Raw genomic sequence first — 114804 nt, forward strand, 5'->3', positions numbered from 1 at the left:
GCCTCGGCGCGGTGTGGGTCGAGGGGCAGATCACCCAGCTGTCGCGGCGCCCCGGTGCGGGCGTCGTCTTCCTGACGCTGCGCGACCCGTCGCACGACATCTCGGTGGGCGTCACCTGCTACCGACAGGTGTTCGACTCGGTGGCCGACGTGGTGAGCGAGGGCGCGCGCGTGGTCGTCCTCGCCAAGCCCGAGTGGTACGCGCCGCGGGGTCAGCTGTCGCTGCGGGCCGCCGAGATCAGGCCGGTGGGCGTCGGCGAGCTGCTCGCCCGGCTGGAGCAGCTGAAGAAGTCCCTGGCGGCCGAGGGGCTGTTCGCGGCCGGACGCAAGAAGGCCCTGCCGTTCCTGCCGCAGCTGATCGGGCTCGTCTGCGGGCGGGCCTCGGCGGCCGAGCGGGACGTGCTGGAGAACGCGCGGCACCGCTGGCCGGCCGTCCGTTTCGAGGTGCGCAACGTCCCCGTGCAGGGGGTGCACGCGGTGCCCCAGGTCGTCCAGGCCGTGAAGGAGCTGGACGCGCGCGACGACGTGGACGTGATCATCGTGGCGCGCGGCGGCGGCAGCGTGGAGGACCTGCTGCCCTTCTCGGACGAGCAGCTCGTACGGACCGTGGCGTCCTGCCGTACGCCGGTCGTGTCCGCGATCGGGCACGAGCCCGACACCCCGCTCCTCGACTACGTGGCCGACCTGCGCGCGTCCACCCCGACCGACGCCGCGAAGAAGGTCGTCCCGGACGTCGGCGAGGAGTACGAGCGGGTGCAGTTCCTGCGCGACCGGGCGCGGCGGGCCGTCCAGTCCTTCGTCGACCGCGAGGAGCGCGGCCTCGCGCACGCGCTGGCCCGCCCCTCGATAGAGGACCCGCACCGGATGGTCGACGAGCGGGCGGACCAGGTCGACTCGCTGCTCGACCGCGGCCGGCGCTGTCTCGGCCACCAGCTCGACCGCGCGGACTCCGAGCTGACGCACACGCACGCGCGCGTGGTGGCCCTCTCCCCCGCCGCCACCCTCAAGCGGGGATACGCGGTGCTGCAGAAGTCCGACGGTCACGTGGTCCGCGCGCCGGACGAGGTCGCGGCGGACGAGCCGCTGCGGGCGCGGGTCGCCGAGGGTGAATTCACGGTACGAGTCGATGCTTAGGGTGGACGCATGACCAGCAAGGTGGACGAGGCTCTCGGGTACGAGCAGGCGCGGGACGAACTGATCGAGGTCGTCCGGCGCCTGGAGGCGGGCGGCACGACCCTGGAGGAGTCCCTGGCGCTCTGGGAGCGGGGCGAGGAGCTGGCGAAGGTGTGCCGGCGCTGGCTGGACGGGGCGCGGGCGCGCCTGGACGCCGCCCTCGCGGAGGAGAGCGACGGCGAGGACGGGGCGGACGGGGAGTAGTCCCGGCACCGCCTCGGAAAAGCGCCCCCGCCATCGCAGGGGGTTGCCCGGACCTCTCGGGGAGCACCCCCCGACACTCCGGGACTGCCCTCACATCTGGGGAGCGGCCCCGGCACTTCCGCCGACGCCCCTGACATCTTGAGGAGCGGCCCCGGCACCTCGGGAGTGGCCCCTCGGGGAGTGGCCCCGGCACCTCGGGGAGCGGCCCCAGCGTCACCTGGCTGATGTGAAGCGGATCACGACGACCCCGTTTTTGTTGAACTTTGAACTTCTCGGTCGTACTGTCGTTCTCGCAAGCCGGTCCACCGGATCGGACGCACGTCTCGAGAAGGTTCTCCCCATGTCTCTCGTCCTTGACCCCGCCGCCCAGGACCTGCTGTTCCGCGAGGCCCGCACCGCGAACACGTTCACCGACGAGCCGGTGACCGACGAGCAGGTGCAGGCGATCTACGACCTGGTCAAGTACGGCCCGACCGCCTTCAACCAGTCGCCGCTGCGCATCACCCTGGTCCGCTCCGCCGAGGCCCGCGAGCGCCTGGTCCCGCTCATGGCCGAGGGCAACCGGCCGAAGACGGCCTCCGCCCCGCTGGTCGCGATCCTCGCCGCGGACAACGAGTTCCACGAGGAGTTGCCGCAGCTCTTCCCGCACTTCCCGCAGGCCAAGGACGCGTTCTTCTCCGAGCGCCCGGCCCGTGAGGGTGCCGCCGCGCTGAACGCCGCCCTCCAGGCCGCGTACTTCATCATCGGCGTCCGCGCCGCCGGGCTCGCCGCGGGTCCGATGACCGGCTTCGACTTCGCCGGTGTCCAGAAGGAGTTCCTGGACGGCGACCACACCCCGCTGATGATCGTCAACATCGGCAAGCCGGGCGAGGACGCCTGGTTCCCCCGCTCCCCGCGCCTGGCCCCGGACGAGGTCATCACGACCGTCTGATCCCCGCGCCAGCAGCGAGAAGGGCCCTCGGCAGCACGCCGCGGGCCCTTCTCGTGCTCTCGGAGGCGTTACGAAGTCCGCAGGGCCCTGGCCATTTCGGCGAGCCGGTCGAACGACGCCGTGCCGGTCACCACCGTCGTGGCGCCCTTCTCCTTCAGCACGAGCGCGTCGTACTTGACGCCCTCGTAGCGCTGCCACGTCCGGTCGCCGATACGCTGGGTCCTCGACGTGTCCCGGGCGTCCTGACTGGCGTCGGCGATGAAGACGGCCGGCCTCTGCGTGGACTGCTCCACCGCCACGTACTCGCCGTCCGGGGCGCGGTAGCCCAGGTGCCAGGCGTCGAATTTGTCGCCCCGGAACCGCACGGACGTCGCCTTCCAGTCCGCCGCCAGACCCTCCGGAGCCGCCACCGGGTAACTCGCGGCGCGGCGGGCCGTGCTCAGCTCGACGGCGTAGTCGACGCGCTTGATTGTGGGCTCGGAGTCGTCGTGCGGGATGAAGATGTAGATGAAGCCCGCGACCAGCCCGATGAAGCCCAGGGACAGAATCATGTCCCGGACCGTCTGCTTGCCTTTCATACCTGCCACGCCCCCTATCGTCGCAGGTGCGGTGGCTTGCTCATCCGTGGGGCCCCCTGCTCATTCTGTCCGCCTGACGATAGAGTCGGGGCACACCCTCATCCGGCCGTCGTCGTATCAGAAAGGTGCGCTCCGATGACCGAGCATCACTTGCCGTCCGAACTCGAGGTCCCGTCCGAGGCCCCCGACCGCAACCTGGCCCTGGAACTCGTCCGGGTCACCGAAGCAGCCGCGATGGCCGCGGGCCGCTGGGTCGGCCGCGGTGACAAGAACGGCGCCGACGGCGCCGCCGTACGGGCCATGCGGACCCTCGTCTCCACCGTCTCCATGAACGGCGTCGTCGTCATCGGCGAGGGGGAGAAGGACGAGGCCCCGATGCTCTTCAACGGGGAGCGCGTGGGCGACGGGACCGGCGCCGAGTGCGACATCGCCGTCGACCCGATCGACGGGACCACGCTGACCGCGAAGGGCATGACCAACGCGATCGCGGTGCTGGCCGCCGCCGACCGCGGCACCATGTTCGACCCGTCCGCCGTCTTCTACATGGACAAGCTGGTCACCGGCCCCGAGGCCGCCGACTTCGTCGACATCAACGCCCCCGTGTCCGTGAACATCCGCCGGGTCGCCAAGGCCAAGCGGGTCACGCCCGAGGACGTCACCGTCGTCATCCTGGACCGGCCGCGCCACGACGGGATCATCAAGGAGATCCGGGAGACCGGCGCCCGCATCAAGCTGATCTCCGACGGCGACGTCGCGGGCTCGATCCTGGCGCTGCGCGAGGGCACCGGCATCGACCTGCTGCTCGGCATCGGCGGCACGCCCGAGGGCATCATCTCGGCCTGCGCCGTGAAGTGCCTCGGCGGCACCATCCAGGGCAAGCTGTGGCCCAAGGACGACGAGGAGCGCGAGCGGGCCGTCGGCGCGGGCCACGACCTCGACCGCGTCCTCCTCACGGACGACCTGGTCTCCGGCGAGAACGTCTTCTTCGTCGCGACCGGCATCACGGACGGCGAGCTGCTGCGCGGGGTGCGGTACCGCGCGGAGACCGCCACGACCGAGTCGATCGTGATGCGCTCCAAGTCCGGGACGGTCCGCCAGATCACCTCGGAGCACCGGCTGAGCAAGCTGCGTGCGTACAGCGCGATCGACTTCGACCGCGCCAAGTAGCAGTCCGGGCCGGGCCGCCGGCCCATGAGAAAGACGGCCCGTGAGAACGACGGCCCGTGAGAACGACGGCCCGTGCGTATGCGCAAGGGGCGCCCTCCGTGCGGGGAGGGCGCCCCTTACGCGTCGCGCGATGCCGGTCAGCCGGCGGCGGCTATCGCCCCCGAGGCGCGGGCGGCCTTCTTCAGTTCGAGATCCCGGCGGCGGCGCCGGGCGAGCACCACGCGGCGCTCGGCGGCGGTGAGGCCACCCCACACGCCGTAGGGCTCCGGTTGCAACAGCGCGTGCTCCCGGCACTCGACCATGACGGGACAGCGGGCGCAGACCCGCTTCGCCGCTTCCTCCCGGGACAGCCGGGCCGCGGTGGGTTCCTTGGAGGGTGCGAAGAACAGGCCCGCCTCATCACGCCGGCAGACGGCCTCCGTATGCCACGGGGCTTCCTGATCCCTGTCCCCCACTGGCGACCGCTGGGCCGGAACGGCAGCTACCTGCAGGGACTGATGCGGCGGTTGCAGCACGGTCTACTCCTGACGACGGCTTCGCGAGCGTGCCGGGCGCCGCGGACCTTCCCACAGCGCCCTCGAGAGACGATGCAGCAAGGCCTACCCGCTGTACGCGCGCCTATGCACTGCGTTCCGAAGCGCGGAGTTTCTCCGCCGCGAACCGGCCGCAGCACGGGAGCGGTCCGCTCCGGGCGCCGCCGAGTTCACAGGCGTCGAGGCCCGTCAATGCCCCAGGTGCTTGCGCACACCGCGGTCGACCCGCCCCGCGACCTGGTCCGCCACCCGGCCGAGGATGTCGGCAACGACCTTGCCGCGCTTGGCTCTTGCCTCCACATTGCCGAGGACGGCCATCCCGTCGACGTAGATGACGGGGGCGTCCGGGTCCTCCGCGTCCAGCGTGGCCACTTCGAAGTTGCCGAGGACACCGCCGCCGCTGCCGCGCAGCGACACGTTCTCCGGGACGCGGACCTCCACGTTGCCGAAGACCGAGACGGCCTTGATCACGACCTGCTGGTACTCGAAGACCGCCTCGCTGAGGTCGATCTCGACGTTGCCGAAGATCGCGTACGCGTGCATGCGGCGGCCTGCTCGCCAGCGGCCCTTGCGGACGGCAGTGCTGAAGACCGCCACCACGTTCTCGTCGGCGTCGACAGGGATGGCGCCCTCGGTGGGGCGGTTCGGCGCGGGCGCGTAGGCCGGGGCCGCGCGGCGCCGGTGGGCGGCGGGCAGGTCCCGCACGAACACGTCGAGCTCGCCCACCGTCCTGGCGCTCAGCACTCCCTCGACCCGCTCGGCGTGCTCGTCGGGGGTGAGGCGGCCCTCGGCCAGGGCGTCGCGGAGGATGTCCGTGATCCCGTCGCGGTCGGCATCGGAGCAGCGCAGCTCGGCCGGCGTCACGGGCCGGGTGTCGGGCGTGCCGGCGGTCGGGGCGGCGCTCTTGTGAAGGTCCACGGCAGCAGCGTACCCAAACGCGATAGATCGCGACTACCCCTTGCCGCGGCCTGTGGAAAAACTCCGGCGGCCCGCCCGGCCCGTCCGGCCGCCGGAACTGAGCCCTACCTCACAAGCCCGCCGCTTCCGCCAGGTTCTACGCTGGTGGACGCTGCCAATGGAGGCCAGCCGCTGTCTGTCGAGTGAGGAATGGGCGACATGCCTGAGTTCGCGTACACCGATCTGCTCCCCATGGGAGAGGACACCACCCCCTACCGGCTGGTGACCTCCGAGGGTGTCTCCACCTTCGAGGCCGACGGGCGGACCTTCCTCAAGGTGGAGCCGGAGGCGCTGCGCAAGCTGGCCGCGGAGGCCATCCACGACATCCAGCACTACCTGCGGCCCGCCCACCTGGCCCAGCTGCGCCGCATCATCGACGACCCGGAGGCGTCGGGCAACGACAAGTTCGTCGCGCTCGACCTGCTCAAGAACGCGAACATCGCCGCCGCGGGCGTGCTCCCGATGTGCCAGGACACCGGCACGGCGATCGTGATGGGCAAGCGCGGACAGAACGTGCTGACCGAGGGCGGCGACGAGGCCGCCCTCTCCCGCGGCATCTACGACGCGTACCTGAACCTCAACCTGCGGTACTCGCAGATGGCCCCGCTGACCATGTGGGACGAGAAGAACACCGGCTCGAACCTGCCGGCCCAGATCGAGCTGTACGCGACCGACGGCGGCGCCTACAAGTTCCTCTTCATGGCGAAGGGCGGCGGCTCGGCCAACAAGTCGTTCCTCTACCAGGAGACGAAGGCCGTCCTGAACGAGTCCTCCATGATGAAGTTCCTGGAGGAGAAGATCCGTTCGCTCGGCACGGCCGCCTGCCCGCCGTACCACCTGGCGATCGTCGTCGGCGGCACGAGCGCCGAGTACGCCCTCAAGACCGCCAAGTACGCCTCCGCGCACTACCTGGACGAGATCCCGGCCGAGGGCTCGCCGCTCGGCCACGGCTTCCGGGACAAGGAGCTGGAGGAGAAGGTCTTCGAGCTGACGCAGCGGATCGGGATCGGCGCGCAGTTCGGCGGCAAGTACTTCTGCCACGACGTGCGCGTGGTCCGCCTGCCCCGGCACGGGGCGTCCTGCCCGGTCGCGATCGCGGTGTCCTGCTCCGCCGACCGCCAGGCCGTCGCGAAGATCACCGCCGAGGGCGTCTTCCTGGAGCAGCTGGAGACGGACCCGGCGCGGTTCCTTCCGGACACCACCGACGAGCACCTGGACGAGGCGTCCGACGTGGTGCGGATCGACCTCAACCAGCCGATGGACGACATCCTCGCCGAGCTGACCAAGCACCCGGTGAAGACCAGGCTCTCGCTCTCCGGGCCGCTCGTGGTGGCGCGCGACATCGCGCACGCCAAGATCAAGGAGCGGCTGGACGCGGGCGAGGAGATGCCGCAGTACCTGAAGGACCACCCCGTGTACTACGCGGGCCCGGCGAAGACGCCCGAGGGTTACGCGTCCGGCTCGTTCGGCCCGACCACGGCGGGCCGGATGGACTCCTACGTCGAGCAGTTCCAGGCGGCGGGGGGTTCCAGGGTGATGCTCGCCAAGGGGAACCGGTCCCAGCAGGTGACCGACGCGTGTGGTGCGCACGGCGGCTTCTATCTCGGGTCGATCGGGGGGCCGGCGGCGCGGCTCGCGCAGGACTGCATCAAGAAGGTCGAGGTCGTCGAGTACGAGGAGCTCGGCATGGAGGCGGTCTGGAAGATCGAGGTCGAGGACTTCCCGGCGTTCGTCGTCGTCGACGACAAGGGCAACGACTTCTTCAAGGACCCCGCGCCGGCACCGACGTTCACGTCGATCCCCGTACGGGGGCCCGGGCTGGGCTAGGCCCCTCCGGCGTTCGTTCGGGTGGTTGGGGGCGGCGGGGGAACATCCCCCGTCCCTCCCACGCTGTACCCGGTATGAGTGACTACCGCATCGAGCACGACTCCATGGGAGAGGTCCGCGTCCCGGCGCACGCCAAGTGGCGGGCCCAGACGCAGCGGGCCGTGGAGAACTTCCCTATCTCCGGGCAGCATCTGGAGCGCGCCCACATCGAGGCCCTCGCCCGGATCAAGGCGGCCGCCGCGAAGGTGAACGCCGAACTGGGGGTGCTCGACAAGGACGTCGCCGAGGCCATCGGGGACGCCGCGGCCGAGGTGGCCGAGGGACGCTGGGACGAGCACTTCCCCGTGGACGTCTTCCAGACGGGGTCCGGCACGTCGTCCAACATGAACACCAACGAGGTCATCGCCACGCTCGCCACCGAGCGGCTGGGCCGGGACGTGCACCCGAACGACCACGTGAACGCCTCGCAGTCGTCCAACGACGTCTTCCCCTCCAGCATCCACATCGCGGCGACCGCCGCCGTCACGCGCGACCTCGTCCCGGCCCTGGAGCATCTCGCCGCCTCCCTCGGGCGCAAGTCCGAGGAGTTCGCGGACGTGGTCAAGTCCGGGCGTACGCACCTGATGGACGCGACGCCGGTGACCCTGGGCCAGGAGTTCGGCGGTTACGCGGCGCAGGTGCGGTACGGGGTCGAGCGGCTGCGGTCCTCGCTGCCGAGGCTGGCCGAACTGCCCCTCGGCGGCACGGCCGTGGGCACGGGCATCAACACCCCGGCCGGGTTCGCGGCCGCGGTGATCGAGGAGGTCGCCCGGACGACCGGGCTGCCGCTCACCGAGGCACGCGACCACTTCGAGGCGCAGGGCGCGCGGGACGGCATCGTCGAGACCAGCGGGCAGCTGCGGACGATCGCCGTCGGACTGACGAAGATCGCCAACGACCTGCGGTGGATGGCTTCCGGGCCGCGGACCGGGCTCGCGGAGATCAACCTGCCCGACCTCCAGCCGGGGTCCTCGATCATGCCGGGGAAGGTGAATCCGGTCATCCCGGAGGCCGTGCTGATGGTCGCCGCCCAGGTGACGGGCAACGACGCGACCGTGGCCGCGGCGGGCGCCGCCGGGAACTTCGAGCTGAACGTGATGCTTCCGGTCATCGCCAAGAACGTGCTGGAGTCCGTCCGGCTGCTCGCCAACGTCGCGCGCCTGCTGGCCGACCGGACGGTCGACGGCATCACCGCGAACCGCGAACGCGCCCGTGAGTACGCCGAGTCGTCGCCCTCGGTCGTGACGCCGCTCAACAAGTACATCGGGTACGAGGAGGCGGCCAAGGTCGCCAAGAAGGCCCTGGCCGAGCAGAAGACGATCCGCCAGGTCGTCCTGGAGAACGGCTACGTGGAGCGCGGCGACCTCACGCGCGAGCAGCTCGACGAGGCGCTCGACGTGCTGCGGATGACGCATCCGTGACAGCCGGGCCCCCGCGTGGACCGTGACGCACACCGCAGCGTCGTATGCCTGCGGCACCTAATATCTGTTCATGGCAGACGGCGGAGCGGTGAGACGAGCGGAAACGGGCGGACCGACGGCGCACTGGGCCCCCGGGACCCCGATCCTGTGGCGGTACCGGGAGAACGCCGGCGAGCGCTTCCACATCTGCCGCCCCGTCACCGTCGTCCAGGACGACGGTGACCTGCTCGCCGTGTGGATGGCTCCCGGCACGGAGTGTGTGAAGCCGGTGCTCGCCGACGGCACGCCGGTGCACTCCGAGCCGCTGGAGTCGCGTTACACCAAGCCGCGGGCGGTACGGCGCGACCGCTGGTCCGGCACCGGCGTACTGAAGTTGGCGCGTCCGGGCGACGCCTGGTCGGTGTGGCTGTTCTGGGAGCCGGGCTGGCGGTTCAAGAACTGGTACGTGAACCTGGAGGAGCCGCTCGCGCGCTGGTCCGGCGGCGTCGACTCCCGCGACCACTTCCTGGACATCGCCGTCCACCCGGACCGCACCTGGCGCTGGCTCGACGAGGACGAGTTCGCACAGGCGCAGCGGGCCGGTCTGATGGATACTCAACTGGCGGAGCAGGTGAGGCGGACGGGACGCTCCGCGGTGGAGGTGATCCGCGCGTGGGGCCCGCCGTTCTCGGACGGCTGGCAGCACTGGCGCCCGGACCCGGCATGGGGCGTACCCTCACTGCCGGACGACTGGGACCGTACGCCCGCGCACGTGTCCACGTGAGACCCTTGATGCGCCCCCGTGGTACAAACGTAGGATCGTCCTCCGCATCAAATCGGTCAAGGCCGGTGCCCCGCACCGTCGTTGAGGGGTGGTGGCCGGTGACGGGAGGACGCGCAGCGGCAACTGCCACAGCAAGCACCGGGCTTGGTCATACGTCACCGAGGGGCGGCAGGACGTGAGCGAGGGGTACGAGAGCCACACGGGTACGGCCTGCGGGCGACCGGACGGGCTGTCCGCGCCGGTCGCCGGCCGGTCCGTTCCTCATGACGCGGAAAGTGCGTTCCCGGGACACGTATTCCGGGTATCGGCACTTCTGCGGGACGAACTGCGCGCACGGCGCGCAGCCCCGGACGGATGGATGCGACACGCGTGACGGAGCACCCGACCTCGCACGAGCGCCACCGGCCCAGCGCCGGCCGGCCGCCCTCCCCCGCGGACCCCCGCGGGGCGCTCCTGCGTACCCCGGAGCAGCCGGGCACTGTCCCGGCCGTGGCTCCGTACGACCGCGGCGACGCCCACGGCCCCTCGGCATTACCGGCCCAGGCCCGCACGGGCGACGCCCAGACCGGCCCGGGTGCGCCCGCGCCCGCGCCGTCCGGCCCCGAGCACACACAGCCCTCCGCCGCCGAGCAGGACCCGCACCGCCCCCGCCCCGCTCCGGAGAGCATTCCGGTCCAGCCGGGCGGCGAGCAGCAGCGGACGCCCGCGGCCCCCGGCGGCAAGGACCGGCGTACCGGCCAGGGCCTGCCGCCGAGCGGTCCCATGCCGATGCGCCGTGACGGTGACCGGCTGCGCTTCGTGGGCGCCGCGACCCGGCGGATCGCCCGCGGCATAGACCTCGACGAGATCGTGATGGGCCTGTGCCGGGCGACCGTGCCGACCTTCTCGGACGCGATCCTCGTCTATCTGCGCGACCCGCTGCCGGTGGGCGACGAGCGGCCCACCGGCCCCGTCGTGCTGCGGCTGCGGCGCACCGACCGGATTCCCGAGGAGCGGGACACCGAGGGCGGCTTCATCGCCGCGCTCCAGCCCGAGCCGAGCGACCTGTCCACGACGACCGCGGAACTGTGCGAGGTGCGTCCCGGCGGCGCCCTGGCCGAGGTGCTGCGCGGGGTGCGGCCCGTCTTCGCGGACGCGCCCGCCGCCCGGGCCGCGCTGCCCGAACTGCTCGGCGACGACGTCTACGTGCCGGGCGGCCAGCGCGCCATCCTGGCGCCGCTGCGGGGTCGCCGCCGGGTGATCGGTGCGGCGCTGTTCCTGCGCCGCCCTGAGCGCATGGCCTTCGAGACCGACGACCTGCTGGTCGCAGCCCAGCTCGCCACGCACAGCGCGCTCGGCATCGACAAGGCGGTGCTGTACGGCCGCGAGGCGTACATCGCCGACGAGCTGCAGCGCACGATGCTGCCCGAGACCCTGCCGCGGCCCACGGGTGTGCGGCTGGCGTCCCGCTATCTGCCGGCCGCCGAGACGGCCCGGGTGGGCGGCGACTGGTACGACGCGATTCCCCTGCCGGGCAGCCGCGTCGCGCTCGTCGTCGGCGACGTCATGGGGCACTCGATGACGTCCGCGGCGATCATGGGCCAGCTGCGCACCACCGCGCAGACCCTCGCCGGGCTCGACCTGCCGCCCCAGGAGGTGCTGCACCACCTGGACGAGCAGGCCCAGCGGCTGGGCACCGACCGCATGGCGACCTGCCTGTACGCCGTCTACGACCCGGTCGCGCACCGGATCACCATCGCCAACGCGGGCCATCCGCCGCCGGTGCTGCTGCACCTGGGCGGCCGGGCCGAGGTGCTGCGGGTGCCGCCGGGCGCCCCGATCGGCGTGGGCGGGGTGGACTTCGAGGCGGTCGAGCTGGACGCGCCCGCCGGGGCCACGCTGTTCCTGTACACGGACGGCCTGGTGGAGTCCCGGCTGCGGGACGTGTGGACCGGGATAGAACAGCTGCGCGAGCGGCTCGCCGCCACCGCCCAGCTGACCGGCCCCGACCATCCGCCGCCGCTGGAGGCGCTCTGCGACGAGGTGCTCGACATGCTCGGCCCGGGCGACCGGGACGACGACATCGCCCTGCTCGCCGCCCGGTTCGACGGCATCGCGCCGAGCGACGTGGCGTACTGGACGCTGGATCCGGAGGACTCGGCACCCGGGCGGGCCCGACGGCTCGCCCGCCGCGCACTGTCCCGCTGGGGTCTCGAGGACATGAGCGACTCCGTGGAGCTGCTCGTCAGCGAGGTCGTGACCAACGCCGTGCGCTACGCCTCGCGGCCGGTGACCCTGCGGTTGCTGCGCACCGACGTGCTGCGCTGCGAGGTCGGCGACGACGTGCCGCAGCTGCCGCGGCTGCGCCAGGCACGCGCCACGGACGAGGGCGGACGCGGCCTCTATCTGGTGAACCGGCTGGCCCGGCGGTGGGGCGCGACCAGGCTCAGCACCGGAAAGGTCGTCTGGTTCGAGCTGAACCGCAGCTGAGCCCGAGGCCCGGCGGCACCGCGGGCACGCGTACGAGGAGGGCGCCCGGCCGGCCGGCCGGGCGCCCTCCTCGCGTGGTCAGCGGTCGTCGTCGGGCCGCAACGGGTCCTCCGGCACTTCCTCACTGGTCGTCGGACTCGGTGTGACCGGCTGCTTGGTCGTGGGCTTGGTGGAGGGCTTCTCCGACGGGGTCGCGCTGTCGCTGGGCGTCGGAGTCGGCGTCGGCTTCTTCGTCGGCGGCGTCGCCGACGGCGTCTCGCTGGGCGTCGGAGTCGGCGTCGGCGTCTCGGTCGGCGGGACGGCCGCGCCCTGGGTGGTCTCCAGGTCGAACGCGGTCACCCTGCCCATGGCGGCGAAGGTGTACGAGGCCCAGATCTGCGCGGGGTAACCACCGCCGTTGACGCGGCCGCTGCCCGGGAGGAGACCCGTGGCGCCCTTGAGGGAGACCTGCGTCTGGTTCTTGGCGTCCTCGCCGAAGAGGCCCACCGAGGTGACCAGGGTCGGCGTGTAACCGGTGAACCAGGCGGACTTGTTGTTGTCGGACGTGCCCGTCTTGCCGGCGACCTGCTGGCCGTTGCGGTCCACCGCCTGGGCGACCGACACCTGGGCCGTACCGTCGTCGACCACGCCGGTCAGCACGGAGGTGACGGTGTCGGCCGCCTCGCGGCTGATGACCCGCTGTCCGATCGCGGCCGGGATCGTGACCTCGTAGTCCTTGTGCTCGGCCGACTTCACCACGGCGGGGGTGACCTTCTTGCCGTGGTTGTCGAGGGTGGCGTAGACGCCGGCCATCTCCAGCGGGCTGGCGCCCATGGTGCCCAGGGTCTGCGCGGGCACCGCCTGCAGGTCTTCGGTGTCCATGCCCAGGTCGCCGGCGGTCTCCAGGACCTCGTCCATGCCGACGTCGACGCCCATCTGCGCGAAGACGGAGTTGATGGACTTGTTCATCGCGGTCTGGACGGTGACGTCGCCGTAGCTGTGGTTGTCCTCGTTCGGGGGCGCGAACCCGACCTTGGCGCCGCTGTCCACGACGGGGCGCCTGCTGGTGCCGTCGTAGACCGTGCTCGCCGTGATCGGCTTGCCGTTCTGTGTCGTGGCGCCCTGGTCGAGGGCGGCGGCGAGGATCAGCGGCTTGAAGGTCGACGCCGGCTGGTAGTCGCGCCGGGTCGCGTTGTTCACGAAGTGCTTGACGTAGTTCTTGCCGCCGTACAGCGCGAGGACCTTGCCCGTCCTCGGGTCCACGGACGCGGCACCTGCCTGGACATCGCCGTCGACCGGGCGCTTCTTGGCGTTCAGCTTGCTGGTCAGCTGCGTCGTGACGGCCTTCTCCAGCTGCTCCTGCTTCTCCTTGTCGATGTTCAGGGTGAGCGTCCAGCCGCCCGCCTCGACCTTCGCCTCGGCGTCCTCCAGGTTGACGGCGGAGCCCTGGGCGACGAGCTGCTTCATCAGCGCCTTGTTGGCCGCGTCGACGAGGTAGCCGGTCTGGCCCTCCATGCCCGGTGCGCCCTTGGGGTCCCTCGGCTCGGGGAACGTGAGACTCCGGCGCTTGGCCGGGTCCAGCCAGCCCTGCTCGACCATGTTGTCGAGGGTGTAGTTCCAGCGGTTCTTGACCAGCTTCTTGCCGGTGTCGGTGGCGACCGCCCAGTCGTACTGGCTCGGGGCCTGGAGCAGCGAGGCGAGGTACGCGCCCTGCCGCACCGAGAGCTTCTCGGCGTCGACGCGGTAGTAGGCCTGCGCCGCCGCCTGGATGCCGTACGCGCCGCGGCCGTAGTAGCTGGTGTTGATGTAGCCCGCGAGGATGGCGTCCTTGGACTTCTGGCGGTCCACCTTCAGCGAGATGACCAGTTCCTTCAGCTTGCGCGTGACGGTCTGGTCCTGGGTCAGGTAGTAGTTCTTGACGTACTGCTGGGTGATCGTCGAGCCGCCCTGCTTGCCCTTGCCCGAGAGGGTGTTGACGATTCCGCGGGCGGTGCCCTTGAGGTCGACGCCCGAGTCCTTGTAGAAGGACTTGTTCTCGGCGGCGACGAAGGTGCGCTGGACCTTCTTGGGGACCTTGGCGAGGTCGACGATCTCGCGGTTCACGTCGCCCGTCCGCGCGAGGACGGTGCCGTCGCTGTACTCGTAGACGTTGCTCTGGAGCTTCGCGGACGCGTTGCCCTTGGGGACGTCGACGACCATGTACAGCACGACGAACGCGGCCATGACGAGCAGGCACAGGCCGAAGAACGTGCCGACGATCTTCTTCCAGGTGAAGAAGCGGCGTATGCCACCGCGGGTGCCCTTGGCCCCGGACGAGCTCCGGGGCGCCGCGCGGTGGCCACCACGCTGCCGCGCTCGTCTCTCTTCCGCTCGTCCCATGGGTCCGGTCCGCTCCGCTCGGTCTCGTGTCGCGTGGTCGTGCCGTGCTCCTGTGTCGCGCCGGTGCTCGTGCGTCACACAGGTTCGCCGCTCAGGTCAGCTCAGAAAGCTAACACCGCGCGGTATGACAAAGCGCAGCCGATCCGGTCTTTTACGGACGTGAGAATCAGCACCCGTCCCGACAGAAACGACGATCCATGGACACAGAAGGTTGCCGGACGCTATAAAGTGCTATCACTTAGATAGAGCTGAGCTAACAACCAGTGCCGTCCGGACGAGCGCCGCGCGGCACGGAACGGGGGGACATCCATGTCCGCACACGACACCGCGCCGGACGCGACGACCGACGCCGGCCTGCCGGAGATGCCCGCGCCGCGCGTGCGGGAGTTCGCCGCGCACAGCATCGGCGGCGCTCTCGCGCTGCTGCTTGGGCTGCTCGGACTCCTGGCGGCCGTCGGCTTGATCGCCGGCGCCACGACGGTCACCGCCGCCGGCGTCAAGGCCGCGCTGATCATCGGGGGCATCCTGATCGGCATAACCGCCTTCTTCGCCATGTGCGGTCTGAACATGGTGGCGCCCGGCGAGGCCCGGGTGGTCCAGCTCTTCGGGCGGTACCGGGGGACGATCCGGCAGGACGGTCTGCGCTGGGTGAACCCGCTGACGTCGAGGACCAAGATCTCGACCCGGGTCCGCAACCACGAGACCGCCGTCCTCAAGGTCAACGACGCCTACGGCAACCCGATCGAGCTCGCCGCGGTCGTGGTCTGGAGGGTCGAGGACACCGCGCAGGCCAGCTTCGAGGTGGACGACTTCCTGGAGTTCGTCGCCACCCAGACCGAGGCGGCCGTGCGGCACATCGCCATCGAGTACCCCTACGACGCGCACGACGAGGACGGCCTGTCGCTGCGCGGCAACGCGGAGGAGATCACAGAGAAGCTCGCCGTCGAGCTGCACGCGCGCGTGGAGGCCGCCGGCGTCCAGATCATCGAGTCGCGGTTCACGCATCTCGCGTACGCTCCCGAGATCGCGTCGGCGATGCTCCAGCGCCAGCAGGCGGGGGCGGTCGTGGCGGCGCGGCGGCAGATCGTCGACGGTGCCGTCGGGATGGTCGAGGCGGCGATCGCCCGCATCGCCGAACGGGAGATCGTCGAGCTGGACTCCGAGCGGAAGGCGGCGATGGTGTCGAACCTGATGGTGGTGCTCTGCGGGGACCGCGCGGCGCAGCCCGTGCTGAACACCGGGTCCCTCTACCAGTGACGGCTCCAGCGGAGGGGACTCCCGCCGAAGGGGCGCCCCGGCGTCGGCCGCAGCAGCGCAAGCAGGTGCTGCTGCGGCTGGACCCGCTCGTCCATGACGCGCTGGCCCGCTGGGCCGGGGACGAACTGCGGTCCACCAACGCGCAGATCGAGTTCCTGCTGCGGCGGGCGCTGGGTGAGGCGGGGCGGCTGCCGGGGGCGGCGGGACCGATTCCTCGCCGGGGGCGTCCACCGGTTGTCTCCGGGGAGCCGGAGGAGTGACGCCCGCCGTTTCGGCCTGACCGGGCTCGTTCTCGAACGCCGGACGGGCCGGGACCTCCAGGACGGGCCGAAGAACCCAGCCCCGCCACGGCCACCCCATCGGCCTGAACGGTCTCGTCCTCGAACGCCGGAGGGCTGAACGGCTCCAGCCCGTCCGGCGTTGCGAATCCCCGCCGGCCCGCCCCGGAATTCCGGTTCGTCCGGCGGGCGAGGACGAGCTCGGTGACGCGGCGGGGGCGGGGAAACCCCGTGACGGAACCGTGACATCCGTCGCTGACCTGGCCAAAAGCGCACCCCGCCGTGGTCTGTTCGCCACGTGTATACGCGGGGTGTATACGCACTGTGTAGAGTGCTCCGCATGTCCATCGGTCACACACTCCTGGGACTCCTCGAGTCCGGGCCCCGCCACGGCTACGACCTGAAGCGGGCCTTCGACGAAAAGTTCGGTCACGACCGGTCGCTGCACTACGGCCAGGTCTACTCGACGATGTCCCGCCTGCTGAAGAACGGCCTCGTGGAGGTCGACGGGATCGAGGCGGGCGGCGGACCGGAGCGCAAGCGGTACGCCATCACCGACGCGGGCATCACCGATGTCCAGCGCTGGCTCGCGACCCCCGAACCACCGGACCTGTACCTCCAGTCGACCCTGTACACGAAGGTCGTCCTGGCGCTGCTCACCCACCGCGACGCGGCGCAGATCCTCGACACGCAGCGCGCCGAGCACCTGCGGACGATGCGGATCCTGACCGACCGCAAGCGCAAGGGCGACCTCGCGGACCAGCTGATCTGCGACCACGCCCTGTTCCACCTGGAGGCCGACCTGCGGTGGCTCGAACTCACCGCGGCGAGGCTCGACAAGCTCGCCGAGGCGGTGACCCGGTGACGCCTCCCGCCGGTTCCCTGCTCACGGCGACGGAACTCCGCAAGACGTACGGCTCGACCACCGCCCTGGACGGCGCCGAGTTCTCCATCCACCCGGGCGAGGTCGTCGCCGTGATGGGCCCCTCCGGCTCCGGCAAGTCCACGCTGCTGCACTGCCTCGCCGGCATCGTGCCGCCCGACTCGGGCTCCATCATCTACGACGGCCGGGAGATGGCCGGCATGAGCGACGCCCAGCGCAGTGCCCTGCGGCGCAGCGACTTCGGGTTCGTGTTCCAGTTCGGGCAGCTCGTCCCGGAGCTGACCTGCGTCGAGAACGTCGCGCTGCCGCTGCGGCTCAACGGCACCGGGCGCAAGGAGGCCGAGCGCACCGCCCTGTCGTGGATGGAGCGCCTCGAGGTCGACGGTCTCGCGGGCAAGCGGCCCGGCGAGGTCTCCGGCGGCCAGGGGCAGCGGGTCGCCGTCGCCCGCTCGCTGGTCACCGGCCCGCGGGTGCTCTTCGCGGACGAGCCGACGGGCGCGCTCGACTCGCTCAACGGCGAGCGCGTGATGGAGCTGCTCACGGACGCGGCCCGCTCGACCAACGCGGCCGTCGTCCTCGTCACGCACGAGGCCCGGGTGGCCGCGTACTCCGACCGCGAGATCGTCGTGCGCGACGGCAGGTCCCGTGACATGGAGCGCGTCGTATGAGCGCCCGCCAGTGGACCCGGGACCTGGCCATGGGCGCCCGGTTCGCGGTCACCGGCGGCCGTGAGGGCTGGGGACGCGTCCTGCTGACGGCGGTCGGCGTGGGACTCGGGGTGGCACTGCTGCTGCTCACCACGGCGATCCCCAGCGCCCTCGACTCCCGGCACGAGCGGGAACGCGCCCGCAACGACATGACGTACAGCTCGGTGGTCGGCAAGAAGAGCGACAAGTCCCTGCTCATCGGTACCGCAGACACCACCTTCCGGTCCAAGGACGTGCGCGGGCGGCTGCTCCAGCCCGAGGGCGTCCGCGCACCGCTGCCGCCAGGGGTGGGGAAGTTCCCCGCGGCCGGCGAGATGGTCGTCTCGCCCGACCTGGCCCGCCTCCTGAAGTCCGGCGAGGGCAGGCTGCTGCGCGAGCGGCTGCCGTACCGGATCAGCGGCACGGTCGGCGACACGGGCCTGGTCGGCCCGCACGAACTCGTCTACTACGCGGGCTCCCAGGACCTCTCCGGGACGGAGCGCACGACGGCTGTCCGGATCGAGCGCATCGACTCGTTCGGATCGACGGGCCAGAGCGGTGAGAGGCTCGACCCCGTCCTGCTGCTGCTCATCCTGATCGTCTTCGTGGTGCTGCTGATGCCGGTCGGTGTCTTCATCGCCGCGGCCGTGCGCTTCGGCGGCGAACGGCGCGACCGCAGGCTCGCGGCGCTGCGCCTGGTCGGCGCCGACGGGCGGATGACCCGCAGGATCGCGGCCGGCGAGGCCCTGGCGGGGGCACTCGTCGGACTGGTCCTCGGCGCCGGGTTCTTCCTGGCGGGCCGCCGGCTCGCGGGGATGATCGAGCTGTTCGAGATCAGTGTGTTCCCGGGCGATCTCCGCCCGACGCCCACGCTGGTGGCGCTGATCGCCGTCACCGTCCCGGCCGCGGCGGTCGCGGTGACCCTCCTCGCGCTGCGCGGGGTCGTCATCGAGCCCCTGGGTGTCGTCCGCACGGCCAGGCCCGCGCGGCGCCGGCTGTGGTGGCGGCTGCTGGTGCCGCTGGGCGGACTGGCGCTGCTCTACCCGATGGTCGGGCAGGGCCGGGACAACGGGGACTTCAACCAGTACATGGTGGTCGGCGGTGTCATCCTGCTGCTGGTCGGCGTGACCGCACTGCTGCCCTGGGTCGTCGAGTCCGTCGTGGCCCGGCTGAACTCGGGCGGGGTCGCCTGGCAACTGGCCGTCCGGCGGCTCCAGTTGAGCAGCGGCAGCGCGGCGCGCATGGTCAACGGCATCGCGGTGGCGGTGGCGGGCGCGATCGCCCTGCAGATGCTGTTCGCCGGGGTCGAGGACGACTACACCAAGGACTCCCGCAACGACCTCTCGCGTGCGCAGATGCAGATCACCGTGCCGTACGGCGTCCCGGTGGCCCAGGCCGCCGGGCGGTTCGAACGGACGCGGGGGGTGCGGCACGTGACGCCGCTGTCGTTCGCCTCGCTGGGCGACAGCGCCAGGAACCCCGACGTGTCCGTGAACCTGACCGTCGGCGACTGCACGTCGCTGCGCGAGGTGGCGCGGCTGCCCTCGTGCCGCGACGGCGACGTCTTCGCCGTGGAGGGCGCCGAGTACGACAGGGGGACCCTGGACCTGGGCAAGTCCGGCCGGACGCTCTACATCGACCCGTCCTACGACGGCAGCCCCAAGCGCCACCAGGTCGCCTGGACCGTGCCCCCGCACCTCAAGAGGGCCGGGTCGCGCGAGGACCCGACGGGCTGGGAACGCGGGGGAATGCTGATCACCACGGGCGCCCTGCCCGCGGACGCGGCCCCGGCCGTCGAGGGCCAGCTCTTCCTGAAGATCGACGGCTCCGTGCCGGACGTCCACGACCTCGTACGGAACACCGCAGCGGGGCTCGGTCCGCTCACGAACGCCAACTCCTGGTCGGCGAGCGAGCGTTCAGGTCGCTTCAGCTCCATCCGTACGGGTCTGTTCGTCGGCGCGACCTGTGTCCTCGTCCTGATCGGCGCGAGCCTGCTGGTCTCGCAGCTGGAGCAACTGCGCGAGCGCAAGAAGCTGCTGTCGGCGCTGGTCGCCTTCGGCACCCGGCGCCGCACGCTGAGCCTGTCGGTGCTGTGGCAGACCGCGATCCCGATCGCGCTCGGCCTGCTGCTCGCGACCACGGTGGGCCTGACCCTCGGCACCGTCCTGCTGAAGATGACGGAGACCTCGGTGGCCGTGGACTGGCCGAGCGTGCTGTCGATGGCGGGCGTCGGCGCGGGCGTCGTCCTGCTGGTGACGGCGCTGAGCCTGCCCCCGCTGCTGCGGCTGATGCGACCGGACGGCCTGCGCACCGAATAGCACCGGCCGGGTTGCCACCGGACGGCCTGCGCACCGAGTAGCACCGGCCGGGCCCGGCGCGGGTCACAGCACCCGGACGGGCAGGGGCCGCAGCGCGTCCCTGAGCGCTGCGGCCAGTTCCTCGTACTCGGCGCCCCGCGCGGCGCCCGCCCGCATCGCCAGCGCGATCTGCCGGGTGGGCGCCGGATCCGCGAAGTACCCGGTGAGGAGCTGGTTGCTGCGGCTCGTCTCGACCTTGACGGCGGTGCGCGGCAGCAGGGTCACCCCGAGCCCGCCCGCCACCAGCTGGACCAGCGTGGAGAGTCCGGCGGCGGTGGTGGTGACCGGCGCGTCGGCGCGGCCGGCCTCCCGGCAGATGTCCAGCGCCTGGTCGCGCAGGCAGTGCCCCTCGTCCAGCAGTAGCAGGTTCAGCTCGCGCAGCGCCTGGCGCGGGATCCCCTCCCGGCCGCCGAGCCAGTGGTCGAGCGGGGTGACCAGGACGAAGTCCTCGTCGAACAGGGGGAGTTCGACCACGCCCGGCATGCCGAGCGGCACCGCGAGCAGCAGCAGGTCCAGCCGCCCGACGGCGAGCCCGTCCAGCAGGTTGGCCGTCTGTTCCTCGTGGACCTGGAGATCGAGGTCGGGGTAGCGGTCGTGGACCAGCTTCAGGACGGTCGGCAGCAGATACGGCGCCACGGTGGGGATCACTCCGAGCCGCAGCACCCCCGTGAACGGCGCCCGCACCGCCTCGGCCTCCTCCATCAGCGCCCCGACCGCGTCGAGCACCGCCTTGGCGCGTACGGCGAGACGCTCGCCCTCGGGCGAGAGGAGCACCTTGCGGGTCGTACGCTCCAGCAGGGTCACCCCGAGCGTCTCCTCCAGGGCCGAGACGGCACCCGACAGGGCGGGCTGGCTCATGCCGATCGCGGCGGCGGCGTCCCGGAAGTGCAGGTGCTCCGCGACGGCGGCGAACGCCCGCAGCTGCGCGAGGCTGGGCTGCCGCCGCCCGTTGCCCTTGGAGCCGAGGGAGCCCTTCGGACCGAGGGAGCCCTTGGGGCCGAGGGAGCCCTTGGGGTCGAGCGGCCCGTTCCCGAGGGGGCCCTTCACACCCGGGGAAACCACGGGACCCGTCGAGCCGCTCGCGCTCACCATGGCCATACCTCTCACTCACTGCTACTGATAGCTGACACCGATCAACACGACCGAGTGTAGCTATTTCACTAATCAATGCAGCCTGTGCCAACATCATCAGCGTCCAACCCATGGGATACATCCTCAAAAGGGGTGTTTCCTCGCTGCAAGGAGAGCGCGTGCTCACTGTTGGTGACAAGTTCCCCGAGTTCGACCTGACCGCCTGCGTCTCGCTGGAGAAGGGCGAGGAGTTCCAGCAGATCAACCACAAGACCTACGAGGGTCAGTGGAAGGTCATCTTCGCGTGGCCCAAGGACTTCACCTTCGTGTGCCCGACCGAGATCGCCGCCTTCGGCAAGCTGAACAGCGAGTTCGCCGACCGTGACGCCCAGGTGCTCGGCTTCTCCGGCGACTCCGAGTTCGTCCACCACGCCTGGCGCAAGGACCACGAGGACCTGCGTGACCTGCCCTTCCCGATGATGGCCGACTCGAAGCACGAGCTCATGCGTGACCTCGGCATCGAGGGCGAGGACGGCTTCGCCAAGCGCGCCGTCTTCATCGTCGACCAGAACAACGAGATCCAGTTCTCCATGGTGACCGCCGGCTCCGTCGGCCGTAACCCCAAGGAGGTTCTGCGGGTGCTCGACGCCCTGCAGACGGACGAGCTGTGCCCGTGCAACTGGACCAAGGGCGAGAACACCCTCGACCCGGTCGCGCTGCTGGCCGGTGAGTGACCCTCATGGCTCTCGATGACCTCAAGTCCGCCATACCGGACTACGCCAAGGACCTCCGGCTGAACCTCGGTTCGGTGATCGGCAACTCCGAGCTTCCGCAGCAGCAGCTGTGGGGCACGGTGCTCGCCTGCGCCATCGCGTCCCGCTCCCCGCGGGTCCTGCGTGAGCTGGAGCCCGAGGCGAAGGCGAACCTCTCGGCGCAGGCGTACGGCGCCGCCAAGTCGGCGGCCGCCATCATGGCGATGAACAACGTCTTCTACCGGACGCGGCACCTGCTATCCGACCCGGAGTACGGGACGCTGCGCGCCGGTCTGCGGATGAACGTCATCGGCAACCCCGGTGTCGAGAAGGTCGACTTCGAGCTGTGGTCGCTCGCCGTCTCGGCCGTCAACGGCTGCGGGCAGTGCCTCGACTCGCACGAGCAGGTGCTCCGCAAGGCCGGGGTCGACCGGGAGACGATCCAGGAGGCGTTCAAGATCGCCTCGGTGATCCAGGCGGTCGGTACGACGCTGGACGCGGAAGCCGTTCTCGCCGAGTAGTCCTCGGCCGCTTCCCGGAGCCCCGCCCACCGCCAGGTGGGCGGGGCTCCGCGCGTTCTCGCCCCTGTGCCCTACCCGTCCCGTCCCCGGACCCCCGGCATCACGCCTCGCGCTCGTCCGCGAACGCCGGACGGGCCGGGAGTCCAGCCCCCGGGGAGCTTTGCACCGGGGTCTGGCGCAGGGCGGTTTCCTCGGCGTAGGAACGGAGGTAGCCGACGACCGAGTTGGTGACGGCGACCAGCGGCACCGCCACGACCGCGCCGCCGATCCCCGCGATCATCCCGCCCGCGGCGACGGACAGTACGACGGCGAGCGGATGCACCCGCACGGCCCGCCCGAGGATGAACGGCTGGAGGATGTGCCCCTCGATCTGCTGGACGGCGAGGACCACGGCGAGCACCATGACGGCCGCGAACACGCCCTGGGTGACGAGCGCGACGACCACGGCGAGGGCGCCCGACACCACGGCTCCCACGAGCGGGATGAAGGCGAAGAGGAAGATGAAGACGGCGAGCGGGACGGCCATCGGGACGTCGAGGAAGTAGATGCCGAGGCCGATGAAGATGGCGTCGATCAGGGCGACGATCACCGTGCCCCGGACGTAGGCGGTCAGCGTTCGCCAGGCGCGCGGACCGGCGCCCGCGACACCCGGACGGGCGGCGGCGGGGACGAGCTTGAGCGTCCACTGCCAGATGCGCTTGCCGTCGTACAGCAGGAACAGCGTCGAGAACATCGTCAGCAGGATCCCGGTCAGGCCCTCGACGATGACCGTGACGCCTTCGAGCCCGGCGGACGTGATCTGGTCCGTGTTGGCGCCGACCGCCTCGCGCAGGTTCTTGGCGATCTCGTTGATCTGCTTGTCGGTGACGTGGAACGGGCTGTTGAGGAGCCACTTGCGCAGCTCGTCGATGCCGTCCTGCACCTGGCTGGAGAGGTTGTCGATGTTCTCCATGACCTGCCACACCACGAACCAGCCGACCAGGCCCATGACGACGAACCCGAGGATCGCGGTGAGCGCCGTCGCCAGTCCGCGCGGGACGCCGTGCCGGCGCAGCCGCGCCACCGTGGGCTGGAGCAGCGCGGTGATGAGCAGCGCCGCCACGAAGGCGAGGATCACCAGCTGTACGGCGCTGATGACCCGCATCAGCACCCAGACGGTGCCCGCGAGGACGAGCAGCCGCCAGCCGGCCTCGGCCGCGACCCGTACGCCCCACGGCACGGCCGCGGAGGGGTCGGGGCGGGCGACCACGGCGGGCGCGTACAGGGGAGGCGCCGGGACGTGCTCGGGCGCGGAGTCCTCCGCCGCGGGAGCGGTTGTCCCGTCCCCGTCGTCCGCCGGGTCCTTCCGGGTACCGCCGGGCGCGCGGCGGCCCGGAACGGGCGCCGCGGGTCCGCGGGGGACGGGCGCGCGGCGGCCCGGAACGGGCGCCGCGGGTCCGCGGGGGACGTCCGCGTCGCCGGGCTCCCCCCGCGTCTCTCGCTCGACCTCGGCGCGGCGCTCGTCCAACCGCTCTCCCCACTCGGTCAGTGATGCGCCGATACGACCGAGCCATCTGGGCACTCGCGACATGATCCGTCCTCTTCCCCCGTTGCTCCCCACCACTCCCCCGGAGTCGTAGTGTCCGACGGTACCTCGCCCGTCGCGGCACGGCCGAAGCCCCTCACCCGAGGACGGGGAGGGGCTTCGTGAGGTTCCGTCGGCGCGTCACCGCCGGACCGTTCCTAGTACCAGTGGTTGGCCTGCCAGAACGTCCAGGCCTCGCACGGGCTGCCGTAGCGGCCGTCCATGTAGTTGAGGCCCCACTTGATCTGGGTGGCCGGGTTCGTCTGCCAGTCGGAACCGACGGACGACATCTTCGAACCGGGCAGCGCCTGGAAGAGACCGTAGGCACCGGAAGAGGCGTTGACCGCCTTGTAGTTCCAGCTGGACTCGTGGTCCACGATGTTGCTGAAGCACTGGAACTGGCCGCTCGGCACCACCTGGCGCGCCATCGCCTGGATCTGCGCGATGGTGTACGAGCTCTGGACGGCGAAGGTGGAGACGTCGCGCGTGGCAGAGCGGCTGGCCTTGGTGGCAACCTCCGCCTTCTTGCGCTCCTTGGCCTCCTGCTCGGCCTTCTCCGCGGCCTTCTGCTTGGCGATCGCGTCCTCGGCGGCCTGCTTGCGGGCCGCTTCCTCCGCGTCCTTCTTGGCGCTGGCGTCCGCGGCGATGGCCTGGACGTCCGCCTGCTGCGTCAGGGAGGCGGTCTGCACCTGGGCCTGTTGCCCCGCGGGGATGTCCGCGAGGAGCGTCGCGTCGCTGGCCGTCGCCTCGGCGTCGTTGGGGGACTGCGCGGTGCTGCCCGCGGCAACACCGGTGACGGCGCCAACAGCGGTGACCGCGGTGGCAGAAGCCACTGCGAATCCCCGGACCGAAATCCGGCTCACTCGGTTTCCTTCCAGCATCGCCCGCTGTAGGTGACCCTCGCGGACGCAATCGTGCCCCTTGGCGCTGGCCTCCCAACTGCGGGGTCACGGGAGGCACGGACCCGGTGGGCAACTCCCGCTCGGGGAGTGCCGCGTGGTGCTCGGGCGGCATACGACGGCTCTATGGAGTTCTGGTGGTTCCTGCTGTGCCGTATCTCCCCCAGTGCCTTGAAGGGCCTGGGAGGTACCCCCATGGGTACACGTGTGTCGTATGCGGGGCCTGACAGGAGTGAGACTCTGCCGTAACCCGACGCCGCGAGGCAATTCTCCGTTGCGTGTGAAAGCTCACACCTCGTTTGCCCCAGTGGTTTATCGGAAAAGGGCGCGCAACAAGACGCCGCCCGGCTAGGCTCTTGGCCTTTGCCGGACGGCGCCAATCAGTCCGCAACCGCACCAAGTTGGCCGGTACGGGGCGGGTGACCCTAGATGTGTCCGTCCTCCAGCATTTCGGTCACCAGGGCGGCGATCTGCGACCTTTCGGACCGATTGAGGGTGACGTGCGCGAAGAGCGGATGGCCCTTCAGTTTCTCGACCACGGCGACCACTCCGTCGTACCGGCCGACCCGCAGATTGTCCCGCTGCGCCACGTCGTGGGTCAGTACGACCCGCGAATTGGCGCCGATCCGGGACAGCACGGTCAGCAGTACGTTCCGTTCCAGGGACTGCGCCTCGTCCACGATCACGAAGGCGTCGTGCAGGGAACGGCCGCGGATGTGCGTGAGCGGCAGGACCTCCAGCATCCCGCGTGAGGTGATCTCCTCGATGACCTCGCGGCTGGTGACCGCGGACAGCGTGTCGAAGACCGCCTGCGCCCAGGGGCTCATCTTCTCGGACTCGGAGCCGGGCAGATAGCCGAGCTCCTGCCCGCCCACCGCGTACAGCGGCCGGAAGACCATCACCTTCTGGTGCTGGCGCCGCTCCAGCACGGCTTCCAGACCCGCGCAGAGCGCGAGCGCGGACTTGCCGGTGCCGGCCCGGCCGCCCATCGACACGATCCCGATGTCCGGATCGAGCAGGAGGTCGAGAGCGATGCGCTGCTCGGCACTCCGTCCCTTGATCCCGAAGGCCTCCCGGTCACCGCGGACGAGCCGGACGTTGCCCTCGGGCGTGACGCGCCCGAGGGCCTTGCCGCGCTCCGACTGGATCGTCAGACCCGTGTGCACCGGCAGCTCGGCCGCCTCGGGGACGTAGGCGTGGCCCTCCTCGAAGAGGACGTCCACCTGCTCGCCCGGGAGCGTCAGTTCGGACATCCCGGTCCAGCCCGACGAGCCCGTGACGGCGAGTTCCGCCCGGTACTCCTCGGCGAGGAGGCCGACGGACGACGCCTTGATCCTGAGCGGCAGGTCCTTCGACACGACCGTGACGTCGTAGCCCTCGGCCTGCAGGTTGCGGGCGACCGCGAGGATGCGCGAGTCGTTGTCCCCCAGGCGGTAGCCGCTGGGCAGGATGCTGGGGTCCGAGTGATTGAGCTCGACGCGCACGGTCCCGCCGAGTTCCCCGACCGGGATCGGGGCGTCGAGCCGGCCGTGCCGTACCCGGAATTCGTCGAGCAGGCGCAGGGCCTGCCGGGCGAAGTAGCCGAGTTCGGGATGGTGCCGCTTGGCCTCCAGTTCCGTGACCACGACGATCGGCAGCACGACTTCGTGCTCGTCGAAGCGGTTCATCGCGTGCGGATCGGCCAGCAGGACGCTGGTGTCGAGAACATAGGTGCGCCGGTCTGGCTTGTGGCGCTTTGCGCTGGTCACCACGGAAGGACGTACCCCCTCGGATGAGGTCGGGGAGCGACGAAGGAGATCTGGACCGGTCTCGGCCACGCTGCGCGGGCCGGGGACCGGCCCTCCGCTTCGTCCGTGCTGACCACACGGTCGGGCTGGTGCAAAGGGCCTCCCGGGCGGACGGCCCCGTGCCGTCCGCTGAGATCCGACACCCGTGGTTCGGGTGTCGACCTGGAGGCTTTATGCCCGGTAACGAGCGCCGCCATGCCAAAGGGCATGACGGCGCGTTCGTTAACTCCCGGTGACGTGTGTCCCCGAGGTGCGGTGTTGTCAGCCGCCGTACCGCCGGTGTCGCGCCGCGTAGTCGCGCAGGGCGCGCAGGAAGTCGACCTTGCGGAAGGCCGGCCAGAAGACCTCACAGAAGTAGTACTCCGAGTGGGCCGTCTGCCACAGCATGAACCCGGACAGGCGCTGCTCGCCGCTGGTGCGGATCACCAGGTCCGGGTCGGGCTGGTCACCCGTGTAGAGGTGCTTGCCGATGAGGTCGACGTCGACGGAGTCGGCGAGGTCGGCGATCGTGGCGCCCTTGTCGGCGGCGTCGAGGAGCATGGAGCGCACGGCGTCGGCGATCTCCTGCCGGCCGCCGTAGCCGATGGCGACGTTGACGACTATGCCGTCGACGTGCGCCGTGGTCTCCTCGGCCTCCTTGAGGACGGTCTGCATCTGCGAGGGCAGGATGTCGGGCGTGCCCACGTGGTGGACGCGCCAGCGGCCGTCGGCGGCGAGGGTGCGCACGACGCCCTCGATGATCTCCAGGAGGGGGACCAGCTCCTCCTTCGGACGGTCGAAGTTGTCCGTGGAGAGCAGCCAGAGGGTGACGACCTCGACATCGGTCTCGGAGCACCAGCCGAGGAACTCCTCGATCTTGTCCGCCCCGGCGCGGTGGCCCTGGGCGGCGGTGCTGCCCGCGGCCTTCGCCCACCGGCGGTTGCCGTCCATGATGACGCCGATGTGCTTGGGCACCTGGTCGTGGTCGAGGTGGCCTTCCACCCTGCGTGTGTAGAACCTGACCAGCAGACGGCGCAGGTTGTCGCGCAAGGTCACGTGTTGTCAGCCCCTCCGTGCGGATCAGACAGGCGCGAGCGGGCGCAATCCCTGTCCATATGGCGGTCCCCGGAGGCGAAGCCTACCCCCGCGCAACTGGGGCTCCGCCCAGGGGTGTCAGCGGGGCGGGGCGCCTTCGCATCCATGGACCACTCCCCCGTGTCGTACGCGGCGCCGAGCGGAACCGGGCCGGGACGCCTCGTCGGGGCCAACGCGCGAAAGCACAAAAAACGGGCCGGTCCGTGGGGGGGAGACGGACCGGCCCGAGGGGGGGTTTCCACCATAACCCTTCGTAAGTGATGCTGCGTGCATCGGCGGCAGACAACTACTCTCCGGAGTCGCCCGGCAACGTCGCGATGAACACGGAACCCGTGATTCCAGGGAGCGTCCCGACCGGATCGCAGCGGATTCCAAGGAGGATCGGGGGAATCCATGGAGGTTTCGGTGGTCTGGGCGCACGTATGAGGCGCCCGGTACCCGTGGGCCGTCGTACTCCGGGTGGGTGACGCGCGGCGCGGACGCCGACTTGACGCGGTCGCTAACTTCACCGTCATGGCCACGTTCACCACGCCCGGAACGCCCGCGCCGGTGCCGCTGGAACTCGCCGAGTCGGCGCGCGCGAGGCGGCGGGGGCTGCTCGGGCGGGACGGGATCGAGGGGGCACTGCTGCTGAGCCCCGCGAACTCCGTGCACACCCTGGGGATGCGGTTCGCGATCGATGTCGCCTATCTGGACCGGACGTTGCGGGTCAGGGCGGTGCGCACGATGCGGCCGGGCCGGGTGGGGCTGCCGCGCCCGTGGGCCCGGTACGTGCTGGAGGCCGAGGCCGGGGCGATGGAACGCTGGGGCGTACGGCGGGGGGTGCGGATGACCATCCGGGACGACGGTCCGGGAACACCCGCGTGACGCCGCGAGGGAGAACGGGTACCGCGCAGCCCCCTCCACTGCGCGGTACCATACGCGCAGCTTTGGTCACGCGAATTCCGTTGATCCGAACCTACGCGAGGCGGCCGATCGGGCGCGAGGAGCCTCCGGTAACGATGTGGAAACCCCGTGCGGAAGTCCGAGATGCGGACGGACATCTCATGCAGTGATCCGGCGGGCGTTGTCCGTGTCCACGGTGCGGCGGTGTGTTCTGTCTCCCTGTCTGTGCCCGCTGCTACGTTCCGGGCATGACGAGCGATGCGGGTGCGGTTGCGGTGCCCTACACCGGCGGCGAGAAGGAAGTCCTGCGCGCGAGCCTCGACCGGCACCGCGACGCGGTGCTGTGGAAACTCGACGGGCTCGACGACGAGCAGGTGCGGCGGGTGATGACCCCTTCCGGCACCAATCTCCTCGGCCTGGTGAAGCACCTCGCGTCCGTGGAGTACGGCTGGTTCTGCCGGACCTTCGGGCGGGAGGTCGAGCCGCTGTGGTTCGACCCGTTCACCGACCAGGACATGAGCGCGGGACCTGATGACACGACGCGGCGGATCACCGACTTCTACGGCCGTGCCCGCGCCGCCGCCGACCGCACCGTCGCGGAGCTGTCGCCGGACGACGTGGGCACGTCGTGGAACGGCACGGCCGTGTCCCTGCGCTGGGTCCTGGTCCACATGATCGAGGAGACGGCGCGGCACGCCGGTCACATGGACATCCTCCGCGAGCTGATCGACGGCGGCACGGGAGACCACCGGTCCGGCTGAACTCCGGGCCCGGAGCGGTTCACGGGGGCTCGCTAGCCCACGAGGGGGCGTACCTCGGTAGCGGCGAAGCGGAGGAAGCCCTCGGGGTCGGGCTCGTCCGCGGTGGGCTGGAGGACGACGGTGTCGGCGCCGGCGTCCGCGAGGCGCCGGACGGCCTCGGCGACGGCCTCCGCGTCCCCCGCCACGCCGTGCTCCTCGGTGGGGTCCTCGCCGTTGGCCTCGATCTCGGCCCGCAGCCGGGCGGCGGCGTCCGCACCGGTCGCCGCGTGCAGGTAGACGACGACCCGGTGCGGGTCGGTGCGGCCCGCCGACACGCGCCCCTCGTCGATGAGGAGGCGCGCCCGCCGGACGCCCTCGGGGCCGGTGGCGGCGGTCAGGACGGTGCCGTCCGCGGCCTCGCCCGAGAGCCGCAGGGAACGGGGGCCGGTGACCCCGGCCAGCACCGGGGCCGCGGTCACGGGCGGCCAGTCGAGGGCCACGCCGTCCAGCCTGACGTACCGCCCGTCGGTCGTGACGCGCTCACCGGCGAGCAGCGCGCGCAGGGCCGCCAGGTACTCACGGAGCAGCGTCACCGGCGATTCGGCGCGCGCCCCGACCTGCCCCATCCAGTCCTGCACGCCGTGGCCGACGGCGAGGGAGGCCCGCCCGGGGAACAGGCGGTGCAGGGTGGCCGCCTCCATCGCGGTGAGGGCGACATTGCGCAGTGGCACCGGCAGCAGGCCCACGCCCACCCGCAGCCGCTCGGTCCAGGCCAGGGCGGCAGCGGCGGTGGAGATCCCGCCTTCGAGGAAGCAGTCCTCCCAGAGCCACAGCTCCTCGAGGCCGGCGTCGTCCGCCAGGCGCGCCAGGGCACGGAGTCGCTCGGGAGGCAGCTGGGGACGGAACACGGCGCCGAGTACGGTCATGGTCACTTCCTACCGACCGCCCGCCGACCGGGCAACTCCTTTACCGGTCGCCCGCCTTGGCCGACGCGCCCTGCTCGTCCCGCTCGTAGCGCAGCAGGACGACGCCGTTGCCGAAGGTGTGGGTCTCGCCGAGCCGGAGCGGGGTCGGGGCGTCCGCCGGCGCGAAGAGGGGTCTGCCGCGGCCAAGGATCACCGGATGGACGTACACCCGGAACTCGTCGATCAGGCCGTAGTGCAGGAAGGTGGCGGCGAGATCATGTCCGCTGAGGCACAGGTCGCCGCCGGGTGCCTCCTTGAGAGCCCTGATCTCCTCGGGGACGACGTCGCGCACGATCGTGGTGTTCCAGTCGGCGTGCTCCAGGGTCCGCGAGTACACCGTCTTCGGGATGTTCCGCCAGATCTCGGCGAACTCGGCGATCGCGGGTTCGACGTCCGGACCCGCGTCCGCCTCCGGCCAGAACTCCGCCATCAGCTCGTGCGTCACTCGTCCGGACAGCAGGCCGCCCATGCCCCGGACCACCTCGTTGAAGTGCCGGTGCAGCTCCTCGTCGACCAGGTTCCAGTCGAGCTCCCGGCCGGGTCCCTCGAAGAACCCGTCGAGCGACACCGACGACATCAGAACGATCTTCCTCATCGAGCCTGTCCCCTTCGTTGCGTCTTCAGCCACGGCCGGGGTTCAGCTCTGTTCGCCCTGGCCCGTGGAGTCACCCCTGGGGAACGAGACTTCCACCCGGCGGTTCTTCCGGCGCCCCTGTTCGGAGGTGTTGTCGGCGATCGGATAGTCCTCGCTGTAGCCGCGCACCTCGAACGTGACGTCTCCGTCGAGGTCGCCCGCGAGTTCCTCGTGGACCACTTCCGCGCGCTTCTTGGAGAGCGTCAGGCCGTGCGCGTACGAACCCAGGTTGTCGGTGAAGCCGAACACCCTGACGTTCGTGGCGTTCTGCGCCTTGATCTCGTCCGCGATCGCCTGGATGCGGGAGCGCGCCTCGGGGTTCAGCTTCGAACTGTCCTTGGGGAACAGCACCTCCGCCTGCAACGCGAACGTCACGTTCTCGTTCGTGTCCTCCCGGCGCTCCTCACCGCCGAGGTCCTCCACGACCGACTTGATGTCCAGCACCTTGGCGGGGGCCAGGGTGGCGCCGTCGGCGAGCTTCAGGCCCGGGCTGTTCCCGTCCACCTCGGGGGGCGGGGACGTCGTCACGCTGCCCGGCGGGGCGCTCGGGTCCTCGTCGTCGGCGTACGCCGGCCCGGGGAGCCCGAGGGTGACCAGCACGGCCAAGGCCGTGAACGTCGTCGCTGCCGTGCGGTTCGGGAGGGGCATGGGTCACTCGCCCTCGGAGAGTTCGACGGAGGCGGGGGGCATGGCGCCCACCTGGAAGCTGACCTGCGTGGTGCCGGCGGGCGGGGCGGGGAACTGGGCGAACCAGTCCGCGGACTCGCCCGACCGGAGGGCGCTGGCGAACCTCGTGCACAGACACCGGCCCCCGGTGTCACGAAGGATCAGGTACTTCTTCTTGCCCGTCGGGTCGACGAGACTGGCTCCCGCGATGGAGCCGCCGTTCTTAGAGAGTTCGCGCTCGTCGCCGCGCCAGTCGGCTGCCACCCAAGACCCACTGCCGCCGTTCGTCACCGACCCCTCGATGGTCACGAAGCCACCCGCGTCACGCGTGGCGGAGGTGATTTTGAGCGTCAGGCCGTCTCCCTCGACCTCAGCCAGGACCTGGTCCGCAGAAGAGGACTCGGAGGGCTCGTCCTCGCCACTCCCCCCACCGTCGTCCTTCGAGGATGTCGACGACTTGGTCGGCTCGGCCTTGTTGTCGTCTCCCCCACCGCAGCCGGCCACCGAGAGAAAGAGACCCGCCGTGATCGCCACCGTGGCCAGTGCCTTGCGGCCCTTCGTGGTGTGCCGGAGATACATCGGTACGGCTTCCTTTCACTCGGCCAGATGCACAGAGAACATCACGGACGCGTCAGGAAGGTCGTCCGGATCGAAATCTTCGGGGTCGATGTTCACCGGCTCGCCATCACAGTTCAGTTCCACGGGCTTCTCCGGATCCGCCTCGGGGTCGAAGTCGCACCGGGGTTCGATGACGGCGGTGGCATGGGCGTGCGCCTGCATGTTTTCCGTGCCGGGGAGGATCGAGTCGCCGACCGTGAAGTTGGTCTCGATCTCTACTTCGTACCCCGGAAAGCCGTTCACGGGGACGAACTCTGCGCTCAGCAGGGTCGAGTCGTTCTCGGCAGCCAGTTGCTGGGCGGCCGCCGTGGCTCCGGTGCCATAGGGGATGTCCTCGCCCAGCCAGTCCAACCAGTCCTCCCCCTGCTCGATGGCCACCGGTAGGTCCTCGATCAGTTCGTCCCTGGCATCCTGAGCTGCCGCCAACGCCGCAGCGTCCGCCGCGGACTGAGCTCCATTGCGGGCGGACGCTGCCTGAGCGAACGCGAAGAGGGCGAGTGCGGCGAATAGCAGCATTGCGGTCAGCCAGATGTAAATGGGAAGAGTCTGGCCCCGATCACCGAACTGTCTTTCGGTCAGCCCCCGATGACGTCGTTCACAGCGTCGAAGATCGCCTGGGAGATCAACCCGTCCAACCCCAGTCCATCGATCAACGTGAAGATCCCCGCAATGATGATCATCAACCCCGCATACTCCACGAACCCCGCCCCCGCGTCCCGGTCCTTGCCCCTCATCCGGGTGATCACGGTCCTGGTCCAGCTGTCGAACCTGTTCATCGTCACTGCCCTCCCGCCCGACGCCACTTCCGACCCGAGCACCGTACGTGAGAACTCGCCTACTCCGGGTGGGTCCAGGGGCCCAACTTCCGGGGGTGGGAATCACCGGGTCCACCCCCCGCGGACGGTACCCAGCCAGTGGGCGATCGCTTCGCTGCGGGAAGAACTGTGCAGCTTCGCGAAGATGCGGTTGATGTGGTTCTTCACGGTCTTCTCGCTGATGAAGCAGGTGGCGGCGATCTGCCGGTTGCTCATGCCGGACGCGATGAGATCCATGACCTCCACCTCCCGTGAACTCAGGCCGTAGTCACTCCGGTTGGGGCCGTGACGGGGCGGCCCGGTGACGGTCGCGGTCCGCGTCTTTGACGAATGTGCCACAGCTGGTTGCACGTGCGAAGGGATTTCGTCCGGTTCGTAGGAAACACCTAGCGAATCCGTGACGGTGGCTCGTCCGTACCTCATGTCCCGTACGGCGGCGATCAGTTCGGCGGCAGTGAACTCCCCGTGGACGAGATAGCCGACGGCACCCCGGCGCAGCGCCTCGGCCACGACCTCGGGTTCCCTGCTGTACGTCAGCATCATCACCGGTGCCAGACGTGCGAGTCGGGGCAGCGCGGTGAGGCCGTCGGTGCCGGGCATGCGGACGTCGAGCAGGACGACGTCCGGGGCGCTCCGGCTCGCGGCCGTCACGGCTTCGCGGCCGTCCGCCGCCTCGGCGACTACCTCGATGTCCGGGTGGGCGCCCAGCAGGGCGGTCAGTCCGGCGCGTACGACCGGGTTGTCGTCGGCCACGAGCACACGCAGGGGCCGGTCGGAGCGTGCCTGGTCAGGCATGGGCGGCCTCCTCTCGGGGGATGGGGCGGGCCGGTCCGGGGAGCGGGCAGGTCAGGAGGATCTCCGTGCCGCCCTGCGGGGGGCCCGACAGGTGCAGGCGCCCGCCGAGGGAGGACGCCCGTTCCACCATGCCGAGCAGGCCGAAGTGGCCGGATTCCGTCAGTTCGTCGAGCACGGCGGTGGGCGGGAGCCCCATGCCGTCGTCCCGGATGCTCAGCCGCAGGACCCCGGCCGCGGTGTCGGCTTCGAGGCCGAGGACCACGACGGTCGCGCGCGCGTGCCGGTGGGCGTTCTCCAGCGCCTCCGAGACGATCGCCAGCAGGTGCTGTGCCGTCACGTACGGGAGTTCGGGGACGGCGCCCGTGCGGCAGAGTTCCGCGGGGAGGGCGGTACGGGCCGTGAACTCGTCCACCCGGCGAACGAGTTCGCCGGCCAGGTCCCTTCGTGCCGCGGTCAGGTCGGTGTGGTGGCGCAGGTCGGAAAGCAGTTCGCGGGACTCCGTCGCGGCCCGGCGGGCGGCGCCCGCCACCAGCGCCGCCTGGCGTTTGAGGGTGCCCGGGTCGCAGGAGTCCACCGATCCGGCCAGTGCCTCCGCGGCGAGGGCCAGGCCGTGCAGGGTCTTGGCGACCGAGTCGTGCATCTCGCGGGCGAGGCGCGCCCGTTCGGACTCCACGGCCTCCGCCACCGCGAGCCGGGAGGTCGCCTCCGACAGGGCCTGACTCGCCGTACCGAAACGGAACATCAGGTTGCGCAGGGTGACGCCGATGATGCCGGCGCCGACGCAGAACCCGGCGATCAGGAGGGTGCTGGCGCCGGTGCCAGGGCGGTGCTCCCAGCTCCGGTACACCGTGAGCAGCACGACCAGTTGGAGGCCGGTGAAGACACCGGAACCGCGCCAGCCGTACAGCAGGCCCGCGAGCAGCGGGGTGCAGACCGTGGCGTAGGCGAGGGGGGAGGCCGGGGACGCGGTGAGCAGCAGGACCGCACCGAAGGTCAGGTCCACGGCCAGCAGGCTCGGGTGGGCGAGGAGGCGGGGGGCGAAGCGGTCCCAGTCCCGGAGCATGGCGTACGAGCCCATCACGCCCAGGACGGCCGCGGCGAGGACCGTGTGGCGGGCCGGGCCGTCCGCCGCGTTGGCCATCGCGAAGGGCGCACCGACCGCGACGGCCGCGAGGCGCACGGCGAACGCCTGGCGGCACAGGGCCTGGAGGGCGCTCAGCTGGAGGCGGACGCTGCCGGGGGCCGGGGCGTCGTCGGCGAGATAGCCGGCGTCGGCGCCCCGGGGCCAGCCCGGGTCCGTCCCGTCGGCCCGGTCATTGCCGGGGCCGGTGCGTGCGTATGTGCTCACGTCCGGGCCCGTCTCCGTGCCCGCCTCCGCGTCCGTGCGCGCGTCGTAGCGCCGTGCCCGCGCGTACCGCCCGCCGCGGTATGCCGTCCCTCGGCCGAGCCGGAGGCCTCTCATCAGCGGCCCAGGATCGAGCCGAAGTTCGTGCCGGATCCGAGGAACATCCCGGTCGCGATGAGGATCATCGTGGCGGGGAGCATGAACACGAGCGTCACCATCGTCGCCTTGGGGATGGTCTTCGCGGCGCGGCGGCGGGCGTTCTGGGCGTCGGTCCTGCGCATGTCGGTGGCGAGCTGGATGAGCGTCTCGGCGATCGGCGAGCCCAGTTCCTCGCCCTGCTGGAGCGCGGAGACGAACTGGGCGACGGACTCGGAGGAGTTGCGGCGGCGCAGTTCGTCGAAGGCCTGGCGGCGGCTGACGCCCATGTCCATCTGACGCAGGGTGATGCGCAGTTCGTCCGCCCACGGGCCCTCGTACTTCTCCGCGACCCGGTCCAGGGCCTGGCGGAAGCCGAGGCCGGCGGAGACCACGACCGCCAGCACGTCGAGGAAGTCGGGCAGCGTGCGGTCGATGACGTCCTTGCGCTCCCGGATCGCCTGCCAGATCAGGGCGTCGGCGGCGAGCAGCCCGAAGGCGAGCGTGGCGACGGCGAAGAGGGGCCGGCCGTTGGAGAGGAAGACCAGGCCGAGTACGAGGCCGAAGACGCCGTACACCGCGCGGCGGGCCGCGTAGCGGCTGAGGGTGAGGCCGCCGGGGTTGCCCGCCATGTCGATGCGGCGCCGCTTGGCGTCGACGCGGCGGGGGCCCATCATGCGCAGGACGACGGGTGCGAAGCGCATACCGAGGCGGTCGACGGCCGAGTCCGCCTTGGAGACGCGGGTCGCGCCGACCTCCAGGGCGAGCACCAGGTCGCCGGGGAGCTTGGCGTCGGCGCGGATCATGCGGATGCCGAGGAGGGCGCCCGCGACGGCCGCGCCCATCAGGACGGCGAGCAGCAAGGCCTGCAATGGAGTCTCCCCCTCACACTTCGATCTTGCCGAGACGGCGGATGACGAAGAAGCCGACGGTGTAGAGGCCGAGCGAGATCAGCACGAGCGCCTGGCCGAGCGGGGAGCCGGTGACCCGGGCGAGGGCGCCCTCGTTCGAGGAGTTGATCAGCAGCAGCGAGCCGAGGCCGAGGAGCGGGACGGTGAAGGCCGTCGCGTTCACCTCGGAGAGCATGGTGCGGACCTCGCGCCGGGTCTCCTTGCGGTCCTCCAGGGTCTGGGTGAGGTTGCGCAGCGAGCTGACGACCGAGCCGCCCGCCTTGTTGGCGAGGACGAGGGTGGTGACCAGGACGACGAGTTCACGGGACGGGAGGCGCTCGGCGAGCTCGCTGAGCGCGTCGTCGATGGACCTGCCGAGGGTCAGGTGGTCGGCCACCCGGGCCAGTTCCTCGCCGGCCGGCGCCTCCAGTTCCTCGGCGGCCATCGCCAGCGCCGTGCGCAGGGCGAGTCCGGCGGCGGTGGCGTTGGCCAGCAGCCGCGCCACGTCGGGGAGTTGGTTGATGAAGGCCTCGATGCGTTTCTGGCGCTGCCAGTTGAGGAAGATCGCCGCGCTCCAGACACCGACGAGACCGGCGATCGGCCCGAAGAAGGGGGCCAGGGTGGTGGCCGCGATCAGCCACAGTGCGACGACGACGGCGACGACGTAGGTGGAGAACTCGCCGGCCGTCAGGTCGAGTCCGGTTGCCGACAGCCGCAGGTGGATGGCACGGCCGAGGCGGGTGCGGCGCAGCCTGCGGTCGATTCCGGTGAACCGGCGCGCGCGGCCCGCGGTGTCCCGGACGGATCCGCCGGACAGGCGGTCCTCGAGGGCCCGGCGGTGGGCGCGGCCGGCGGCGTACGCGTGCACGCCGGCGACGGCGAGGGTGCCGCACAGGACGGTGGCGCCGAGGGTGAGCAGGGCGGGGTTGTTCATGCCTGCCTCCCGTGCGGGGTGGGGGCCGTCATCCGATGGCCTGCCTCGTGTCGAGGACGTCGATGGCCTCGGCGACGCCGAAGGCGGGCGGCAGCGGTTCGCCCGCGACGTACAGCTTCTCGGCGATCCGGCGGGGCAGCGGGAGGTGTTCGAAGCGGCCGTGGACGACACGGTCGGGGCCGGTGGGACTCGGGACGAAGCGGGAGACGGTCGCGATGCGGAACTGTTCACGGCCGTGCGAGACGAGCAGGGCGACCTCGGCGATCTTGCGGGAGCCGTCGGCGTGCCGGGAGAGCTGCACGACGACCTCGACGGCCGAGTTGATCTGGTCCTTGAGCGCCTCGAAGGGGATCTGCACCTCGGACATCGAGCCGAGGGTCTGGAGCCGCATCAGGGCGTCCTCGGCGGAGTTCGCGTGCACGGTGGCGAGGGAACCGTCGTGGCCCGTCGACATCGCCTGGAGCATGTCGAGGGTCTCCCCGCCGCGGACCTCGCCGACGATGATGCGGTCGGGGCGCATGCGCAGGGAGTTGCGGACGAGGTCGCGGATGGTGATCTGGCCCTTGCCCTCGACGTTCGGGGGCCGGGACTCCAGGCGGATGACGTGCTCCTGCTGGAGCTGGAGTTCGGCCGAGTCCTCGATGGTGATGATGCGCTCCTGGGAGGGGATGAGTCCGGAGAGCGCGTTGAGCAGGGTCGTCTTCCCGGTGCCCGTACCGCCGCTGACGATGACGTTGAAGCGGGCGCGGACGAAGGCCGCCAGCAGCATCAGCATCTGCTCGTCCAGGGAGCCGAGCCCGATGAGTTCCGGGAGCGTGTAGGCGCGCGGGAAGCGGCGGATCGTGAGGGTGGGGCCGGTGAGGGCGAGGGGCGGGATGATGACGTTGACGCGCTCGCCGGTGGGGAGCCGGGCGTCGACCATCGGGTTGGACTCGTCGACCCTGCGGTTGACGGTGGAGACGATGCGTTCGATGGTCTGCATGAGCTGTTCGGTGGAGGCGAAGCGCAGCGGGAGCTGTTCGACGCGGCCGGCCCGCTCGACGAAGATCGAGTCGGGGCCGTTGACCATGATCTCGGTGATGGACGCGTCGGCGAGGAGGGGTTCGAGGACGCCGAGGCCGAGGGCTTCGTCGACGACGCGCCTGATCAGCTGGGAGCGCTCGGCGGAGGACAGGACGGGGCCCTCGCGGCTGATGATGTGGCCGAGGACGCGCTCGAGGCGGGCGCGCCGTTCGGCCGCAGCGAGGCTTGACATCTCCGCGAGGTCGATCTCCTCGAGGAGCTTGGCGCGGTAGACGGCGACGAGGTGTCCGTCCTCGCGGGCGGGTCCCCCCTCTTCGGGGGCGGCGGCGATACGGGAACGCAGGCTCATGTCTTCAGCTCCTCCCGGTCAGTCGTCCTGGTCGTTGGGCATGGTGGCGTGGCGTTCGGCGGTGAAGCCGTCCATGAAGGGGATGACGGAGGGGATGTCGACCTGGACGGTGGCGACCACCGTGTCGCCTCCGCCGCCGACCGAGACGTTCGCGTCGAAGCGGCCGTCCATCGCGGCCTGGCCCGCCGCGGTTCCGGCCGCCGCGTCCTTCTGGGCGGCGACGCGTGCCGCCGCCCGGGCCCCGGACCCGGCCTGGTTGATGCCGTAGCCGACGAGGCCGAGCTGGATGGCGGCCATCGCGATGACGAGCAGGATGGGCAGGAACCCGGCGAACTCCAGCATGGAGACGCCGCGGTCGCCCCAGGGGCGGGGCCGCCGGGACGCGGCGGGCGCCGGGGGGCCCTGCAGGCGTGACGACCGGCGCACGTGGGGACCGGGGCGCCCCGACGGGTGACGCGGAAGCGACGATCTCCGCCGGTCGGTTCCGGGAGCCCGCGGCAGCCGGCGCACAGGCAACCACCCCCGCCAGTCCGGTCCGGGCGGCCCCGACGGCCGGCACCCGCGTACCAGCGAAAGCACGACGAGGCTCATCCCACGTCTCCCTCCGCCGCCGCGCCCGCCTCGCCCGCGACCTCCCAGCCGGCGTCGAAACCGGGGAAGAACAGGGGTACTTGGGCGGTGACGCGGGCCTTCCACACGTCGCCTTCGAGGGTGCAGGCGATGGCCGCGTCCTGCCAGGCCCCCGGCAGGTGCTCCGCGCCGGCTGCCTGGCAGGCACCGTCCGCGTCGCCGTTCACGGCGTAAGCCGCCGTGGCCGCCCGCGCCGCCTCGTCGGCCGCGTTCCCGGCCAGGGACCAGGTGTAGCCGTACAGCACGCACTGCCACAGGATCGTCATCACGACGAGCAGCAGCGGGAACATGCCCGCGAATTCGAGGGTCACCGCGCCCCGGTCGCCGCCCTTGCGGCGCAGGGCGAGCGCGCCGCGTTCCGGGGCGGCCTTGCGGCGCCGGCCGCCGCCGCCCTCGGGGGCGGGGACCGCGAGGCCCAGTTCGCCGGTGAGGGCCCACAGGGCCTGCTTCACCGTCGAGCGGGCGTCCAGGTCCTGGAGGCGGCCCGCGTCGACCACGGACTGGAGTTCCTTGAAGGCGGCGGGCACCGTGGAGCGGGCGACCCTGGTGCCGGTGACGCGTTCGACGAGGGACGGCTGGATCTCCGTACCGCGGGAGTGCCGGTTGACGACCGTCGTGGTCTCCTCCGCCTTGCGGATCTGGAGGCGGTCCCACATGCGGACCATGCGTTTGGCGGCGCGTACGGCGACGACGTCGGGGGTGACCAGGAGCAGGGCCTGGTCGGCCATCTCCACGGCGGCCGCGGTCGCGGAGGTCATCTGGGAGCCGCAGTCCACGACCACCACGTCGTGGCGGGAGCGCAGGGCGGCCAGGACCTGGCGGGCGACCCGGTCGGTGATCTCCTCGCCGCGCTCGCCCTCGGCGGGGGCGAGCAGCAGGCCGACCCCGCTCTCGTGCGTGAAGACGGCGTCCTGGAGCACGCGCGGGTTGATGTCGCTGATCCCGGCGAGGTCCGCGACCGACCTGCGGAACTGCACGTCCAGGTAGGAGGCGACGTCCCCGGACTGGAGGTCGAGGTCGAGCAGGGCGACCGTACGCCCGGAGGCCTGCGCGGCGAGGGCGAGGTGGACGGCGGTGACGGTGGCGCCGACGCCGCCCTTGGCGCCGGTGACGGTGACGACGGTACCGCCGGGGCCGGTGTACAGCTCGGGTGTGCTGCCGAGGTGGCGGCGCATACCGAGCGACCACGCGGCGGCGGCCTGGACGCGCTCGAAGAGGGCGTCGTAGCCCAGCGGCAGGCCGATGATGCCGCGGGCGCCGGAGTCCATGGCGGCGGTGAGGACGCCGTTGCCGGTGTCGGCGGTGATGAGGACGACGCCGACCGCCGGGAAGCGCATGACGACGTCGCGGATCAGGTCGAGGGCCGGGACCGGGCCGATCCGTTCGTGCACGAGGACGACCTCGGGCAGTTCGTCCAGGGACTGCGTCGCGAGGCGGGCGAGGGTGTCGAGGAGGGCCGTCGAGTCGGGTACGGGCGGGGCGGGTTCGGTGTCGGCGAGCTGGCTCAGCAGCGTGGTGAGCGCGCGGGCCGAGTCGACGTCACCTACGGCGGGAAGGATGCGGACGGTCATCGGCGGCACCCTCTGCGACGGGCCCCGGCGGGAGCGGTCGACATGTGCGGCCTCCTACTTGTCCTCGTCGAGGGTGTACGTACGGTCGCCGGGGGCGACGGTCGTGTCGGAGCCGCCCGCGACCAGGGCGAGGCGGACGTGGGTCGCGAACGACTCGGCGTACGCGACCCGTTGGGCGTCGGCGGTGTCGAGTGCGAACGTGATGGGGACGGCCTCGCTGGCCGTGCGGCGGCGGTCGTCGCTCGACTGCCCGGGGTCCAGCGCGGTGAGCTCGCCGACGTCGATGACGCGGGCGTTCGCGACGATGACCTTGGACTGGTTCCTGCCCTTGTCGTTCTCCGCCTTGAAGGTGGCGTAGATGTTGACCCGGGCTCCGGGGTCGATCTTTCCGGCCACACCGGTGGCGGCGTCGATCATGATGGCGATCTCCTGCTGGCCGGCCTCCAGCGAGGGCCGGTCGACGATCATGTCGGCCTGGAGCAGCGAACCCTTCTCCAGCCGGGTGACCGCGATCTTGCCGCGGATCTGGGAGAGGCTGGTGACGGCCGTGGACGACACCCAGCGCTCGGGCATCGACACCTTCTCGAACTGGTCGGCGGACAGCTCCCGGTAGGGCGCGATGTCGCTCCGGAGGCGGTACGCCGCCACCTCGGGGCCGACCTTCGAGTTCACGTCACGGATCACCGAGAGCACTCCGGCGAAGGCGCCGAGGGCGCACAGGACCGAGAGGACCAGCAGGATGACGCCGCGGCGCTGGCGTGAGTTCATGACGCGGACAACCTCGATCGGGGGGCGGGGACAGCGGGGTCGAGCGGTCGTGCCTGGCGTTGTTCGGCTGTGCGTACGGTGCGGTGGGCCTAGGTGACGGCTGGGGGCAGGGCGCGCACGGAGGAGCCTGCCCGTGCGGCGGCGTTCGGAAGCTCTCCCGGTGCCGGCAGTGGCGCGGAGCAGAACCCGCAGCGGTCGCCGATGAGTTCGAGGCCGCACCAGTGGCACGTCTCGCGCCGGACGGAGGAGACGAGCTGGTAGAGCACGGAGACGTCGTACAAACCGGCGGCGAACTCGGCGAGCCTCGCCGTCCCCCACCAGCGCGCGGACTGACCGGGGAGCGGGACGGTGGAGATGCTCTGCACCTGCCAGGCGGGCGCGAGGGTCGTGGTGATCCAGTCGGAGGGCGGCTGGTCGGCCGCGACGAGCAGCCGGGTGCCGAACTCCGGGCCGGTCAACTCCTCCTGGCCGACCCGCACGAGCTGCGGGCGCGGATTGGCCAGGACGGCGAACTGGGCGCCGGGCACCCAGGACTTGGCGTGCGACTTCAGGGACACCGGGACGCGGTCGAGTTTGGCGACGGAGCCGAGCAGGGCGCCCGCGTAGATGTAGTGGGCGAGCAGGCGCGCGGCGGAGGCAAGGACGCCGGGGCTGAAGTCGCAGACGGACAGCTGGCGCAACTGCTGTGCCAGCAGCGCGAGTCCGAGCGGCGGCAGGTCGATGCCGAGCAGCGCGATGCGGTCGCTCTCCAGGACCGAGCGGACGGTGTGCAGCCGCCGGGCGAGGTCGTCGGCGCGGGAAGGGGAGGCCGAGTAGAGCGAGATCACGTACCCGTGCTGCTCGATGAGGGTGTGCATGCCGGTGAGGGAGTCCTCGAGGGTGTCCAGCGGCTGCACCACCGCGGGCGGGGTCTGCCGGTCGTGCGGCGGGAGCACCAGATCGGGACTCGTGACGGCTATCGCGGTCGGCACGCTGGAACCACCCCGTTCACCGAGGCGGGATGGTCACCGCCGCCTTCGGATCGCCCCTGTTTCGCCATGGACCGTCACAGATGGCCACACCTGGTCACTGTGACGTCCTCCTGCATCTGCACCATATCCACGGCATGCCCCGCCCAACACCGACTTCGGCAGATCGGCTCACCGAAGGTGCGGGCATGATCAACGGAGAGTGAATCGCGTCCGCGGCAACGAGCCCGGCCCGTACGGAGGTTGGGGCGCACGAGGACCTCCAGAGGTCTTGACAACCGTATTGGTCTGGACCACCTTGGACCTCCGGCGGTGGCCACCGTTCCGCAACCTCCCCGCCCTCTCCCCCTCACCGGAGGCACCAGTGGACCGCGTACCAGGCATGCCCAGACGCAGAAGGATTTGGGCGGGGCTCCTCGCCGCCGCGCTCGGGGCGTCGGCCCTCACCCTCACCGGCCTCGCCACCGAGGCGCAGGCCGCCGACGTCAACAACGCGAGGAACGGCGGTTACGAGTCGGGCCTCGGCAACTGGACCTGCTCCGCGGGCAGCGGTACGACCGTGTCCTCGCCCGTGCACGGCGGCTCGGCCGCGCTGAAGGCGACGCCGGCCGGGCAGGACAACGCCAAGTGCACCCAGACCGTGGCGGTCAAGCCCAACTCGACGTACACGCTGAGCGCCTGGGTGCAGGGCGGGTACGCCTACCTCGGCGCGAGCGGCACGGGGACGACGGACGTCTCCACCTGGACCCCGGACTCCTCGACGTGGAAGCAGCTGACGACCAGCTTCACCACGGGCGCCTCGACGACCTCGGTCACGGTGTACACGCACGGCTGGTACGGGCAGGCCGCCTACCACGCGGACGACCTCTCGGTGTTCGGCCCCGACGGCGGGGGCGGCACCGACCCGGCGCCGACGGTCCCGGCGGCCCCGGCCGGTCTGAAGGTCGCCTCCACCACGTCCTCGTCCGCGTCCCTCGCCTGGAACACGGTCTCGGGCGCGACGGGCTACAACGTCTACCGGGACGGCACGAAGGTCACGGCGGTGACCGGCACCTCGGCGACCGTCACCGGCCTGGCCGCGTCCACCTCGTACTCCTTCCAGGTCACCGCGACGAACGCGGCCGGGGAGTCCGCGAAGTCCGCGGCGGTCACCGGCACGACGGCCGCCTCGGGCGGCGGCGGGGGCGGCGGAACGCTCCCCGCGCACGCCGTCACGGGCTACTGGCAGAACTTCAACAACGGGGCGAGGGTCCAGAAGCTGTCCGAAGTCCAGTCGCAGTACGACATCATCGCCGTCGCCTTCGCGGACACCACGGGCACGCCCGGCGCCGTGACCTTCAACCTCGACTCGGCCGGGCTCGGCGGCTACACCGTCGACCAGTTCAAGGCCGACATCAAGGCCAAGCAGGCCGCGGGCAAGAAGGTCATCATCTCCATCGGCGGCGAGAAGGGCACGATCTCCGTCAACGACTCGGCGTCCGCCACGAACTTCGCGAACTCCGTCCACTCCCTGATGCAGACGTACGGCTTCGACGGCGTCGACATCGACCTGGAGAACGGCCTCAACGCGACCTACATGACGCAGGCGCTGAGGTCCCTGTCCGCGAAGGCCGGCCCGTCCCTCGTCATCACGATGGCCCCGCAGACGATCGACATGCAGTCGACCTCCAACACCTACTTCCAGACGGCCCTGAACATCAAGGACATCCTGACGGTCGTCAACATGCAGTACTACAACAGCGGTTCGATGCTGGGCTGCGACGGCAAGGTCTACAGCCAGGGGACGGTCGACTTCCTCACGGCCCTAGCCTGCATCCAGTTGGAGGGCGGCCTCGCCCCGTCCCAGGTGGGCCTCGGCGTCCCCGCCTCCACCAGCGGCGCGGGCAGCGGCTACGTCTCCCCCGCCATCGTCAACAACGCCCTCGACTGCCTCGCCAAGGGCACCAACTGCGGCACGTTCAAGCCGGCCAGGACCTACCCGGCCCTGCGCGGCGCGATGACCTGGTCCACGAACTGGGACGCGTCGGCGGGCAACGCGTGGTCCAACGCGGTGGGGCCGCACGTGCACGGGCTCTGACGCACCCGGCAACACGTGGACGCCCCCGCCCGGAGCTTCACCGGGCGGGGGCGTTGTCGCGTGGGCGGTCCGCTCCCCTCACACGGCCCTTGCGCCGTACCGCGTCGCGCCCGCCCTCGGCAGGGTCGCCCACATGCGCGTCCCGCCGCCCGGTTCGCGGGACCTGCCGAAGCCCCCTTCTGCGAGGAAGGAGCTGATCCTGGACATCAAGGCCGGCAAGGCCGACCACCTGCTCTGAGCCGTCCGGCCGGGGTCAGAAGAACTCCGACCACGGCTGGTCCCAGATCTGCTTCACGCACAGGACCAGGAAGAGCAGTCCCGCGACGGCCAGCATCGCGTTGCTCAGCATGCCGTTGCGCCATTCCGCGGGCGTACGCGCGGAGTTGAGCAGCCACATCAGGGTGAGGGCGAGGAAGGGCAGGAACGCGGCGCCCAGGACCCCGTACAGGATGATCAGGCGGAAGGGCTGGCCCTCGAACAGCAGCACCATCGGCGGGAAGGTCAGCCAGAGGAGGTACGCGCGGAAGGGCCAGGACTTCTCCCGGGCACCGGACGCCACCTCTTCGCCGGAGGCCCCGGATGCCGGGGATGGCCCGTCGCCGGGGGCCACCCCTGCCGCCCGGTCCTTGCGGAAGCGCTCCACGAAGTCGGCGAACATCAGGCTCACCCCGTGCCAGACGCCGATCAGCGAGGTGAAGGACGTGGCGAAGAAGCCGATCAGGAAGAACTTCGCCGTCGCCGTGCCGTACTCGTCCTTCAGGATGTCGCTGAGCTGGACCAGTCCCTGGTCGCCGGAGGCGATGGCCACGTTCGCCGAGTGCAGGAGTTCCGCGCCGACGAAGAGCATCGCGACGACGAAGATGCCGGTGGTGATGTAGGCGACGCGGTTGTCGAGGCGCATCACCTTCATCCACCCGGTGTTCGTCCAGCCCTTGGCGTTGACCCAGTAGCCGTACGCGGCGAGCGTGATCGTGCCGCCGACGCCGCCGATCAGGCCGAGGGTGTTGAGGACCGAGTCCTTCTCGTCGGGCAGGACGGGGAGCAGGCCGGCGAACGCGTCGCCCAGGTTCGGGGTGACGCGGACCGCCAGGTAGACCGTGACGACGAACATGACGCCCACGAGGACGGTCATGACCTTCTCGAAGACGGCGTACTTGTTGAACCAGACGAAGACCAGGCCGACCAGCCCGGTCAGGATGGCCCACCACCTGAGGCCCATGACGTCCGGGAAGAGGGCCTGGAGCGGCAGCCCCGAGGAGGACATCGCCGCCGCGCCGTAGACGAAGCCCCAGATCACGACGTAGCCGACGAAGAACCAGGACGTCCAGCGGCCGAGGCTCGCCCAGCCGTCGAAGAGGGTGCGGCCCGTGGACAGGTGCCAGCGGCCGGCCGCCTCGGCCAGGGAGATCTTGACCAGGCAGCCGATGACGGCGGCCCACAGCAGCGTGTAGCCGAAGTTGCTGCCCGCGATGAGCGTGGCGACGAGGTCGCCGGCGCCCACGCCCGTCGCCGCGACGACGATGCCGGGCCCGATGTACTTCCAACTGGACTTGCGGGGGCGGGAGGTGACCTCCGCTGACGCTGACTTCCCAGTGGTCTCCGACATGTCGTTCAAGGAAGCGTAAAGCGGCGGGGGACACAAGAGGGCGTGCGGTGAAGAGACCCGGTCGAGCGGGGCGCGGCCGTGTCTGCGATGCGGGACCGGGCCGCCCGCGTACAGTCCCGGACCGGGCGGCCCCCGCGTACAGTGCCCGGCTGATTTTCGGCCGGTTCCCGCCACCGGCCACCCGCACCTTCTTGACCTGACCATGCCAGCCACTCACGATGAGCGCCACACCCGCACCAGGCACGTCGCCATGGACCACCCCCCGCTCCACTCCCCACATCCGGAGACCCCGGATCACCTGGAGAATCTAGGAGACTTCATGCGACTTCGCATACGAGGCAGCGGCGCCGGAAGAGGCCGGCGCACCGCGGCCCTCGCCACGCTCCTCGCCCTCGCCCTCGCCGCCCCGATCACCGCCACGGCCACCGACGCCACGGCGACCGGGGCGCGTGCCTCGGCACCCTCGGCGGACGACGTCCGCCAGTACGAGATCCACCAGAGCACCACGCCGGTGACCCGTACGGCCATTCAGCGCACCGGCGTCACCGTGGACGAGGCCGACGAGGAGACCGTCGTCGTCTCGGGCCGCGCGGACCAGATCAGGAAGCTGCGGCAGCTCGGCTACGACGTCTCGCTCCTGGGCTCGGCGCCGGACCGGACCGACGGCTCAGACGTGCGGCTCCTGGACTTCCCGTCGGCCGACTCGAAGTACCACAACTACGCCGAGATGAACACGGAGATCAACCAGCGGCTGGCCGCCTACCCGGGCATCATGAGCAAGCGGGTGATCGGCAAGTCGTACCAGGGCCGGGACATCGTCGCGATCAAGGTCAGCGACAACGTCACCGCCGACGAGGCCGAGCCGGAGGTGCTCTTCACCTTCCACCAGCACGCCCGTGAGCACCTCACCGTCGAGATGGCGCTCTACCTGCTGCGCGAGCTCGGCGCGGGCTACGGCTCCGACTCCCGCGTGACGAACATGGTGAACAACCGCGAGATCTGGATCGTCCCGGACCTCAACCCGGACGGCGGGGAGTACGACATCGCGTCCGGCTCGTACCGCTCCTGGCGCAAGAACCGCCAGCCCAACAGCGGCAGTTCGTACGTCGGCACCGACCTGAACCGCAACTGGGACTTCAAGTGGGGCTGCTGCGGCGGCTCTTCGGGCTCCACCTCGTCGGAGACCTACCGGGGCTCGGCTCCCGAGTCCGCGCCCGAGGTGAAGGTCGTCTCCGACTTCGTCCGCGGCCGGGTCGTCGGCGGGAAGCAGCAGATCACGGCCGGAATCGACTTCCACACGTACAGCGAACTGGTGCTGTGGCCCTTCGGGTACACGTACTCCGACACCGCGACGGGCATGACGGCGGACGACCGCAACGCCTTCGCGACCGTCGGCCAGAAGATGGGCGCCAGCAACGGCTACACGGCCGAGCAGTCCAGCGACCTGTACATCACCGACGGTTCGATCGACGACTATCTCTGGGGCACGCAGAAGATCTTCGCGTACACCTTCGAGATGTACCCGAGCTCCGGGGGCGGCGGCTTCTACCCGCCCGACGAGGTCATCGAGCGGGAGACGTCGCGCAACCGGGACGCGGTGCTGCAACTCCTGGAGAACGCGGACTGCATGTACCGCTCGATCGGCAAGCAGGCGCAGTACTGCGCGAGCTGACCGGCGTCACTCCCGGGGGTACGTCACTTCTGGGCGTACGCCACTCCCGGGGGTACGTCACTCCCGGGAGTACGTCACTCCTGGAAGTAGGCGTCGAGGACCGCGTCGAGCTGCTTCTCCCACTCCGGGAAACGCGCCCGGGCCGCCGCCTCGATCTCGATCGGGTACCAGCGGCGGTCGGGCGTGTGCACGGTGACCGTGAACCGCTTGCCCCAGCGCGGCAACTCGGTCTCGACGGCGCCGATCTCGTCCCAGCGGAACTCGGCCTCCTGGTCGTCCAGCCGCAGCACCACGCCGCGGTGGTCGGCCCGGACCGAGGCGCGCCGGTCGGCGGCCTCGAAGACGGGACCGTCGGGGTCGCCGTCCCCGTCGGCGGGGGCGTCGGCCGTCTCCGTCTCGGCGGCGGAGGCGGGGGCGTCCGCGGGAGCCGGCTCCTCGGCTGCCGGCCCGGGCCTCGCGTCGACGGGACCGGCCTCGGTCCCGGCCTCTTCGGCCGGGTCCTGCGGCTTCCCGGGCGCGGGTGAGGTGATCCCGGGGACGTACGCCGGATCGACCGCGGCGGCGGGGACGACGGGCACGACTGGCACGTCCGGGGACTGGCTGTTCGAACCTATGCGCTGCTCCACAGCGGGCAGTATGGTCGACGATCCTGTGCCCGGCACAGCCGGTCCCCGTATAGGTGCACGGCTGTTATACGAAGACGCTCAGTACGGCCGCCACCGCGAAGCCCGCCACCGACAGCACGGACTCCAGTACCGTCCACGACTTCAGGGTGTCGCGTTCGGTGATGCCGAAGTACTTGGCGACCATCCAGAAACCGCCGTCGTTCACGTGCGAGGCGAAGATGGAGCCCGCCGAGATGGCCATGATGACCAGCGCGGTGAACGCCTGCGAGTGGCCGCCCCCGGCGAGCAGCGGCGCCACGATGCCGGCCGTCGTGACGATGGCGACGGTCGCCGAGCCCTGCGCCACCCGCAGCACCAGGGAGATCAGGTAGGCGAGCAACAGCACGGGCAGGCCCACGTCGTTGAAGGTGTCCGACAGCGCCTGGGCGACGCCGCTCGCCTTCAGCACGGCGCCGAAGACGCCACCCGCGCCGACCACCAGCAGGATGTTGCCGACCGGCTTCAGGGACGAAGTCGACACGCGCTCCAGGGACTTGCGGGACCAGCCGCGCCGGATGCCGAGCAGGTAGTAGGCGAGCAGCAGGGCGATGGTGAGGGCGACGAAGGGGCTGCCGAAGAACTCGACGACGGAGCGGCCGGTGGACGGGTCGAACGCGATCGAGGAGAAGGTCGCGGCGAGGATCAGCACCAGCGGCGTGCCGATGATGCCGAGGACCGTGCCGAGCGGCACGGGCTTCTCCGGCGGCTCGACGCCCGCGGCGCGCTGCTCCTCGATGACGGCCCGCTTGGCCTCCTCCGCGGCCTCCACCATGTCCTGCGGTACGGCGACGAAGATCCGCCGGCCGATCCAGGCCGAGAAGACCCAGGCGGCGAGCACGGCCGGGATGCCGCAGACGATGCCCATCAGGATGACCCAGCCGAGCTGGACGTGCAGCAGTCCCGCGGCGGCCACCGGGCCCGGGTGCGGGGGCAGGAACGCGTGGGTCATCGACAGGCCGGCGAGCAGCGGCATGCAGTAGAGCAGGATCGACTTGCCGGAGCGTTTGGCGGCGGCGTAGACGATCGGGGCGAGGACGAAGATGCCGACGTCGAAGAAGACCGGGATGCCGAAGATCAGGCCGGTGAGGCCCATGGCGAGGGGCGCCCGCTTCTCGCCGAAGAGGTTGAGCAGGCGGGAGGCCAGCACCTCGGCGCCGCCCGAGACTTCGAGGATCGCGCCGAGCATGGTGCCGAGGCCGATGATGATCGCGACGTGCCCGAGGATGCCGCCCATGCCGGACTCGATGACGGAGACGGCCGTGGACTTCTGGACGGTGCCGAAGAGTTCGGTGACGGACAGTCCGGCGGCGAGGCCGACGGCTATGGAGACGGCGAGCAGGGCGACGAACGGCTGGAGGCGGATTTTGATGATCAGCAGCAGGAGCAGGGCGATGCCGAGGGCGGCCACCGTGAGCAGACCGGCGGTGCCGTCGAGGAGGAGGAGCAGGCCGCCGGTGTGGGGTGGGGTCTCGGGGGCGGGTGCCGGCGCTGCGAGCAGGGGGGACGACATGGTGGTCCTCTGTTTCGTAAGTGCATGAGGCTTTCGGGCAGGGGGGATCGCGGTGCGGCGCCCCGGGATGACGGGCGCCGCACCGTGACGACGTACGGTGTGCGGGAGTGGGGGTGACTGAGGGAGCGTCAGCCGAGGACGGCGAGCGCGTCGATCTCGATGAGGAGTCCGGCCGGCAGTCCGACGTAGACCGTCGTGCGGGCGGCGGGGGGCGCGGTGAGGCCCTGCTCCTCGAAGTAGCTGTTGTAGATGCCGTTCATCTCGGCGAAGTGGTCGACGTCCGTGAGGTAGACGCGGATCATCATCACGTCGTCCCAGGTCGCGCCGCCCTCTTCGAGGATCGCCTTGACGTTGGCGAGGGTCTGGAGGGTCTGCTCGCGCAGGCCGGGCCCGACGGGCGTCGGAAGCTGCCCCTCGACGGCGGGCAGGAAGCCGACCTGGCCGGCGACCTGGAGGATGTTCCCCTTGCGGACGCCGTGCGAGAACCTGGCGGGCGGGGTGGTGTGCGTCGGAGGGGTGAGCGCGGTCTTCTCGGTCATGCGGGGTCCTTTGCTGGGGTCTTGCCGGAGTACTCGCGGCTGATGGCGTCCGCGGTACGGCGCACCAGCGGGAGCAGCGTGAGGAGTTCGTCGGCGGTGACGACGACGTTCGGGGCGGAGACCGACATCGCGGCGACGACCCGTCCGTCGGCGCCCCTGATGGGGGCTCCGACGCAGTTGATGGACTCCTCGTGGCCACCGAGGTCGGTGGCCCAGCCCTGTTCGCGCACCGTCGCCAGCTCCTTGAGGAAGGCGGGGGCGCTGGGGGTCGAACGGGCCGTGTACAGGGGGTAGTCGAACTTCTCCGCGAGCCGGCGACGGTCGGTCTCGGGCAGGTCGGCGAGGAGCAGTTTGGCCACGGCGGCGACGGTGATGGCCACCGGCTTGCCGATCCGCGAGTACATGCGCACGGGGTAGCGGCTCTCCACCTTGTCGATGTAGAGCACCTCGCTCTCCTCGTACACCGCGAGGTGGACGGTGTGCCCGCAGTTCTCGTTGAGGCGGACGAGGTGGGGGTGGGCGATCTCCCGGATGTCCAGGTTCTCCACGGCTTCCTGGGCGAGCGCGAAGAGCCGGGCGCCGAGGCGGTAGCGCTGGTCGGACTGGCGGTAGACAAGACCGTGCTCGTGCAGCGTGCGCAGGAGCCGGAGCGCCGTGGACTTGTGGACGCCGAGGCGCTCGGCGACCTGTCCGAGATCGGCGGGTCCTTCGGCGAGCAGCGGCAGGATGCTCAGTGCTCGGTCGACGGTCTGGCTCATGGGGTGCGTACCTCCTCCTGGGCCCGTGGAGCGGCTTGGGTCCAGCCGGGGCCGAGTCGAAGTCTCCCCCACGCGTTGTCGTCCAGGGCGGCCAGGCGGTCGGCGTGGCCTCGGGCGCAGGGCGCGGCGAGGTCCCCGGGGACGGTGAGGGCGGCGGCGGCCGTCAGGTGGCCGTGGCGCAGCCGCTCGCGGGCGGGCAGTCCGCGCAGGGTGGCGGAGAGGAAGCCGGCGGCGAAGGCGTCGCCGGCGCCGACGGGGGCGACCACGTCGACGTGCGGCGAGGGGACGAAGGCGGCGGTGTCGCCGTCGAAGAGGGTGGCGCCCCGGTGCCCCTGCTTCACGACCAGCGTGGCGGGTTCGGGCAGCGCGGCGCGCACGGCGGCCGGGCCGCCCGTGACGCCCCAGGCGGCTTCGGCCTCGTCCTCGCCGACGAAGACGAGGTCGCTGCCGCGGGCGAGGTCCAGGAGGACGGCGCCCGGTTCCCGGCGGTGCCACAGGTGCACGCGGTGGTTGACGTCGAAGGAGACGAGGGGGCGGCCGGGCCGGGGGGAGGTCAGCTCGCGGAGCAGGTCGAGGCAGTCGTCGGAGAGGGCGGCGGTGATGCCGGAGAGGTGGAGCATCCGGCCCGCGCGGACGGCGTCCAGGTCGACGGTGTCCGCGGACATCGCGGAGGCGGCGGACCCGGTGCGGTAGTACGCCACCTCGTGGGCGTCGGTGGCCCGGTCGCCCGCCGTGCGGAAGTAGACGCCGGTGGGGCGGGCGGGGTCGCGGCGGACGGCGGAGGTGTCGACGCCGTAGGCGGTGACCGCCTCGACGAGGTGGTCGCCGAAGCCGTCGGCGCCCACCCGGCTGACCCAGCGCGCGCTGTGCCCGGCGGCAGCGAGTACGCACGCGACGTTGGACTCGGCGCCGCCGATGCCCCGTTCGAAGGAGGGTACGTCGGCGAGGCGGCCCGGCCGGGACGGCAGGAACGTGACCATGGACTCGCCGAGCGCGACCATCTCGACCGGGCCGGGGCGGCCGTCGGCGGCGCGGTGCCCGGCGGATGCGGGTCCGTTGGTGGCCACGTGGGATCAGACTCCTCGCTTGCTCCGGGTCCACGGCACCGTTGACCCTGTGTTGGCTGGGATGTTAGACAGCGGTACGCGACATACGCAATGACCGTTGCATATGATGCAACGGACCCCGATGAGGAGGCTCCATGGCCGCCGACCCCACCGCCGCCGAAGCCGTCGCCCGCCTGGCGGCTGACCGCGTCGACCACCGCTTCAAGGGCCTCCCCCCGGACGCCGAGGGCCTGACCGTCGGCGAGCTGTCCGCCCAGCGCCGCAATCTCTTCACCGACGGGTTCACCACCCCCGTCCTCGCCCTCTCCGCCGAAGGCCTGCGGCACAACCTCCGGCTCATGGAGACGTACGCGGTCCGCCACGGCCTCGCCTTCGCCCCGCACGGCAAGACCTCCATGGCCCCGCAGCTGTTCTGGCGGCAGATCGAGCACGGCGCCTGGGGCATCACCCTCGCGGTGCCCCATCAGGTGCGTGTGGCACGGGAGTTCGGCATCCGGCGGATCTTCCTCGCCAACGAACTGGTCGACGCGTCCGCCCTGCGCTGGATCGCCGCGGAACTCGCCGCCGATCCGTCCTTCCGCTTCGTCTGCTACGTCGACTCGGTGCGCGGCGTCGAGCTGATGGACGCCGCGCTGCGGGGTACGGCCCGGCCCGTGGACGTCGTGGTCGAGCTCGCCGCCGGTGAGGGGGCCCGCACCGGCGCCCGCACGGAGGCGGAGTGCGCGGCGGTCGCGGACGCGGTGGCCGGCACCTCCACCCTGCGCCTGGTCGGCGTGGCCGGCTACGAGGGCGAGGTCCCGGACGCGACCGGGGACCGCGTCCGCGCCTGGCTGCGCCGCCTCACCGCCCTGGCGGCGGACTTCGACCGGGCGGGCCGGTTCGAGGGCCTGCGCGCGGACCGGGGCGCCGCCTTCGAGGACGTCGACGGGATCGTCGTCAGCGCCGGCGGCAGCGCCTGGTTCGACGCGGTGGCGGACGTGTTCGCGCAGCTCCCCGAGCTGTCCCTGCCGGTGCTGAAGCTGCTGCGCTCCGGCGCGTACGTCTCGCACGACGACGGTCACTACCGCAGGCTCACCCCCTTCACCCGGGTCCCCGAGGAGGGCGCGCTCCAGCCCGCCTTCCGCCTCTGGGCGCAGGTGGTCTCCCGCCCGTCGGCCGAACAGGCCTTCGCCAACGCGGGCAAGCGCGACGCCGCCTACGACCTGGACCTGCCGACGGCGCAGGTGATCCATCGCGACGGCACCGCACACCCGGCCGCAGGCGTCACCGTCACCGGCCTCTCCGACCAGCACACCTGGCTGAGCACCACCCCCGGGACGGACCTGCGCGTCGGCGACTGGCTGGGCATGGGCCTCTCCCACCCGTGCACGTCCTTCGACAAGTGGCAGCTGATCCCCGTGGCCGAACCGGACGGCACGGTGACGGAGTACGTACGGACCTTCTTCTGAGACCTCACCCGGGCTGCTCTCGGCGGAGCCGGGGAGACGGACCGAGTCGGGTGGCCGTGGGTGCGCAAGCACCGCGCGGAGCGCGGGAAAGAGACAGCGCGGGCGCAGCCCGGAAACACGCGCCGCAGGCGCGGAAGGAGACGCCCCCATGGACCTGGTGATCAGAGACGCCACCGTCGTGGACGGCACCGGCCAGGCACCGTACCGGGCAGACGTAGGCATCCGGCACGGCAGGATCACGGAGATCCGCAGGGACGGCCCCCTCCCCCGGGGGACCCGAACCGTCGACGCGGACGGACTCGCCCTCTCCCCCGGCTTCATCGACATGCACGCGCACAGCGACCTCGCCCTCCTCACGGACCCGGACCACAGCGGCAAGGCCGCCCAGGGCGTGACCCTGGAGGTCATCGGCCAGGACGGCCTGTCGTACGCCCCCGTCGACGACCGCACCCTGACCGAGGTCCGCCGCGCGATCACCGGCTGGAACGGCCCCGGCGACGACATCGACTTCACCTGGCGCTCCGTCGGCGAGTACCTGGACCGGCTCGACCACGGCTTCGACGGCGAGGGCATCGCGGTCAACGCGGCGTACCTGATCCCGCAGGGCACGGTCCGGATGCTCGCCGTCGGCTGGGACGACCGCGAGGCCACGCCCCGCGAACTGGACCGCATGCGGCGCCTGGTCGCGGACGGCATGCGCGAGGGAGCCGTCGGGATGTCCTCCGGGCTGACGTACACCCCCGGCATGTACGCGAAGGACGCCGAACTCACCGAGCTGTGCCGGGTGGTGGCCGAGCACGGCGGCTACTACTGCCCCCACCACCGCTCGTACGGGGCGGGCGCCCTGGAGGCGTACGAGGAGATGGTGGCCCTCACCCGCGAGGCGGGCTGCCCGCTGCATCTCGCCCACGCCACGATGAACTTCGGCGTGAACCGGGGGAAGGCCCCGCACCTGCTCGCCCTGCTGGACGACGCGCTCGCCGCCGGCGCCGACATCAGCCTGGACACGTACCCGTACACCCCCGGCTGCACCACCCTCGTGGCGCTGCTGCCGAGCTGGGCGGGCGAGGGCGGCCCGGAGGCGGTCCTGGCCCGCCTCGCGGACGACGCGACGGCCGAGCGGATCCGGCACGACCTGGAGGTCGTGGGCGCCGACGGCTGCCACGGCGTGCCGGTGGAGTGGGACACGATCGAGATCTCGGGCGTCGGCGACCCCGCTCTCGCGCCGTACGTGGGCAGCACCGTCCAGGAGTCCGCGGCCCGCCGCGGCGAGGCCCCGTGGACCACGGCCCGCCGGCTCCTGATCGCCGACGGCCTCGGCCCGACGATCCTCCAGCACGTCGGCCACGAGGAGAACGTCCGCGCGATCATGCGGCACCGGGTGCACACCGGCGGGTCCGACGGCATCCTGCGGGGCGACAAGCCGCACCCCCGCGCGTACGGCACCTTCCCGCACTATCTGGGCCACTACGTAAGGGAGTTGGGCGTCCTCTCGCTGGAGGAGTGCGTCGCCCACCTGACCGCGCGGCCCGCCGCCCGGCTGCGGCTGCCCGACCGCGGACTCGTGCGCGAGGGCTACCGCGCCGACCTCGTCCTCTTCGACCCGGACACGGTCGCCGCGGGGTCGACCTTCGAGGCGCCGCGCACCCTGCCCGCCGGCATCCCGCACGTCCTCGTCGACGGCCGTTTCGTGATCGAGGACGGGCGGCGGACGGACGTCCTGGCCGGGCGGGCGGTCCGCCGTACGACGTGACCGCCCGCCGGCCGCCTACGGCTTGGGCAGGGTGCACCCGCTGCGGCTCAGGTCGATCTTGTTGTCGATCCCGACGCACGGCACGATCTGGTAGGTCTCCTGGGCGTAGTTGATGCCCTGGCGGACGGTGACGTTGCCGCTCGCGTCGACCTCGCACGGGTTGTTGTCCGTGCAGCGGGCGCCGTCCTCGTTGCCGGTGTTGTTGACGGCGACGACCTTGCCGGTGGTGTTGTCGACGACCGGCGAACCCGACGTACCGCCGATGGTGTTGCAGGCGGAGGTGTAGCGGACCGAGTCCTTCCAGGTCCACTCCCCCTCCTTCAGGCGGTACGCGAACCCGTCGATGTTGCAGCTGTAGATCCGCTTCCAGTAGCCGGACACGACCTTGATCGCGGTCCCGGTGACGGGGTGCGCGGCGTCGAGCGTCAGCGCGCTGATGCCGTACGAGGTCCTGATCTGCGCGTAGGTGCGGGTGAGCTGGTAGATCGAGATGTCCGTGTCGGTCATCGTCGCGTACGCGATCTTGCTGGCGCGCAGGGTCGCGACCCGCGTGCCCGCGGAGTTCAGGAGGCCGAAGGAGCGGCTGGAGGGCTGGTCGACGACGACCTCGCCCGCGGCCGGGAACCCGGTCTCCAGACAGTGGCCGTTGGAGAGCACGAGCGCGGGGTCGTCGTCCTCCGATCCGGGCATCCGCACGACGGAGCCGGAACAGTTGCTGAGCGCGACGGTGCCGGCGAAGTTCACCGCCTGCACGGCCGGCGCCTGCACGGCCGGCGCGGGTGCCGTCCGCTCGGCCGGGGCGGGCGCGGGCGTCGCGACCGCGGGTGCCGCGCCGGCCCCGGCGATCACCAGGGCGAAGAGCGCGGCGACGAGAGGCTTTCTCATGTGGGGTCCCCTCTGTTTTCTGTTGTGCGCACGGGTGAGTGGCCGGAGGTCTTCCGGCCGGCTCCTATTTGTCATGCGCATTGTGAGGGGGCCCCGACGGGGCGGCAAGGAGCTGTTTCCGGCCGCGACCGGCGTCTTCCGGCTACTTGTGGCGCTTCGTGGAGCCGGATCCGCGGCCCGGCCTGCCGTCCGCGCCGTCGCGCGTCGGTTCGGCCGGCGCGGCGCTCGTGGGACTCGCCGGGACACTCCGCGCGGGAACCTTCGGCTCCGCGGCCTCCGTGACGCTCGCGGACGCGCGGACGACCGGGAGCGCCGGGGCCGTGGACGCGGGGGCCGGGGAGGCCGACGTCGGTTTCGCGGCGACGGAAGGACGCGCCGGGGAGCCTTCGGGCGCGGACGCCTCCCCGGTACCGGTACCGGTTCTCGTGGCCGTGCCGGTGCCGGTGCCGGCGTCCACGTCGGCGCCCTCTCCGCGGGGCCGCGGCGCCGGCGACGCCCCGGAGCCGAAGACCCCTGCGAGCAGCGCCGCGAGCAGCACGGCACAGACCGCGCCGAGGCCGGCACCCATCAGGCGCAGCAGTCGGGTGCGGCGCCGCCGCAGCAGCAGCCGGGCGCGCCGGCCCGGCTCGCCGGCGGCGGGGCCGTCGCCCGGCGCCCGGGGATCGTGGATCTCCATGACCGCCGCCGGACCGGGGCCCTCGGGCGCCGCTCCCCGCCCGTCGGGCGAGCCCGGACCGCCGTACGCGCCCCCGCCCTCGGTCCGCGCCCCGTACGTGTCCCGCGCCCCTGCGCCCTGGACCTCCCCCGCCCCTTCGCCCCCGGGACCGTAGGTGTCCTGCCAGCCGTGTGCCGCGGCGGGATCCGCGTACGCCTCGTAGGCGGGCGTCACCGCGTCGCCCCGCGGGAGGTACACGTTCGGCGGACTCTCCGGTCCGCCGTGCTGCCATGACATGGGCGCGGATTGTAGAGACCGCAAGGGCTTACGGCCCAGCGGAGCGACAAATCGTCCGAAGCCCGACGTCTCACGTGGTGGAAAACACCCCCCGCGCCCCCCGGGACGGCCGTAAGCTCGCGGACATGCAGGTGATCCAGTCCACGAAGCTCGCCAATGTCTGTTACGAGATCCGGGGTCCGGTTCTCGAGGAGGCGATGCGGCTGGAAGCGGCAGGCCACCGCATCCTCAAGCTGAACACCGGCAATCCGGCGGCGTTCGGCTTCGAATGCCCGCCCGAGATCCTGGAGGACATCCTCCGCAACGTCTCGTCGGCCCACGGCTACGGTGACGCGAAGGGCCTGCTCGCGGCGCGCCGGGCCGTGGTGATGCACAACCAGACCCTCGGCATCGAGACGGACGTCGAGCACGTCTTCATCGGCAACGGCGTGTCCGAGCTGATCGTCATGGCGATGCAGGGCCTGCTGGACGACGGCGACGAGGTCCTCGTCCCCGCCCCGGACTACCCGCTGTGGACCGCCGCGGTGTCCCTGTCCGGCGGCACGGCGGTCCACTACCACTGCGACGAGCAGTCGGACTGGATGCCCGACCTCGCCGACGTGGAGCGCAAGGTCACCGACCGCACCAAGGCGATCGTCATCATCAACCCGAACAACCCGACGGGCGCGGTGTACGACGAGTCGGTGCTGCGCGGGCTGACCGACATCGCCCGCCGCCACAACCTGCTGGTCTGCTCCGACGAGATCTACGACAAGATCCTGTACGACGGCGCCACGCACACACCGACCGCGTCCGTCGCCCCCGACCTGCTGACGCTCACCTTCAACGGGATGTCCAAGTCCTACCGGGTGGCCGGCTACCGGGTCGGCTGGATGTCGATCTCCGGGCCGCGGGCCCACGCCGACTCGTACATCGAGGGGCTGACGATCCTGGCGAACATGCGCCTGTGCGCGAACATGCCCGGGCAGCACGGCGTGGTCGCCGCGCTGAGCGGACGCCAGACGATCAACGAGCTGGTGCTGCCCGGCGGGCGGCTGAAGGAGCAGCGGGACGTCGCGTACGAGCTGCTGACCCAGATCCCCGGCGTGAGCTGCGTGAAGCCGAAGGGCGCGCTCTATCTCTTCCCGCGCCTGGACCCGAAGGTCTTCAAGATCAAGGACGACCGGCGGATGGTCCTCGACCTGCTGCGCCAGGAGAAGATCATGGTGGTCCAGGGCACGGGCTTCAACTGGCCCGAACCGGATCACTTCCGGGTGGTCACCCTGCCGTCGGTCGCGGACCTGACCTCCGCCGTCACCCGCATCGGCACCTTCCTGGACGGCTACGGCCAGCCGTGACGCGCGGGCCGGCCGGGCGCCCGCCCGACCACCATGAACCGACTCAACTTTAGACGCAATCCAAGGTAGGATGGTTTCCTGACAGCACAGGAGGCCTCCCATGTACGAACCGATCCGCTCCAAGTCGGTCCACAGCACGGCGGACGGCCCCAACCCCGGCTTCCCGCACCGCTCCCGCGAGGAGGAGCTGGACATCCAGCTCGCGGGGCATGTGGCGGCCCTGCTCGCGGTGACGGACGAGCTGCGCGCGCTCGCGCCCTCCGCCGACCTCGACCAGGCGGCCGAGCGGCTCGCCGGCCAGGTGGCACGGCTGCGCGGCGGGTCGGCGCCCGTGCGGGCCCCCGTGGCCGCTGCCGAACCCCGTCCGGCGATGCTCCACCGGCGGGCGCACGCGCTCGCCGGCCGCGCCCTGGTCGTCGCGGCCTCCCGCGCCGACACGGCCGTCGCGATCCTGGCGGCCGAGCGCATGGACGCCCACGCGGCGGCCCTCGGCCCCCGGGCGCTCGCCGCCCGCTGAGCCCTCCGGGCTCCCCCGATCGGCCCCGGTCCGCGCGCACCCGCAGCGACGTGCGGACCGGGCGCCACCTCTTTCTCTCGGCGCAAGGCAGCACGACTCCCGTTGTCAACGCCTGCGCCCGCGTCCTCCGCTGTCGGGGCGCGCACCCCGGCCTCGGCTCTCAGCGCCTGCGCACCACGACCTCCGCCGAGGCCGTCGTCCCCTCGTGCAGGGCGTCGCCCGCGTAGCTCACGGTGTAGGTGACCGTCCGCGTGGTCCGCGGCAGGTCCTCGACGGTGAACGTGCCGTCCGCCCCGACCGCCACCGACGACAGCGCGCCGGAACCGAGCCGGTCGGTGCGCCGCACCTGCACGGAGGCACCGGCCTGAAGGGCCCGCCCCTGCCAGGTCAGCGTGCCCGTGATCCGGACCCCGCCGTCCAGGGTGGCCTCGCCCGGGGCTTTCAGCGTGAGCGCCGTCGGCGCCTTGGCCACCGGGACCGTCAGGCTGACGTCCTCGGCCGGCCGGTGGGTCAGGTCCCCCAGATACGAGACGGTGTAGGTGGCGTCCCCCACCGCGTCCGGCTCGTCGAGCACCGTGAAGGTGCCGTCGGCCTTGGCCTCCACGGCGGCGAGCCGGTGCGTGCCGTCCGCGTCGGTGCGTACGGCGGAGACCTTCACCGGTTCGACCGGAGCGGTGCCGTCCAGGGTGAGCCGGCCCCGGACGGCGAGCGGCTCCCCCACGACAGCTCTGCCGGGCGAGTACGTCAGACCGCCGGTGAAGCGGGAGTCGTGCTGGGCGGCGGGCGGCTGGATGACGTGCAGCCAGTACTCGCTGCCCGCCGCATCGGTGGTGACGGCGAACAGCCGCGTCCCGTCCTTGGACCAGCCCAGTCCGCGCGGGGCGACCCGGTTGCCGTCGAGGCTGCCCTCGAAGGCGAACTCCAGCGGCGCGGCCGTGCTCTGCGGGTCGGCCTTCTGCACGAGCAGGTCGGCCGTGCTGCCCGGGGCGGCGGCGCCGCGGGCGAGGTAGGTGCCGTCGCCGCTGAAGGCCACCGCCGACGCCGTGGCGCCGGCGGGCAGCGCCCCGTAGGAGCCGTCCGCGTCGGACAGGTCGGAGGTGTTGAGCAGCCTCGTCCCGTACCCGGCGTCGGCGACCGCGAGCAGCTTGCCGTCCGCCGAGACCGACATGTCCTTGAAGTTCAGCGCGCCCTTGCCTTCGCCGTCCGCGAACCGCCGGGCGGCGCCCCGCACCAGGGTGTCGCCGCCGGTGTCGAACGACGTGAGGAAGGGGTCGTTCTCGCCGCCGCCGGGCGGCTGCCCCATGAACAGCCGGTCCGGGGCGCCCTCCCCGGTCGCCAGCTGGAGCCGTCCGCCGGCGGACCACTTGGTGTCGTACGCGGTGCCCCCGGTGACGCCGAAGACGCTGTTCGTGTAGGAGTAACAGTCGCCGGTGTTGTAGTTCTGCGTGTACCAGACCTTGCCGCCGGAACGGGCGACCTGCCGCCCGCAATAGGCGTACCAGGGCGTGTAGGCGTACACGCTCCTGGTCAGCGTCTGCGTGTCGTAGGCGGCGATCATCTCGTAGTTGGACGCGTAGAGCGTGCCGCCGTCCTCGCTGAGCGCCATTCCGGAGACCGGGCCGCTGGAGGACAGCGTGGTCACCTTGCGGCCCGCGAAGTCGTAGACCTGGATGGCGCCGTCGGTGCTGCTGCGGCTGTCCTCGGTGAGGTAGACCCGTTCGTGCGCGGAGTCGATCACCATGGTCGAGTAGGAGGAGATCGGCAGCTTGGCCACGGAGTCCGTCGCGGCGAGGGCCTCGGGTGCCGCGGCCACCGTCAGGCCGGCCCCCGCCATCCCGAGTGCGGCCAGCACGGCCACCGCGCGCCCACGACTGTGTGCGGTTCTCAACTGTGCCCCCCACAGGCTGGATCGAGCGCCCCGCCCGCGTCGGGCGGGGCGCCTGCAGGGGCATCAAACAGCCGCGTGGAACGCCGGGGCAAGGGGTTGCCCGGTGCGGCGTGTCGTCGCCACCGCGGCCGGCCTCGACGACGTCGCAGGTCAGGGCAACAGGCCGGCCGCGGAGCAGTGGGGGGCGTCAGCCCAGGCGCTGCACCAGCGCGCGGTACTCGTCCCACAGCTCGGTGGGTGTGTGCTCACCGAAGGTGTTGAGGTGCTCGGGCACCAGAGCCGCCTCCTCGCGCCACACCTCCTTGTCGACCGTGAGCAGGAAGTCGAGGTCCGACTCGGACAGTTCCAGCCCCTTGGTGTCCAGCGCGCCCTTGGCCGGCAGCACACCGATCGGCGTCTCGACGCCCGCCGCCGTGCCCTCCAGGCGCTCGACGATCCACTTCAGCACGCGGCTGTTCTCGCCGAAGCCGGGCCAGACGAACTTGCCCTCGTCGTTCTTGCGGAACCAGTTGACGTAGTAGATCTTCGGGAGCTTCGAGGCGTCCTTGTCCTTGGCGACGTCGATCCAGTGGCCCATGTAGTCGCCCATGTTGTAGCCGCAGAACGGCAGCATGGCGAAGGGGTCGCGGCGCAGCTCGCCGACCTTGCCCTCGGCGGCGGCGGTCTTCTCGGAGGCGACGTTCGCGCCGAGGAAGACGCCGTGGTTCCAGTCGAAGGACTCGGTCACCAGCGGTACGGCGGTGGCGCGGCGGCCGCCGAAGAGGATGGCCGAGATCGGCACGCCCCTGGGGTCCTCCCACTCGGGCGCGATGATCGGGCACTGTGCGGCGGGCGTCGTGAAACGGGCGTTGGGGTGGGCCGCCGGGGTGCCGGACTCCGGCGTCCAGTCGTTGCCCTTCCAATCCGTCAGGTGGGCGGGGGTCTCCTGCGTCATGCCCTCCCACCAGACGTCGTTGTCGTCGGTGAGCGCGACGTTGGTGAAGACGGAGTTGCCCCACAGCGTCTTGATCGCATTGGCGTTGGTGTGCTCGCCGGTGCCCGGGGCGACACCGAAGAACCCGGCCTCGGGGTTGATCGCGTACAGGCGGCCGTCCTCGCCGAACCGCATCCAGGCGATGTCGTCACCGATCGTCTCGACCGTCCAGCCGGAGATCGTGGGCTCCAGCATGGCGAGGTTGGTCTTGCCGCAGGCGCTCGGGAAGGCGGCGGCGACGTACTTCGGCTCGCCCTGCGGCGGGGTCAGCTTCAGGACGAGCATGTGCTCCGCGAGCCAACCCTCGTCGCGGGCCATGACGGAGGCGATGCGCAGGGCGTAGCACTTCTTGCCGAGGAGGGCGTTGCCGCCGTAACCCGAGCCGTAGGACCAGATCTCGCGGGTCTCCGGGAAGTGCGAGATGTACTTGGTGGAGTTGCACGGCCACGGCACGTCCGTCTCGCCCTCCGCCAGCGGCGCCCCGAGCGTGTGCACGGCACGCACGAAGAAGCCGTCGGAGCCGAGCTCGTCCAGGACCGGCCGGCCCATGCGGGTCATGGTGCGCATGGACACCGCGACGTAGGCGGAGTCGGTGATCTCGACGCCGATGGCGGCGAGGTCGGAGCCGAGCGGGCCCATGCAGAACGGGACGACGTACATCGTGCGGCCGCGCATCGAACCGCGGAAGACACCGCCCTCGCCGTCCCGCCCCTGGAAGATCTCCCGCATCTCGGCGGGCGCCTTCCAGTGGTTGGTCGGGCCGGCGTCCTCCTCCTTCTCGGAGCAGATGAACGTCCGGTCCTCGACGCGTGCGACATCCGTCGGGTCGGAGGCGGCGTAGTAGGAGTTGGGGCGCTTGATCGGGTCGAGCTTGTGGAAGGTGCCCCTGCGGACGAGCTCCTCGCTCAGTCGCTCGTACTCCGCCTCGGATCCGTCACACCAGACCACACTGTCCGGCTGGGTCAGTTCGGCGATCTCGTCCACCCACGAGATCAGTTCCTGATGCTGGGTGGGGACGTCGGTGGGAGCCGCGATGTCGCGCGCCACGATTGCTCCTAAATGAGGGGTTTTGTTGTTGAATGCCCCTTGGGGGCCGCGACCCGGATGCTTCACGGTGATGGATCATGAGCGCTCATCCGGTGCCGACCGCACTCATTTGATCATCCGACGCCGCCGCCCATATGTCCAGAGGGCCGCCCACCTGAGCGGCGTGAGCATCGCCACTCCACTTGAGGTTTCCCCGCGCGCGTCCCTGGCTTCTCCCCGACCCCTCCCCGAAGACCCCCGGCATCCCGTGAGACGCTGGCCGCTGCCGACCGGCCAGCACGCCGTACTGATGCGTAACTTACGGTCCCGTAGGTACGATCGACCGCATGACTGCGCCCGTCCCCGACGTGCCCACGGACTCGCCGCCCGCCGGCCGCGGCCCCGTCGAGCTCCCCCTGCCGCACCCCGTCAAGCCCAGGCTCCGGGGCTGGCTGCACCTGGGAATGTTCCCGGCCGTGCTCGTCGCGGGCCTGCTGCTCACCGCCCTCGCCGACTCCGGCCGCGGCCGGCTCGCCTGCGGGATCTACACACTGACCGCCTGCCTGCTGTTCGGCGTGAGCGCCGTCTACCACCGCGGCGACTGGAGCCCGCGCATGGACGGCGTGCTGCGCCGGCTCGACCACGCGAACATCTTCCTGATCATCGCGGGCACCTACACACCGCTGACGATGCTGCTGCTGCCCGGCGCGAAGGGCCAGTGGCTCCTGTGGGGCATCTGGGGTGCCGCCGCGGCCGGCATCCTCTTCCGGGTGTTCTGGGTCGGCGCCCCGCGCTGGCTCTACACCCCCTGCTACATCGCCATGGGCTGGGCGGCGGTCTTCTTCCTCCCCGACTTCCTGCACGCGGGCGGGGTGACGGTCCTCGTCCTGGTCGTCGTCGGCGGCCTGCTGTACAGCGCCGGCGGCGTGATCTACGGACTCAAGCGCCCCAACCCCTCCCCTCAGTGGTTCGGCTTCCACGAGGTCTTCCACTCCCTGACCCTCGCGGCGTTCGTCGCGCACTACATCGGCATCTCGCTGGTCGCCTACTAGGACCTGTCCGACAATCTGTTCCATGGCCGCCACCGCACACCGCCCCACCGACGCACACCGCTCCACCGATGCACACCTCGCCGCCGCCCCGCCCCGCTCCGCCGCCGCACACGCCACCGCCGCCCAGGCCGGGCCCGGGCTCCGCGAGCGGAAGAAGGCCAGGACCCGGACCGCGATCCGCGACGCGACGTTCCGGCTGATCGAGCGGGAGGGGTACGCTGCGGCCACCGTCGAGCGGATCGCCGAGGCGGCCGAGGTCTCCCCGTCCACGGTCTTCCGCTACTTCCCGGTCAAGGAGGACATCGTCCTCGCGGACGGGTACGACCGGGTCCTGGAGACGGAGCTGCGGTCACGGCCCGCCGGCGAGCCCTGGCCGGACTCGCTGCGGCACGCGGTGGGGAGGATCCTCGCGCCCGGCGTCACGGAGGAGCCCGGAACGCTGCGACTGCGGACCCGCCTGCTGGCCGAGGTGCCCGCCGTGCGCTCCCGGCTGACCGAGAGCACGTCTCTCACCGCCGCCATGCTGTGCCGCGTCGTCGCCGAGCGCACCGGCCGGGACCCGGACGCCCTGGAGGTGCGGGTGTACGCGGCGGCGCTGGCCGGCGGACTCACGGAGGTCGTCCTGTACGGGGCGGAGCGCGGCCACCGGGAGGATCCCGCCGCGCTCGCCGACCGCGCCGTCCACGTCCTGGAACACGGTCTCCCCGCCTGGAAACCCGGAGGCCGCCGGCGTTCCCCCGTGGCATCCTGACCCGGTGAACGGACCGGAGATCCACGTCGAATTCGCCCCCGAACTGGGCCTGTTCGTGCCGCCCCCGCGCCGCGCCGGCGCCACCGGCGTCGTCACCGACGGCGCCTCCACGCTCGGCCACGTCGTCGAGTCGCTCGGCGTCCCGCTCACCGAGGTCGGTGCCCTGGTCGTCGACGGCCGGGAGGTGCCCGTGTCGCACATCCCCGCGGCGGGCGAGTCCGTCCACGTGCGGGCCGTCCGGCGCCCGCAGTCCGTACCCGGAGCACCGCTCCGTTTCCTCCTCGACGTCCACCTCGGGACCCTGGCCCGCCGGATGCGCCTGCTCGGCGTGGACACCGCCTACGAGTCCACCGACATCGGCGACCCGGCCCTCGCCACCCGCTCCGCGGCCGAGCGGCGCGTCCTGCTCAGCCGGGACCGCGGGCTGCTGCGCCGCCGCGAGCTGTGGGCCGGCGCCTTCGTCTACAGCACCCGGCCCGACGACCAGCTCCGGGACGTCCTGGGCCGGTTCGCCCCCGCCCTGAACCCCTGGACGCGGTGCACCGCGTGCAACGGCCCGCTCCGGGAGGCGACCAGGGAGGAGCTCGCCGGCCGGCTCGAAGACGGCACCAGCCGGTCGTACGACGTCTTCGCCCAGTGCGCGGAGTGCGGGCGCGCCTACTGGAGGGGCGCGCACCACGACCGCCTGGAGGCCATCGTGGGACGCGCCCTCGCCGAGTTCGGAAGCTGACCTACGGCTTCCGCAGGTCCCCCTTCCCGCAGGCCACGCCGTTCCCGTCCCGGTCCAGGCCCAGCGGGTCGTCCCCGCCGTTGACCCGCAGCCGGCCGTACTCGTTCGTCTTCAGCCAGCCGCAGCGGGCGTCCGCCGTCTTCCGCACCCCGTCCGGGAAGACCGTCGGCACGCAGACGTTGACCGACCCGTAGTGCCGGTCGCAGCCGGAGACCGTGGGGCCGACCTTCTGCGAGGCCCGCTTCTGCCCGGGCCCCCGGACGGTGCCCCCCAGCGAGCCGGCGAAGGCGTGGACGTGCGCCGAGGGCGCGTCCGCGGCCAGGGCGGACGGCCCCTGGAGGTGCACCCACTCGGCCACCGACGGCACCCCGTTGGCATCGACCGCGAAGAGCATGTACCAGCCGGGCGGCGCCAGGTTCGGGTTGCTCGTCACGTTCAGGTCGACGTTGTTCCCGTCCACGCTCAGCGGCAGGTCCACGAAACGCTGGTTCGGGTCGGAGGAGTGCGTCACCGCCGCCGGCCTGATCAGCTCCGCCCTGGCGATCGGCCGGTCGACCGTGATCCGCTGGGTGTCGCCGTACACCCACTCCTTGTCGATCACCGAAGTGATCGCCGGGCGGGGACCCCTGAGCAGATACGGCGGGGTGTAGACGGACACGTCGTGGTTCCAGGTGCCGTTGCCAGGGTTGTCGCCCGTCGTCATCACCCGGCCGTCGGGCAGCAGGAACGCCGACGAGTGGTAGCCGCGTTCCTCCGGGTCGGGCGTCACCGGATCGAAGGCCGAGGTCGCCGGATCGAAGATCGACGACTCGTAGACCGGGTCCGCCCGGTTGTGCAGGGCGCCGCCGGTCTCCAGGACCTTGCCGTCCGGCAGCAGGACGGCGGAGACGTACATCTTGCCCTGGGCACCCGTCTGCTCCGCCTTGCCGTTGCCGAGGTCGACCTTCCCCTGCGGGATCTGCGGGCCCGCGACGTACGACGGGTCGGCGGACTTGAGGTCGATGATGTCCGTCAGCCGGTTCGCGTCCGGGTTGGAGTCGATGTTGCCACCGCCGAGCGTCAGCACCTTCTGGTCCTGGGCCGGCGGCAGCAGCACGCTCGCGGACTGGTCGCGCTCGTCCTTGTTCCGCAGCCCCGGGACCGCGGTCGTCGTGTTGGCGTCGTAGTCGTAGACCGCCGAGCCCGTGCCCGGGGTGCCGTTGCCGAAGACATGGCTGCCCGAGTAGAACAGGCGGCCGTCCTGCATCAGGATCATCGACGGGTACAGGCCCCAGTACGACCAGGTCTGGTTGACCTTCCACAGCGGCTGCCACCGCCGCTCCGCGTCCGACCAGCGCTCGGCGGCCACCGACCCGGTGGAGTCCTCGCGCAGTCCGCCGAAGGAGAGCACGTCACCGTTGCCCAGCACGGTAGCCGACGGGTACCAGTGCCCGTCGTTCATGTCGTTCGTCCTGCTGTACGTCTCGGTGACCGGGTCGAAGAGGTACGAGTCCTTGTACCCCTCGTAGCCGTGCCCGCCCGCCACCGGGTACGCCCTGTTGCCGCTCATCACCAGGACCCGCCCGTCGGACAGCTGGACGTGCCCGGCGCAGAACATGTCCTTCGGCGTCGGAACGACCTTGTACGTGCCCCGCACCGGGTCGTACACCGCGGAGGTGAACGTGCCCGCCTCGAACATCTCCTCGCTGTTCCCGGAGCCCGCGATCAGCAGCACCTTGCCGTTGTTCAGCACGACGGAGTGCATGGACCGGACCGGGTTCCGGGTGGGCAGCACGTCCCACCTCCCGTTGGCGCACTGGTCGGCCGTGCCGGTGCACCGGACCGGCGGCGGCGCTTCGGCGACCTGCTCCATCGTGTAGTCGTCGGTGGTCACGGACCCGGTGCCGTAGACGGAGACACCCCACGTGATGCGGTCGGTGCCGGCCGGCACCGCGGGCGTGCGGACCGACGCCTCGGTCCAGCCGCCCGCCATCTGCAACGTCTTCAGGTCGGTCCAGTACTGCCAGCCCGCCGTCGCGTCGTGCCGGAAGAGCGTGAGGGACACGTCCGGGGTCGTGGACCTGTACCAGAGCCCGAGGTCGTACTGCCTGCCCGCGGTGACCACCGGCGCACAGGCCGCGCTCTCGGTGATCAGCGCCTTGCGGTCGCCGTCGGCACGCCGGGTCAGCTCGACCTTCATCGCCCTGCTGCCGGAACGGGCGTCCGCGACGGTGGAGAAGGTGAAGTCGTTGTCGCCCCAGCCGGACTTCTCCCAGCAGTACGGCATCCCGTCCGTGCCCGCCGTCTCGAAGCCCGGGTTCCGCACGAGGTTCGCCGCGGCGGCGGGCTGCGGCGAGACCAGGAGCAGTCCCGCGGCAAGACCCGTCACGGCCAGCAGGGACGTCCTGCGCCGTGCCCTGAAACGGATTCTCATGCGGCTCTCCCCACCGTGCGGTCGCGGCCCGCGCGCTTCGGCCCGGCGCCCCGGCGCGGCAGATAGACCAGCGCCTCGGTCCCCGCGAAGCGCAGGACGAACGTCATCACCAGCGCCAGCGCGGTGGCGGACAGCGCACCCATCCCGAACTCGCGCACGAACAGCGCGATCAGCGGGATGCGCAGCACCAGATCGGCGTTGGCGAGCAGCACGAACCGGCCCGTACGGTCCCATCCGTTGCGATGCCTGCGCCGCTCGCGGAACAGCAGATGCTCGATGAGCAGGAAGTTCCAGACGACCCCGAACTGGTTGGCGACGATCTCGGCCGGCAGGTAGTGCAGCCCGGCGGCCGTGAGCGCGTACAGACCGAGCAGGTTCGGCAGGAACCCGGTGGCGCCGATCAGGCCGAAGACCACCATCCGGGCGACGGGTGAGGCGGTGCGCAGCCCGGCCAGGTGGCGCAGGAAGCGAAGGCCCTCCCGCGCCGTCGACTTGGACTCGCCCGCGTACCGGTCCTGGAAGACGAACGGCACCTCGGCGACCTCGCGGGGGCGGCTGCGCACCGCGAGTTCGAGGAGGATCTTGTAGCCGAGCGGCTGGAGGATCTCCGCGGTGACCGCGCTGCGCCGGATGGCGAAGAAGCCGCTCATCGGGTCGCTGATGCCCCGCAGCCTGCCAGGGAACAGCGACTTGGTGAGCCAGGTCGCACCGCGCGAGACGGCGACGCGGTAGCCGCCGGCCAGCCCCGCACGGCTGCCGCCCTCGACGTAGCGGCTCGCGACGACGAGCCCGGCGGACGTCCGCTCGCCCGTGGCCACCAACTCCGGCACCAGGGAAGGCGGATGCTGGAGATCGCCGTCCATGACGACGATCCAGTCGGAGGTCGCCGCCTTCAGTCCCTCGACCACGGCGCCGCCGAGACCGCCCAGGGGCTCCTCCCGGTGCAGCACGGTGACCGGGAACGGGCAGTCCTGCGCGGCCCGGGAGATCACCTCGGGGGTGTCGTCGGTGGAGTCGTCCACGAAGACGACCTCGCAGGGCAGCCGGGCCGGCACCGACTCGGTGATGCGGCGCAGCAGTTCGCGGACGTTCGCGGACTCGTTGAAGGTCGGCACGACGATGGTGACGGCGCCGGGCTCGGGCACCTCGGCGGCGCGGACCGCCGGGTCGCCGAGTTCCTCGGGGACGGTGGACTCGTAGCTCATCGGGAACCTCCCACGGCCTGGATCCGACGGATCTCGATTCGGTCCTCGCCGGTGCCGAAGGTGGCGACCGGCGTCGAGTGCTGCATCGCGGCCGCGACGTTGGGCAGGTCGGCGGCGTCGCGCCGTACCGTCGGGGAGGCCACCACGTAGTCGAGGTCGCGCCAGCCGCGCGGCATCGTCCTCGTCACCGCCGGGTCCAGGTCGGCCTTGTAGAACCAGATGACGCCGAGCCCGGGCCGGTACCCGTCGTGCACCAGGTCGAGCCAGAGGACGTCGTCGACGAGGACCCGGGTCTTCCCGGGGTTCTCGACCCGGGTGGCGAGCCAGTGCGACGCGGCCCGGTAGGGGGCGTTCGCGTCGGCGGTCACCGCGGTGCGGTCGCCGTCGTACCAGCGGGGCACGACGTACAGGGCGGCCGCCGCCGCCAGCAGGACCGCTGTCGCCCGGCGTCCCCAGGTGACGTACGGCCTCTCCGCGGTGCTCCGCCGCCGGCGCAGCACCGCGTGCGCCACACTCGCGGCGCCCCCGGCGAGGACCAGCGCGAGGAAGGGCAGCGCCTGGATGACGTACATCGCGGGCAGATAGCCGTTCGGCCGCAGTGCCACCAGGGCGAGGACGCCGACGGTGAGCGCCGGCCCGGCCAGCGCGCGGGCGGTCACCGACCAGCGCCAGGTGAGCATGAGCAGCACGGCGCCCGCGAGACCGCCGAGGGGCAGGACGCGGTCGTAGTACAGCCAGGACCGCAGCACCCCGTTCGAGCCGGAGCCGGGGTCGAGGATGAAACCGGAACCGGGTCGGCTCATCTGGTACGTGATGCCGTCCCACAGCGAGACGTGCCCGGAGCCGGGGAGCAACTCGCCCTTGAGCAGGGCGAAGAGCGGATACGCCAGGCCGATCAGGACGCAGGCGGTGACGGCTCCGGTGAGGGCGAACTTGCGGGTGTCGCGGTGGCCGTGGCGCCACATGGTGACCACCAGCGCGGGCAGGACGACTAGCATCGTCTCCTTGGTGAGCACCGCCGCCGCGGCCGCGACGCCCGCCGCGAAGTGGTGCCACAGATGACGGTTCGGCGAGGCGGCCAGGCAGAACGCGAGCAGGGTCCACATCACCGCGATGTTGTCCAGGAAGATCTCGCGCTGGAGCACGACCGACAGCGGTGAGAGCCCGAAGATCGCCATGGCGAGACCGGCCGCCCAGCGCGGCAGCCGGAGCCGCCGCGCGAGGACGTACAGAAGAACCGCGCTCGCGGCGCTGACCAGCAGCATCGTCATCCGCATCGGCCCGACCGTCATCGACGACGGGCTGATCTTCGCGGGGATCCAGGTGAGTGCCGCCAACTGGATCCAGCCGAGGGGCGGATGGTCGTACCAGTACGTGTAGTGGGCGAGCCCGCCGCCCCGCTGCACGGCCCACGCCTGGGCGAGGTAGGTGCCCTCGTCGTCGCTGAGGGTCGGGTAGTCGGCGATGTTCCAGCCCTGCACGACCATGATCGCCACGAGCAGCAGCCCGCAGAGGACCAGATCGGAACGCGAACGGCGAAAACGCGGGACCTGAAGGACGACGGGAACGTATCTGGGCGCACGAGGCCGCTGCGCGGGGACCGTGCCGGTCACCGCGGGAAGGGTGGAGGTCACGCAGGGACGTCCTCTCGGATCGCTTCGGTGAGGTGCGCACCTACATGACTGGTCAACTCCCAGTCGTTGCGGCCCCGTTGTTCCCGCCACACCGCGCGGACGGCCGCGCCCGCGAGAAGCACCTGGTAGAACGGCCCGCCGGCGATGAGCTTGAGGTAGTGCACGAACCGGACCCGCAGCCCGTACTGCTTGCCGAAGTCGTGCAGGCCGACCAGCTCGAAGACGAAGGTGACCATGGCGGTGACCGCCGGCAGGAAGGTGATGAAGGCGATGCCGACCGGCACGTCGAGGAAGAGCGCGACGGCCACGTTGAGCGGGATGACGACCCCGGAGACGGCCTGCAGATACGGCGTCATCAGCGTGTAGCGGGCGAGCAGCCGCTGCCCGAATCCCGGCAGCTGCTTCCAGTCCCGTTTGCGGTAGACCTGGAGGAAGCCCTGGTTCCAGCGGGTGCGCTGCTTCAGCAGGGACACCAGGCTGCCCGGTGTCTCCTCCCGCGTGACCATGTCGGAGTCGTACGCGACGACGACCTTCTTGCCGACGCTGGACAGCCGTACCCCGAGGTCGCAGTCCTCGGCCAGGCAGTCGGGGTCCCAGCCGCCGGCCTCGCGCAGCACGTCGGTGCGCACGAAGACGGTGTTCCCGCCAAGCGGAATGAACCCTTTCTGCGCGTGCAGATGCAGCCGCGAACGGAACCAGAAGAAGTACTCCAGGCAGTTGCGCAGGCTGTACCAGCTGGAGTGGAAGTTGATCAGCTGCACCCCGCCCTGCACGACGTCCGCGCCCGTGGTGCGGAACGCGTGGTCGACGTGGGCGAGCAGCTCCGGATGGACCTGGTCCTCGGCGTCGAAGACCCCGACAACCTCGCCGCGGCAGTGCGGCAGCGCCGTGTTCATGGCCCTCGGCTTGTTCTTCTTCTCGTGGGTGTCGACGACGACCCGCACGCGCGGGTCCCGGGCCTCGGCCCGGCGGGCGACCGCGGCGGTCTCCGGGTCGTCGTGTCCCACGATGACGATGATCTCGTAGTCGTCGTGACCGGACTCGAGCAGGCGCTGGATCGTGTGGTCCAGCACGGCCTGCTCGTGCCGCGCGGGCAGCAGCAGCGAGAAGGACAGACCCTTCCCGCCGTCCGGTCTGCTGAAACGGGTGGAAGCGAGCACCTCGGGCGTACGCCACGCGTGCATCTGCCACCACAGAGTGAAGGCGGCCATCCAGAACAGAGCCAGTGAAACGGCAGCGATGAAGACAGACGTGAGCAACAGATCCCCCCAGATCCCCAAACCCCTGTCGCGACGGGGTGCCATCAACCGTCGCGTCACCGTGAGGAGACTAGGGGGGAACTGTGAAGCCCGTACGCTGTTCAGATAAATAGAGTGTTTCGGAACGCCAGGTCGAGTAAGCGCATGTATGCGACTACGTCGGAAGTTACCGGTCCAGACCGCCTGTTTCAGTCAGAGACCGCGCTGCCCAGCGCCTCCCGGAGCCGCGCGACGTCGGACGTCGGAGCGTCACAGGTGAAGTTGCGGCAGACGTACGCGGCCGGTTCACCGTCCAGGAGCCGCCGGTCCGCCAGCAGCGGCAGTTCGTCACTGCCCGGAGCCCCCACGGCGACCACCGCCCCCGGCGCCGTCCCCAGAAGAGCCGCACGGTGCAGGGCCCTCGTCGCCTCGGCGTCCGCCGGGCCGACGACCGCGACCTCGCGGGGCCCGTCGAGCAGCGCCTCCGCCACCGAGAGACCCCAGCCCACGAAGCGCGGGGCGCGCGGCCCGAGCGTCCTCACCACACCCAACGCCCGCTCCGCCGCGGTGCGGTGGGGCTCGGCACCGGTCTGCGCCGCGTACGACAGCAGGGCTCCGGCCGCCGCGCTCCAGCCGGAGGGCGTGGCGTTGTCGGTGGGGTCCTGCGGGCGGCGGATCAGACGCTCCGCGTCGGCCGCGGTGTCGAACAGGGCGCCCGACTCGGCGTCGGCGAACTGCGCGAGAACGTGGTCGAGCAGGAACCCGGCGAACTCCAGCCAGACCCCCTCGCCGGTGACCGACGCCAGCGCGAGGAAGCCCTCGGCGACGTCCGCGTAGTCCTCCAGCACCCCGGCGTGCGCACCGGGCCGGCCGTCCCTGCTGGTCCGCGCCAGCCGGGCACGGTCGTCGAGGTGCAGCCGTACGAGGAGGTCGGCGGCGCCGATCGCGGCCTCCACCAGGTCGGGACGCCCGAAGTAGGCGCCGGTCTCCGCGAGCGCGGCGACCGCCAGGCCGTTCCACGCGGCGACCACCTTGTCGTCGCGGCCGGGAGCCGGACGCCGCGACCGGGCGGCGAGCAGCCGCTCCCGGACCGACGCGATCCGCTCCGCGTCGAACACCTCGTCCTGCTGCGGGAGTCGCAGGACCGAGGCGCCCTCCTCGAAGGTGCCCTCCTCGGTCACGCCGAAGTACCGCGCGGCCAGTTCCGCGTCGTCCCCGAGGACGTCGCGGAGCTGCTCCGGCGTCCACACGTAGTACGCGCCCTCGACGTGCCTGCCGGTCCCGTCGTCGCTGTCCGCATCGAGCGCGGAGGCGAAGCCGCCCTCGGCGGTACGCAGTTCGCGCACCATGAAGTCGGCGGTCTCCAGCGCGACGCGCCGGGCGAAACCGGACCCGGTGGAACGCCACAGGTGCGCGTAGACACGGCACAGCAGGGCGTTGTCATAGAGCATCTTTTCGAAGTGCGGGACGATCCAGTCGCGGTCCACCGAGTAGCGGGCGAACCCGCCGCCGAGCTGGTCGTAGATGCCGCCCCTGGCCATCTGCTCGCAGGTGTCCCGCGCCATCTGCAGGGCGCCCTCGGAACCGGTGCGGGCGTGATGGCGCAGCAGGAACTCGATCACCATGGACTGCGGGAACTTGGGCGCTCCGCCGAAGCCGCCGCGCTGCTCGTCGTACTCCCGGGTCAGCCCGAGCAGGGCACCGGCCAGTTCCTCCTCGCCCGGCGCCCCGGTGCCGCCGTAGTCCAGCTCCCGGCCCGCGAGATCCCGCACGATCTTTCCCGCGACCTCGGCGACCTCGGCGTGACGGTCGGTCCAGGCACCGCGCACGCCCTCCAGAACCTGACCGAAGCCGGGCATCCCGTGGCGGGGCTCGGGCGGGAAGTAGGTGCCGAAGTAGAAGGGTTCCGCGTCGGGGGTGAGGAAGACCGTCATGGGCCAGCCACCCTGCCCGGTGGCCGCCTGCACCGCCTCCATGTACACGGCGTCGACGTCCGGTCGCTCCTCGCGGTCCACCTTCACACTCACGAAGTGCTCGTTCAGGTAGGCGGCCGTCGCCTCGTCCTCGAAGGACTCGTGCGCCATGACGTGGCACCAGTGGCAGCTGCTGTACCCCACGCTGAGCAGGACGGGCACGTTGCGCCTGCGCGCCTCGTCGAAAGCCTCGGCCGACCAGGGCCACCAGTCGACCGGGTTGTCGGCGTGCTGGAGCAGATACGGGGACGTGGCGTGCGTGAGTCGATTGGGCATGCCCCAATCCTCGCGCACCCGGGAAGCCCCCGCCCACACGCCACGGATGCAGGCGGCGAACGGGTCGGCGCGGGGCGACGGCCTGCTCGCATCAGCTGTCGGGGCCGCCACGACCCAGCCCCGGGCCGGGAAGCTCGTGCCTTTTCCGACCTGGTTCGTGGCGGGCCGGCGCCAGCCGTGCCACGCGCGGCCAGTCGGCCGTCGCCCCGGCCGCCCGTGGTGTGCCGGGGCGGCGGCGTGGCACACGCACCCGGAGCGCCCCGGGCTGCGGGGTTTCCCGACCATGACTCACGGAGCCGCCCGTCCCGTCGCCTGGTCGGCCGCCGCGAGGAGCACGGGCGGCTCGGACGCCGGCGGCGCGACGGTCTCCCCGTACCGGTGCCGGTTGACGTCTTCGCCGGAGTCCGGCGGGGGTGCGGCCGGGTTCATCGGATCTCCTCTCCGCATGCGCCGGTGGCCCGCGGCGGTCGCCGATCGGGACGACGGTCGTGGAGGCAGTCGCGGCGGAGCGGCGCGCGCGGTGTCAGGCCGTCGGGGCGGGGGCGTGCGGCCCGGTCGTGTACGCCTTGCGGAGCGCGGCCCGCCACGCGAGGGCGACCACCGCCTCGGCCAGGCCGAGCAGGACGAGCCACAGACCGAGCAGCCGGGTCAGGGCGTGGGCCGACTCGGCGGGCAGGGCGAGCACGACGATCCCCGCGGCGATGCCGAGTACGGCGACGGCCGAGACGACGCCACGGTGCGGCAGGTCCTCGACGGAGATGGCCGCGTAGAGGGTGAGGATGCCGGACACGAGCCAGACGACCCCGGTGATCAGCGAGAGCGCGGCGATCGTCTGCAGCGGGTTCCGCAGGCACAGCACCCCGGCCAGGACGTACAGCACTGCCAGGAGCAGCCCCGGGAGCCGTTCGTGCCCCTCCCGCGCGAAGACGGCCACGAACCGGAACGCCCCGGTCACCAGCAGGTACAGGCCGATGAGGACCGCCAGGACGTGCAGTGTCGCCTCCGGCCAGACCAGGATCAGGACGCCCGGCACCAGCGTCGCGACGGCCGACCCCAGGAGCCAGGTCCATGAACGGCCGAGCCGCGCGAGCATGTACGCGGAGTCGCCCGTGTGGCCGGGGACCGCCCCGTCGGGCTCGTGTTCGTGTCCTGTGCGCGATGCCGGGCCGGGCGACATGGTCATGGCTCCTCCTCGCGTGACCCCGCCGTCGCCTCCGAGGCCGACGGGGCGGGGTCAAGGGGGTGGTGTGCGAACGTCTGACGGCTCCAGGGTCACGCCTGCCGCTCGGTGACCGGCTCACCCACCACGGGTGATCGGTCCACGCCGCCGTGGCAGTGAGGTGCGCGTCCCCGGCGCTCGGCCCGTCCACCTTCCGGCCGGACGCAATGAGAAGACACGGGATGAGCGATCCGAGTTCGCCCGGAGGGACCACGCCCAGTCCCGTCCCGTCCCGTCACTCCGGCAGCTGGCGCATCTCCAGGACCCGCAGTCCCAGTGACTGACAGCGTGCCAGCAGTCCGTAGAGGTGCGCTTCGTCCACGACGGGGCCGAACAGGATGGTCTGGCCGGACATCACCACGTGGCCCAGCTCCGGAAACGCCTTGGCCAGCGTTTCCGACAGGTGTCCCTCGACTCGGATCTCGTAGCGCACGAGCTGTCCTTCCGTGGACTGCTTCGGCCAGGCGGACGGCGCCCTTCCCTGCGACCGTGCGCCTCCGTGCTCCGTCGGACCTCACCCGGTACAGGTGACCGGCGCCCGGCGACCGACGACACGGATCAGTGCGTCAGAAGGATCTTGAGAGCGATGATCAGTAGGCCGAGCAGCAGGTTGACCGTCGCGGTGGCGGCCATGAGTCGCGGCGAAGCACCGGCGCGGCGTGCCGCGGCCACGGACCAGCCCACCTGGCCGGCCACCGCGACGCACAGAGCCAGCCAGAGGGCACCCCGCACGTCCAGCCCCAGGAGCGGGCTGACCGCCACCGCGACGGCCGGCGGGACGGCGGCCTTGACGATCGGTCACTCGTCAAGGCACACGTGCAGCACGACCCGGCGGTTGAGAGCCTGTTGTGCCAGGCGCGCCCCGAACAGCTGGGCATGCACGTGCGCGATCCAGAACACCACTCCGGTGAGCAACAGCAGCAGCACCAGCTCGGTGCGGGGGAACGAGCCCAGGGAGCCCGCGCCGATCACCACGGAGGCCGCCAGCATGGATCCGTAGACGCCGCCCGTGTAGTCCGCGCGGGCCCGACGTTCGGCACGGTGCGCCCCGCGGGGCGTGGCCGGGCCGGTCGTGGCTCTGGTCATGGGCATGGGTGACTCCCTCACTTCTCAGCGCGTCGATCCGGCCGCTCCGGCAGGGGCTTCGGCGTCCGGCTGCCGCGGCCCGCCGGCCCGGGCGATCGGCAGGTGCGGCGTGACCAGGAAACTGGCGAGAGCGATGCCGCCCGTGGCCAGGATCGCCGCCTTCAGGCCGTTCAGCTGCGCGGCGGCGTAGGAGTCCGCGACGGCGTCGGCCTCGGACGGCGGCAGGCCGGCCCGCTCGGCCGCCGAGCGCACCTGATCGGTGGGGACGAACGTGATCCCGGCCTCGAGGGCGACACCGACCTGATCACGGGTTTGTGCGGACAGCCGGGGGTTGTCCGCCACCTGCGTGGTGAAGGCGTGGGCCAGCGCACCGATGAGGATCGACCCGATGAGGGCGGTACCCAGCGCCGAGCCCAGATTCTGTGCCGTGAACTGGAGCCCCCCGGCCTCACTGCGTTCCTGCTCGCCGACGCTGGACTGGACGACGTTTCCCAGCTGCGAGGCGAGCAGGCCGACGCCCACGCCCAGCAGGGCCATGGCCGGCGAACTGCGCGTCGTCGATGACCGGGTCGATGGTGGCCAGCAGCCACGCGATGGCCGCCGCCAGGGTCACCAGGGCAAGCCGGACCACCCTGCGCGGCCCCCACAGCCGGCCGAGCGCCGACGCGGACAGGGAGGTCACGAGCATGGTGACGGACACGGGGAGCAGGCGCAGGCCCGTTTCGAACGCGTTGAACCCCTGAACCACCTGGAGGTACAGCGGGATGGTGAAGAACAGCCCCAGCAGGATGAGGTTCTGGCTCAGCAGGGTCAGCAGGCCGGACCGCAGGACGGGCCTGCCCAGCAGGGACAGATGCACGAGGGGGTCGGCGCCCTGTTCGTCGCGCCGCCGCTCCCAGTACCGGAAGACGGCCAGGACGGTTGCCCCCGCGCCGACGACGAACAGCGTCGGGGCGAAGCCGAGGACGGTGAAGGGAGGGTTGCGCGGCTGAACCCATCCCCAGGTGCTGCTCTGCAGCACCCCGAGCACGCAGAGCCCCAGTCCGGTCGCGGAGAGTACCGCGCCGACCCAGTCCAGCCGGGGACGCCGACCGGTCGGGGCGGGCGTCGTGATCACGCGCCGGCACAGCAGGACGGCCACGACGACCACGACCTCGCCCGCGAAGACCAGCCGCCAGCTGAGGTACGTCGTCACCCAGCCGCCCAGCAGCGGGCCGACCGCGATCCCCGCGCCGGCGAGCCCGCCGATGACGGAGTAGGCGACGGCTCGGTCCCGCCCGCGGTACGACTCCGCGACGAGGGCGGCCATGGCAGGCAGCACCATGGCGGCTCCGAGTCCCTCGATGACCGACCAGCCCAGGGTGAGGACCCCCAGCGTGGGCGCCACGGCGGTCAGGGCCGACCCGGCGCCGTAGACGACGAGCCCCAGCAGGAACATGCGGCGCCGCCCCAGGATGTCCCCGAACCTGCCGCCGATGATCATGAAGGCCGCCATGACCAGTGCGTACAGAGTGATGACGGCCTGGATGGCAGTGACCTCCGTGTCGAAGTCCTCGACCAGCTGGCTGATGGACACGTTCATGACGGAGGTGTCCAGACCATCAGGAACTGGGCAGTACCCAGGACGATCAGAGCCCGCCAGTGCTTCACCCTGTCCACCTCGCTCAGTCTGCCCGGTAACCCACGGACGCCGGCCGGGGCGGCGGCCGGCACACGCCTGCCGCCCCTCCCATCGCATCCGAAGCACGCGCTTCCCGCCTCACCCGCCACGGGGGAGGGGCTGGGTCCCGTGATGTCCTGCCGGCGGGGCGCCGACCGCACTCATGACGTGCGTTCACAGGATCCCGAGGTCGCGCGCGCGGCGCACCGCGTCGTTTCTCCGGTTCACCGCCAGCTTCCGGTACACGCTCTTGAGGTGGGTTTTCACCGTGTTCACCGACACGTAGAGGTCGGCGGCGATCTCCTCCGTCGACATCATCCGGGCCAGCCGCTCCAGGACCTCGCGCTCGCGTCCGCTGAGCTCCACCGCGACGGGGGGCGGGGGTTGTGGGCCGGGCTGCTCCCCGCGTCGCGGCGGGCCGGGCGTGAGCCAGCCCGCTGCCAGTTCGTGCAGCGGAGCCGTGGCCAGGAGAGGCCGGATCCACGTTCCGGCATCGAGGAACGGACGCCGCAGCCGCTCCCGACGGGCGTCGAGGAGCGCCTGCGCCACGAGCCTGCGGGCGGTGGTGGTGTCTCCCGCCCGCTCCGCGGCCTGAGCCCTCACCAGCGCTGCCCTCACGGTCACCGCCGGACCCGTCCTGCCCCGGGTGTGGATGCTGTCGAGCAGGTCCATGGCCGCCTCGGGACGACCTGCGGCGAGCTGGATCGCCGCGGCCTCCACCGCACACGCCGGCTGGTCACCCGACACGTCCTTGAGCATCTCGGCGGCTTCGTCCGGCCGTCCTTCGGCCAGGTGGACGGCGGAGGCGACGAGCGCCTCATGGCCTGCCGCCCAAGGGGAGGCCACAGCGGCGGAGACGTCCGCATGCGCCGCCTCGACGGCGGCTCGTGTCTTGCCCCTGACCAGCAGCAGGCGAGCCGTGGCGAGGGCTCGCCCCGCCGCCGGCACCGGATCCCGCGCTTCCGACGGGAGCCGGGCCGTCTCGTCGAGGAGGGCCTGGGCCCGGTCCAGCTCATGGCGGTCGACGGCCACGGCGGCCAGGACCAGCCGTCCGAGGCAGCAGCCGGACGGCTGGGGCAGACCGACCCGCTCCGTCTCGGACACCGCCGCCAGGGCCCTGCGCTCCGCCCGCCCGAGCCAGCCGTTGAGGTAGTCCAGCAGCGCGAGGTGCCCCATCGACTCCTCCCGGGGCAGCAGGGTGGCGTCGTCGCCGGGAGCGCCGGCCACGGTGGTCAGAGCAGCGCGCGCCTCCTCGAAACGCCCCGCCCACAGAAGCGCCGATCCCACGTGGGTCAGCAGCAGGGCGGGGAGTTCGGGATGCTCCGCCAGGAGCTGCGCCGGGACTTCCCTCCGCAGCTCATCGGCCGCTCGGGCGGCCTTCTCGGCCCGTGGGGCACATCCGGTCAGCCGGGCGGCCAGGGCCTCCAGCAGTGCGCAGCACAGCCGGGCGGCCGCCCGGTCGGGCGTCACGTCGGGCGCCGGTTCGAACGCTTCGGGGGCCAGCCGCTCCTCGGCGCGGCGCAGGCGGGCCAGACCCCGGTCGACGTCGCACCGGGCCAGGTCGCGGGCCGCACGCACGAGGTCCGTGGCGGGGCTCCTGGCCTCGGGCCCCATGTGGGAGAACAACTCGGCCAGGTCGCCCGAGCGCAGGCCGGTGAAGAGCTGGCCGATCGCCAGGTCGTCCATGAGGGCACCGGCGGCGAAGTCCCAGTCGCCCGCGGCGGCGCCGTGGGCGAGTGTCTCCGGCAGGAATCCGGAACGACGCAGCCATCGCGCGGCCCGCCGGTGGAGTTCCGGCTCCAGCCCGGGCAGGCGCTCGCGCAGATGGGCCCGGAGTATCTCCCCGAACAGCGGGTGGAGGCGGTACCACGAGCGCCCGAGGTGCTCGGCGAACGCGTTCGCGCGGTGCAGCCCGGCGAGAAGCGGCTCGGCGTCGGTCCGGCCGGTCAGCGCGTTGGCCAGCTCGGGACAGAAACGCTCCAGGACGCTGACCCGCAGCAGCAGGTCCTGTGTCTCCTCCGTCTGCCTGTTGAGGACCTCGGCCAGCAGGAAGTCCGCGATGGTACTCCGGTCCGCCTCGAACTCCTTCAGGTAGGCCTCCGGGTCGGCGCTCTCCCGAGCGGCCAGGGCGGACAGGCGCAAGCCGGCGGCCCAGCCCCGCGTGCGGTCCACCAGGGCCCGCGCGGCGTGGACCGGAAGGCTCAGACCGTGCAGCTCCAGCAGCACGACGGCCTCCTCGGGGGTGAAGGCCAGCCCGGCGGCGCGAATCTCCGTCAGCTGGCCGGCCGCCCGGTAACGGTGCAGCGGAAGCAGCGCTTCGGTGCGGGTGACGATGACGAGGTGCAGTCCCCGTCCGGCGTGGTGCAGGACGAACTCCAGCTGCTCCGCGACCTCCGGAGCGGTCACGCGGTCGTACTCGTCGAGCACGAGGACCACGGGCCGACCGCAATCGTTCAGCTCGGCGGCGAGCGCGGCCAGAAGCCTGCCATCCACCCGGGACGCGTCCGCCGGGAACACGACCGGGCCGGGCGGCAGCGCACCGCAGGCGCGCAGGGCCTGAACGACGTACGCCCAGAACACTCCGGGACGCCGGTCCCCCTCTTCAACGGTGAGCCAGGCGACCGGTGGCCGCAGTCCGTCGGCCCAGTCGGCGGCCAGCAGGGTCTTGCCGGCTCCGGCCGGCCCGTTGAGCAGCGTCAGCGGTGTCCCAAGAGCCTGGTCGAGATGGTCGACGAGCCGCTGCCGCCGCAGGAACGTGGCGGGCCTCGCCGGGAGGGCGAACCTGGTACGCAGAAACGGGTCTCCGAGGGGATCGGCGCACGGTACGGCAGGAACGATCGGAACGGACGGCCCTCGGTCGTCCTCGTAGGTCTCGGCTATGGCGCTCACCACCCCTGTCCGTCAGGACCACGTCACGGGCAGCACTCTCTTCCCCCAGCATGTCAGTGCTCCTGCCCAGGCGCGCGGCGCACCGCGGCACCGGCCCGTTCACCAGCCCTCGTGTCCCTGCCGTGGACCGCCGCGGTCGCGGCGGAGGCGTCGCCGGGGAGGGGACCGAGCCCGGGTGGCCCCTTCCTGCGACGGCCGGCGCGACGAGCAGTACCACCAGCACCACGGCTGTGCCCGCGGCCGGAGTCGTGGGCACGACGCGGTGCGACCGCTCCGGTTCACCCGCGCCGGGTGAGGCGGCAGCCGTGGCACCGGCGAACACACTCCGTGCTCTTCCGCGGCCCGGGGACGGACCTGCACCTGCAGTCCACCACCGGTGTCGCGCTCCTCGCGGACCGGCAACGACATCACCGCCCGCTTCACCCTGTTCGCCGGCCAGGCGGCCGCGGTAGTGCTGACCAGCACGGCAAGCGGCGATCCCGCCCCACCCCGCCCCTCCCTGCAAGGGGTCGCCGACACGCTTGAGACGTGCCGCACCTTCGCTCATCGCCGCCGCCACCATGGGGCTGCCGGAGCAGATCGGTGGTGAGCGCAACTGGGACTACCGCTACACGTGGATCCGTGACCCGTGACGCGTCGCTGTCCGTCAGGGCGCTGATCGACCTGGGCTTCCACGAGTAGGCGCAGGCCTTCCGCCGCTGGCTGCGCGAGCGCATCGAGACCAAGGACACGGCCTCGGCGGACCTCTGCAGATCATGCACCGGGTGGACGGTGACCCCCACCTGACCGAAGAGACCCTGAACCACCTGGAGGGTTATCTGGGGTCTCGTCCGATCCGCGCGGGCAACGCGGCGTCCGGCCAGCTCAGCTCGACATCTACGGTGAGGCGTCGGACGCGCTCAGCCCTCCTGCCCCGGGAAACGGGGCCCCGGAACACACGTGGCTCCCGGACCCCGGCCCCGACGCCCCGTCCGTGACTCGACGCCGGGCGGGCGTCCGCTCTCAGCCCTGGGACCCGATCTCGGCATCGGCCACGGCGATCGCGATGCCGAGTGCGGTGGCGATGTTGCCCGCTGCCGTCATGACGCGGGCGGTGCCCACGATGGGCGCGATGGCGACCAGGACGTCCTGCAGTCGGTCGGCGGTCAGGCCGGCGTCGAGAGCGGGGTTGATATGGGCCGCGTAGGAGGCGGGTGGGGCATCGGAGGCGACGAGTGCCGCGATGCGCGTCAGGATGAGCATGTCCGGGGCCAGCCCGCATCGCTCCAACGAGTCGGCCGTCATGGCGGCGAGGGTGTCCAGGACAGGGGTTTCGGACGCAGTGGACATGTCGCATGCCCTTCTGGTGGGTTTCGGAACCGAGGGATGTACGAGGCGGAAGGGACGGAGTTCCGCGAGCTCGGGACTTCTCCTCAACCCTAGAACCCATCCGGCTTCCGCGCATGGACGCGCCGGAGCCGCACCGTTCGCAGGGCCCCGGCCGCCCGGCCGTGAGGATGTCCGGAGGCGGCCGGCCCCGGGGGGTGAGCGCGTCTCGCCCGTACGGCCCACCAGGGCGGGCCGTCCGGGCGGGAAGCGGCGGAAATGGAGGCAGGCCAACCCCCCAGGAGCCCCGGAGCACCCATGACCAGCTCGCACCAGCCGCCCGAGCCTGCTGCCGTCCCGGAGGCGGGCGGGGGTGACGCGAAGGAGAGCGGGCCGGCGCACGGCTCGGCCCCGCGGATCATGCGGAAGACCGCCTCGGCGGTGCTCATCGTGCTCACCTGCGTCCTCGTGCCGGTCGCGCTTCTCACGGTGTGGGTGCACGACATCGCGCTGGACACCGACCGATACGTGGAGACGGTCTCACCGCTGGCCTCGGATCCCGCGATCGAGGCCGCGGCGGTCAGACGCATCACCCATGCCGCGGATGTCCAGGTGGACGGCAGTCAAGCAGCCTCGGACATCGCCGCGTGGCTGCGGTCACAGGGGCTGCCGACCCGCGCCGCACAGGCCGTGGAGGGACTGGGCCCACAGCTCGACTCCGCGGTCAACAGCACGGTCGAGAAGGTCGCGACCCGCTTCGTGCGGAGCGACCGCTTCGAGCGGATCTGGACGAACGCCAACCGGGCCGCCCACACCTCCGTCGTGCACGCGCTCACCGGCGAGGGCCGCGGCGCCGTGGGCGTGGACGACGGGACGGTCACCCTCGACGTCGGCGAAGCCGTCGACCAGGTCAAACAGGCGCTCGTGGACGCCGGGCTGTCCCCGGCCGCCAAGATCCCCGAGGTCGACAAGCAGATGGTCCTCTTCCAGTCCGACCAGTTGGAGAAGATCCGCAAGGGCGCTCATTTGCTGGACGTGGTCGGGAACTGGCTTCCCGTACTCGTCGTGGTGATCGGCGCGGCCGGCGTGCTGCTGGCACACCGACGCCGCCGCGCCCTGGCCCGTACGGCTCTCGGCGCCGCCTTCGCCTGCCTGGTCGTGGCCGTCGTCCTCATCGTCGCCCGCCGTTACTACCTGGACCACCTCCCGCCCCAGGTCCAGTCGGAAGCCGCCGCGGCAGCCGTCTTCGACACCCTGGTGCACTTCCTGCGGGTCAGCCTGCGCACGGCGATCGTGCTCGGTGCGGTCGTCGCGCTCGGCGCCTACCTGATCGGCCCCGGACGACTCCCGCGCGCTGTCCGGGGTACCTCCGAACGCGCGGCCGGCTCCGCGGCGCAGTGGGCCTACGCCCGCCAGGTCCGCACCGGCCGGGTGGGGACCTGGACCCAGGCCCACCGCCGGTGGATCGCCGTGGCCGCCCTGCTGATCGTGGCCCTGCTCTTCGCGCTCTGGAACCACCCGACGGCCCTGACCATCCTGCTGCTGGTCATCATCCTGCTCGCCGTACTCGCGCTGCTCGCCCTCCTCGCCGCGACCGGCCGCGCCACCGCTGATGCCGAGCGGGCGACCCAGCGGCCGGAGGGCGGCGACTGAACGGTTCGACGACCGTGTCACCCCGCTGCCCCGTCGGACATTCCGGCATTTCGGCATGTCAGCAATTCGCTCGACAGTCACACAAATGATCGAGTGGCCTCCAGCTCACCGCGATCGAGCGGATCCGGTGATCGGTCCCCTGTCGCTCCCGCCCCGTACCAAGGACACTCATACGCACAGGAGTTGCCGCCGGAGGGGGACATCAGATGCGGGACAGCCATCGGGCGGAGGCCGAGCGGCTGTTGAGCCGTGCCGTGGAGGAGGAGGTGCGGCGGTCGGGCGGGCGCACCGACGGAGCCGTGCTGCTGTCGCGGGCGCGCGGTGAGCTGGACGCCATGGCCCGGACGGCCGCGGAGGAGTACGAGGCGTACACCCGCGCGCTCGACGAGGCGGCGGCGGACGGGTCGACCTTCGGGCAGCGGTACGCCCGGGCGGGCGCCGGCTCGGCGGTGCTCGTCGCGGGCGTCGCCGCGCTGGCGGCCTGCGTCGCCGACCTGGCGCTGGGTACCGGCGCGGGGACCGCCCTGGGCGCCGGGGCCGTGGCAGGCGCGGCCGGGGCGGCGGTCACCGTGGCGAAGGTGACCGCCTCGCATCTGCCCGCGGCGAGCCGCAGCGCGGGCGCCCGGAACCAGCCGGGCGGCGCCGAACAGCTGCGTCTGCAGTGGCTGACCGCCCTGGAGATACGCGGGATCCGGCCCTTTCTCGACCAGCAGCGGGTGCTCAGCGCGTCCGCCGGGGCCAAGCAGGGGGCGCCGCAGCTGCGGCGCACGGACAAGAGCGCCGCCGCCCGCAGGCGCACGGTCCTGGACCAGTCCTTCGCTCAACTGCCGGAGCGGGACCCGGTGTTCACCGGGCGCAGGCAGGAGCTTTCGCGGGTGGCGCAGTGGGTGCACGCGGCCCGGGCGAGTACGGAGACCAAGCCGACGGTCGTGGTGCTGCACGGCGCCCCCGGCTCCGGCCGCAGCACCCTGGCGGTGCGGGTGGCGCACGAGCTCAGGGACCAGTTCCGGGGCGCGTGCGTGGTGGACCTGCGGGGCGACAGCGGGGAGGAGTCACCGCTGTCCACGCGCGACGCGCTGCTGCATCTGCTGAACCGGCTGGGGGCGCCGCGCGAGCAGCTGCTGTTCCGGGAGCGGTCTTCGGCGGACCAGCAGGTGAGACGGCTGAGCGAGCTGTACCACCAGCATCTGACGGGGCTGCCGGTCACGATCGTGCTGGACGACGCGTCCGACGCCGAACAGGTCCGCACCCTGGTCCCGGAGCGGTCGGACAGCCTGGTGCTGGTCACCGCCCGCACCCCCCTCACGCTGCCCGCGGATCTGGCCGCCTGGGTGCACCATCTCCCGCTGGAGGCGCTGGAGGCCGGCAGCGCCGAGGAACTGCTGAACGCGGCGGCGCAGGACCCGTCGGGGCCGTACGACGCCGAGTCCTGCGACCGCGTCCGGGAGCTGTGCGGCGGCCTGCCGCTGGCGCTGCGCATCGCGGGCTCCTCCCTCGGTCCGCGCACCGCGCGCCAGCTGGCCACGGACCTCGGGGCGTACGGTCCGGTCGAGCCGGTCGAGCGGGTCCTGTGGCTGCGCTACACCGACCAGCCGGAGACGGCCAGGCGGCTGCTGCGGCGGCTGGCGCTGGCGGGGCGTGCCTCGCTGGGCGCGGCCGCGGCGGCGTCACTGCTCGCGACGGACGAGCAGGACGCGACCCGTCAGCTGGCCGCGCTCACGCGGGCGGGCCTGATCGGGCACGTGCGCGGCAGCCGCTACCGCCTGCACGACGTCGTGCGGAATTTCGCGCAGGCGCGTCTGCTGGACGAGGAGGATCCGGCCGAGCGGACGGCGGCGCAGGAGCGGCTGATCGTGAACTACGGGGAGCTGGCCGACTCGGTGATCCGCCTGGTCGACGGGAAGACGTCGACGCGTGCGGACTCCGCGTTCCATTCCAGTGCGGTCGGCCCGCACGGCTTCACCTCGCTCGACGCGGCGCTGCGCTGGCTGGACGACGAGTCGAGCTTCATCACGGCGACGCTGCGCCACGCGGAGGGCGTGAACCAGGCGGCCGTGCTCAATCTGCTGGGCGCGCTGTGCGACTACTGCCTGCTGCGCGGTGACCTGTACCGCCTGGGCGAGATCAGCGAGCTGACCCAGGCAGTGGACCAGGGGCTGCTGGTGCGCTCGGCGCAGTGGCGCACGGGTATCGCGGCCCGTCAGCTCGGTGAGCTGGACAAGGCGCGGACGACGCTGTCCTCGGTCGTGGACCTGTACTTCGAGGCGCATCACGACGCGGGTGCGGCCCGCGCGCTCTGCTCCCTGGGGATCACGCTGCACCACCAGGGCAATCTGACGGAGGCGGCGGCGCGGCTCCAGGAGGCCATGGATCTCCAGGCCGCGCCGGAGCTGGCGGGTGACCGGGCGTGGACGATGCACGCCCTGGCGGCGGTGGAACGCGACCGCGCCCGGCTGTCCGCAGCGCTGGACCTGCTCACCGAGGCGCTGGTGCTGCACCGGGAGAGCGAGTCGGTGCACGGCGAGGCGTGGGCGCACTTCCAGCTCGGTCAGCTGTGGCTGCGCATGGGCGACGTTCCGCGCGCCGAGCGGGAGCTGCGGGAGGCGCTGGACCTGTACGTCCGTACGCGCGACGGCCGCGGTGAGGCGTGGGCGCTGACGCAGCTGGCCCGCGCCCGGCTCGTCGGCGGTGCTTCCTCGTCCGCGGTCGACGGTCTGCGGCAGGCGGCCTCGCGCCACCGGGACAACGAGGACGCGCGCGGCGAGGCGTGGACGGTGTACTACCTGGGCCAGGCGCTGGAGGAGACGGGGGATCTGGATCAGGCCGTGCGTGAGCTGGAGCGGTCCCGCACGATGTTCTCCCGGATGCGGGACGTGTACGGCCTGGCCTGCGCCCGTCATCACTCGGCGCGGGTGACCCGCGACCAGCGGGCCGCCCAGACCGGCTCCCTGCGGAACTCGGGCTTCGCGCGGCAGCTTCTGGTGGACGCCCGCGCGGACTTCCATCGCATCGGGGTGGCCCACGGCGAGGCGTGGACGTGTCTGGAGCTGGCGGTGGTGGACGCGGGCAACGCCCGGACTCCGCAGGCGCTGTCCCTGTGCGACGAGGCGATCGGTCTGTTCACGTCGTACGGCGACCGCCGCGGCGAGGACTGGGCCCGGTTCCTGCGCTGCACGCTGCTGCCCTACGGGGCGCCGGGCGGATCCGAGATCGGCAGCGCGGTGGCGCAGGAGGAGCTGGCCCAGCTGTCCCGCTCACGGCATCCCGCCCGGGACGAAAAGCTGGACGAGTACGTCGAGGCGTACCAGCTGCTGCTGGAGCGGGGCGTCAGCCTGGAGGCGGGCTGGCAGGCCTGGCGGCTGGGCATGGTCCCCGACCGGCACGCCCGCGAGGTGATGGGCGTACCGGTGACGACGCGCCGGTAGCCCGGCGGCACCGTGCCGTCCCTCTCCCGCGCCGGAGGGGGACGGAGGGTGCGGACGGGCCGACGGGCGGCGGGTGGTCTCAGCCCTGCCGGGGCCCGGCGGCGGAGGCGCCGGGGGGCGCCTGGCCGGCGGGGGTCTCCGCCGTCTCCGGGTCCTCGAAGTCGACCTTCCGCAATTGGCGGTTCATCGACTTCATCAGGCCCCAGACGGCCAGGGCCATCACCGCGAACACGATGAAGCCGAGGACGCCGGGGGTGACCTTGTTCTCGTCGACCTCCTTGGCGAGGGAGACGAGGTTCGTCATTGCCAGGCTTGCGCTTGCGCTCATGTCAGGCATTGTCGCGGATGCCCGCAAAGAGGTCGTCCTCGGGGAGGGACGTATCGACGAGGGACTTGGCCAGCTCGTACTCCTCGGTCGGCCAGACCGCCTTCTGGAGCTCCATGGGGACCTTGAACCAGCCGCCGTCGGGGTCGATCTGCGTGGCGTGCGCGATCAGTGCCTTGTCCCGGATCTCGAAGAACTCCGCGCAGGGGATGTGCGTGGTCAGCGTGCGCTCGACGCGCTCGAACTCCGACCAGCGCTTCAGCCAGTCCCCGTACGGCGACTCCAGGCCGCGGTCCAGCATGGCCTGGTGCAGCGCCTCGGTGCGCGGGCGGTTGAAGCCCTGGTTGTAGTAGAGCTTCTGCGGCTGGTACGCCGGGCCGAACTCCGACTCCGGGTACTTCTCGGTGTCGGCCGCGCCCTCGAACGCCACCATCGAGATCGTGTGGGTCATGATGTGGTCGGGGTGCGGGTACCCGCCGTTCTCGTCGTACGTGGTGATCACCTGCGGACGGAACGAGCGGATCTGCTTCACCAGCTCGCCGGCGGCCTTGTCGACGTCCTCCAGCGCGAAGCAGCCCTCGGGGAGCGGGGGCAGCGGGTCGCCCTCGGGCAGGCCGGAGTCGACGAAGCCGAGCCACTCCTGCTCGATGCCGAGGATCTCGCGGGCCTCGTCCATCTCCTTCTTGCGTACCTCGTGGATGTGCTCCTCGATGTACTTGTCCCCCTGGAGCTTGGGGTTGAGGATGGAGCCCCGCTCCCCGCCCGTGCAGGTCACGACCAGTACGTCCACCCCTTCGGACACGTACTTCGCCATGGTGGCCGCGCCCTTGCTCGACTCGTCGTCGGGGTGGGCGTGCACGGCCATCAGTCGCAGCTGGTCAGTCAAGACTCAATCCTCAGTCAGTCGGCTGTCGCCTGGTCAAGTCGTCGGTCGGCGCCCGGCGTGGATCGGCGTGGTGGGCGGCTTCTATAGTGACGGAACAGGGGGGCGAAAAATTCCGGGGCCCGGCCCCGGGAGCCCCTGCCGGGACTTCCGCTCCGGCCCCCTGCGAGAGGACGACCATGAGTACGGCTAGCACGCGGCTGCCCGAGGGCCGGTACGGCCGCTCCGCGGACGAGCGCGCCGACCGCAGGCTCAAGGTCATCGGCTCCGTGCTGGGCGTGGCCCTGCTCGCCCTCGTCGGCTGGTTCGCGTACTACTACGTGGGCGGCAGCAGGATCAGCGCCGAGGTGATCACCTTCAGTGCCGTCTCGGACGAGGCGGTCGAGGTGCATCTGGAAGTGCGCAAGGACGCGGACGCGAGCGGTTACTGCACGCTGCGTTCGCAGAGTGCGGACGGTGCCGAGGTGGGCCGTGCGGACTTCCGCTTCGGCGGGCACTCCTCGCGCATCGACAAGGTCGTCACGCTGCGGACGACGGCCCGCGGCACCACGGCCCAGCTGCTGGGCTGTCACGCCGGCTGAGCCGGGTCCTGCCCGGCGCGCTCGGGCGACACGGCTCGCCCCGCACGGGGCGTTTCCGCAGTGACCTGCGCCGACGTTATTCTGATGCCATATGTCCTCCCCCTTCAGCCGTTGAATTGTTAGGCTCGTGGTTTCGCCCACCCGAGAAGGAACATTCTTCTGGGTAGGGCGATGCTTTGTATTCCCAGTACCTACGAGGAGCACCTGTGACCCAGACAAGCGAGAACGTCACCTGGCTGACCCAGGAGGCGTACAACCAGCTCAAGGCCGAGCTGGAGTACCTGTCTGGTCCCGCGCGCACGGAGATCGCCGCCAAGATCGCGGCAGCGCGCGAGGAGGGGGACCTGCGCGAGAACGGCGGGTACCACGCGGCGAAGGAGGAGCAGGGCAAGCAGGAGCTCCGAGTGCGCCAGCTGACCCAGCTCCTGGAGAACGCCAAGGTCGGCGAGGCTCCCGCGGCGGACGGTGCGGTCGCGCCCGGCATGGTCGTGACCATCGCCTTCGACGGTGACGAGGACGACACCCTGACGTTCCTGCTCGCTTCCCGCGAGTACGCGAGCACCGACATCGAGACGTACTCGCCGCAGTCCCCGCTGGGCTCCGGCGTGAACGGCAAGAAGGTCGGCGACCAGGCCGAGTACGAGCTGCCGAACGGCAAGCGGGCCTCGGTGAAGATCCTGAAGGCCCACCCGTACCAGGGCTGAGCCCGGCGACCACGGTCTCGACGAAGCCCCCGGCGTCCGTCGCCGGGGGCTTCGTCATGCGTGCGTCACGCCGGGGTCAGGCGGTGGCGGACCGGTACTTGCGGACCGCCAATGTGCGGAAGATCAGGATGATCAGGACGGAGTAGATCACCGAGGCGAGGACGGGGTGCTGCATCGGCCAGGCGTCGGACTGCGACTGGCCGGGGTTGGCGAAGAGCACCCGGCAGGCCTGGACGGTGGCGCTGAACGGGTTCCACTCCGCGATGTGCCGCAGCCAGGGCGTCATGTTCGAGGAGTCCACGAACGCGTTCGAGATGAACGTGACCGGGAAGAGCCAGATCAGGCCGCCGGAGGTGGCCGCCTCGGGCGTCCGCACGGAGAGGCCGATGAGGGCGCCGATCCAGGTGAACGCGTACCCGGAGAGCAGCAGCAGTGCGAAGGCGCCGAGCACCCTGGCCGCGTTCGTGTCGCCGTCGGAACCCACCCGCCAGCCGACCAGCAGGGCGACGGCGGCGAGGACGAGCAGGGTGAGCGCGGTCTGGACGAGGTCGGCGAGCGTACGCCCGGTGAGCACGGCTCCGCGGGCCATCGGCAGCGAGCGGAACCGGTCGATGAGTCCCTTGTGCATGTCGTCCGCGATGCCCGCTCCGGCGCCCGCGGTGGCGAAGGTGACCGTCTGGGCGAAGATGCCGGCCATCAGGAAGTTGCGGTAGTCGACGGCGCTGGTGCTGCCGCCGATCCGCATGGAACCGCCGAACACGTAGGAGAAGAGCACCACGAACATGACGGGCTGGATGAGCCCGAAGATCACCATTTCCGGGATGCGGGACATCCTGATCAGGTTGCGTCTGGCGATGACGAGGGAGTCCCGCACGGACCGGGTCAGGGCGTTGCTGGGAGCCGTGGGCTGCACGGCGTCGGTGGCGGCGCTCACTTGGCGGTCTCCTCGGGGTGCTTGCGGCTCTTGACGGCTCCGGCGGGCGCGGCGTCCTCCGCCCGCTCCTCGGCGAGATGGCCGGTGAGTGAGATGAACACGTCGTCCAGGGTGGGGCGGCGCAGACCGATGTCGTCGATCTCGATGCCCCGGGCGTCCAGCTCGCGGATGACCTCGGCGAGGAGCTTGGCACCGCCGGACACCGGGACGGTGAGCTTGCGGGTGTGCTCCTCGACCGCGGTCTCGCCCTTGCCGAAGCCGCGCAGCACCTCGGAGGCGGTCGCGATGTGCTCGCGGTCGTGCACCACGACCTCGACCCGCTCGCCGCCGGTCTGCGCCTTGAGCTCGTCGGAGGTGCCGCGGGCGATGACGCGGCCCTGGTCGACGACGCAGATGTCGTGCGCGAGGTGGTCGGCCTCCTCCAGGTACTGGGTGGTGAGCAGCAGCGTCGTACCCCCGGAGACCAGCTGCTTGATGACCTCCCACAGCTGCTGGCGGTTGCGCGGGTCGAGGCCGGTCGTCGGCTCGTCCATGAACATCACCGGCGGCGAGACGACCAGGGCCGCGGCCAGGTCGAGCCGGCGGCGCATACCGCCCGAGTACGTCTTGGCGGGGCGGTCGGCGGCGTCCGCGAGGCGGAACTGCTCCAGCAGCTCGGCCGCCCGCGCCTTCGCGGGCTTCGCCCGCATCTGGTACAGCTGGCCGACCATCTGGAGGTTCTCCCGGCCGGTCAGGTACTCGTCGACCGCGGCGAACTGTCCGGACAGGCCGACCGAGCGGCGCACCGCGTCGGGATGCTTGAGCACGTCGATGCCCGCGACGAGTGCCCTGCCGCTGTCGGGCCGCAGCAGGGTCGTCAGACAGCGGACGGTGGTGGTCTTGCCCGCGCCGTTCGGCCCGAGCAGGCCCAGCACGGTGCCCTCCGGGACATCGAGATCGACGCCGTCCAGAGCCTTGACGTTGCCGAAGGTCTTCACCAGGCCTTCGGCATAGATGGCGCCTGGCATGTGAGGTCTCCCAAAACGGTTGGAGAATTCCTACGGAAAGATCCTAGGTTTGCGTGGTGTGCGCCGCTCGACGGACGCGAGGTCACCCTCCTGGGCGAAAAACGTCGCGACGTACGGTCACAGGTGTGGCGAGGAACACACCATATCGCGATGTATCGCGTCTCACAACAGATTTTTCCGGCCCGGTTCCGACGGGTGCCGGCCTCAGTCGATGACCGTGTAACCCGCCGTGCGCAGCGCCCTGTTGACCTCGGCGCAGTGCTCGGGCCCCTTCGTCTCCAGGTGCAGCTCGACCTCCACCTCCGTGAGTCCGAGCCGCGGGTCGGTCCGTACGTGGCTCACGTCGAGGACGTTGGCGTCGGCCACCGACAACACCCCGAGGAGCGTCGCCAGGGCGCCCGGCCGGTCGGTCAGCCGCAGCGTGACAGCAAGATAGCGGCCCGCGGCGGCCATGCCGTGACGCAGGATGCGCTGGATCAGCAGCGGGTCCACATTGCCACCGGAGAGCACCGCGACGACCGGGCCCTCGAAGGTGCCCGGCTCACTCAGCAGCGCCGCCACCGGGCTGGCGCCGGCCGGCTCGACGACCAGCTTGGCCCGCTCCAGGCACAGCAGCAGCGCGCTGGACAGATGGTTCTCCGAGACCGTGCGCACGTCGTCCACCAGGTCGTGCACGATCCGGAACGGCACGTCGCCCGGCCGCCCGACCCTGATGCCGTCGGCCATCGTCACCGGGTTCGCGATCACCGTCGGCCGCCCGGCCGCAAGTGAGGGCGGGTACGCCGCGGCCCCCGCCGCCTGCACCCCCACGATCCGTACGTCGGGCCGCAGCGCCTTCACCGCGGTCGCGATCCCGGCGATCAGCCCGCCGCCGCCCATGCCCACGACGATCGTGCGGACCTCGGGGCACTGCTCCAGGATCTCCAGGCCGACCGTGCCCTGCCCGGCGATGATGTCGGGGTGGTCGAAGGGGTGGATGAACACGGCGCCCGTCTCGGCCGCGTACTCCTGGGCGGCGGCCAGCGTCTCGTCGACGACCTGCCCGTGCAGCCGCACCTCCGCGCCGTACTCGCGCGTGGCCGCGACCTTCGGCAGCGGGGCGCCGGAGGGCATGAACACCGTCGAGCGCACGCCGAGCAGCGAGGAGGCGAGGGCGACGCCCTGCGCGTGGTTGCCCGCGCTCGCGGCGACGACCCCGGCGGCGCGCTCCTCGGGGAGCAGGCCCGCGATCCGCACGTACGCGCCGCGCAGCTTGAAGGAGCCCGTCCGCTGGAGGTTCTCGCACTTGAGGTGCACCGGCGCGCCGACCAGCTGGGACAGGTGCCTGCTGCCCTCCATGGCGGTCACCCGCGACACGCCGGAGAGCATCTTCTGCGCCCCGCGTACGTCGTCCAGGGTCACCGTCGGCAAGGAGTCAGCCGTGCTGTAGCTCATGACCGCCAGTCTCGCAGTTCACAGCGTGCCGCTCCTCGTGTGACCACCGGGCGAGACTGGATTGCGCAGCGCCGGTACGACCCGCGTCCCGGCCGCGTACCCTGTCCCCCAGCCCAGGACCCCACGCATGAATTGAGCCCCCGGCCATGCCCACAACACCTGAAATGTCGATGGACATGACGACCGTCGGTGACACCGGTCTCCTCGACACGCTGCAGCACGAGGTCGCGGTGTTCGCCCGCCGTGCCGAACAGACCCGGCTCGGCGGCGTGGGGCAGGTGCGCAACTCGATGGACCGGGCCGCGTACCTGCTGCTCAACCGCCTCGACAAGGAAGGCCCGATGGGCGTCAAGGCGCTCGCCGCGAGCATGGGGATCGACTCCTCGACGGTCACCCGGCAGGTGGCGCCGCTCGTCGACACCGGGCTCGTCAAGCGCACCTCGCACCCCGAGGACGGGCGCGCCGTGGTGCTCCAGCTCTCCCCGCGCGGAGGGTCCCGCCTGGAGGAAGTCCGCTCGTCGAGACGTCAGTTGATGGCCGAGCTGACACACGACTGGGCGCCGGAGGAGCGCGACGCGTTCTGCACGCTCCTCACGCGCTTCAACGGCGCGCTGTCCGCCCGCCAGGCGGCGCAGGGCGGCCCGGTGGCGGAGCCGCAGCCGGGTTCCTGACCGGCGACCGGACGGCGGAGACCGCTGCCCGACCGGCGGCGTGATCACCCCGCCCGCCTCTTGCCCCGGCCCTCCCGCCGCGTACCGTCCGTTTCCGCACGCCGACCGGCCGCGGACCGTCCTCAGCGCCCGGGAGCCGATCCCGCCGCCTCGCCGCCCGCACGGGACGCCCGCCTCCTCGCCCGCACGCGCGTCCGTCTCTTCGCCTGCACGCTTGTCCGTCTCCTCTGCCGCACGCGCCCGCGTACCCGTACCCGTACGCGCGCGTGTGCGCATGTGTGCCGGACCCTTGACCCCGGGGCCGGACCTGGCCTCATATGAGAGCGGGCCCCGCCGTACACGGTCTGGCATCCCGTACGCGGCCGGGACCACCGGTCCCCTCACAGGTCCCACAGACCCCTCCGGTTCACCCCCATCAGGCGGGAGGCGCGGTGCGAGAACGGCGGGCGTTCCGTGACGCCCGCCGCGCCCGGGAGTTCGAGGCGTTCGTCGCGGGCGCGGCGGGGCGGCTGCTGCATGCCGCCACCCTGCTCACCGCGGAGCCCCCGGAGGCCAACCCCCGCGCGCGGCGCCTGCTGACCCAGGCCCTGGCCCTCACGTACGCCCGCTGGGACCGGCTGCGCGGCGAGGACCCGTACGACCGCGCCCGCCAGGAGCTGGCCGTCCGCTTCGCGCGCGGGGCCTGGCACCGGTACGGCGCTCTCGGCCGGGCCCGGCCCGATCCCGGGAGCGTGCTCGCGCGCCTGTCGCCGCAGGAGCGGCTGATCCTGGTCCTGCGGCTGTACGAGGGTGTCGCCGAGGAGCAGACGGCCGCCCTGCTCGGCCTGCCCGCCGAGCGTGTCCGGGCGATCTGCGCCCGCGCGACGGCGACCCTGCTGCATCCGCCGCGCGGACCGGCACCGGCCCTGGCAGAGGTGGCGCCGTCGTGAACCTGCCCGAGCGGGAGGCGGCCGTACGGCGGCTGCTGGAGCAGACACCGCCCCCGGTGCCGCCCGGCCTGTACCCGGACGTCGTCCGGCGCGGCGGACGGATGCTGCGGCGCCGCACCGCCGCCCGTCGGCTGCTGTGGCTGCTGCTGCTCGCGGCGGCCGTCGCCTTCGTGGTCTGGGCGTCGACCGCCCGGCCCTGGGTGGAGCCGCCGTCGGACACGACCCCACCCCTCACCGGCTGGTGAGCGCGGCCTAGCCGAGGGCCTGCTGGAGGTCCTGGAGCAGGTCGTCGGCGTTCTCGATGCCCACGGACAGGCGGACCAGGTCGGCGGGCACCTCCAGGAGCGAGCCGGCCGTGGAGGCGTGCGTCATCCGCCCCGGGTGCTCGATCAGGGACTCGACACCGCCCAGGGACTCCCCGAGCGTGAACACCCTGGCGCGGTTGCAGACCTCGACGGCCGCCTCCTCGCCGCCGTCGACCCGGAACGAGATCATGCCGCCGAACGCCCGCATCTGCTTGGCGGCGACCTCGTGACCGGGGTGCTCCGGCAGACCCGGGTACAGCACACTCGTCACGCGCGCGTGCCGCGTCAGCATCTCGGCGACCTTGCCGGCGTTCTCGCTGTGCCGGTCCATGCGCACGGACAGCGTCTTGGTGCCACGCAGCACCAGCCAGGAGTCGAAGGGCCCGGCCACCGCGCCCATCGCGTTCTGGTGGTACGCCAGCTCCTCGCCCAGTGCCTCGTCGGCGGTGACCAGGGCGCCGCCGACGACGTCCGAGTGGCCGCCCATGTACTTGGTCAGCGAGTGCACGACGACGTCCGCGCCGAGCGCGAGCGGCTGCTGGAGGTAGGGGGTCGCGAAGGTGTTGTCCACGACGAGCCGGGCGCCCGCCTCCCGGGCGACCTGGGCGAGAGCCGCGATGTCGGTGATGTTGAGGAGGGGGTTGGACGGCGTCTCCACCCAGACCGCCTTGGTCTTCGGGGTGAGCGCGGCCCGCACGGCCGTGGGGTCGCTGGTGTCGGCGACCGACCACTCCACACCCCACCGGGAGACGACCTTCGCGAAGAGCCGGAACGTGCCGCCGTAGGCGTCGTTCGGGATCACCACGTGATCGCCGGGGCTGAGCAGCGTACGCAGCAGGCAGTCCTCGGCAGCCAGTCCGGACGCGAACGCAAGGCCCCGGCGGCCGCCCTCCAGGGCCGCGAGGTTCTCTTCGAGGGCGGTCCTCGTCGGGTTGGCGCTGCGGCTGTACTCGTATCCGCCGCGCAGCCCGCCGACGCCGTCCTGCTTGTAGGTCGAGACCTGGTAGATCGGCGGGACGACCGCGCCGGTGAGGGGATCGGCGGTGTTGCCCGCGTGGATCGCCAGGGTCTCGAAGTGCTGACTGATGTGCCTGTCGCTCATGGGAACCGAGCGTAGTGCGCCCGCGGGCCGATGAGGGCACACGTCCGCCCGGAGCGTGATCGTTCCGCGCCGTACGGGACGTCGGGGAGCCGCGGTGGGGGTCCGGGGCGACCGGGTTGGCCAATTGTCGGACCCTTCTGGTTCGCTTGAGGCATGGAGATTCTCTGGGTCCTGATGGCGCTGCTCATGATGGGGATGGTCCTCGGGCCGTTCTTCATGCGCAGGCGGGCCGGCATTCAGCAGGTCGCCCCCGGCGACCCGGACGCCGCGGACCCGGCGGACTACGGCTTCGTACGCCAGGAGGAGCTGGACGTCCGCATGCCCGGCCCGGACGGCGACCTGGTCGACGTGCTGGACCTGGTGCAGCGCACCCGGGACCACCGGGCGGCCGCGCAGCTCCTCGCGGGCACGGAGACGGCCGGTGAGCTCCGCTGGCAGCGGGTGCAGGCCTTCGCGGGCGCGGCCTCGCTGGAGCTCCAGCAGCGCCCCGGCGGGGTCAGTGACACGCCGGGCGGGCAGTGGCTGCGGGTGTGGCGGGCCGAGGCGCCCAAGGACGCGGGCGGCGCGGCGGTGCACGCGGAGTTCCTCGTGCAGCAGGCGTGGCGGACCTCGACGCCGGGCACGGACGAGTTCCGGATCATCATGGAGGAGGCCCGCGAGGCGTGTGCCGACGCGGCGCTGCTGGCGCCGGGCGACCCGGTCCCGTACATCATCGAGCTGTCCGTGGCGCGCGGACTGGCCTACGAGCGGGCCGAGTTCGAGAAGCTGTGGCTGAAGATCCTGGACCGGGCGCCGGCCCACATGGGCGCGCATCTGGCGGCGCTGCACTACTGGTGCGAGAAGTGGCACGGCTCGCGCGAGACGGCGTACTCCTTCGCGGAGGCGGCCGCCGCCCGTGCCCCGCAGGGGTCCCTGCTGGCCGCCATGCCCCTCTTCGCGGTCTTCGAGCACCTGCCCGAGGTGAATCTGGTCAGGGGCTTCTACCAGAGCGAGGTCGTGACGAAGGCGGTGCACGGCGCGCTCTTCGCGGTGCACGCGGCCCGTCCGGACGACCCGATGCTGGCCCACGTCCGCCATCTCCTGGTCTTCTTCCTGGTCCGGGGCGAGCGCTGGTCCGAGGCGATGAACCAGCTGGTCCACATCGACGGACACATCGGCGCCCTCCCCTGGACCCTGACGTCCGACCCGGCCGCGGACTACGCGGTCTACCGCGCGCTGGCCGTCGCGGGCTACGAGGCGAACGGCGGCAGCCCGGCGACGCTGACGCAGTGACGCGGGGGCCGGGGGCCGCTTTCCCGCCGGGACTCCCGCCGCGGCTCCGTTGGGGAACCCACGCGAGGTCGGCGCGACAGCGAGGGGCGGGGGGGGTTCCGCTCCGGCCTCTTCTCGGACGCCAAGGCCGCCCTCGTCACCCTGGCCGCGATCGGCAGCTTCCTGTCAGGGATCGCCGCCTTCATTCCCGGCCTGGTCGTCTCCTGAGTCCTTGTCCTCACGGCAAGTCGTGCGGCGGCCCGAGACCGCCGAGGGGCGCCGCACGGACACGTGGTCCGGCGGCGCCCCCGGGAGTCTGGGAGTCGAGCCCCGGGTCGGGATCAGATCGTGGCCGTGTCGATCACGAAGCGGTAGCGGACGTCGCTGGCGAGGACCCGCTCGTACGCCTCGTTGATCTCGGCGGCGCTGATCAGTTCGATCTCGGCGCCGAAGCCGTGCTCGGCGCAGAAGTCGAGCATCTCCTGGGTCTCCTGGATGCCGCCGATGCCGGAGCCCGCGAGGGTCTTCCGGCCGCCGATGACGGAGAACAGGTTGAGCGCGACGGGCTCCTCGGGCGCGCCCACGTTCACGAAGGCGCCGTCCGTCCGCAGGAGCGACAGGTAGCGGTCCAGGTCGAGCGGGGCCGAGACCGTGGAGAGAATCAGGTCGAACGTGCCGCGCAGTTCCTCGAAGGTCTTCGGGTCGCTGGTCGCGTAGTAGTGGTCGGCGCCCAGCTTCAGCCCGTCGTCCTTCTTGCGGAGCGACTGCGAGAGCACCGTGACCTCCGCGCCGAGCGCGTGCGCGATCTTGACGCCCATGTGGCCGAGCCCGCCCATGCCGACGACGGCGACCTTCTTGCCGGGGCCCGCGTTCCAGTGCTTCAGCGGGGAGTACGTGGTGATGCCGGCGCACAGCAGCGGCGCGGCCTCGTCCAGGGCCAGGCCCTCGGGGATGCGGACGGTGTAGTTCTCGTCGACGACGATGTGGGTGGAGTAGCCGCCGTAGGTGGGCTCGCCGTCCTTGCCGACGGCGTTGTACGTGCCGGTCATGCCCTTCGAGCAGTACTGCTCCAGGCCCGCCTTGCAGTTGTCGCACTCGCGGCAGGAGTCGACCATGCAGCCGACGCCCACCCGGTCACCGACGGCGAACCTGGTGACACCGGAGCCGACCTCGGTGACGATGCCGGCGATCTCGTGGCCCGGCACCATCGGGAAGACGGCCTCGCCCCAGCCCTCACGGGCCTGGTGGATGTCCGAGTGGCAGATGCCCGCGAACTTGATCTCGATGAGGACGTCGGACTCACCGACCGGACGCCGCTCGATGGTGGTGCGCTCCAGGGGAGCCTTGGCGGCGGGGGCGGCGTACGCAGCAACAGTGGTCATGCCGGGGTTTCTCCTCAGGAGGTTCGTCGCACCCGGTCGCCTGCTGACCGGGCACGTCTCCCAGAGTGCCCCTCGGTGCGACATTCACCCAGGTCACGGCTTTGCCTACGTTCAGTGGTCCTACTACTGACGGGGTCAGGCTCCTGGGCGTACGACCGTGAATACTGGACGCATGGACGATCAGGCCTCCCCTCAGCCCGCCGGGGACACCGGGCGGTCGCTGGACCGGCGTGCCGAGCTCAGCGAGTTCCTGCGCACCCGCCGGGCCCGGCTGAAGCCGGAGGACGTGGGGCTGCCGGACTTCGGGCGGCACCGCCGGGTGCCGGGACTGCGCCGGGAGGAGCTGGCGCAGCTCGCCGGGGTGTCCGTGGCGTACTACACCCGCCTCGAGCAGGGCAACGGGCGGAACGTGTCCTCGGAGGTCCTGGACGCGATCGCCCGCGCCCTGCGCCTGACCGACGCCGAGCACGCGCACCTGACGCACCTCGCCAGGCCCAAACAGCACAAGAAGAAGCAGACCGCCCGGCCGCAGCAGGTGCGGGGCGCACTGCGGCAGCTCCTGGACACGCTGGACGGCGTTCCCGCGTACATCACGGGACGGCGCTCGGACATCCTCGTCTGGAACCGGATGGCCGCGGCTGTCTTCGGCGACTGGGCGGAGCTGCCGCCGCAGGAGCGGAACTGGGCGCGCATGGTGTTCCTGAAGCCCGAGTACCGCGACCTGTACGTGGACTGGGAGCAGAAGGCGAGCGACATCGTCAGCTTCCTGCGCATGGACGCGGGCTGCCATCCCGACGACCCCCGGCTGTCCGCCCTGGTGGGCGAGCTCTCCGTGAAGAGCGAGGAGTTCCGGCGGCTCTGGGCGACGCACGACGTCAGGGAGAAGAGCCACGGGGTGAAGCGGCTGCGGCATCCGCTGGTCGGTGCGCTGGACCTGTCCTTCGAGACGTTCCGGCTCCCGGACGACGCCGAGCAGGCGATGATCACGTATCACGCCGAGCCGGGGTCCGCGTCCGCGGAGGCGTTGCGGTTGCTGGCGGCGTGGGGTAGGGATGCGACGCGTGCGGGGTCGGTGACCCCGCCGTGATCTCCTCACCCCGGGTACCTTGACCCCGGTGTACGGGCGCCTCGACGCCGGTGCGCGGGCCGCCGCCCGGCAGCCTGACCTCCGTGCGCTGCCTGGCCCCGGTGCATGGGACGCCGGCCCCTGCAGCCCGGCGCCTGTGCAGGAACCGCCCAGGGGGCTGCCGCCCCCGGACCCCCGCTTCGGCCCGGACGGCCTCGTCCTCGAACGCCGGACGGGCTGGAATCTCCCTGCCCGGGCAAGACGGCAGCGCCGCCACCCCACACGCCCGACAAGGCAGAATCCCACACCCGGGCAAGTCGGCACCGCCCCCGACGCACACGTCGGCGCGCCCGGCGTCCCCCGCCCCCACGCCCGGCGGGCTGAACGTGTTCCGCCGGGCGGGGGCGCCGTACAAACCTCCTAGCCCTGATACGGCGGCGCAGCCCCCCACGTCCACCTGGGGACCGGCTGGTCCGCCGGAGGGGCCACGTCCGGGGCCGAGAAGTGGACGGCGAGGCGGGTGCCCCACTCGGCATAGGCGACGAACGCGGAGCGGAACTCGGCGTCGGTGGGCAGGCCGGCGTCGTCGGCCGCGTCCTGGAGGAGGTTCACCCAGCGGCGGCGCTGGGGCTCCGTGATCCCCTTGCCGAGGTGCTTGGCGACCATGTGGCCGTGGCCGCCCTGGCTCTCGGAGTACGCGGGCGGCCCGCCGAAGACCTCCCCGAGCCAGAGCGCGACGTGCGCGGCGTGCTCGGGCGCCAGGCCCTCGAAGACGGGGGCGAGGACCTCGTCCTTGAGGACCTTCTCGTAGAAGGCCTCGGTGAGCCGGGCGAACGCCTCGGCGCCGCCCGCCCAGGAGTAGAGGGTCGGCACCGCCGCACCGGTGCCGCGCACGGTCGTCGGCTTGTAGTGGCGCATCTCCTCGATGTCGCCGACGAAGGGGCGGATCTCGGCGAGGAAGTCGGTGAACAGCTCCGACTTCCTGAACCCCTCCAGGTGATCCTCGGTCGAGGTCCAGGTGATGCGCAGGACGAAGTGCTCGAAGTCCTCCTCGCAGCGGGCTAGCTCGTAGTCCACGCACTGCGGGGCCGCGGCGAGCTGGGCGGCGGCACGGGTGTAGGCGGCCAGGAACTCCGGCGACTGGTGCTCGGGGATCCGGTACCGGATGTACTCCACGGTCGATATGGTCATGCCCCCACACAAACACGGACGGCCCGCGGAAGCTCTGCTTCCGACGGGCCGTCGCGCATATCAGCGCTGAGCGGAACCGGTCAGCACTCGGCGGACCACGGGTCCTGGGCCGTCCGGCGGATCAGGCCGGACGGCACCGGGTCACTTCCCGTAGTACGCGTTGTAGATCGAGATCGTCGACTTGTTGTTCTGCTTGTCGGTGATCTTGGCGTGGAAGGAGATGCCCTTGCCCTTCGCCGGGTTCTTGACGCTGATCTTGCCGTGCGTCACGGTCAGCCTGGTCCACGTCTGGCCGTAGTCGTAGGACACGTAGACGTACAGCGACTTGAGGTTGCTGCCCGCGGCCGATCCCTGGACGGTGACGGGGACCGAGACCTTCTTGTCGGCCTCGACGCGGCTGTCCAGGCCGGTGGCGGCGTTGAAGCGGACCGTCGAGGCGGGCAGCTTCGCGGCGTCGACCTTCTTGGAGCGGAAGGTCCAGCTGGCGTCGATCCGGGTGGAGGCCGCGGCGACCCTCACACTGCGCTTGACCGAGGTGGTCAGCTTGTACTCGGCCTCGCCCGCAGGGACCTTGAACTGCCCGTCACCGAAGAGCGGGTCCTCGTTCGAACCGACCTTGGTGCCGTTGCGGTACAGGGTCGTGGCGACCGAGCTGAACGTCGACGAGCCCGCGTGGGTCTTGCCGTCGGCGAACAGCGGCAGGGAGCCGTAGATGTCGTTGCCCTCGCGGAACAGGCCGTAGAACCCGCCGATCCGCGGACCGAAGACGGCCGTGTTGAACGTCTTCTCGTAGCTCTTTCCGCCGGTGAAGCTCTGCCCGTTGCCGAGCGTGTAGTACGCCTCACCGATCGGCCAGCCGTCCTCGTCGACCCCGGCGGACTGCTCGAAGTCGATACTCCACTTCACCCCGCCGATGGTGGACACGTGCAGCGTCCGGGTGCCCGGGAGGCTCTGCGGGATGGAGACGGCCGAGCCGCCTGAGCTGCCGGGCAGCCAGCCGAACGCGCTGACGGCGCCCGTCTTGCCGCTCGACGAGGCGCCGAGGCCGATCTTCACCGAGGCCAGTTCGCTCGCCTTGTAGTGCTTGGTGTAGCCGGTGGCGACCTGCTTCACCTTGGCGGCGGTGGTGGTGTCGTACTCCTCGTCGTCACCCTTGGTCCAGTGCGCGTCCCACTGCTGGGACAGCGAACCGTCGGTGATCTGGGGGCCGAGGTGAGCGGTGCGGAAGTTCTCGTACGAGTCGAGCCACCAGCCGTACGAGTAGCCGGCGTCGCCCGTGTCCACGGTGAAGTCCGGGGACATGAAGGCCGGCTTGGCAGCGGCGTCCGGGACGGTGATGTCCACCGGCTTCGTCGTCCGCGCGTCCAGCGTGATCGTCGTGTCCTTGACGACGTTCAGCTTGGGCTGGGCGATCCAGTCGGCGCCCTTGGTGAAGTCCTCCCGGTCCACGTAGAGACCGGTGTTGAGGATGTAGCCGCCCTTGGGGACGCGCACCTTGACCGTGCCGGAGGCGTCGTACGGCGAGTACCACTTCTCCTTGGCGAGGCCCGAGATGCCGGACAGGTCCGTGCCGTAGTTCACGGCCGGCCTGCCGTCACGGTCGACGTGCTTGAGCGTGACGGTGTACGACTCCACCTCGCGCTGCACCGCGGCGGCCGTGCGGACACTCTGGCCGCCGCCCGTCGCGGTGACGTACGCGGAGTACGCGCCGTCCGTGGTGCCGCCGAGCTTGGTGTTGGCGGTGAGGCCGACGGAGGCCTTGCCGCCCGCCGGGACGGTGACCGTCTTGGCGCCGAGGGTGAAGAAGCCCGCCGGAGCCGCCTGGCCCTTGGGGTTGGTGCCGGCGACCGAGAGGTTCAGCGTGACGTCGGTCGTGCCGAGGTTGCGGTAGGTGACCTGCCTGGTCACCGGGGTGTCGTCGGTGTGCGGCCACTGCTGGAGGCCGAAGCTCGCCGACACCGGTTCGGCGATCACGGACTGCTTGATGGCCTTGTCGACCTGGATGCGGCCGGAACCCTGCTGGAACGGCGTGTACTTGCCGCCCTTGGCGGAGCCGGTCAGCGCGCCCTTGAGCTCGGTGTACGTCCAGCCCGGGTGCTGCTGCTTCAGGATGGCGGCGGCGCCCGCGACGTGCGGGGTGGCCATGGACGTACCGGAGATGCTCAGGTAGCCGGCCGGGTTCTGGCCGACCTCCTTGTCGATGACGCTGCCCGGGGCCGCGGCGGCCGTGATGTTCACGCCGGGCGCGGTGACGTCGGGCTTGATCGCGCCGTCGAGGCCGGGACCGCGGCTGGAGAAGGAGGCCAGCTTGTCGCTGCCGTCGACGGCGCCGACGGTGAGCGCGGCGGCCGCGCTGCCCGGGGAGCCGACGGTCTGCTCGCCGAAGTCGCCGTCGTTGCCCGCGGCGATGGCGAAGAGGATGCCCTTCTCATCCGAGAGCTTGTTGACCTCGGCCTCGAGCGGGTCGATCTCGGGGGTGTCCCCGCCGCCCAGGCTGAGGTTGACGACGTCGGCGCCCTGCGCGGCGGCCCACTCCATGCCGGCGAGGATCTCCGAGTCCTCCCCGTAGCCCTCGTCGCTGAGCACCTTGCCGTTGAGGATCTTGGCGCCGGGCGCGACGCCCTTGAACTTGCCGTTCGACTTCGCGCCCGTGCCCGCGGCGATCGACGCGACGTGCGTGCCGTGGCCGTAGTGGTCGGTGGCGTCGGGCGAGGCGGAGAAGTTCTTGGACTCCAGCACCTGGTCCTTGAGGTCCGGGTGGGTCGCGTCGACACCGGTGTCCAGGACGGCGATCTTGACGCCCTTGCCGTCGTACCCGGCCGCCCACGCCTTGGGGGCGCCGATCTGCGGCACGGACTTGTCGAGGCTGGCCTTGCGGACGCCGTCCAGCCAGACGTGGGCGATGCCGGCGGCGGCGGAGCCGTCGTCGGTGACCGCGGTCCACAGCCGGCCCGCGTCCTGCTTCGGCGTGAGGACGGCGTCCGCGTTCAGGGACTTCAGGGTCCGGCGGATCTTGGTGTCACCCGCGTCGCGGACGTCGGCCTTCGCGGTGGCGGCGGCGCCCCGGTAGCCGACGATCAGCTTCAGGCCCTGCTTCTGGGCCTTGCGGCCCGCGGCCTTGTTGAGCTCCGTGACGTCGAAGAGCCGCTGGTCGAGTTTGCCGGTGGCTATCAGACGCTGTGCGTCGGCCGGCACGACGAGCGTGTGCCCGTCGGCCTTGCGCACCTGGACGGGTATGTGCTCGCGTCCCTTGGCGTGTTCGAAGCCGACGACGCGGCCCTTGGGGCCGACTACGACGCGGTCGCCGGTGATCAGTGTGACGCGGTGCTTGGCCGTCAGGGCCGTGCCCGCGCTGCTCGCAGTCTCGGCTCCGGTCGCCGACGCCGGGCTGGTCATACCCGCCGCCAGTGCCACCGCGGCCGCCGTGGCGACCGTGGCCGCGCATGCTTTTTTCACTTGTCTGCGCAAGTCTCCCCCTGGAGATGAGGTCGGGTGAATTCCCCATTCACCCGGCCGGGGGTAGTCCCGCACGTGTGCACGTACACCCCCCGGAACATGCAGTATGCCCGGGGGGTGATCAGCTGCTCAATAGTGTGACGCGGGTGAAGAGTTGATGACTTGCTTCCGTTTTTGGCTCAAAACTTCTTCTTTATCTAGGTGTTGTGCCGTCGGCTGTGCGTTCAGGCGCCCGCGTTCTCCTTGACGGAGATCCGGCCCTTGCGGATCGTCGCGAGCCGCGGCGCCTTCCTCGCGATCGCCGAATCGTGCGTGACCATGATGAAAGTGAGCCCGCGCTCCTTCCACATGGTCTCCAGTACGTCCATGATCTCGTCGCGCATGGATTCGTCGAGGTTGCCGGTGGGTTCGTCGGCGAGCAGGACCTTCGGCTGCTTCACCAGCGCCCGGGCGATGGCGACGCGCTGCTGCTGGCCGCCGGACAGTTCGGCGGGCAGGTGCCCGAGACGCTCGGCCAGGCCCACCGACTCCAGCGCCTCGGCCGCCCGCCGCCGCCGCTCCGCGGCCTTCGGCTTCATCGGTACGAGGGCGGTCTCGACGTTCTCCTGGGCGGTGAGCGTCGGGATCAGGTTGAAGCTCTGGAAGACGAAGCCGATGTTCTCGCTGCGCACCCTGGTGAGCCTGGCCTCGGACAGCTTCGCCAGGTCCGTGCCGTCGAGGTCGACGCTGCCCGAGGTCGGCCGGTCGAGTCCGCCGAGCATCTGCAGCAGCGTGGACTTGCCGCCGCCGGTGGGGCCCTGGATGACGAGCCGGTCGCCGTCCGCGATGGTGAGGTCGACACCGGCGAGCGCGTCGACGGTCTCCTTGCCCCGCTGATAGCGCTTGGTGACGCCTCTGAGTTCGTACATGGTCCAACTCCTGGAATGGATGCGGGCGATGGTGCGGGCGATGCGCGCCGGAGTGCGGCGCCGGCCTACTCGACGCGGCGCAGGGCGTCCGCGGGCCGCAGCCGGGAGGCGCGCCAGCCGCCGAACGCGCCGGCGATCAGACCGCCGGCGACCGCGAGCCCGACCGCGACCGTGATCGTGCCGAGGCCGACCGGCGCGGTGAGCGTGACGTCGAGGGCCTTGGACGCGGTCTGCCGGGCCGGACCACCCATGCCGCCACCGGGGCCCCCGCCGCCCGGGCCACCGCCGGGGCCGCCCGAACTCCCCAGCTGCGCCTGCAGAGTAGGGCTGACCGCGGTGACGGCGTACGCGCCGGCGAGGCCGAGGGCGATGCCGAGGACGCCGCCGACCAGTCCGTTGACGACGGCCTCGCCGACGACCTGGCGGGTCACCCGGCCGGACGTCCAGCCGAGCGCCTTGAGGGTGCCGAACTCCCGGACGCGTCGGGACACCGCCGCGGAGGTGAGCAGTCCGGCGACCAGGAAGGCCGCCACGAGCACCGCGACGGACAGCCACTTGCCGACGTTCGAGGCGAGGTCGGACGCGGTCGACAGGGAACCGGAGACGGTGTCCGCGAGGTCGGCGGAGGTGGTGACCGTCGTACCCGGGACGTTCTTCTGGACGGTGCTCTTGACGGCGTCGATCCGCTGCGAGTCGGACGCCTTGACGTAGATCGTGGTGACCTTGTCCTTGGAGTCGCTGAGCGTCTGCGCCCGCTTGAGCGGGATGTACAGGTCGGCCGCCGCGTCACCGCTGTCCGGCGTCGCGATGCCGATGACCTTGAACTTCACGCCCTTCACGGTGACCGTGTCGCCGAGCGCGAGCTTCTTCTCCTTGGCGTACGACGTGTCCGCCACGACGACGTCGGCATCGGTCTCCGAGGTTGTGAAGGTACGTCCGCTGGTGATCTTCGAGGAGGTCAGCGGACCGAGGGCGGGCTTGGTGACGTCGGTGCCGTAGACGGAGTAGTTGTTGACGTCGAACTCGGCGCCGCCGCCTTCGACCCGGCCCTGCGGCGAGGGCGGCGCTCCCGGCCGGCCGCCCTGCTGGCCGCCGCCGTTCTGGTCCTGCCGGAACCGGCCCTGCCGGAACTGGCCGCTGACCTTGATGACTTGGAGGCTCAGCCCGCCGACGGCGTCCGATACGCCCTGCTGTCCTTCGACCTCGGTGACCGTCTTGGCGGGAAGGGTCTGGAAGCCCTGGACCATGACACGGTCGCTGCTCTGCTCCTCGTCGGAGTCGTCGGAGCGGGCGTCGAAGTCGAAGCGGGGGCGAGCGCTGCCGCTGTCGCCCTGGGCGGCCGCCGCCTTGGTGACCGTCATGTCCGTGCCCAGCCCGTAGAGCGACTGGAGGACCTTGCCCTGTGCCTTCTCCATCCCCGAGGAGACCGAGCTGACCACGATGACGAGGGCGATGCCGAGGGCGAGTCCGGAGGCGACGACGAGGGCCGCTTTTCTGCGGCGGCGCAGTTCGCGCCTCAGGTAGGTGAAGAACATGGCCGCAAGCTAGGTACGCAGCGTGATGCGGGGATAAGGCCGGGATAAGAGAACGATGAGAAGGCTGTGAAGTACGGCCACCACGGCCTGTGCTCCGCCCCGGAACCCTGTGCGCCGTGGGGCGGGTCCCGGCCTGGGCCGGGGCCGCCCCCTCCCGCCCGCGAAGGCGCCTCGGCAGGGCGGCGGAACGCGAGAGCGGCGGCTCCCGGTGGTCGGGGAGCCGCCGCTGTCAGCGGTACGAGGGGGCGGTCAGGCCGCCGAACCCGCCTGCCAGGCGGCCCAGTCCATGTTCCAGTCGCTCAGACCGTTGTCCGGGGAGATCGTCTTGTCGCCGGTGTTCTTGACGACGACGACGTCACCGATCAGCGAGTTGTCGTAGAACCAGGACGCGGGCGTGTTCGGGTCGTTCGCGCCCTTGGTGTCCGACAGGCCGACGCAGCCGTGACTGGTGTTCACCGAGCCGAAGATGGACTTGGCACCCCAGTAGTTGCCGTGGATGAAGGTGCCGGAGGCGGACAGACGCATGGCGTGCGGCACGTCCTTGATGTCGTACTCGCCCTTGCCGTCCTCCTTGGTGAAGCCGACCGTCGAGCCGTCCATCCGGGTCTCCTTGAACTTCTCGGAGATCACCAGCTGGCCTTCGTACGTCTTGTTCTCCGGGGCGCCCGCGGAGATCGGGATGGTCTTGACGGTCTTGCCGTCCCGGGTGACCTTCATGGTCTTGGTCTCGGCGTCGACGACCGAGACCTGGTTGCGGCCGATCTTGAAGGTGACCGTCTTCTGCTGCACGCCGTACACGCCGTCCGCGCCCTCGACACCGTCGAGGTTCAGCTTGAGGGTGACGGTGGAGCCGGCCTTCCAGTACTCCTCGGGGCGGAAGTCCAGGCGGTTCGGGCTGAACCAGTGGCCGACGACCTCCTGGCCGCTGCTGGAGGCGACGGTGATCCCCTTCTGCACGGCGGCCTTGTCGGTGATCGCCTTGTCGAAGTTGATCGAGACCGGCATGCCGACGCCGACGGTGGCGCCGTCCTCGGGCGAGAAGTTGCCGATGAAGCTGTTGGCCGGGGAGACCGTGGTGAAGGAGGCGTTCTCGTGGGCGGCGCGGCCCGCGGAGTCCTTCGCCTCGGCCGTGATCCGGTACTTCGTGGCGCGCTCGAGCTGGCCGGTGGGGGCCCAGCTCTTCTTGTCCGCGGATATCCGGCCGGCGACGGCGGTGCCGTCGGCGGTCTTCAGCGTGACGTCGGTGAGCTTGCCCTTGCTCACGGTGACCTTGATGCCGGTGTTGATGGAGGCGTTGTCGGAGCCGTCCTTGGGCGTGATCTTGATCTGGGCCTCGGACGTCTTCTTGGCGGCTGCCTCGTCGACCTTGGCCTGCGAGGTGCCGTCACCGCCGTCCGACGCGCCGGACGTGTCGTCGCCCCCGCTGCACGCAGAGAGCACCAGCACCCCGCCGAGCAGTGCGGACGCGGCCATCAGACCCTTGCGCCGCTTACTGTCCGTCATCACACGCTTCTCCATCGTTGCCGAAAACCCGAAAACCCCGAGGGCCCCGTCGAACTGTCAACGCTACGACCGGTACGTCCCGTTCCACATCCCTCGGATGTGTGGGGCACACCACGTCGGATCGACCGGGCCGACTGCGGGACCGGGACCGGGCGTGGTGCGGAAGTGGTCAGTGCGCCTGGTGAGACGAGGAAACCCCGGACGGCGGTTGCCACTCGGGGTCACGATTTTCCCAAGCCGCGTCAGCCGAGTCCGTTCTCCTCGTCCTGCGCTGCATCATCCTCGTCCAGGTCCCAATCCGGCGAATCGGGGTCGTAGTCGATGTGCTCGCTGCTCCAGGACGCCTGGGCGAGTTCGATCCCGGGCACCTCGCTGACCAGGTCGAACGGATCCACGATGTACGCGAGGGCCTCGGCAGTGTCTTCCGTCACCGCGCTCTCGGCGTGCGCCCGCTCGTCGGCGGGCAGGCCGGGATCACCGGCGATCCGCTGCAGCGCGGCCTTGGTGACGGCGTCGGTGTCGTCCACCTCCAGCACCAGTTCGACCCGAAGCCGTACAAACCGTGATGTCTCAGGAGTACTCATGGGAGGGAGCGTACGACCCGCACGATGCGCGACTTTCCCACGACCCGCGCCTTTCATTAGCATCGCCCCACACGGCCAATTCGCCAGCGCCACAAGGGGATCGATATTCCGTGTCCGCACGTCGCTCGTTGCTGACCGCCACCGCCGCCGGGACCCTCCTGGGGGCCCTGTGGTTCGTTCCGTCCGCCAACGCCAGCCAGGACGAACCGGCGCAGCGCTCGGTGTCCATGGCACGGACCTCATCGAGTGCGGAGAACCCGTCGGCCTGGTCGGACTCGCCGGAGTCCTCGGGTGCGGCCCTTTCCTCGACGTCCGCGGAGGTGACGCGGACCTCCGCGGTGCCGGCGGACGCCGGCACCCGGCTCGCCGACACGGGCGGCATCGACACCACCCCCTACGTCATCGGCGGCACGCTCTTCCTCGGCCTCGGCGCCGGGTTCGTGGCGTACTCGGTGCGGCGGGAACGTGCGACGGCCTACTGAGGAACGCACGACGGCCCGTTGAGCACGGCGGCCGCGGCCCGCGAGACCCCCGGGTGGACCCATGCGAGACCTGATCGAGCTGACCGACGTCGAGGAGCCCGCCTGGCCCCTCGTCTGCGCGGACCTGGACGCGAGCGCGGTGCACGTCGACGTGCTCCCCGTGGACCCGGAGGGGGCGCGCGCGTCCCTGCTCCAGTTGCAGATCACCGCCGGGTCCCGGCTCGGGGCGCTCGTCCTCAACTGCGGTGGGCTGGTGCTGGACAGCGGGTGGCTGCGCGTCTACGGCAGCCCTGGACCCGGCCCGCTCACCGGGCCGCCCGGACTGCGCGGGGTGCCGTCACTGGCCGACGTCAACGGCTTCCCCGAGCGCTTCGATCCCCTGTGGCGGCCCCGCGGCGGCGGGCTCGTCGTCGGCCATGACGTCCTGGGCGGTGTCTTCGTCCTCAACGGGGCCGAACCCCGGTCGTCGGGCCGGCCCGGCGACCCCGGGGAGATGGTGTACTTCGCGCCGGACTCGCTGCGCTGGGAGGCCCTCGAAGCCGGGTACGGCCCGTGGCTGGCGTGGCTGCTGACCGGCGGCACGGAGCAGTTCTACGAGACCCTGCGCTGGTCCGGCTGGCGTGCCGAGTCGGGCGCGCTGAACGGGACGCAGGCGCTCTCGTTCACGCCGTTCCTGTGGTCGGCCGAGGCCCGGCGGGACCTGGCCGCGACCAGGCGCCGCGCGGTCCCACTCGCCGAACTCCTCGGCGTCCAACGGCACTTCTGCCAGGAACTCGACTCGGTCGACCCCGGCTTCCTGGGTGACGTCTAGTCAGTGGCGACGCGGGGTCGAACCCGGTACCGGGTTCGGGCGCCTACGGCCGCGTACGGCCGCAACCCGGTCCGGCCGGTCTCCGCGGAAACGCGAGGACCGGCCGGACGGGGACGGTGACCTAGGACCTGTCGTTTGGATCAGGCCGGCGTCGCGGGGTCTGGCGTCGGTCAGGACGAACCGTCGGTCACAGCCGGCCTGATCCAAACGACAAACCCTAGGCGGCGCTGCGTCCTCCGCCGCCCTGGCCGCCGCGCTGCGGGGCACGGCCGCGGCCACGCCCTCCCGAGGCCGAACCCGAGCCCGAACGCGTGCCGCCCGCGCCCGCTCCGGACCCGGCGGCGCCACGGCCACCGGCCCCCGAGCCGCCGCGGCCCCCGGTGCCCGTGCCGGTACGGCCCCCGGCGGCGGATCCGGTGCGGCCCGCGGTGCCGTTCGTACGGCCGCCGGCGCCCGTGCCGGAGCTACGGCCGCCGGTACCCGCGCCGTTGCCGCTCGTGCGCTTCGCGGTGCCGGTGCGGCGGCCCGTGCCGGTGCCGGCCGCGGACCGCGGCCTCGACCCGGGCCGCTGCTTCGGCTGCTCGACGGGCTGGGGCACCTCGATGACGACCGGGACGCCGGAGGGCTCGCGCGCTCCGGTGAGCCGGGCGAGTTCCTCGTCGCTGGAGGAGACGCGTGCCGTGCGCGGGCTGATACCGGCGTCGGCCATCAGCCGCGTCATCTCCCGCTTCTGCTCGGGCAGTACGAGGGTCACGACGCTGCCGGACTCCCCCGCGCGGGCGGTGCGCCCGCCACGGTGCAGGTAGTCCTTGTGGTCGGACGGCGGGTCGACGTTGACCACGAGGTCCAGGTCGTCGACGTGGATGCCGCGGGCCGCCACGTTGGTCGCGACGAGGGCGGTGACGTCACCGTTCTTGAACTGGTCCAGCGTGCGGTTGCGCTGCGGCTGGCTGCGTCCGCCGTGCAGGGCGGAGGCGCGGACGCCGTTGGCCAGCAGACGCTTGGTGAAGCGGTCGGCGCCGCGCTTGGTGTCCACGAAGAGGATCACCCGGCCCTCGCGGGCCGCGATCCGCATCGCCACGGCCTTCTTGTCGGTCTCGTCGGCGACGTGCAGCACGTGGTGCTCCATCGTCGTCACCGCGCCCGCCGACGGGTCGACGGAGTGCACCACCGGGTCGGTGAGGAACATCCGGACCAGGCGGTCGATGTTCTTGTCCAGCGTCGCCGAGAACAGCATCCGCTGCCCGTCCGGCTCGACCTGCTTGAGCAGCGCCGTGACCTGCGGCATGAAGCCCATGTCGGCCATCTGGTCGGCCTCGTCGAGGACGGTGATCGAGACGCGGTCGAGCGCGCAGTCGCCCCGCTCGATGAGGTCCTTGAGGCGGCCGGGGGTGGCGACCAGCACCTCGGCGCCGCGGCGCAGCGATCCGGCCTGCCGGCCGATGGACATGCCGCCCACGGCGACGGTCAGCCGCAGGTTGACGGCGGTGGCGTACGGGGTGAGCGCGTCGGAGACCTGCTGGGCGAGTTCCCGGGTGGGTACCAGGACCAGCGCGAGCGGGGCCTTCGGCTCGGCACGGCGGCCGGCGGTGCGGGCCAGCAGGGCGAGTCCGAACGCGAGCGTCTTGCCCGAGCCGGTGCGGCCGCGGCCGAGCACGTCACGTCCCGCGAGGGTGTTCGGCAGGGTGGCGCCCTGGATCGGGAACGGCTCGGTCACCCCCTGGGCCGCGAGGGTCTTCGTCAGCGCGGCCGGCATGTCCAGCGCGTCGAAGGACTCGACGGCGGGCAGTGCGGGCGTGACGCTCTCGGGCAGCGAGAATTCCTGCGGCGCCACGGCCTTGCGGACCGGGCCGCCCTTGCCGGCGCCCCTGGTGCCGTTCTTCTGGGGACGCCGGGCGGCGGCGCCGGTGGGCCGGCCGGAAGTGGTACGGGCGGCGCGTTCGGGTCGAGTCATGCTGGCTCTGGATTTCCTTCCTGGGCCCCATAAAGAGCAGGAGTCGGGGCCCGCACCCGAGAGGCGCGGGCCCCGGCTCAAAAGAAGAGCGTCCCCGGCTCGGGAGACGGGGGCGTCCTTCCGCAAAACAAAACGCGCCTGCGGAAGATTCCGATCAGGCGCAGAAAGTAAGGGGATAACTGAATAGCGTATCAACGCGACCCTAGCACAGGCGGGACCGCCGTCCGCTGGACAACGGCCCCACCAGCACCTTCGGTCACCGGGCCGGGCGCCCGGCGCGCATCGGGCGCGCCGGGCAGCCGGCGGGCGGCCAGGGGCGAGCAGGCCTAGGCGAGCGGTCCCGTGACCGGCTCCACGGCGGCGACGAGGTGCCCGCCCCGGACGAACGCGTCCGCCGCGGCGAGGTCGGGCGCGAGGAAGCGGTCCGGGCCGGGGCCCTGGACGCCGGCCGCGCGCACGGCCTCGATGACGGCCTGCGAGGCGGGGGCCGGGGTCAGGCCCTCGCGCAGCTCGATCGCGCGGGTGGCGGCGTACAGCTCGATGGCGACGATGCGGGTGAGGTTGTCCACGGCCGTGCGGAGCTTGCGCGCCGCGGACCAGCCCATGGACACGTGGTCCTCCTGCATCGCGGAGGACGGGATGGAGTCCGCGGACGCCGGTACGGCGAGCCGCTTCATCTCGCTGACGAGGGCGGCCTGCGTGTACTGGGCGATCATCAGGCCGGAGTCGACGCCGGCGTCGTCCGCGAGGAACGGCGGAAGGCCGTGCGAGCGGTTCTTGTCGAGCAGGCGGTCCGTGCGGCGCTCGGCGATGGAGCCGAGGTCGGCCGCGGCGATCGCCAGGAAGTCGAGGACGTACGCGACCGGCGCGCCGTGGAAGTTGCCGTTGGACTCGACGCGCCCTTCCCCGGAACCGAACAGCACGACGGGATTGTCGACGGCCGAGGCCAGCTCGCGCTCGGCGACCGTGCGGGCGTGGGCCAGGGTGTCCCGTCCGGCGCCCGCGACCTGGGGGGCGCAGCGCACGGAGTAGGCGTCCTGCACGCGCGGCGCGTCGTCCTGGTGGTGCCCGGTCAGCTGCGAGCCCTTCAGCACGGCCAGCATGTTGGCGGCGGCGGCGCCCTGTCCGGGGTGCGGGCGGATGGCGTGCAGCTCGGGGGCGAGGACCCTGTCGGTGCCGAGGAGGGCCTCGAGGGAGAGGGCCGCGGTGACGTCGGCGGACTTGTAGAGCGTCTCCAGGTCGGCGAGGGCCATCACCAGCATGCCGAGCATGCCGTCCGTGCCGTTGAGGAGGGCGAGGCCCTCCTTCTCGCGCAGCTCGACGGGGGCGATGCCGTGCTCGGCGAGCAGTTCGCCGGCGGGCCGGACGACGCCGTCGGGGCCCTCGGCGTCCCCCTCGCCCATGAGGGTCAGCGCGCAGTGGGAGAGTGGTGCCAGGTCGCCGGAGCAGCCGAGCGAACCGTACTCGTGGACGACGGGGGTGATGCCCGCGTTCAGGATGTCGGCCATGGTCTGCGCGACCTCGGGCCGCACGCCCGTGTGTCCCGAGCAGACGGTCTTGAGCCGCAGGAACATCAGCGCGCGGACCACCTCGCGCTCGACACGCGGGCCCATTCCGGCGGCGTGCGAGCGGACGATGTTGCGCTGGAGCTGAGCGCGGAGTTCCGGACTGATGTGCCGGGTCGCGAGGGCGCCGAAGCCGGTCGAGACGCCGTACACGGGGTCCGGTTTGGCGGCCAGCGCCTCCACGATCTCGCGGGCCGCGGCGAGGGCGGCCACCGCCTCGCCGGAGAGCTCGATCCGGGCGCCGCCGCGCGCCACGGCGAGTACGTCGGACGCGGTCACGCCCGCCGTCCCCACCACCACAGTGTGCATATCCATATTCAGGAGCGTACGCAGTGAATTCGACGATGTCACTAGTGGGTGGGTGGTTGACCCCTTACTTCGAGGCACGTCACAGGAGTGGCCCCGCGCCGCGCACGGTTCACGGCCGGGGTTCGTGCCGGCCGCGGAAGCGGCGGCGCTCCCCGGCGGCGGGCGACGGCGTGTCCGCGAGGCGTACGACCGGATCGTCGGGTCCCTCGCGCCCGGCGACCACCGGATTCGTGGCCCGGACGGCCTTCGCGCGGTACTGGGCGGCGTCGGCCAGCCGGAAGAGCCTGCGGGCGGACCGTACGGGGCCGATGGGGTCCTCGGTGGAGGCGACGCCGCACGCCACGCCGTCCCCGAGCTCCAGTTCGGCCGCCCGCCGGCACAGCTCGTCGGCGATCCGTACGACGTCGTCCGCCGCCGGGCCGACCGCGAGCAGACAGAACTCGTCCCCGCCCAGCCGGGCGGCCAGGGCGC

Annotated in this window: 97 protein-coding genes and 2 pseudogenes (2 of these 99 running past the window's edge); 37 read left to right on the forward strand and 62 right to left on the reverse strand. The window is 71.6% G+C overall.

The window, feature by feature from the left end:
- The 3 genes from xseA to AC0ZLC_RS15295 form a co-directional block, all read left to right on the forward strand.
- Positions 1-1133, forward strand: the 3' portion of a protein-coding gene (gene xseA / locus AC0ZLC_RS15285) for an exodeoxyribonuclease VII large subunit (RefSeq protein WP_476752483.1). The gene continues 76 nt to the left of window position 1, outside the view; only the last 1133 of its 1209 coding nucleotides appear in the window; its start codon lies beyond the left edge, outside the window; it ends in the stop codon at positions 1131-1133.
- A gap of 9 nt (positions 1134-1142) precedes the next feature.
- Positions 1143-1376 carry an exodeoxyribonuclease VII small subunit gene (locus tag AC0ZLC_RS15290; RefSeq protein WP_476752484.1) on the forward strand — a complete coding sequence of 78 codons (234 nt, stop codon included), beginning with the start codon at positions 1143-1145 and terminating at the stop codon, positions 1374-1376.
- 340 nt (positions 1377-1716) lie between these two features.
- Positions 1717-2307 carry a malonic semialdehyde reductase gene (locus AC0ZLC_RS15295; RefSeq protein ID WP_358850288.1) on the forward strand — a complete coding sequence of 197 codons (591 nt, stop codon included), beginning with the start codon at positions 1717-1719 and terminating at the stop codon, positions 2305-2307.
- A gap of 68 nt (positions 2308-2375) precedes the next feature.
- Here the strand turns inward: AC0ZLC_RS15295 and AC0ZLC_RS15300 are convergent, their stop codons facing one another.
- Positions 2376-2894 (reverse strand): DUF4245 domain-containing protein, encoded by a 519-nt coding sequence (locus tag AC0ZLC_RS15300; RefSeq protein WP_476752485.1) that lies wholly within the window; start codon positions 2892-2894, stop codon positions 2376-2378.
- A gap of 126 nt (positions 2895-3020) precedes the next feature.
- Here AC0ZLC_RS15300 and glpX point away from each other — a divergent pair, with 126 nt between their 5' ends.
- A complete protein-coding gene (gene glpX / locus AC0ZLC_RS15305; protein WP_476752486.1) occupies positions 3021-4052 on the forward strand; it encodes a class II fructose-bisphosphatase in 1032 nt (343 codons plus the stop codon).
- Between the two features lie 137 nt (positions 4053-4189).
- Here glpX and AC0ZLC_RS15310 read toward each other — a convergent pair whose 3' ends face one another.
- Together AC0ZLC_RS15310 and AC0ZLC_RS15315 are read right to left on the reverse strand one after the other, a co-directional pair.
- Complete coding sequence (locus AC0ZLC_RS15310; RefSeq protein WP_476752487.1) at positions 4190-4567, reverse strand: WhiB family transcriptional regulator; 378 nt, start codon at positions 4565-4567, stop codon at positions 4190-4192.
- A 207-nt stretch (positions 4568-4774) separates the two neighbouring features.
- The gene (locus tag AC0ZLC_RS15315; RefSeq protein WP_476752593.1) at positions 4775-5449 is read right to left on the reverse strand and encodes a DUF1707 SHOCT-like domain-containing protein; all 675 of its coding nucleotides are present in this window, start codon (positions 5447-5449) and stop codon (positions 4775-4777) included.
- A gap of 252 nt (positions 5450-5701) precedes the next feature.
- On the opposite strand from AC0ZLC_RS15315, the gene AC0ZLC_RS15320 reads away from it, so the two are divergent.
- From AC0ZLC_RS15320 to AC0ZLC_RS15335, 4 genes are all read left to right on the forward strand, one after another.
- Positions 5702-7369 (forward strand): fumarate hydratase, encoded by a 1668-nt coding sequence (locus AC0ZLC_RS15320; protein ID WP_476752488.1) that lies wholly within the window; start codon positions 5702-5704, stop codon positions 7367-7369.
- Between the two features lie 74 nt (positions 7370-7443).
- Positions 7444-8829 carry a class II fumarate hydratase gene (locus tag AC0ZLC_RS15325; RefSeq protein ID WP_476752489.1) on the forward strand — a complete coding sequence of 462 codons (1386 nt, stop codon included), beginning with the start codon at positions 7444-7446 and terminating at the stop codon, positions 8827-8829.
- A 70-nt stretch (positions 8830-8899) separates the two neighbouring features.
- A complete protein-coding gene (gene fomD, locus AC0ZLC_RS15330) occupies positions 8900-9592 on the forward strand; it encodes a cytidylyl-2-hydroxypropylphosphonate hydrolase (protein ID WP_476752490.1) in 693 nt (230 codons plus the stop codon).
- 369 nt (positions 9593-9961) lie between these two features.
- Positions 9962-12061: a SpoIIE family protein phosphatase gene (locus AC0ZLC_RS15335; protein ID WP_476752491.1), complete on the forward strand. Its 2100-nt coding sequence runs from the start codon at positions 9962-9964 to the stop codon at positions 12059-12061.
- Between the two features lie 78 nt (positions 12062-12139).
- Here the strand turns inward: AC0ZLC_RS15335 and AC0ZLC_RS15340 are convergent, their stop codons facing one another.
- Complete coding sequence (locus AC0ZLC_RS15340; protein WP_476752492.1) at positions 12140-14419, reverse strand: transglycosylase domain-containing protein; 2280 nt, start codon at positions 14417-14419, stop codon at positions 12140-12142.
- A gap of 309 nt (positions 14420-14728) precedes the next feature.
- On the opposite strand from AC0ZLC_RS15340, the gene AC0ZLC_RS15345 reads away from it, so the two are divergent.
- The 5 genes from AC0ZLC_RS15345 (at position 14729) to AC0ZLC_RS15365 (ending at position 19841) form a co-directional block, all read left to right on the forward strand.
- The gene (locus tag AC0ZLC_RS15345; protein WP_476752493.1) at positions 14729-15676 is read left to right on the forward strand and encodes an SPFH domain-containing protein; all 948 of its coding nucleotides are present in this window, start codon (positions 14729-14731) and stop codon (positions 15674-15676) included.
- Complete coding sequence (locus AC0ZLC_RS15350) at positions 15673-15936, forward strand: type II toxin-antitoxin system antitoxin (RefSeq protein WP_476752494.1); 264 nt, start codon at positions 15673-15675, stop codon at positions 15934-15936. Before AC0ZLC_RS15345 ends, AC0ZLC_RS15350 begins: the two co-directional genes overlap by 4 nt.
- 358 nt (positions 15937-16294) lie before the next feature.
- Positions 16295-16819, forward strand: a complete 525-nt coding sequence (locus AC0ZLC_RS15355; RefSeq protein ID WP_476752495.1) for a PadR family transcriptional regulator — start codon at positions 16295-16297, stop codon at positions 16817-16819.
- Positions 16816-17505 carry an ABC transporter ATP-binding protein gene (locus tag AC0ZLC_RS15360; protein ID WP_476752496.1) on the forward strand — a complete coding sequence of 230 codons (690 nt, stop codon included), beginning with the start codon at positions 16816-16818 and terminating at the stop codon, positions 17503-17505. Before AC0ZLC_RS15355 ends, AC0ZLC_RS15360 begins: the two co-directional genes overlap by 4 nt.
- Positions 17502-19841, forward strand: coding sequence for an ABC transporter permease (locus tag AC0ZLC_RS15365; RefSeq protein ID WP_476752497.1), 2340 nt, complete (start codon positions 17502-17504; stop codon positions 19839-19841). The genes AC0ZLC_RS15360 and AC0ZLC_RS15365 overlap by 4 nt, the downstream gene beginning before the upstream one ends.
- Before the next feature lie 63 nt (positions 19842-19904).
- Here AC0ZLC_RS15365 and AC0ZLC_RS15370 read toward each other — a convergent pair whose 3' ends face one another.
- Positions 19905-20978 carry a LysR substrate-binding domain-containing protein gene (locus AC0ZLC_RS15370; protein WP_476752498.1) on the reverse strand — a complete coding sequence of 358 codons (1074 nt, stop codon included), beginning with the start codon at positions 20976-20978 and terminating at the stop codon, positions 19905-19907.
- A gap of 152 nt (positions 20979-21130) precedes the next feature.
- Between AC0ZLC_RS15370 and AC0ZLC_RS15375 the strand changes: the two genes are divergently transcribed.
- Both AC0ZLC_RS15375 and AC0ZLC_RS15380 read left to right on the forward strand, forming a co-directional pair.
- On the forward strand, positions 21131-21685 hold the full coding sequence (locus tag AC0ZLC_RS15375) for a peroxiredoxin (protein WP_476752499.1): 555 nt from the start codon (positions 21131-21133) through the stop codon (positions 21683-21685).
- 5 nt (positions 21686-21690) lie between these two features.
- Positions 21691-22224 carry an alkyl hydroperoxide reductase gene (locus tag AC0ZLC_RS15380; RefSeq protein ID WP_476752500.1) on the forward strand — a complete coding sequence of 178 codons (534 nt, stop codon included), beginning with the start codon at positions 21691-21693 and terminating at the stop codon, positions 22222-22224.
- Between the two features lie 100 nt (positions 22225-22324).
- On the opposite strand, the gene AC0ZLC_RS15385 is transcribed toward AC0ZLC_RS15380, so the two are convergent.
- The 4 genes from AC0ZLC_RS15385 to AC0ZLC_RS15400 form a co-directional block, all read right to left on the reverse strand.
- Positions 22325-23794, reverse strand: coding sequence for an AI-2E family transporter (locus AC0ZLC_RS15385; RefSeq protein ID WP_476752501.1), 1470 nt, complete (start codon positions 23792-23794; stop codon positions 22325-22327).
- A 152-nt stretch (positions 23795-23946) separates the two neighbouring features.
- Positions 23947-24669, reverse strand: coding sequence for an aggregation-promoting factor C-terminal-like domain-containing protein (locus AC0ZLC_RS15390; RefSeq protein WP_476752502.1), 723 nt, complete (start codon positions 24667-24669; stop codon positions 23947-23949).
- A gap of 443 nt (positions 24670-25112) precedes the next feature.
- Complete coding sequence (locus AC0ZLC_RS15395) at positions 25113-26438, reverse strand: PhoH family protein (RefSeq protein ID WP_476752503.1); 1326 nt, start codon at positions 26436-26438, stop codon at positions 25113-25115.
- 297 nt (positions 26439-26735) lie between these two features.
- Positions 26736-27509 carry an isoprenyl transferase gene (locus tag AC0ZLC_RS15400; RefSeq protein WP_476752504.1) on the reverse strand — a complete coding sequence of 258 codons (774 nt, stop codon included), beginning with the start codon at positions 27507-27509 and terminating at the stop codon, positions 26736-26738.
- A 552-nt stretch (positions 27510-28061) separates the two neighbouring features.
- On the opposite strand from AC0ZLC_RS15400, the gene AC0ZLC_RS15405 reads away from it, so the two are divergent.
- Together AC0ZLC_RS15405 and AC0ZLC_RS15410 are read left to right on the forward strand one after the other, a co-directional pair.
- Positions 28062-28415: a DUF192 domain-containing protein gene (locus tag AC0ZLC_RS15405; RefSeq protein ID WP_476752505.1), complete on the forward strand. Its 354-nt coding sequence runs from the start codon at positions 28062-28064 to the stop codon at positions 28413-28415.
- Positions 28416-28681: 266 nt separating this feature from the next.
- Complete coding sequence (locus AC0ZLC_RS15410; RefSeq protein WP_476752506.1) at positions 28682-29194, forward strand: DinB family protein; 513 nt, start codon at positions 28682-28684, stop codon at positions 29192-29194.
- A 32-nt stretch (positions 29195-29226) separates the two neighbouring features.
- Here AC0ZLC_RS15410 and AC0ZLC_RS15415 read toward each other — a convergent pair whose 3' ends face one another.
- From AC0ZLC_RS15415 to AC0ZLC_RS15485, 15 genes are all read right to left on the reverse strand, one after another.
- Positions 29227-30099 (reverse strand): LLM class flavin-dependent oxidoreductase, encoded by an 873-nt coding sequence (locus AC0ZLC_RS15415; protein ID WP_476752507.1) that lies wholly within the window; start codon positions 30097-30099, stop codon positions 29227-29229.
- Between the two features lie 40 nt (positions 30100-30139).
- On the reverse strand, positions 30140-30733 hold the full coding sequence (locus AC0ZLC_RS15420) for a dihydrofolate reductase family protein (protein WP_476752508.1): 594 nt from the start codon (positions 30731-30733) through the stop codon (positions 30140-30142).
- A gap of 42 nt (positions 30734-30775) precedes the next feature.
- Positions 30776-31420, reverse strand: coding sequence for an OmpA family protein (locus AC0ZLC_RS15425; protein ID WP_476752509.1), 645 nt, complete (start codon positions 31418-31420; stop codon positions 30776-30778).
- A 3-nt stretch (positions 31421-31423) separates the two neighbouring features.
- On the reverse strand, positions 31424-32017 hold the full coding sequence (locus AC0ZLC_RS15430; protein WP_476752510.1) for a hypothetical protein: 594 nt from the start codon (positions 32015-32017) through the stop codon (positions 31424-31426).
- Between the two features lie 15 nt (positions 32018-32032).
- Positions 32033-32635, reverse strand: coding sequence for a pilus assembly protein TadG-related protein (locus tag AC0ZLC_RS15435; RefSeq protein ID WP_476752594.1), 603 nt, complete (start codon positions 32633-32635; stop codon positions 32033-32035).
- Positions 32632-32832: a hypothetical protein gene (locus AC0ZLC_RS15440; protein ID WP_476752600.1), complete on the reverse strand. Its 201-nt coding sequence runs from the start codon at positions 32830-32832 to the stop codon at positions 32632-32634. The genes AC0ZLC_RS15435 and AC0ZLC_RS15440 overlap by 4 nt, the downstream gene beginning before the upstream one ends.
- 102 nt (positions 32833-32934) lie before the next feature.
- Positions 32935-33666, reverse strand: a complete 732-nt coding sequence (locus tag AC0ZLC_RS15445) for a response regulator (RefSeq protein WP_476752511.1) — start codon at positions 33664-33666, stop codon at positions 32935-32937.
- Positions 33659-35128 carry a sensor histidine kinase gene (locus tag AC0ZLC_RS15450; protein ID WP_476752512.1) on the reverse strand — a complete coding sequence of 490 codons (1470 nt, stop codon included), beginning with the start codon at positions 35126-35128 and terminating at the stop codon, positions 33659-33661. The genes AC0ZLC_RS15445 and AC0ZLC_RS15450 overlap by 8 nt, the downstream gene beginning before the upstream one ends.
- Positions 35128-36018 (reverse strand): DUF5936 domain-containing protein, encoded by an 891-nt coding sequence (locus AC0ZLC_RS15455; protein WP_388786320.1) that lies wholly within the window; start codon positions 36016-36018, stop codon positions 35128-35130. Before AC0ZLC_RS15455 ends, AC0ZLC_RS15450 begins: the two co-directional genes overlap by 1 nt.
- Positions 36019-36031: 13 nt before the next feature.
- Positions 36032-36970: a type II secretion system F family protein gene (locus tag AC0ZLC_RS15460; protein ID WP_476752513.1), complete on the reverse strand. Its 939-nt coding sequence runs from the start codon at positions 36968-36970 to the stop codon at positions 36032-36034.
- A 28-nt stretch (positions 36971-36998) separates the two neighbouring features.
- Positions 36999-38342: a CpaF family protein gene (locus tag AC0ZLC_RS15465; RefSeq protein WP_476752514.1), complete on the reverse strand. Its 1344-nt coding sequence runs from the start codon at positions 38340-38342 to the stop codon at positions 36999-37001.
- A gap of 18 nt (positions 38343-38360) precedes the next feature.
- Complete coding sequence (locus AC0ZLC_RS15470; RefSeq protein WP_476752515.1) at positions 38361-38684, reverse strand: TadE/TadG family type IV pilus assembly protein; 324 nt, start codon at positions 38682-38684, stop codon at positions 38361-38363.
- A 245-nt stretch (positions 38685-38929) separates the two neighbouring features.
- On the reverse strand, positions 38930-40543 hold the full coding sequence (locus AC0ZLC_RS15475; protein WP_476752516.1) for a CpaE/TadZ family protein: 1614 nt from the start codon (positions 40541-40543) through the stop codon (positions 38930-38932).
- A 54-nt stretch (positions 40544-40597) separates the two neighbouring features.
- Entirely contained in the window at positions 40598-41311 is a 714-nt protein-coding gene (gene cpaB / locus AC0ZLC_RS15480) for a Flp pilus assembly protein CpaB (RefSeq protein ID WP_476752517.1), read from the reverse strand.
- A gap of 89 nt (positions 41312-41400) precedes the next feature.
- A complete protein-coding gene (locus tag AC0ZLC_RS15485; protein ID WP_476752518.1) occupies positions 41401-42282 on the reverse strand; it encodes a hypothetical protein in 882 nt (293 codons plus the stop codon).
- 379 nt (positions 42283-42661) lie between these two features.
- Between AC0ZLC_RS15485 and AC0ZLC_RS15490 the strand changes: the two genes are divergently transcribed.
- Entirely contained in the window at positions 42662-44356 is a 1695-nt protein-coding gene (locus AC0ZLC_RS15490) for a chitinase (protein ID WP_476752519.1), read from the forward strand.
- 253 nt (positions 44357-44609) lie between these two features.
- On the opposite strand, the gene AC0ZLC_RS15495 is transcribed toward AC0ZLC_RS15490, so the two are convergent.
- On the reverse strand, positions 44610-45962 hold the full coding sequence (locus tag AC0ZLC_RS15495) for an Nramp family divalent metal transporter (protein ID WP_476752520.1): 1353 nt from the start codon (positions 45960-45962) through the stop codon (positions 44610-44612).
- A gap of 319 nt (positions 45963-46281) precedes the next feature.
- Between AC0ZLC_RS15495 and AC0ZLC_RS15500 the strand changes: the two genes are divergently transcribed.
- Positions 46282-47634, forward strand: a complete 1353-nt coding sequence (locus AC0ZLC_RS15500) for a M14 family metallopeptidase (protein WP_476752521.1) — start codon at positions 46282-46284, stop codon at positions 47632-47634.
- Positions 47635-47708: 74 nt separating this feature from the next.
- Here the strand turns inward: AC0ZLC_RS15500 and AC0ZLC_RS15505 are convergent, their stop codons facing one another.
- The 5 genes from AC0ZLC_RS15505 to AC0ZLC_RS15525 all read right to left on the reverse strand — a co-directional run bounded on the left by AC0ZLC_RS15505 (position 47709) and on the right by AC0ZLC_RS15525 (position 52107).
- On the reverse strand, positions 47709-48260 hold the full coding sequence (locus tag AC0ZLC_RS15505; protein ID WP_476752522.1) for a hypothetical protein: 552 nt from the start codon (positions 48258-48260) through the stop codon (positions 47709-47711).
- A 64-nt stretch (positions 48261-48324) separates the two neighbouring features.
- Positions 48325-49809: a GntP family permease gene (locus AC0ZLC_RS15510; RefSeq protein WP_476752523.1), complete on the reverse strand. Its 1485-nt coding sequence runs from the start codon at positions 49807-49809 to the stop codon at positions 48325-48327.
- Positions 49810-49937: 128 nt separating this feature from the next.
- On the reverse strand, positions 49938-50348 hold the full coding sequence (locus AC0ZLC_RS15515) for a RidA family protein (RefSeq protein ID WP_476752524.1): 411 nt from the start codon (positions 50346-50348) through the stop codon (positions 49938-49940).
- Entirely contained in the window at positions 50345-51106 is a 762-nt protein-coding gene (locus AC0ZLC_RS15520) for an IclR family transcriptional regulator (RefSeq protein ID WP_476752525.1), read from the reverse strand. The genes AC0ZLC_RS15515 and AC0ZLC_RS15520 overlap by 4 nt, the downstream gene beginning before the upstream one ends.
- Positions 51103-52107 carry a sugar kinase gene (locus AC0ZLC_RS15525; RefSeq protein ID WP_476752595.1) on the reverse strand — a complete coding sequence of 335 codons (1005 nt, stop codon included), beginning with the start codon at positions 52105-52107 and terminating at the stop codon, positions 51103-51105. The genes AC0ZLC_RS15520 and AC0ZLC_RS15525 overlap by 4 nt, the downstream gene beginning before the upstream one ends.
- Before the next feature lie 200 nt (positions 52108-52307).
- On the opposite strand from AC0ZLC_RS15525, the gene AC0ZLC_RS15530 reads away from it, so the two are divergent.
- Positions 52308-53621 (forward strand): amino acid deaminase, encoded by a 1314-nt coding sequence (locus AC0ZLC_RS15530; protein ID WP_476752526.1) that lies wholly within the window; start codon positions 52308-52310, stop codon positions 53619-53621.
- A 148-nt stretch (positions 53622-53769) separates the two neighbouring features.
- Complete coding sequence (locus tag AC0ZLC_RS15535) at positions 53770-55374, forward strand: N-acyl-D-amino-acid deacylase family protein (protein WP_476752527.1); 1605 nt, start codon at positions 53770-53772, stop codon at positions 55372-55374.
- Between the two features lie 15 nt (positions 55375-55389).
- Here the strand turns inward: AC0ZLC_RS15535 and AC0ZLC_RS15540 are convergent, their stop codons facing one another.
- Together AC0ZLC_RS15540 and AC0ZLC_RS15545 are read right to left on the reverse strand one after the other, a co-directional pair.
- The gene (locus AC0ZLC_RS15540) at positions 55390-56259 is read right to left on the reverse strand and encodes a S1 family peptidase (protein WP_476752528.1); all 870 of its coding nucleotides are present in this window, start codon (positions 56257-56259) and stop codon (positions 55390-55392) included.
- 142 nt (positions 56260-56401) lie between these two features.
- Positions 56402-57211, reverse strand: coding sequence for a hypothetical protein (locus AC0ZLC_RS15545; protein ID WP_476752529.1), 810 nt, complete (start codon positions 57209-57211; stop codon positions 56402-56404).
- A 125-nt stretch (positions 57212-57336) separates the two neighbouring features.
- Between AC0ZLC_RS15545 and AC0ZLC_RS15550 the strand changes: the two genes are divergently transcribed.
- Together AC0ZLC_RS15550 and AC0ZLC_RS15555 are read left to right on the forward strand one after the other, a co-directional pair.
- Positions 57337-58548 (forward strand): pyridoxal phosphate-dependent aminotransferase, encoded by a 1212-nt coding sequence (locus AC0ZLC_RS15550; RefSeq protein WP_476752530.1) that lies wholly within the window; start codon positions 57337-57339, stop codon positions 58546-58548.
- A gap of 100 nt (positions 58549-58648) precedes the next feature.
- Positions 58649-59065 carry an SCO4983 family protein gene (locus AC0ZLC_RS15555; protein WP_476752531.1) on the forward strand — a complete coding sequence of 139 codons (417 nt, stop codon included), beginning with the start codon at positions 58649-58651 and terminating at the stop codon, positions 59063-59065.
- A 160-nt stretch (positions 59066-59225) separates the two neighbouring features.
- On the opposite strand, the gene AC0ZLC_RS15560 is transcribed toward AC0ZLC_RS15555, so the two are convergent.
- Positions 59226-60923, reverse strand: coding sequence for an Ig-like domain repeat protein (locus AC0ZLC_RS15560; protein WP_476752532.1), 1698 nt, complete (start codon positions 60921-60923; stop codon positions 59226-59228).
- A 217-nt stretch (positions 60924-61140) separates the two neighbouring features.
- Positions 61141-62973, reverse strand: a complete 1833-nt coding sequence (locus AC0ZLC_RS15565; protein ID WP_476752533.1) for a phosphoenolpyruvate carboxykinase (GTP) — start codon at positions 62971-62973, stop codon at positions 61141-61143.
- Between the two features lie 326 nt (positions 62974-63299).
- On the opposite strand from AC0ZLC_RS15565, the gene trhA reads away from it, so the two are divergent.
- The 3 genes from trhA to AC0ZLC_RS15580 are packed head-to-tail and all read left to right on the forward strand — an operon-like array spanning position 63300 to position 65485.
- Complete coding sequence (gene trhA, locus AC0ZLC_RS15570) at positions 63300-64004, forward strand: PAQR family membrane homeostasis protein TrhA (protein WP_476752534.1); 705 nt, start codon at positions 63300-63302, stop codon at positions 64002-64004.
- Between the two features lie 22 nt (positions 64005-64026).
- Entirely contained in the window at positions 64027-64755 is a 729-nt protein-coding gene (locus AC0ZLC_RS15575) for a TetR/AcrR family transcriptional regulator (RefSeq protein WP_476752535.1), read from the forward strand.
- A 4-nt stretch (positions 64756-64759) separates the two neighbouring features.
- Positions 64760-65485 carry a Mut7-C RNAse domain-containing protein gene (locus AC0ZLC_RS15580; protein WP_476752536.1) on the forward strand — a complete coding sequence of 242 codons (726 nt, stop codon included), beginning with the start codon at positions 64760-64762 and terminating at the stop codon, positions 65483-65485.
- 1 nt (position 65486) lies between these two features.
- Here AC0ZLC_RS15580 and AC0ZLC_RS15585 read toward each other — a convergent pair whose 3' ends face one another.
- The 12 genes and pseudogenes from AC0ZLC_RS15585 to AC0ZLC_RS15640 all read right to left on the reverse strand — a co-directional run bounded on the left by AC0ZLC_RS15585 (position 65487) and on the right by AC0ZLC_RS15640 (position 82407).
- Positions 65487-67898 (reverse strand): galactose oxidase-like domain-containing protein, encoded by a 2412-nt coding sequence (locus AC0ZLC_RS15585; RefSeq protein ID WP_476752537.1) that lies wholly within the window; start codon positions 67896-67898, stop codon positions 65487-65489.
- Positions 67895-69103, reverse strand: coding sequence for a glycosyltransferase (locus AC0ZLC_RS15590; protein ID WP_476752538.1), 1209 nt, complete (start codon positions 69101-69103; stop codon positions 67895-67897). Before AC0ZLC_RS15590 ends, AC0ZLC_RS15585 begins: the two co-directional genes overlap by 4 nt.
- On the reverse strand, positions 69100-70737 hold the full coding sequence (locus tag AC0ZLC_RS15595; protein ID WP_476752539.1) for an ArnT family glycosyltransferase: 1638 nt from the start codon (positions 70735-70737) through the stop codon (positions 69100-69102). The genes AC0ZLC_RS15590 and AC0ZLC_RS15595 overlap by 4 nt, the downstream gene beginning before the upstream one ends.
- On the reverse strand, positions 70734-71996 hold the full coding sequence (locus tag AC0ZLC_RS15600; protein WP_476752540.1) for a glycosyltransferase: 1263 nt from the start codon (positions 71994-71996) through the stop codon (positions 70734-70736). The genes AC0ZLC_RS15595 and AC0ZLC_RS15600 overlap by 4 nt, the downstream gene beginning before the upstream one ends.
- Positions 71997-72184: 188 nt before the next feature.
- Positions 72185-74224, reverse strand: coding sequence for a thioredoxin domain-containing protein (locus AC0ZLC_RS15605; RefSeq protein ID WP_476752541.1), 2040 nt, complete (start codon positions 74222-74224; stop codon positions 72185-72187).
- Between the two features lie 288 nt (positions 74225-74512).
- A complete protein-coding gene (locus tag AC0ZLC_RS15610; protein ID WP_476752542.1) occupies positions 74513-74653 on the reverse strand; it encodes a hypothetical protein in 141 nt (46 codons plus the stop codon).
- 94 nt (positions 74654-74747) lie between these two features.
- A complete protein-coding gene (locus AC0ZLC_RS15615; protein ID WP_476752543.1) occupies positions 74748-75407 on the reverse strand; it encodes an HdeD family acid-resistance protein in 660 nt (219 codons plus the stop codon).
- Between the two features lie 271 nt (positions 75408-75678).
- Positions 75679-75876, reverse strand: coding sequence for a hypothetical protein (locus AC0ZLC_RS15620; protein ID WP_476752544.1), 198 nt, complete (start codon positions 75874-75876; stop codon positions 75679-75681).
- Positions 75877-76001: 125 nt separating this feature from the next.
- Positions 76002-76535, reverse strand: a pseudogene (locus tag AC0ZLC_RS15625) (hypothetical protein).
- 18 nt (positions 76536-76553) lie between these two features.
- Positions 76554-78179: pseudogene (locus AC0ZLC_RS15630) on the reverse strand (MFS transporter).
- A gap of 184 nt (positions 78180-78363) precedes the next feature.
- Positions 78364-81069 carry a winged helix-turn-helix domain-containing protein gene (locus tag AC0ZLC_RS15635; protein WP_476752596.1) on the reverse strand — a complete coding sequence of 902 codons (2706 nt, stop codon included), beginning with the start codon at positions 81067-81069 and terminating at the stop codon, positions 78364-78366.
- A 1011-nt stretch (positions 81070-82080) separates the two neighbouring features.
- Positions 82081-82407: a carboxymuconolactone decarboxylase family protein gene (locus AC0ZLC_RS15640; RefSeq protein WP_476752545.1), complete on the reverse strand. Its 327-nt coding sequence runs from the start codon at positions 82405-82407 to the stop codon at positions 82081-82083.
- Positions 82408-82701: 294 nt separating this feature from the next.
- On the opposite strand from AC0ZLC_RS15640, the gene AC0ZLC_RS15645 reads away from it, so the two are divergent.
- On the forward strand, positions 82702-84036 hold the full coding sequence (locus tag AC0ZLC_RS15645) for a hypothetical protein (protein WP_476752546.1): 1335 nt from the start codon (positions 82702-82704) through the stop codon (positions 84034-84036).
- Between the two features lie 206 nt (positions 84037-84242).
- On the forward strand, positions 84243-87461 hold the full coding sequence (locus AC0ZLC_RS15650) for a tetratricopeptide repeat protein (RefSeq protein WP_476752547.1): 3219 nt from the start codon (positions 84243-84245) through the stop codon (positions 87459-87461).
- Between the two features lie 79 nt (positions 87462-87540).
- On the opposite strand, the gene AC0ZLC_RS15655 is transcribed toward AC0ZLC_RS15650, so the two are convergent.
- Positions 87541-87798 (reverse strand): hypothetical protein, encoded by a 258-nt coding sequence (locus AC0ZLC_RS15655; RefSeq protein ID WP_476752548.1) that lies wholly within the window; start codon positions 87796-87798, stop codon positions 87541-87543.
- Positions 87791-88672, reverse strand: a complete 882-nt coding sequence (gene mca, locus AC0ZLC_RS15660) for a mycothiol conjugate amidase Mca (RefSeq protein WP_476752549.1) — start codon at positions 88670-88672, stop codon at positions 87791-87793. Before mca ends, AC0ZLC_RS15655 begins: the two co-directional genes overlap by 8 nt.
- Before the next feature lie 176 nt (positions 88673-88848).
- Between mca and AC0ZLC_RS15665 the strand changes: the two genes are divergently transcribed.
- Both AC0ZLC_RS15665 and greA read left to right on the forward strand, forming a co-directional pair.
- Positions 88849-89250 (forward strand): DUF4307 domain-containing protein, encoded by a 402-nt coding sequence (locus AC0ZLC_RS15665; RefSeq protein ID WP_476752550.1) that lies wholly within the window; start codon positions 88849-88851, stop codon positions 89248-89250.
- A gap of 206 nt (positions 89251-89456) precedes the next feature.
- Complete coding sequence (gene greA, locus AC0ZLC_RS15670; RefSeq protein ID WP_476752551.1) at positions 89457-89954, forward strand: transcription elongation factor GreA; 498 nt, start codon at positions 89457-89459, stop codon at positions 89952-89954.
- 76 nt (positions 89955-90030) lie between these two features.
- On the opposite strand, the gene AC0ZLC_RS15675 is transcribed toward greA, so the two are convergent.
- The 3 genes from AC0ZLC_RS15675 to ilvA form a co-directional block, all read right to left on the reverse strand.
- On the reverse strand, positions 90031-90888 hold the full coding sequence (locus tag AC0ZLC_RS15675; RefSeq protein WP_476752552.1) for an ABC transporter permease: 858 nt from the start codon (positions 90886-90888) through the stop codon (positions 90031-90033).
- Positions 90885-91895, reverse strand: coding sequence for an ATP-binding cassette domain-containing protein (locus AC0ZLC_RS15680; RefSeq protein WP_476752553.1), 1011 nt, complete (start codon positions 91893-91895; stop codon positions 90885-90887). The genes AC0ZLC_RS15675 and AC0ZLC_RS15680 overlap by 4 nt, the downstream gene beginning before the upstream one ends.
- A 204-nt stretch (positions 91896-92099) precedes the next feature.
- Positions 92100-93329 (reverse strand): threonine ammonia-lyase, encoded by a 1230-nt coding sequence (gene ilvA, locus AC0ZLC_RS15685; RefSeq protein ID WP_476752554.1) that lies wholly within the window; start codon positions 93327-93329, stop codon positions 92100-92102.
- A gap of 164 nt (positions 93330-93493) precedes the next feature.
- On the opposite strand from ilvA, the gene AC0ZLC_RS15690 reads away from it, so the two are divergent.
- From AC0ZLC_RS15690 to AC0ZLC_RS15700, 3 genes are all read left to right on the forward strand, one after another.
- Positions 93494-94000, forward strand: a complete 507-nt coding sequence (locus AC0ZLC_RS15690; protein WP_476752555.1) for a MarR family winged helix-turn-helix transcriptional regulator — start codon at positions 93494-93496, stop codon at positions 93998-94000.
- A 431-nt stretch (positions 94001-94431) separates the two neighbouring features.
- Positions 94432-94929: a sigma factor-like helix-turn-helix DNA-binding protein gene (locus AC0ZLC_RS15695; protein WP_476752556.1), complete on the forward strand. Its 498-nt coding sequence runs from the start codon at positions 94432-94434 to the stop codon at positions 94927-94929.
- The gene (locus tag AC0ZLC_RS15700) at positions 94926-95174 is read left to right on the forward strand and encodes a hypothetical protein (RefSeq protein ID WP_476752557.1); all 249 of its coding nucleotides are present in this window, start codon (positions 94926-94928) and stop codon (positions 95172-95174) included. Before AC0ZLC_RS15695 ends, AC0ZLC_RS15700 begins: the two co-directional genes overlap by 4 nt.
- A gap of 7 nt (positions 95175-95181) precedes the next feature.
- On the opposite strand, the gene AC0ZLC_RS15705 is transcribed toward AC0ZLC_RS15700, so the two are convergent.
- Positions 95182-96336 carry a cystathionine gamma-synthase gene (locus AC0ZLC_RS15705; protein ID WP_476752558.1) on the reverse strand — a complete coding sequence of 385 codons (1155 nt, stop codon included), beginning with the start codon at positions 96334-96336 and terminating at the stop codon, positions 95182-95184.
- A gap of 153 nt (positions 96337-96489) precedes the next feature.
- Here AC0ZLC_RS15705 and AC0ZLC_RS15710 point away from each other — a divergent pair, with 153 nt between their 5' ends.
- On the forward strand, positions 96490-97608 hold the full coding sequence (locus AC0ZLC_RS15710) for a hypothetical protein (protein ID WP_476752559.1): 1119 nt from the start codon (positions 96490-96492) through the stop codon (positions 97606-97608).
- Between the two features lie 320 nt (positions 97609-97928).
- On the opposite strand, the gene AC0ZLC_RS15715 is transcribed toward AC0ZLC_RS15710, so the two are convergent.
- On the reverse strand, positions 97929-98969 hold the full coding sequence (locus AC0ZLC_RS15715; RefSeq protein WP_476752560.1) for an NAD(P)-dependent alcohol dehydrogenase: 1041 nt from the start codon (positions 98967-98969) through the stop codon (positions 97929-97931).
- Positions 98970-99141: 172 nt separating this feature from the next.
- Here AC0ZLC_RS15715 and AC0ZLC_RS15720 point away from each other — a divergent pair, with 172 nt between their 5' ends.
- Complete coding sequence (locus AC0ZLC_RS15720; RefSeq protein WP_476752561.1) at positions 99142-100056, forward strand: helix-turn-helix domain-containing protein; 915 nt, start codon at positions 99142-99144, stop codon at positions 100054-100056.
- 399 nt (positions 100057-100455) lie between these two features.
- Here the strand turns inward: AC0ZLC_RS15720 and AC0ZLC_RS15725 are convergent, their stop codons facing one another.
- The 6 genes from AC0ZLC_RS15725 to AC0ZLC_RS15750 form a co-directional block, all read right to left on the reverse strand.
- The gene (locus tag AC0ZLC_RS15725) at positions 100456-101226 is read right to left on the reverse strand and encodes a globin domain-containing protein (RefSeq protein WP_476752562.1); all 771 of its coding nucleotides are present in this window, start codon (positions 101224-101226) and stop codon (positions 100456-100458) included.
- A 141-nt stretch (positions 101227-101367) separates the two neighbouring features.
- Positions 101368-104682, reverse strand: a complete 3315-nt coding sequence (locus AC0ZLC_RS15730) for a S8 family peptidase (RefSeq protein WP_476752563.1) — start codon at positions 104680-104682, stop codon at positions 101368-101370.
- Positions 104683-104906: 224 nt separating this feature from the next.
- Positions 104907-105590, reverse strand: coding sequence for an ABC transporter ATP-binding protein (locus tag AC0ZLC_RS15735; RefSeq protein WP_476752564.1), 684 nt, complete (start codon positions 105588-105590; stop codon positions 104907-104909).
- 65 nt (positions 105591-105655) lie between these two features.
- Positions 105656-107125, reverse strand: coding sequence for an ABC transporter permease (locus AC0ZLC_RS15740; protein WP_476752565.1), 1470 nt, complete (start codon positions 107123-107125; stop codon positions 105656-105658).
- Between the two features lie 249 nt (positions 107126-107374).
- Positions 107375-108643 carry a L,D-transpeptidase gene (locus AC0ZLC_RS15745; protein WP_476752566.1) on the reverse strand — a complete coding sequence of 423 codons (1269 nt, stop codon included), beginning with the start codon at positions 108641-108643 and terminating at the stop codon, positions 107375-107377.
- 227 nt (positions 108644-108870) lie between these two features.
- A complete protein-coding gene (locus tag AC0ZLC_RS15750; protein WP_476752567.1) occupies positions 108871-109212 on the reverse strand; it encodes a hypothetical protein in 342 nt (113 codons plus the stop codon).
- A 128-nt stretch (positions 109213-109340) separates the two neighbouring features.
- On the opposite strand from AC0ZLC_RS15750, the gene AC0ZLC_RS15755 reads away from it, so the two are divergent.
- Both AC0ZLC_RS15755 and AC0ZLC_RS15760 read left to right on the forward strand, forming a co-directional pair.
- Entirely contained in the window at positions 109341-109694 is a 354-nt protein-coding gene (locus AC0ZLC_RS15755) for an LPXTG cell wall anchor domain-containing protein (RefSeq protein ID WP_476752597.1), read from the forward strand.
- A 61-nt stretch (positions 109695-109755) separates the two neighbouring features.
- Positions 109756-110505 (forward strand): DUF2625 family protein, encoded by a 750-nt coding sequence (locus AC0ZLC_RS15760; protein WP_476752568.1) that lies wholly within the window; start codon positions 109756-109758, stop codon positions 110503-110505.
- A 217-nt stretch (positions 110506-110722) separates the two neighbouring features.
- On the opposite strand, the gene AC0ZLC_RS15765 is transcribed toward AC0ZLC_RS15760, so the two are convergent.
- From AC0ZLC_RS15765 to AC0ZLC_RS15775, 3 genes are all read right to left on the reverse strand, one after another.
- Complete coding sequence (locus tag AC0ZLC_RS15765; protein WP_476752569.1) at positions 110723-112459, reverse strand: DEAD/DEAH box helicase; 1737 nt, start codon at positions 112457-112459, stop codon at positions 110723-110725.
- A gap of 326 nt (positions 112460-112785) precedes the next feature.
- Entirely contained in the window at positions 112786-114333 is a 1548-nt protein-coding gene (hutH, locus tag AC0ZLC_RS15770; protein WP_476752598.1) for a histidine ammonia-lyase, read from the reverse strand.
- A 109-nt stretch (positions 114334-114442) separates the two neighbouring features.
- Positions 114443-114804, reverse strand: partial view of a GGDEF domain-containing protein gene (locus tag AC0ZLC_RS15775; RefSeq protein ID WP_476752570.1) — the end only. The gene runs 790 nt beyond the window's last position; only the last 362 of its 1152 coding nucleotides appear in the window; the start codon falls outside the window, past its right edge; it ends in the stop codon at positions 114443-114445.

The organism is Streptomyces sp. GLSS-08, from assembly GCF_056387915.1.

Bases quoted from the DNA above. Each gene is read 5' to 3' on its own strand.
- AC0ZLC_RS15460 (WP_476752513.1), bottom strand. From the start codon at position 36,970: ATGAACAACCCCGCCCTGCTCACCCTCGGCGCCACCGTCCTGTGCGGC.
- AC0ZLC_RS15655 (WP_476752548.1), bottom strand. From the start codon at position 87,798: ATGCCTGACATGAGCGCAAGCGCAAGCCTGGCAATGACGAACCTCGTC.
- AC0ZLC_RS15665 (WP_476752550.1), top strand. From the start codon at position 88,849: ATGAGTACGGCTAGCACGCGGCTGCCCGAGGGCCGGTACGGCCGCTCC.
- AC0ZLC_RS15495 (WP_476752520.1), bottom strand. From the start codon at position 45,962: ATGTCGGAGACCACTGGGAAGTCAGCGTCAGCGGAGGTCACCTCCCGC.
- AC0ZLC_RS15320 (WP_476752488.1), top strand. From the start codon at position 5,702: ATGCCTGAGTTCGCGTACACCGATCTGCTCCCCATGGGAGAGGACACC.
- AC0ZLC_RS15550 (WP_476752530.1), top strand. From the start codon at position 57,337: ATGCAGGTGATCCAGTCCACGAAGCTCGCCAATGTCTGTTACGAGATC.
- AC0ZLC_RS15510 (WP_476752523.1), bottom strand. From the start codon at position 49,809: ATGTCGTCCCCCCTGCTCGCAGCGCCGGCACCCGCCCCCGAGACCCCA.
- AC0ZLC_RS15340 (WP_476752492.1), bottom strand. From the start codon at position 14,419: ATGGGACGAGCGGAAGAGAGACGAGCGCGGCAGCGTGGTGGCCACCGC.
- AC0ZLC_RS15615 (WP_476752543.1), bottom strand. From the start codon at position 75,407: ATGACCATGTCGCCCGGCCCGGCATCGCGCACAGGACACGAACACGAG.
- AC0ZLC_RS15725 (WP_476752562.1), bottom strand. From the start codon at position 101,226: ATGACCATATCGACCGTGGAGTACATCCGGTACCGGATCCCCGAGCAC.
- AC0ZLC_RS15690 (WP_476752555.1), top strand. From the start codon at position 93,494: ATGTCGATGGACATGACGACCGTCGGTGACACCGGTCTCCTCGACACG.
- AC0ZLC_RS15380 (WP_476752500.1), top strand. From the start codon at position 21,691: ATGGCTCTCGATGACCTCAAGTCCGCCATACCGGACTACGCCAAGGAC.
- ilvA (WP_476752554.1), bottom strand. From the start codon at position 93,329: ATGAGCTACAGCACGGCTGACTCCTTGCCGACGGTGACCCTGGACGAC.
- AC0ZLC_RS15465 (WP_476752514.1), bottom strand. From the start codon at position 38,342: ATGAGCCTGCGTTCCCGTATCGCCGCCGCCCCCGAAGAGGGGGGACCC.
- AC0ZLC_RS15540 (WP_476752528.1), bottom strand. From the start codon at position 56,259: ATGAGAAAGCCTCTCGTCGCCGCGCTCTTCGCCCTGGTGATCGCCGGG.
- AC0ZLC_RS15440 (WP_476752600.1), bottom strand. From the start codon at position 32,832: ATGAACAGGTTCGACAGCTGGACCAGGACCGTGATCACCCGGATGAGG.
- AC0ZLC_RS15765 (WP_476752569.1), bottom strand. From the start codon at position 112,459: ATGACTCGACCCGAACGCGCCGCCCGTACCACTTCCGGCCGGCCCACC.
- AC0ZLC_RS15325 (WP_476752489.1), top strand. From the start codon at position 7,444: ATGAGTGACTACCGCATCGAGCACGACTCCATGGGAGAGGTCCGCGTC.
- AC0ZLC_RS15470 (WP_476752515.1), bottom strand. From the start codon at position 38,684: ATGCTGGAGTTCGCCGGGTTCCTGCCCATCCTGCTCGTCATCGCGATG.
- AC0ZLC_RS15710 (WP_476752559.1), top strand. From the start codon at position 96,490: ATGGAGATTCTCTGGGTCCTGATGGCGCTGCTCATGATGGGGATGGTC.
- AC0ZLC_RS15715 (WP_476752560.1), bottom strand. From the start codon at position 98,969: ATGACCACTGTTGCTGCGTACGCCGCCCCCGCCGCCAAGGCTCCCCTG.
- AC0ZLC_RS15355 (WP_476752495.1), top strand. From the start codon at position 16,295: ATGTCCATCGGTCACACACTCCTGGGACTCCTCGAGTCCGGGCCCCGC.
- AC0ZLC_RS15530 (WP_476752526.1), top strand. From the start codon at position 52,308: ATGGCCGCCGACCCCACCGCCGCCGAAGCCGTCGCCCGCCTGGCGGCT.
- AC0ZLC_RS15430 (WP_476752510.1), bottom strand. From the start codon at position 32,017: ATGTATCTCCGGCACACCACGAAGGGCCGCAAGGCACTGGCCACGGTG.
- AC0ZLC_RS15610 (WP_476752542.1), bottom strand. From the start codon at position 74,653: ATGAACCCGGCCGCACCCCCGCCGGACTCCGGCGAAGACGTCAACCGG.
- AC0ZLC_RS15545 (WP_476752529.1), bottom strand. From the start codon at position 57,211: ATGTCATGGCAGCACGGCGGACCGGAGAGTCCGCCGAACGTGTACCTC.
- AC0ZLC_RS15760 (WP_476752568.1), top strand. From the start codon at position 109,756: ATGCGAGACCTGATCGAGCTGACCGACGTCGAGGAGCCCGCCTGGCCC.
- AC0ZLC_RS15575 (WP_476752535.1), top strand. From the start codon at position 64,027: ATGGCCGCCACCGCACACCGCCCCACCGACGCACACCGCTCCACCGAT.
- AC0ZLC_RS15390 (WP_476752502.1), bottom strand. From the start codon at position 24,669: ATGCTGGAAGGAAACCGAGTGAGCCGGATTTCGGTCCGGGGATTCGCA.
- AC0ZLC_RS15705 (WP_476752558.1), bottom strand. From the start codon at position 96,336: ATGAGCGACAGGCACATCAGTCAGCACTTCGAGACCCTGGCGATCCAC.
- AC0ZLC_RS15475 (WP_476752516.1), bottom strand. From the start codon at position 40,543: ATGACCGTCCGCATCCTTCCCGCCGTAGGTGACGTCGACTCGGCCCGC.
- AC0ZLC_RS15535 (WP_476752527.1), top strand. From the start codon at position 53,770: ATGGACCTGGTGATCAGAGACGCCACCGTCGTGGACGGCACCGGCCAG.
- AC0ZLC_RS15750 (WP_476752567.1), bottom strand. From the start codon at position 109,212: ATGAGTACTCCTGAGACATCACGGTTTGTACGGCTTCGGGTCGAACTG.
- AC0ZLC_RS15345 (WP_476752493.1), top strand. From the start codon at position 14,729: ATGTCCGCACACGACACCGCGCCGGACGCGACGACCGACGCCGGCCTG.
- AC0ZLC_RS15295 (WP_358850288.1), top strand. From the start codon at position 1,717: ATGTCTCTCGTCCTTGACCCCGCCGCCCAGGACCTGCTGTTCCGCGAG.
- AC0ZLC_RS15645 (WP_476752546.1), top strand. From the start codon at position 82,702: ATGACCAGCTCGCACCAGCCGCCCGAGCCTGCTGCCGTCCCGGAGGCG.
- AC0ZLC_RS15490 (WP_476752519.1), top strand. From the start codon at position 42,662: ATGCCCAGACGCAGAAGGATTTGGGCGGGGCTCCTCGCCGCCGCGCTC.
- cpaB (WP_476752517.1), bottom strand. From the start codon at position 41,311: ATGAACTCACGCCAGCGCCGCGGCGTCATCCTGCTGGTCCTCTCGGTC.
- AC0ZLC_RS15735 (WP_476752564.1), bottom strand. From the start codon at position 105,590: ATGTACGAACTCAGAGGCGTCACCAAGCGCTATCAGCGGGGCAAGGAG.
- fomD (WP_476752490.1), top strand. From the start codon at position 8,900: ATGGCAGACGGCGGAGCGGTGAGACGAGCGGAAACGGGCGGACCGACG.
- hutH (WP_476752598.1), bottom strand. From the start codon at position 114,333: ATGCACACTGTGGTGGTGGGGACGGCGGGCGTGACCGCGTCCGACGTA.
- AC0ZLC_RS15650 (WP_476752547.1), top strand. From the start codon at position 84,243: ATGCGGGACAGCCATCGGGCGGAGGCCGAGCGGCTGTTGAGCCGTGCC.
- AC0ZLC_RS15680 (WP_476752553.1), bottom strand. From the start codon at position 91,895: ATGCCAGGCGCCATCTATGCCGAAGGCCTGGTGAAGACCTTCGGCAAC.
- AC0ZLC_RS15425 (WP_476752509.1), bottom strand. From the start codon at position 31,420: ATGCCCCTCCCGAACCGCACGGCAGCGACGACGTTCACGGCCTTGGCC.
- AC0ZLC_RS15445 (WP_476752511.1), bottom strand. From the start codon at position 33,666: ATGCCTGACCAGGCACGCTCCGACCGGCCCCTGCGTGTGCTCGTGGCC.
- AC0ZLC_RS15555 (WP_476752531.1), top strand. From the start codon at position 58,649: ATGTACGAACCGATCCGCTCCAAGTCGGTCCACAGCACGGCGGACGGC.
- AC0ZLC_RS15500 (WP_476752521.1), top strand. From the start codon at position 46,282: ATGCGACTTCGCATACGAGGCAGCGGCGCCGGAAGAGGCCGGCGCACC.
- AC0ZLC_RS15410 (WP_476752506.1), top strand. From the start codon at position 28,682: ATGACGAGCGATGCGGGTGCGGTTGCGGTGCCCTACACCGGCGGCGAG.
- AC0ZLC_RS15385 (WP_476752501.1), bottom strand. From the start codon at position 23,794: ATGTCGCGAGTGCCCAGATGGCTCGGTCGTATCGGCGCATCACTGACC.
- glpX (WP_476752486.1), top strand. From the start codon at position 3,021: ATGACCGAGCATCACTTGCCGTCCGAACTCGAGGTCCCGTCCGAGGCC.
- AC0ZLC_RS15370 (WP_476752498.1), bottom strand. From the start codon at position 20,978: ATGGCCATGGTGAGCGCGAGCGGCTCGACGGGTCCCGTGGTTTCCCCG.
- AC0ZLC_RS15365 (WP_476752497.1), top strand. From the start codon at position 17,502: ATGAGCGCCCGCCAGTGGACCCGGGACCTGGCCATGGGCGCCCGGTTC.
- trhA (WP_476752534.1), top strand. From the start codon at position 63,300: ATGACTGCGCCCGTCCCCGACGTGCCCACGGACTCGCCGCCCGCCGGC.
- AC0ZLC_RS15290 (WP_476752484.1), top strand. From the start codon at position 1,143: ATGACCAGCAAGGTGGACGAGGCTCTCGGGTACGAGCAGGCGCGGGAC.
- AC0ZLC_RS15450 (WP_476752512.1), bottom strand. From the start codon at position 35,128: ATGAGAGGCCTCCGGCTCGGCCGAGGGACGGCATACCGCGGCGGGCGG.
- AC0ZLC_RS15420 (WP_476752508.1), bottom strand. From the start codon at position 30,733: ATGAGGAAGATCGTTCTGATGTCGTCGGTGTCGCTCGACGGGTTCTTC.
- AC0ZLC_RS15515 (WP_476752524.1), bottom strand. From the start codon at position 50,348: ATGACCGAGAAGACCGCGCTCACCCCTCCGACGCACACCACCCCGCCC.
- AC0ZLC_RS15740 (WP_476752565.1), bottom strand. From the start codon at position 107,125: ATGTTCTTCACCTACCTGAGGCGCGAACTGCGCCGCCGCAGAAAAGCG.
- AC0ZLC_RS15520 (WP_476752525.1), bottom strand. From the start codon at position 51,106: ATGAGCCAGACCGTCGACCGAGCACTGAGCATCCTGCCGCTGCTCGCC.
- AC0ZLC_RS15720 (WP_476752561.1), top strand. From the start codon at position 99,142: ATGGACGATCAGGCCTCCCCTCAGCCCGCCGGGGACACCGGGCGGTCG.
- AC0ZLC_RS15745 (WP_476752566.1), bottom strand. From the start codon at position 108,643: ATGGAGAAGCGTGTGATGACGGACAGTAAGCGGCGCAAGGGTCTGATG.
- AC0ZLC_RS15585 (WP_476752537.1), bottom strand. From the start codon at position 67,898: ATGAGAATCCGTTTCAGGGCACGGCGCAGGACGTCCCTGCTGGCCGTG.
- AC0ZLC_RS15590 (WP_476752538.1), bottom strand. From the start codon at position 69,103: ATGAGCTACGAGTCCACCGTCCCCGAGGAACTCGGCGACCCGGCGGTC.
- AC0ZLC_RS15525 (WP_476752595.1), bottom strand. From the start codon at position 52,107: ATGGTCGCGCTCGGCGAGTCCATGGTCACGTTCCTGCCGTCCCGGCCG.
- AC0ZLC_RS15605 (WP_476752541.1), bottom strand. From the start codon at position 74,224: ATGCCCAATCGACTCACGCACGCCACGTCCCCGTATCTGCTCCAGCAC.
- AC0ZLC_RS15405 (WP_476752505.1), top strand. From the start codon at position 28,062: ATGGCCACGTTCACCACGCCCGGAACGCCCGCGCCGGTGCCGCTGGAA.
- AC0ZLC_RS15640 (WP_476752545.1), bottom strand. From the start codon at position 82,407: ATGTCCACTGCGTCCGAAACCCCTGTCCTGGACACCCTCGCCGCCATG.
- AC0ZLC_RS15415 (WP_476752507.1), bottom strand. From the start codon at position 30,099: ATGACCGTACTCGGCGCCGTGTTCCGTCCCCAGCTGCCTCCCGAGCGA.